This window comes from Enterococcus sp. AZ179 (genome assembly GCF_050498885.1).
Taxonomy (GTDB): domain Bacteria; phylum Bacillota; class Bacilli; order Lactobacillales; family Enterococcaceae; genus Enterococcus_D; species Enterococcus_D entomosocium.
Window position 1 is genome coordinate 788,874 of record NZ_JBMHEO010000001.1, and the last position, 115,343, is coordinate 904,216.

Here is a 115,343-nt window from a genome sequence, read left to right on the forward strand (position 1 = left end):
AAAATGGGGTTTCGATGGAACTGGTCTTCACTTATGAAGGCGATAAAGTAAAAACCCAGACTGCGAACAATGTCATGCCGTATTCAGCGATTGGGGTAACGACCAAAGAAGAAGCACAGACGGTACTTGATCCGATCGCAGAGCAGTATCAGCAAGTCAAAGGGTTGGACTATTCCCTCGACTATACAGATAGTGAAGCGACTGAATCATTGACCATCAATTATGATGAGTTGGATTATGATTCAGCGAAACAATTGCCTGGGGTTAGTTTTGAAGGAAACACCGAAAATGGGATCAGCATGGAACGTACAGAGGAAATGCTCTTAGACCAAGGGTATAAGCTAAAAGAATAATCCTCTCTAGGCACCAGCAAATCAACATGCGTTACCGCTGGCGGATTTCATTCGAACTGTTAGCGAAAAAAATAATGCATCAGTCAGAAACTTCCGGTCGCTTTGACGGAAGTTTTTTTGTGTGCAAAAAGGGATAGCTTCTACCAACGCTCAAGCAAGTTTCAACCTTTTACGGATTACTGGGATCGCGCAACTCAAAAAACTCCCCATCTTGAGATGAGGAGTTTCGCACATTCATTGCTTGATTTTGCCGCTAGCGATTATTATGCTCGGCGGTTGTCTAATGAAGCTCCAACAAAGGCTTTGATCAAGCGTTGTGGGCGAGTTGGACGAGAAATCAATTCTGGGTGGAATTGGCAACCCACGAAGAATTTGTTTTCTGGAATCTCAACGATCTCAACCAAACGATTGTCTGGTGACACACCTGAGAAAACCATCCCGTTTGCTTCAAAGATTTCACGGTATTTGTTGTTGAATTCATAACGGTGACGGTGACGTTCCTGAACAACTTCTTCTCCGTCATAAGCTGCAGCTGTTTTGGTGCCTTTCTTCACTTTACATGGGTACAAGCCTAAGCGCAATGTCCCGCCTAAGTTTTCGATGTTTTCTTGGTCAGCCATCAAATCAATGATATTGTTGGCTGTTTCAGGATCTGTTTCTGCGGAATTGGCATTTTCCAACCCAACGACATTGCGGGCATATTCCACACAAGCCATTTGCATCCCAAGACAAATACCTAAGAATGGCACATCATTTTCCCGAGCATAACGGATCGCTTCAATTTTCCCTTCAATCCCACGATCACCAAATCCACCAGGAACAAGGATCCCGTCTACTTCACCTAAGTAAGACTCCACATTTTCCCGTGTGATTTCTTGGGCTTTGATCCAATCGATCTCGATGTCTGCATCAAAGGCAAAACCAGAATGTTTCAAGGCTTCGACAACCGATAGATAAGCATCTGGCAATTCCACATATTTTCCAACTAACGCGATGCGTACTTTTTTCTTCAAATTCAGCACCTTTTCTTCCAATGCTTGCCATTCAGTCATGTCAGCAACTGGTGCAGTCAGTTTCAAATGATCACACACGATTTGATCCATGCCTTGCGCTTGCAGTGCCAATGGGATCGAATACAGGGTCTCAACGTCACGAGATTCGATCACGGCTTCTGGTGCCACGTCACAGAATTGTGCCAATTTGTTTTTTGTTGATTGTCCTACAGGTTGTTCTGTCCGAACGACCAAGATATTTGGTTGAATCCCTAAGCCGCGCAGTTCCTTCACACTATGTTGTGTCGGCTTTGTTTTCATTTCGCCTGCTGCTTTCAAATAAGGAATCAGCGTCGTATGGATGTACATCACGTTGTCCGCACCTACGTCTGCCTTCATTTGACGCAAAGCTTCTAGAAACGGCAATGATTCAATATCCCCTACTGTTCCGCCGACTTCTGTGATGATCACATCTGAATCAGTCATTTTGGCTGCCCGCATGATTTTTTCTTTGATCTCGTTGGTGATGTGCGGGATCACTTGAACAGTCGCGCCTAAGTATTCTCCTTTACGCTCTTTCCGCAAAACTTCTGAATAGATTTTTCCAGTTGTTACATTTGAGTATTTGTTCAAATTGATATCGATAAAGCGTTCATAGTGACCTAAGTCTAAGTCGGTCTCTGCTCCATCATCGGTTACGAATACTTCACCATGTTGATATGGGCTCATCGTTCCTGGATCGACGTTGATGTACGGATCGAATTTTTGAATGGTTACTTTCAAGCCGCGATTTTTCAACAAACGTCCTAATGATGCTGCTACGATCCCTTTACCAATAGAAGAAACCACACCGCCGGTTACAAAAATATATTTTGTCATAAACTGAAAAACTCCTTTAATCTATTTTACAGGAAAAGCATTTAGAAAATAATAAAAGCTCCCTATCCATAAATGAATAGGGAGCGAAAATTCTAAATCACTTTCTGACTCTTGTAAAGAGTGCCCAAACAGAATGATACATTCTCACCTCACAAATGTCAAGAAAACTTTATCTGATTTTTTCAGAAAAAACGGAGGCTTCCAAACGAAGCGCTTTACGCTTCGTTGCAGCTGGTTCCTCCTTTTTCACACTGGCATTCTAAGGTTACTCTTTCTTAAACAACCTTCATGTTTTCTGCACAACTTTTTGCAAATTTTTCATTGCTTCTTACGAAATCGTTGAACTCTCTTTGGCATAATACAAAGTGTAGATGAAGTCTGGCGCTTTACTCGTTTTGGTAAAAATGATCGGAACATATTTCTGGTTATTTTTGGCAAAGACGAGGTGCAGGTTCGATTCCTGCCTTCTACGCTAAGATAATTTTTCTTTTGCAGGATAGAGCTAACTATTCTGCTATTTTTGTCTGCCAAGTAATGTGCTCTGAATGATTATTCCCCAATAAGGAGTGCCCTCAATAAATATCAAAATTTGATTGCGCTTTTTGGTTATCTTTGAGATTATAGATATATATTTAAATTATTTTTTTGTGGTATCTTCCGGTAATCATTTACCGATAAGGAAACAATCAAATTCTATTGTCTCCCAAAAGAGATTCTATAGAAGCCACAATTTTGGAGGAAGAAGACAATGACTGCTAAAAACCAAAAAGCACCAGATACTGTCAAGACACTAATCCGGTCTCGAAATCCTTTACAGATTTTTTTCGCATTCTTGCTCGTGATAGGGCTACCTACCATGCTTTATTGTTATTACTATAATTACAGTCCTTTCCCTAGTAAAAAAGTAGCTGGCGTCCCCAATAATCACCTTGTTCAGCTAGAGAACCCTATGGACCTTTCTAGTTTATTGTTGGATTTTGGCTCACAACTGAAATTTAACACAGTGGCTGAGTCCATGACGGTTTACTTTGATTATTATCAAAAAGGGGAGATAAAAGAACACAAAATAGTCGCTTCCCTGATAACAGAGCCAAGAAGTGATTATAATGGCTATTTGAACATAGGAATTACTAAGAGCGATTCTCTACTCTTCGTTGATTTATTTTCAAATGGTTCCTCATCAAATACAATGACCGACTTATCTAAATTCCACTATACGTCCCTTGGAGAAGATAGTTTATCTCCCACTGGAGCTAGCACTAGTATTCCCAATAACGAGCTTAACATTGAGAAAAAACAAGAAATTCCGTTGCTTTATATTGCCAAGGGCGGTGACGTCAAACTATATGCTGAAATGGAAAACAATCTATCTGAAGAAAATTTAAAAAGCGTTGAAAACGTCTATTACGTTTACTTAATAGTAGAATAACGAAAAAAGACCAGTTCAGGATGCTGAGCTGGTCTTTTTTCTGTCACACTGTCGATTAATTCCGACGGTTGTTATTACCAAATAAAATAATCAAACGTAAGAGTTGCAATAAGGTTGCTACGGCAGCTGCGACATAGGTCAACGCTGCGGCAAAGAGCACTCTTCTCGCTTGTGGTACTTCCTCTTCTGTTAACAAGCCACCATCTGCCAAAATACGGATCGCCCGTTTTGAGGCATCGAACTCGACTGGCAAGGTCACTAATTGGAAAATAAACGCCAATGAGAAAGCCAACAAACCTAAGTTGATCAGAAACGAGCCTCGTAACAGTACCCCGATCAAAATCAACGGGATCGAGATGCTGGTTCCGATATTGGCGATCGGTACGATCGCATGACGCAAACGCAAAGGAAAATAGCCTTTGGCATCTTGGACTGCGTGACCACACTCATGGGCCGCAACACCGATTGCTGCTACCGAAGTTGATTGTGCGGTGGATTGCGATAAACTCAACATTTTGTTGCCAGAATTGTAATTATCCGTCAAATCACCAGCGATCGCTTGCACACCAACATTATTGATTCCTTGGCTCTGCAAGATGTACTGCGCCGCTTTTGTGCCGGTAATATTATTTTTACTTCTGACTTTGTCATATTTGTTAAAGGTACTTTTGACATACGCTGACGCTGCTAGCGAAATCACCATACCGATAATTACGAGAATGAAAGTCGGGTCATAAAAAAAGCCGAACCCGTATCCGCCCATACCATACACGATAAAATTCCCCCTTTTAATCTTTGACCTTATTTTACCATTAAAGTGGTGAAAAAATTATGAAGATGACTGGAAGATTTTGTTTTTAACCTTTTTTTACAAATTCTGATTTTAGTTTCATTGGGCCGAAGCCATCGATCTTGCAATCAATGTTATGGTCGCCTTCGACTAATTTGATGTTTTTCACTTTCGTTCCTTGTTTGATGGCGCCAGATGCGCCTTTGACTTTCAAGTCTTTGATGACCGTTACTGTATCACCATCTACTAAAATATTGCCATTGGCATCTTTGTATACGGGTGCTTCTTCCGCCGCTTGTTGCTCTTGCCATTCGTTTCCGCATTCAGGACAAACAAACAGCCCGCGATCTTCATAAGCGTATTCAGATTGGCAATTTGGACAATTAGGAATTTGAGTCATAGTGTTGCTCCTTTAAAATATAATTTTCGCTGTAAAAAACAACTCACCATCAGCATACCGAAAAACCACTAGTGGTGCAACCAAAAATCAGTGACCTGTAAGTAAAAAAAATCGCTTCTGTAGAGTAATAACAGAAGCGATAACTCAAGTGTATTCGAAAAGGAACTACAAAGCGTTGGGTATTATTTTGAGAAATGATTCGCACAAGCATCGCCGACCCACTGGATGATTTGTACCAGAAGAATCAGCAGGAGAATCACCACAATCAAAATCGCCGTTTCATAGCGATAATAACCATACTGAATCGCTAAATCGCCAATGCCGCCTGCGCCAATCGTTCCCACCATCGCCGAGTAGCCTAAAAGACTGATCAAAGTTAACACAAATCCGCGAATCAAAGCTGGCAGACTTTCTGGTAAAATCACTTCGCGAATAACTTGCCCCGTCGATGCTCCGGAAGCGACACTAGCTTCAAGGACGCCAAAGTCGATTTCGGCAAATGCGGATTCAGCGATTCGGGCGTAAAAAGGAATCGCGGCAATCGATAAAGCAATCGCTCCGCCCGCCGGGGTATAAGGATCACCGATCAGCACCGCTGATAACGGAATCAACGTAATCAATAAGATCAAAAATGGTAGCGAACGGATTGCATTGACGACAAAATCGGCCAGATGATGCAAGAAAACATTTTTATGAAAAAGGTTACTGCCGACTAAAAACAGGACTAATCCAATCAATAAGCCGAAAACTACTCCTATAATTGCTGAAGTTCCCACCATGAAGAATGTTTCCCATAGTGCTTGGGGCAGGTTTGTTTTTAAAATCTCAAGCGTATCAGCCATTTTCTTCACCTATCTTTCTTAGAGAAAAGACGTTCGCAGCTAGGTATTCTCGGGCTTTTGCTGCTTCTTCGGCGGGTCCGGTCAAATAGATATACAAAATACCGATCACATCTTTTTTGATATACTCAATTTTTCCGTGGATAATATTGATCGACACATCATAGGCTTTAGCTACAGTCGAAATCAGCGGTTCTAACGTATACTCACCTTGATAGCGCAATTCCAGCAAGTCGCCTTCAGTGAAGGATGCTAGAATCTCCTCGGGAAGCGTCAGATCCAAGTAGCGACCTACCAGTTTTTTCGTAATAGGCTGTTTAGGCTGACTGAACAAGCCGTAGGTCGTTTGTTCTTCAACGATGCGCCCCTTTTCCATCACTGCTACCCGATCAAAAAACTTGCGAGCAACATCCAATTCATGGGTGATAAAGACGATGGTGATGCCTGTCTGTTCCTTGATTCGGATCAATAATTTCAAAATTTCTTCAGTCGTTTCAACATCTAACGCACTGGTAGCTTCGTCACACAACAAAATCTCAGGTTCGTTGGCAATCGCTCGTGCAATGCCGATCCGTTGCTTTTCTCCCCCAGACAAATTATTCGGATACTCGTGAATTTTGTGAGGCAGATCCACCATTTCCAACAGTTCCTTGATCCTCGCTTCTTGCTTTTCTTGCGGATAATGTCCAGCACGCAAAGCAAAGGCTAAATTTTCCTTGATGGTTCGATTATGGATCAGATTGAAATGCTGAAAGATCATCCCGATTTTTTGTCGTACTTCACGCAAGTGTTTGCCTTTGGCTTGCGTGATGTCTTGACCATCAATCAGAATTTGACCGCTAGAGGGCACCTGCAGTAGATTCAACGTACGAACCAAGGTACTTTTCCCAGCCCCGCTCAATCCGACGATCCCGTATACTTCTCCAGCTTGAACGGAAAAATCAACGGAATCCACTGCTTTTTTGATTTGTTTTTTATGAGTGAATGTCACTGATACTTGTTTTACTTCTATTTTTGCCATAAGATATGCCCTTCTTACTCAGTCCAAAATTTCGGTTGATCAAAGTTGCTGAACGGTGATTCGGCAATCGCTTCTTTAAATGCATCACTTTCTAATACTTCCGTAACTGCCTTAGCAAAATCACTGTCTTCTTCTTCGGAGGACACCACAAAGACATTTTTATATTCTTCTTTCAACGACTCCAACGCCAAAGCATCTGCAGGATCAAGAGAAGCCGCCCAAGCGAAGTTTCCTGGTACTAAAGCTAAATCAACTGTATCTAACGAACGAGCCAATTGGGCTGCGTCTAATTCTTTAAATGTCAGATTCTTCGGATTTTCTTCGATATCATTCACCGTTGCCTTCGTTTCGTCGATATTGTCTACGATGGTGATCAACTCATTGGCAGCTAATAGTTGCAAGGTCCGAGCTAAATTTGAGGCATCATTGGCAATCGAAACAGTCGCCCCGTCTGCTAACTCATCCAAGCTGGACAGTTGATTCGAATAGATGCCCATTCCCAGTGTGGGCACTTTTTGTAATGCCGTAAGGGATAACTGGTTATCTGCCGAAAATTTTTCTAGATAGGCCGTATGTTGAAACAAATTGGCATCGATTTGGCCATTCGCCAAGGCATTGTTCGGCTGAATATAATCATTAAACACTTTGGTCGTAAGTTGATACCCTTTTTCTTCCAGTAATGGAGAAATCACCTCTGTCACCATGTCCCCGTATGGTCCCGGCGCCACTCCAACGACTTTTTCTTCCACTGCATTTACACTGTTTTCACCAGACTGTGTATCCCCTGTGCTGCTAGTATTGCCACAAGCTGCCAATGTAAGTAAGACAGCAGCAGCAACTAATCCAACGACTCCCTTTTTCAACTGTTTCATTTTTTAGTTCCCCCTTTTTATAATAAAAAAACGTCCTTTCTCCATCATAGAGAAAGGACGAAACAACCATGTTCGTGGTACCACCTTTAATTCATTGGCACAAGCTGCCAACCTTATCAGTTTATCAACTGCTTTGCTATAACGGGCAATCCCGCTGCACGCTTGCTTTTGCTCACGTCCAAACGCTCCAAGGCCATCTTCAGTCAAACGGCTGTGCTCTTTCTCACCAATCCGAGCTCTCTGATCCAATCGAAACTGACTTACTCTTCTTATCATCGCGTGTTTTTTAATTTGTGTTTAACTATACGATAGCCTCAAATGAATGTCAATTCTTTTTTTCACGAAAAAACCATCTTTTTACAATGATTTTCACAGCGTTTATACAGTCAAATTCTCATCTAAAATCAAGCCTTCAGAGACCATAACCGCATCACCGATCAATTCTAATGCGCCCTGATCAACATCAACTTCTACCGTTAACTCGCCACCTAACACGTGCAGCAAGACATTCGCTGCCGCTTGCTGGTGACGTTTGGTCACGACATACGCAGTGGCACCAGAACCTGTGCCGCACGCATAGGTAAAACCTTCCACCCCTCGTTCATACGTGCGAACGATCAGATCACCCTTGTCATCTTCTTCATAGAAATTGACATTCGCCCCTTTTGGGAAAACCTCCCAATAGCGTATCTCTTTGGCAAGTTCAGCCAGCTGTTCCAACTCAGTTTCTGCCAGACCAGGATAGTGAACCACCGCATGAGGGATTCCCGGATCACCTAATTCCACATAGTCCACGAAAGAAACCGTTGGATTCGGGTACGCTTGATCAAACGTTGTCACGGTTGGTGGGTTCAAGGTTACTTTGTAGTGTTTTGCCGACAAGCGCCATGCGGGGACATCGCCAGCAACTGTTTCGATGGTCATCTGCTCGCCAGCAATTCCCTTCTCAAAGGCATAACGGGCAATACAGCGAGCGCCGTTGCCGCACATTTCTGCTTCGGTCCCATCAGCATTGTAAAACCGCATCCGAAAATCAGCGGTTCCTGTGGGGAAATCCACTGCCATGACTGCATCCGCACCGACAGAAAATTTCCGATGGCAAACTTGAGCAGCAAATTGCGACAGTTGTTCATGGGAGAATTTCAATGTGCGGTTATCGATTACGATAAAATCATTCCCCGCACCTTGCATTTTTGTATAAGGAATCGTCATGTTGTCACCTGCTTTTCAAAATTTTACTTGCTGGAAGCTTCTTCTTTTAGAAACGAAGGAACCACTTCATTTTGCAGCATTTGCTCGTAGGACTGGCGTTTAACGGCTAATTCCGCTTGGCCATTTTCCACAAAGACGACTGCGGGTATCTGTAAATTATTGTAGCTGCTGGCCATCGAATAGCCGTAAGCTCCTGTTGCGAACGTAGCAAACAGATCCCCAGTTTCAACGGGCGGTAATGCAAGATCTTTTACTAAGATGTCTGTGCTCTCACAAGCTTTACCAGAAATGGTGATCTTCTGTGTCGCTGCTTCGGAAGCGCGGTTGGCTAAGATCCCAGTGTAAGTTGCCTGATAAAGACCAGGACGAATATTGTCTGTCATGCCACCGTCAATGCTGGCGTATGTTCTGATTCCCGGCAATGTCTTGATACTGCCGATGGTGTGCAAACTGATACCTGCTTCTGCGACGATACTGCGACCGGGTTCAATAACGATGGTCGGACGTTCGCTCTGGTGCTGCGCATAAAAGGCGTCGATTTTTTCCATCACAGGATCTAAAAAGTAGCTGTAGGGTTGGCGAATATCTGCATCTGTGTATCGAACGCCAAAGCCGCCGCCAACATTTAGTTCTTTGATCCAATAATCAAAGCGTTCCTGAATGGTTTGGACAAGGGCCAAAGCCGCATCAACTGCCGCTAGATGTGAGCGATTGTCCGACAATTGACTGCCGACATGAAAATGCAGGCCATAGAAATCCAATTCAGGTGCTTGAATCACTTCTTCCACTAATGGAAATAAGATTTCTTCATCTAAAGGAATCCCGAATTTTGAATCTTTTTGTCCGGTCGAGATAAATTGATGGGTGCTGACCGAAACCTCGGGTGTGATGCGCAACAAGATTTTAGCAACGACTTGCTTTTCTTGACATAACGCGCGGATCAAGCCGACTTCTTGAATGCCATCAACGATGATCCGTCCCACGCCATAATCAAGGGCGGCTGCTAATTCTTCAATGGATTTGTTATTGCCGTTAAACTCGATGTGTTCTGCTGGAAAATCAGCTTGGATCGCTGTATACAGCTCCCCACCGCTAACCACGTCTAATGAAAGTCCTTCTGACTTGATCACTTGCAGCATCGCTGTAGTACAGAAAGCTTTAGCGGCATAGGCTGCTCGTGTCTTGCTGTAGCGCGTCAAAAACTGCGCCTGAATCTTTTGGCATTCTTCGCGAATCTCCGAAACGGAATACACGTAAAGGGGGGTTCCAAAGGTTTTTGCCAGCTCAACGGTATCGCAACCGTCAATGTATAAGTGATTGTTCTTGATTTCTTTTGCCATCGCTTTACTCCTTGTCTGTCGGCTCGTTCAACGCCTCGATCAAACGAACGTAGCATTCGATGCCTTGCAATAGATTTTTTTCGTCAAAATTCATTTTGCTGCTGTGTAAAGGGTGGACATAACCTTTTTCTTCATTTCGGGTACCGACAAAGAAAAAGACGCCGGGGATTTCCTTTTGGTACATCGAAAAATCCTCTGCCAACATATATGGCGGTGTTTCTCGGTAGCTCTCCCCGACCACTTTTTCCAATACTTCCACCATCTCAGGATCATTGTCCACGACACGATAAAGATGTTCGAATTCAACATCCGCCGTGCAATCATATCCTTTGGCGATTTCTTGTGCGACAGTGGTGATTCTGCGCGTCATCGTTTCATAGACTTCATCTTCAAACGCCCGCATCGTTCCTTTTAAAACGACCTTGCCGGGAATGATATTTTCCGCATCTCCCCCATGGATCTTCCCAAAAGTGATGACCCCAGCAGAAAGCGGGCTGATATTGCGTGAAATGATCGAATGCAATCCTTGAATGATCGCAGCCGCAGCTAAAATGGCATCATGCCCTTGATGAGGCTGGGCACCATGGGCACTCGTACCGTTGATCGTTAGATTGATCTCGCCGTTACGGGCCATCATCGGACCTTTCCGACTCGCAATGACTCCTTCGGGAAAGTCTGGGAAGACATGCAGCCCCACGATTTTTTCCACGCCAAAATCTCGTAAGATGCCTTCATCGATCATCAGTTGAGCGCCACCGGGGCTTTCCTCGGCTGGTTGGAAAATCAAAACGATCGTTCCACGAATCACTTCAGGATGCGTCGCTAAGTATTTGGCAAACCCTAGCATCGTTGCCATATGGCCATCATGACCGCAGGCGTGCATTTTTCCTTCATGTTTGGAAGCAAAAGAAACACCGGTCTCTTCTTTGATCGGTAGTGCATCGATATCCGTTCGAAAGGCCAGTGTCTTTCCTGGACGCTCACTGCGAAAGACAGCAATCAAGCCGGTTTCAATCACTGGATAGATTTCTTTGATCCCAAAGGATTGCAACTGACGCAGCAAGTATTCCTTTGTTTTGAACTCAGTTAACCCTAATTCAGGGATTGTATGTAATTCACGACGAAAACGAACCACGTCTTCGGTTAATTCTGTGACTGTTTGCGATACTTGCATGTTAAAACACCTTTCTATACATTCCTTTTAAAAATATCCATAAAAACCAGCGAATATTCAGTTTTTCATTGATATTGTTTAATATTATAGTATATAATTCGAATAATCTATAGTATAAATTGTCGAAATGTTTCGATTTTTATTGAAAATTTTACCCCTCGTTTTGGTACACTTATACGTAGAGTAACGAAAAATAAATTGGTTGAAAGGATGTGTCGTAGTTTGACAATATTCAAAGGTTCTGGCGTTGCGTTGATTACCCCTATGCTTCAAGATGGTTCGGTGGATTTCGATAAGCTGAAGGAGTTAGCGGAGTGGCATGTGCAGCAAGGAACGAATGCAATCATTGCATGCGGTACGACCGGTGAAGCATCCACGTTAGACGATGAAGAACATATCGCGGTGATCGAAGCGGTGGTAAAACAAGTTGCTGGTCGAATCCCCGTTATCGGAGGAACAGGCTCCAACAATACCCAACATGGGATCCATCTTTCAAAAGAAGCACAGCGCGTTGGTGCTGACGCATTATTGGTTGTAACACCTTACTACAACAAAGCGACCAAGAAAAGTTTAGTCGCTCACTATGAAGCAATCTGTCAAAGCGTTGAGCTGCCAGTGATCTTATACTCCGTCAGCTCAAGAACCGGCTTAAATTTAACACCTGAAGCCGTGGCAGAACTAAAAAAAATCCCTAATATCAAAGGCATCAAAGAGGCCAGCGGTGATATTTCGCAAATCGCAGAAATCGCTCGTCTTGCGGATGATGACTTTGCGATCTATTCAGGAAATGACGATCAAGTAACCCCAATTTTAGCTTTAGGTGGCTCTGGCGTGATTTCAACGATCGGCAATATCGCTCCGAAACAAACGGCACAACTCGTTGCTGATTTCTTAAATGGTGATGTAAAAGCAGCCATCAAAGAGCAGTTGCGACAAAAACCGTTGATCGATGCGATTTTCAGTGAAGTAAATCCTGTGCCGATCAAAGCAGCGGTCTCCTTACTGGGCAAATGCGAATTGCATTATCGTTTGCCTTTGGGTGTCCCGGAAGATGCGACCCTCGTTCATTTAGAAGAAGAAATGACCAATTACGGATTGCTGTAAGGAGGAGTTTTTGGTGAAACAAATTTTATTAAGCGGTGCAAACGGTCGCATGGGCAAAGTGTTGCAAAGCCTGATCGCAAAGCACCCTCAGTTAGAAGTGGCCGCCGGCTTAGATCGTACCGAGAAATTAGATGGTCCTTTTCCAATCTATGATCGTCCAGAAAAAATCACGCAACCGATCGATTTGGTGATTGATTTTTCTCATTATAGCAATGTGCCTGCCTTGTTGAACTATTGTGTCGAACAGCAGCTGCCAATCGTGGTTGCTACAACTGGTTTGACGGAAGACACGCAGATGATGCTGCCGTTGGCTGCTAAAGTGATTCCGGTTTTCTATTCTGCCAATATGTCGTTGGGGATCAATGTACTGATCAAAGCACTACAAAGTATCACCCCCGCATTAGAAGCTGACTTTGACATTGAGATCATCGAAAAGCATCATAATCAAAAACTTGATGCACCAAGCGGTACAGCTTTGCTGTTGGCAGATAGTATCAATGACAGCTGCGAAACAAAAAAAGAGTATCTCTACGGGCGTGAAGGCAGTGATCTAGTAAATGACCGCAAGCAGATGGGCATCCATGCCGTTCGCGGCGGAACGATCCCTGGGGAACACATTGTCATCTATGCTGGGCAGGATGAAATCATTGAATTAAAACACACTGCGCTCTCCCGCGAAATCTTCGCCAATGGTGCGCTAAAAGCAGCGGAATTTTTAGCCGATCAACCAGCCGGTTTTTATTCCATGCAAAATCTAATCGACAAGTAAAGGTGGTCTCTCATGACAGAATTACAATTTTCCGATCCTTATCAATTAGCAAAATATATCAAAGAAGCAAATAAACAAACACCTGTAAAAGTCTATATCAATGGAGATCTTGGCGACGTCCAAGCAGATGGCATCCAATTGTTTGGTAACGGCACCTTCTATTTCGTGGTTGGTGACAGTCAAAAAGTAGCTGAGTTTTTAACCGCGCACCAAGACAAAATCACCGATCACTATCTGGAAAATGATCGCCGCAACTCAGCGATTCCTTTGTTGGACTTGACGAAAGTCGATGCCCGTATCGAACCAGGTGCCTTTATCCGTGACCAATCCATCATTGAAAAAAATGCCGTTATCATGATGGGGGCAGTGATCAACATTGGTGCTGTGGTTGGTGAAGAAACCATGATCGATATGGGTGCGATTTTAGGTGCCCGGGCAACCGTTGGGAAAAAAGCCCATATTGGCGCTGGTGCTGTCTTGGCTGGCGTTCTTGAGCCACCTTCAGCAAGCCCAGTCATCATTGAAGACAATGTTTTGATCGGCGCAAATGCCGTCGTCCTTGAAGGCGTCCGTGTCGGCGAAGGTGCAGTCGTTGCTGCCGGGTCTGTGGTGACGGAAGATGTCCCTGCTGGAGCAGTCGTTGCTGGCTCACCAGCTAAAGTCATCAAAATGAAAGACGAGAAAACGAAAAGCAAAACCGAATTTTTAGACGACCTACGGGGGTAAACTTCTTATTTTCTCGTAAATACGCAACAAAAAAACGCAGTACCGGTTCAGTGATGAGCCTGCGCTGCGTTTTGTCTAAAAAAGGGCGTGCCGAAAGCTTTTGGCACGCCCTTTTTCTATTGGCAAATGTGCTTGTAAAAGTGTTTATTCTGCTTGAAATTCTTTGATCGCTGCTTGGATCTCTTGATAGATCACTGCAACTTCTTCAAGGTCTTTTGCATTTGCTCCACTGGCAAGCGGATGTCCACCACCATGATGGCGTTTGGCGATCTCATTGATCACTGGACCTTTCGAACGCATCCGCACCCGGTAATAGCCTTCTGGTTGTTCGACAAAGATCGCCCAAGCCATCACTTCGTCGATTTTCCCTGGTAAGGAAACGACTGCTGAGGTTTCCGAATCTACTACGCCAAAACGCTGCTGCAATTCTTGTGATAGGATCACTTTGCCAGCACCAATCTCATCAATCTCGATGTTTTCGTAGACATACCCTGAAAGGCGAGCAACACTGCGAGAGACTTGATCCAATTGACGATTGATCTTCGGAGCATCGAAGCCGTAATCCAATAGTTCAGCCGCTAAGCGCAGGGTTGTCGCTGTCGTTGCCGGATATAAAAACCGTCCAGTATCACCAACAATGCCCGCATATAACAGACGAGCCGCTTCTTGCGTCATCGTCAGCTCGTTTTGAAACATTTGCCAAAACGAAACGATCATCTCACTACAGCTGCTGGCTTTCGTATTGACCCAAACCAGCTCTCCGTATGGTTCATCATTAGGGTGATGATCGATTTTGATCAATTTCGCCCCTTGATCATAGCGTTGGTCACTGATCCGTGGTGCATTGGCCGTATCTGTAACGATCACCAGCGCCCCTTTATACAAATCATCAGGGATCGTCTGCATCAGCGCCAAGTAATCCAATCCTTCAACGGGTCCACCAACTTGATAGATTTCTTTTTTGGGAAAACTAGCTCGTAAAATTTCTGCCAACCCCACTTGTGATCCTAATGCATCCGGATCAGGGCGCTGGTGCCGATGGATAATGATCCGGTCGAATGCTTTGATTGTTGCAAGTATTTCTTCTTGTACCTTCATGAATGGTCTCAACTTTCTCTCTAAGATTTTTTCCATAAGTGCCGTTTTCGATGATTTATGGGCGTTCCATTACTTGGCATACCACGATCGCTTTTGCCACTAAGGAATTTTCGATCGATACTTCGATATCGATTTTCGCCGAACGTCGCCCCAGTTCTAGAATCTTCGGTTGAATGATGATCTCGCTTTCTAATTGGATCAAACGGAAGTAATGCAGATTGACTTGCTCGATCCAGCTATTGCGTCGTTGATTCAACTGCATCGTACGTTTCGCCGTATTAGCGATTACTTCACTCAAGACACCAAAAGAGATCGTTCCGACTTCATTAACCATTTGGGGCGTCACCGCAAAGCTGAAATACGGCTGTGGCAATTTGTTCCCTTCAAAATCTTGTTCGATAACTTGCATCTGTCCCGAGATTTGGTCAGAAATCGTATCTGAAATTTGCGTTTGTCGTTGGACCATCTGCATCGCTTTCATAATGTCTTGGCGTGTGACAATCCCAATCAAAGAAAGGTCATCAGCTACGACGGGCATCACTTCTAAGCCATCCCAAATCATCTGATGGCTGGCAGAGGCCACACTCATCTCTTTTTTTACGACCCGTGGTTCCCGGGTCATGATTCGTTCGATGATCTGCGTATCAGGCTTTTCTAAGACATCTTTGGCTGTGATGATCCCAACGACCCGCATATTCTTGTTGACGACTGGATAGCGGGAGTGATTGGTAGACTCCGAAAGCAGTTTGTAATCCTTGACCGTATCAAAGGTGTGCAGATACTTGGTTTTTTCCAATGGCATATAAATGTCACTCACCAGCATAATGTCCTTTTTGATCAGCTGGTCGCTTAAGGCACGGTTGATCATCGTTGCCACGGTAAAGGTGTCATAGGTCGTTTGTAAAATCGGCAACTCCAATTCGTCTGCTAAACGACAGATTTCCTCTGTTGTTTCAAAGCCTCCCGTGATCAAGACGGCTGCGCCATCCTCCAGTGCCAACTTGTGGACTTCGTTGCGGTTTCCGACGATCACTAAGGAGCCAGGCGTGATGTAGCGTTCCATTGCTGATTCTTTCATAGCGCCGATAACAAATTTGTTCAAGTCTTTGTCCAAACCGGCAGCGCCGCCCAAAACATCACCTTCAATGATTTGGACGACTTCGCCGAAAGTTAGTTTTTCAATGTGTTTTTTTAGTTTTCGTTCGATACGGATGGTTCCGACACGCTGGATCGTTGAAACCAAGCCGATATTTTCCGCATCTTTGATTGCCCGATAGGCTGTTCCTTCACTGACATTCAAGTCTTTTGCGATTCCCCGCACCGAGATGCGATCGCCTACAGGCAGATTCTCGATATGCGCTAAAATCAAGTCGTGTTTTGTCGCCATAATTATCCCCTATTCCTACTACGAATCTTCCTGTTGCTTAAACTTCTAATGTCTCACCGACTGCAAGGATCTGGCCCACACCTGCCGGCAATAAATTCACGAAGGTTTGCGGATCTTGCTTGATCATTGGAAACGTATTGTAATGGATCGGTACTACTTTGCTCGCGTTTAAAAGGGCCGCTGCTGTTGCGGCATCTTGAACGCCCATCGTAAAATTATCCCCGATCGGTAAAAATGCCACATCGATGTCGAAACGTTCACCGATCATCGCCATATCGCTAAAGAGTGCAGTATCTCCAGCGTGGTAGATGGTTTTGCCTTCTGCTTCTAAAATGATTCCAACAGGATTGCCCATATAGATCATCGTTCCGTCTTCTTCAAGGCCAGAGCTGTGTTTCGCTTCCACCATTGAGATTTTGCCAAACGGAAACTCAAAAGAACCTCCCATATTCATGCCATGCGTCTCAGCAACGCCTTTGCGGGCTGCATAGCGGCAAATTTCAACGACACTGATCACTGGCGCTTCATTTCTTTTGGCGATCGGCACCATATCCCCAATATGATCACTATGACCATGCGTGATCAAAAGCCAATCGGTTTCCACTGTCTCTGCATCTAAATCAGTCAGAGCATTTCCAGTAATAAAAGGGTCAAACAACAATTTTTGGCCATCCGCTAATTGGATAGCAAGCACTGAGTGTCCGTGATACGTGAGTTTCATACAACATTCCCCTTTCCATCTAAGTAATACAGTCTAATATTTTTCATTATAACAGATAACGCCAGAAATCCAAAAGCACAAATTCTGGCAGCTTTATTACATCCGTCCTTTTTCTGGTTCTTGTCAAGAAAAATAAAAAAACTGTTCTACCCTTTCTGAATAAGGAATAGAACAGTTCGACCTGATGACTTCAAGCGATCATAGCGTTTTCTTACGTCCGCCTTGTTTATAGATGCGCCAGACTGTTAAGAATAACGCCGTGATACAAAGAAGGAACGCCCCAAAGAAGGTGATTTTCATGCCATAGGCAAAAATATCTGCCCGACCTGCGATATAGGTCGTCACATGCTTTCCATAGGCTTGACTCATTGCTGCATAGAGAATCGTCGTTGCTAAGGATATCCCTAACACCATGCCCAAGTTACGGGCAAAGGAATTTAGACTACCTGCCACCCCAAGATTTTCTTTGGTGACACTGCTCATTACCATCGTATTGTTTGGGGATTGGAACAACGAATTGCCAAGTCCCATGATGGCAGTGGCAACGATATAATACCAAATCGGCGTATCCTGATTCATAAACATATACATCAGCTGAGTGATCGACAGCAACGCTAAGCCAGCTAAGACCAAAATCTCCGGTCCTACACGGTCCGTCAAATACCCGCTAAGTGGTGAACCAATGACCATCATCAAAGGAAAGACCATCATCAGCATCCCTGCCACGCTCGGCGTTAAGCCTCGGGCACTTTGCAAGTAAAAGGGAATCACGACATTGACAAAAAAGTTTGCAGAAAAGATCAGCAACGCCGTGATCAGGCTCATGGTGAAAATTTTATTACGAAAGATCCCAAAGGTAATCAGCGGTTTGCTCACACGCGCTTCTACTCGCAAAAAGACGATGAATGCCACTAAAGCGATCCCACCCAACAGCAGCGGCAGCCACGTTAGAAAGCCACGCTCTTGTCCAAGAAAAATGCCGCCGAAGAAGCTGATAATTGCAATTGAAAACAGCACAAACCCGGTTTTATCGATGGAATCATGACTCATGGTAATATCTTTTGGTAACACCTTTTCTCCAGCAATCATCGTCAGAATACCGACAGGAACATTGATCCAAAAAATAAACGGCCAAGAAAAATGCGCCAAAATCACTCCGCCTAATCCAGGACCGGCGATGGAGCCTAACGAAACAAAGGCACCAATCATCCCTAAGGCGCGTCCTCGTTCACTCATAGGAAAAACTTCAGTAATGATTCCGGTATTCGTCGCCATCGTCATGCTAGCACCGATCGCTTGCACCACTCGGGCAAATAAAAGAAATGCTAAGGAGTGATTAAACCCGCATAACAGCGAACCGATAATAAAAATTAGCATTCCCAAGCGGAAAACTTTGATTTTGCCCCAACTGTCCCCTACCTTACCGAATAATAAAAGGCAGGCACAAACGATCATCAAGTAAACGGACACGACCCATTCCGCTTGATTCATAGGTACACCCATATCTGCCGAGATCGTCGGCAATGCGATATTTACGATACTCCCATCCAGTGTTGACATAAAGGTAAACATCGAAACAGCAATGAGAATCCACCACTTTCTCTGTTGTACTATGGGATTTTCTTGATAACTATTCACAAATCGACCATCCTCTCTTTGCTTGTTTTGTTCCTCTAGTCTTAGGGGGACAACTTTGTATTATTGATCGAAATCCATTCGCCGTCAATCCTTATCTGCTCATCACGACCAAAATAAGGGTCATTTTGTAAAAAAAACGCCACCTGTTTTCTTACATAAAAAAAGACAAAAGCTTCGGTGAAAAGAAATCGGCCGTCAAACGGCTATTCTTTCACCTGCTTTTGTCAGTAGGTCAAAACGAATTATTTACGGTTGCGATTTCTTTGGCTTGATTCCATGATGACCGGCAAGATGACTGGACGGCGTTTGGTTTGTTCAAACAAGAAACGACTCAAACGATCACGGATATCTTGTTTCAATTTGCTCCATTCAAACTCTTCATCATGAAGGTGTTTTTCTACGATTTCTTCTACGATCTCGCCACTTTCACGAATCAGGTCACGGCTGGCTTTCACGTAGACAAACCCGCGAGAAGTGATTTGAGGGGCAGAAATAATTTTCTTTTCGCGACGATTGATCGTCACTACTGCAACGAAAATTCCATCTTCAGATAAGACTTTGCGGTCTCGCAGGACGATATTCCCAATATCTCCGACACCGATCCCGTCGATCATGACGTTTTCAGCTGGAACCGCACCTGCGGCGATCATATCGCCTTTTTTGTATTCTAAAACATCCCCACGCGCAGTAATGAAGATATTTTTCATCGGAATCCCGACTTCTTGCGCCAAGTCCACATGGGCGGCTAATTGGCGGTACTCGCCTTGAATAGGGATAAAGTACTTCGGTTTCATCATATTCAACATCAGCTGCAGATCATTCGGGTTGGCATGACCAGAAACACGGAAATTATCCGAGATCTGTTTCACGGTACCGCCAGCGCGATAGATGATATCTTCCGTTTTCGCAACCACCGTTTCCATTGCCGTTGTCGGCGTCGTCGTGATGTAAACAAGATCTCCTTCTTTGATACGCAGCGTCCGGTGAGAGCCGTTGGCCATTTTTTGCAACGCTTTGATTGGTTCCCCCATGCGTCCTGTTTCTAAAATCAACAACTGTTCGTCTGAGTATTTTTTCATTTCTTTTTGGGTGATCAGCAAGTCTTCGGCAGGTAATTTTAATTTCCCTAACTTCATGGCCGTTTTGATGATCCGACCAAAATCTTGCCCGGTCAAAACGACTTTGCGGTCAGAACGAAACGCCGCATCTAATACTTGTTGCACCCGTTGCAAATTGCTAGCAACGCTAGCGACGATGATCCGACCTTCCCAGTAACGGATATTGTCATAAACTTCATCTTGGATCGTCAATTCAGAAGCAATCGGCGTTGGATTTTCGGCATTTGAGGACGTACTTAGCAATGCTAAGACGCCTTCTTTTCCAATTTCCGCTAAGCGGCCAAAATCGGTTTGATACATAGGGATCGCTGTTTGGTCAAACTTGAAATCTCCTGTATAAACGATATTCCCAGCTTCTGTTTTTACGCTGATTCCAACAGAATCAGGGATAGAGTGGGTCGTACGGAAAAAGCTGATGGTCGCATGGCCAAAGTCGATCTCCGAATGTTCATCGATCACATGAAAATCTTTGAAGCGCTTGGTAGCTTCATTTTTATTCACGGTCAATTTTGCTAGTTCGATCGTTAACTCGGTCCCAAAGACCGGTACTTGGATATTCTCCAAGAAATAAGGCAATGCACCAATCGCATCTGCATGCCCGTGGGTCAAGAAGACACCAGCCACACGGTCGGCATTTTCTTCTAAATATGTGAAGTCTGGAATCACTGTATCGATCCCTAATAATTCATTTTCTGGATAACGGACACCGCAATCCAGCACAAATATATCCTCGCCAACTTCAGCAATGTACATGTTCTTTCCGTTTTCGCGTACACCGCCAAGAGGAATGATTTTTATCGTTTCCACTTTTATTCACCTCTTAATTTTTTTCTACTGTATTATTTCCCAAGCATAAGCCGTCCCTATTATTATACAACAAAAAAAAGAAAAGCGTGGCATTCACCACACTTTTCTGAAAAACTTATGGTTTACACATGAACTAATCCTTGCTGATGCAGGCTTTCGGCGATTTGAACAGAGTTCCATGCCGCACCTTTCAGCAAATTATCAGAAACGACCCATAAATGCAAGCCGTTTTCGACATCCAAATCTTTGCGAATCCGACCAACAAAGGTTTCCGTTTTGTCCACACTGGTCAAAGCTTGCGGGTACACTTGTTGACTCGGATCATCTTGCAAGACAGCTCCTGGGGCTTCGCTGATCCACTGCCTAACTTCCTCAACACTGGCATGGTCTTTGGTCTCGATATAAATCGACTCCGAATGACCGCTAAACACAGGGATTCGCACACACGTAGCTGCTACTTTGATCTGCGCATCTTCCATGATCTTCTTCGTTTCATTGATCATTTTCCACTCTTCGTAAGTATAATCGTCTTCAGCAAAGACATCGATTTGTGGCAAGGCGTTAAACGCGATTGGGTAGTGCTTTTTATCGCTGCCTGCTGGTAAAATCTCAGGGTTTAGTTCATCAGCGGCTTTTCCGGCTAATAGTTCTTGAGATTCACGAGTCAATTCAGCCAAGGCTTGTGCGCCAGCACCTGAAACTGCTTGATACGTTGAAACCAAGACCCTCGATAAACCGACTTTTTGACGAATCGGTTCTAATGCCACCATCATTTGAATCGTTGAACAATTCGGATTGGCAATGATTCCTTTATGTTGCGCTAATGCATGAGGATTCACCTCAGGAACGACTAGAGGAACATTCGGATCCATCCGAAAATGACTGGTATTGTCGATTACGACTGCACCGTGTTTGACTGCTTCTGGAGCAAATTGTTTTGAAATGCCACCACCGGCACTGAACAATGCAATATCGACTCCCGCAAAGGAATCTGCGGTCAGCTCTTGAATAACGAGTGGTTCATTTTTGAACACAAGGGTCTTCCCAGCAGAACGTTTGGATGCCAACAACGTTATTTTTTTGATCGGCAACGTGGTCTTCTCCAACATCTCAATCATTTTTGTTCCTACTGCGCCGGTAGCTCCGACAACTGCTATGTGATACCCTGTACTCATCAAATCACTCCTCGAATAAAAATACATTTTTACTAGTTTATCATATCTTGTAAAAAAAAAAAGGCCTTTCGTGGAAAGAAGCGCAAAAAGAAGGCAGAACTATCTAAATTTTCAATCGTTTCCCCCGTTTCAGGAAAAAACTACCTATATTTAAGGGTTATCATTTGTCACATTTAGGTGTTATAGGATATAATACCGACAGAAGGAATTTTGGGGAAGATTCTTTCCAACGTGCATGGGGAAATTAAAAATACCCAAAACATTGAATGAGGCAAGAATTGCATATGCAATTCTTGCCTCATTTTTATGCTTCATTCGATTCTTCGTTATTTACTTTCACGATAGCAAAGCCTTTGTTATCGATGATCATCGTCTCATCTTCCAGTTGGACAAACTGTTCCATCAAAATTGAATCAGGACGAGAGAGTGTAAGTTGGTCCTCGCCAGTGTTGAAAATACCGATGATCCGCTGTGCCCCCAACTCTCGTTCGAAAATGATCAGGCCATCTTCTTCCGAAACCCAGTTCCAACTCAAGGAACCTTCAGATAAGACTTTTTGGTTGTCTTTGCGTAGTTTGATCAATGACTGGGTGAAATGCAGCAAATCACGATCTTGCTTTTCCTCATCCCAAATCATACATTTACGACAATCCGGATCCATATCACCGGTCAAACCAATCTCATCGCCGTAATACAGGCAAGGAACTCCTTGTTGCAGATACGTAAAGGCCATCACTTGGCGCATCAAGTCTTTGTCTCCCCGAGCCAAAGTTAACAAACGCGGGGTATCATGAGAATCCAAAATATTGAACTGCACTTGGTTGGTTTGCTCCCGATACAACATCAGCTGGTTATTTAATTCCGAGACCATTTTCGTCATGGAGATCTCGTCTTTGACAAAATATTCAATGATTGCATCTGTAAAGGCGTAGTTCATCACTGCATGAAACTCGTCGCCTTGTAACCAGCGTTGAGAAGAATGCCAAATTTCCCCAAGGATATAAAAATCATCTTTGGCCTCATCACACACTTGGCGGAATTTTTTCCAGAAGAAGTGACTAACTTCATTAGCCACGTCCAAGCGCCAAGCATCGATATCAAATTCTTCGATCCAATAACGAGCGATCTTCAACAAATAATCTTGCACATCGGGATTTTCCGTATTGAGTTTCGGCATATGCGGCGTAAAGGCAAAAACATCATAGGTGATGTCATAAGCATCTTCAAAGTTTTCCCCTTCTTTGTAGTTGACAGGAAACTCATTGATGTGGAACCAATCAGCAAACGGCGAATCTTTGCCGTTTTTGATGACATCTAGCCATTGATGCGAAGTATCCCCCATATGGTTGAAAACAGCATCCAGCATAACTTTGATGCCGCGTTTGTGGCATTCCTCCACTAATCGTTTAAAGGTATCGTTATCACCAAAAGCAGGATCGATGGCCAAATAATCGATGGTATCATACTTGTGATTCGAATATGCCTCAAAAATCGGACAGAAATAGATCCCATTGATTCCTAGATCGACAAGGTAATCCAAATGATCGATGACTCCTTGTAGATCCCCACCGAAAAAGTCTTGGCGATCGGGATTTTTTGAGCCCCATGGCAACACACCTTCAGGATCATTTGATGGGTCCCCATTTGCAAAGCGCTCAGGGAAAATTTGATACCAAACCGTTTCTTTCGCCCACTCGGGAATTTTGAAACGATCGGCTTCTTGGAAGTAAGGCATCCGAAAATAATTGTTGTTCATTTCTAAATATTGCTGTTCAAAGGGGTAGACCCCGTGATCCCCATAGAAGACATGCAACCCATCGTAACTTTCGATGGAAAAGCCGTAAGACAAACGGCGGAATTCTGCTCCGACCGATACTTGCCAATAATCATGCAAGTCCGTGGAAAGAATTTTTTGCATTTCAATTCTTTGTTGGTACCAAGCTTCTTTATACAGTGTGTAAGGATCACCGCAAAGTAGCTGGACATGGCGGACGTCTTGACGGGCGGTACGCAAACGGATATGCATTTTATCCTTCTCGTACAAATACGCAAATTCACTTTCGGGACGATGATAGATGGCAGTAGTATTCATAGCAGACTCCTTTGACTTGTTTGATATACCCATTGTCGCACAAATCAGAAGTCAAAACAAGAGAAAACGCAATCGGTTGCTTTATCTAATAAATCGATAATATAGGTCAATATGAAATTAATTCAGCAATTAAAAAGCAAACGATTGCTTCACCCTTTTTTAATCAAACGGTGTCTTCTTCTCACATTGATTGCCAGTCCGTAAAATGTCATATTTCCGCAAGATCCCCACTGCCTCCGTCAACGATTGACTCAACTGCTGGATATCTTCCGCAGCCATTTGAGCGGTTTTGGCATTCAAGCGGTCTTCCACTTGTTTTTTCTTTTGGATAAACAACTGCTTCCCAGCTTCTTCCAAATAAACATTGACGTTGCGACGATTGACGCCATTGGTTTTGCGTACCACAAAGCCAGCCTTTTCCAACCCCGAGATCGAACGACTGATTTGGACTTTTGACGTACCGATTTGCTGAGCCAACTCGGACATCGTAATTCCTTCATTACTAGAGATCACCACGAGTTCCAAGATTTCCATTTTGGTCAATTTTAAATCTTCCAGACCGATTTCTTCAAACAATATGTTTCCCATCAGCGAAAAGATCTCCGCAAACACCGCCATATTGAATGTTCCTAACGCTTTTTCCATACTCTCCCTCTTTTCTGTCTTTAGTTTAGTATAAATTATTTGTTTAAACAATGATAATCGTTGATTTTTGTTAACCATTATGATAGCGTGGTTACATAATGAAAATAATCGTGAAAACGGCAAGAAAAGAGTGACCCCATGTTAGAATTAAAAGATATCAAGAAGTATTATACAGTTGGCGCCAGTACTACGAAAGCCCTCGACGGCGTCACCGTCGCCTTTCGTAAACAAGAGTTTGTTGCCATTTTAGGGCCAAGCGGCTCTGGGAAAACAACCATGTTGAACGTGATCGGCGGCTTAGATAATTACGACTCTGGTGATATGATCATCAATGGCAAATCAACCAAGTCCTTTAAAGACCGCGACTGGGATGCCTATCGGAACAATTCGATCGGCTTTGTCTTCCAAAGCTACAATTTGATCAGTCATTTAGGCATCATCGACAACGTCGAGCTTGGAATGACCTTGAGCGGTGTGTCAAAAGAAGAAAAACGCGCCAAAGCAACCGATGCTTTGACGCGTGTGGGCTTAGCTGAGCATATGCACAAAAAACCAAATCAGCTTTCTGGTGGTCAAATGCAGCGGGTAGCGATCGCTCGTGCCTTAGCAAATGATCCTGATATCCTCCTTTGTGATGAACCTACAGGTGCCTTAGATTCAGAGACAAGTGTCCAAATCATGGAACTGATCCAAGAACTATCAAAAGAAAAATTGGTCATCATGGTTACTCATAATCCTGAATTGGCCCACAAATACGCTGGACGGATCATTGAATTCAAAGACGGACGAATCATTAAAGATTCGAACCCCCATGTCGAAGGCCAAAAGAAAGACCAATTCGAATTAAAGCACACAAAAATGAGTTTTATGACGGCCTTACGTTTGTCGTTTAACAATATCCGAACCAAAAAAGGGCGCACCTTCTTGACAGCCTTTGCTTCTAGTATCGGAATCATCGGAATCGCCATTGTTTTGTCACTATCAACGGGATTCCAAAAACAAATCGACAATACCCAGTCAGAAACATTAGCTCGTTTTCCGATCACGATCTCACAAGTGGCCACTGAACAAGATCCATCAGCGATGGGTACGCGGGATAAATCTGAAGATTTCCCTTCAGATAAAGAGGTCACTGCCAAATTAAGTGATACGGATCGTGCAACCCATATCAACAAAATCGATCAAGAGTTTCTCGATTACATCAACGACATTGATCCTGAGTTAAGTAACAATATCGGCTACACTCGTTCAACTTCATTGAATCTTTTCCGCAAGATCGATGACAATGTGGAACAAGTCAGCTTCTCCAACGCGTCGCCTGACAATGAACAGACCAATGCCATGATGTCTGCCATGAGTGCCTCAACCGGTATTGGGGTTTCGACTTTCCCTGAGCAGTTATCAGAGGATAACGGCAATTTCTTAAAAGACAACTATGACCTTTTAGAAGGCAGCTACCCAAGTGCCAGCACAGATGTCGTTTTGATCGTCGATGAAAACAACGTAACGAATGTCAATGCATTGATCAATCTCGGTTTTGATATTGAAGATGGTGACACGGTTTCCTTCGACGATATCGTGGGAACAAAAATCACATTGGCGTCTAATGATGCCTTTTACACCGAATTGCCGACTGGAAACTTCATTCCAAACCAAGATTTAAATGAAGTTTTCGATAACAGCAACAACAAAGAATTAACGATCAGCGGAATCTTACGTATCAAGCAAAACTCTACGATGAACTTGCTGTCAACCGGCATTGCCTACAGTGATGCCCTCGCGCAAGAAGTGATCAAAGAAAACCAAGACTCAGCGATCGTCCAAGCACAAAAAGATAGCGACACCAACGTGATGACGAATGAACCCGTTGACGAAAGTGCCAAAGATTCATTGATCGCTTATCTCGGCGGCAGTGATTTACCAAACAGCATTATGATCTATCCAAATGATTTCAGTGCCAAAGAAAAAATCCTTGATTACTTGGATGACTTCAACAAAGGCAAAGACAAAGAAGACCAAATCGTTTATTCCGATTTAGCCGGTACGATGACTCAATTGACTGGTGGCTTGATGGATGCCATCACCTATGTCTTGATCGCTTTTGCAGGAATCTCTTTGGTAACCAGCATGATCATGATCGGTATCATCACTTATACCTCTGTACTAGAACGCACGAAAGAAATTGGGGTCTTAAAAGCATTAGGTGCTCGTAAAAAAGACATCACCCGCGTCTTCGATGCCGAAACCTGTATTTTAGGGATCGCTTCAGGGGCTTTAGGTGTCCTAATTGCTTGGTTAGCTACATTCCCGATCAACGCGATCTTATATAGTATGACTGATCTCGAAAATGTTGCTCAATTAAATCCGGTCCACGGCCTGATCTTGATTGCCGTCAGCACCGTTCTAACCATGATTGGCGGCCACATTCCAGCTCGAATGGCAGCGAAAAAAGATGCAGCGATCGCTTTACGCGCCGACTAATTTTATAAGAAAACCTAACAGGCAGCAGCCATCCCCTTGGCTGCTGTTTTTTTGTCCTTCCTTCTGACTTCCAAAAGGTTTCTCTTGAAAAATCCATAAATGAGGAATACAATAGATTTGTTTTTAGGTATACCTAAAAAGATAGGGTGTGAAACGATGAATGAAGAAAAAAAATTGATCCAAGCGGCCAACGGTCCTAGCTTGGAAGAAATAAATAATACAGTTGCCATCCCAAAAAACGGCAGCTTTTGGCGCAATCTCTTAGCGTTCTCTGGTCCTGGGGCATTGGTAGCCGTGGGCTATATGGACCCAGGAAACTGGATCACCTCGATCGGAGGCGGTGCTGAATATGGCTATCTCTTACTTTCTGTGATCTTGATTTCCAGTTTGATCGCTATGCTACTGCAATACATGGCAGCCAAGCTAGGGATCGTGACCCAGATGGACCTTGCGCAAGCAACTCGTAAACACACCAGCAAAGGTTTAGGCTTTGTCTTGTGGATCGTCACCGAATTGGCTATCATGGCAACGGATATCGCGGAAGTGATCGGAGGAGCGATCGCTCTCAATCTACTATTCGGCTTACCGTTATTAGTTGGGGTCATCTTAACGATTTTCGATGTATTGCTTCTGCTCTTTTTAATGAAACTAGGTTTCCGTAAAATCGAAGCGATCGTCATGACACTGATTTTGGTCATTATGCTGGTCTTTTGTTACGAAGTCATTATTGCTCAACCGGATCTACCGGCTGTCTTGCAAGGCTTTATTCCGCAAAAACAAGTCTTGAACCATGGGCAGCTGACAATGGCATTGGGGATCGTTGGTGCGACTGTGATGCCCCATAATCTCTATCTGCATTCTTCGATCTCCCAGTCACGAAAAATCGATCGCAGCGATACTCAAGAAGTGGCAACGGCCGTGCGGTTCGCTACTTGGGATTCCAATATCCAATTATCCGCTGCGTTTTTGGTCAATTGCCTGCTTTTGATCTTAGGAAGCGCCTTGTTCTTTGGTCATAGCGAAGAAGTCGGCACCTTCTCCGCGCTGTTCAATGCATTGCAAGATTCCTCCATTGCTGGTGCTGTCGCCAGTCCAGTCTTGAGCGTTCTGTTTGCCGTAGCGCTCTTGGCATCCGGTCAAAATTCAACGATCACTGGGACACTGACAGGCCAAGTCGTGATGGAAGGATTTATCCATATGAAGATCCCTACTTGGGCGCGACGTCTGATCACCCGTGGCTTATCGGTGATCCCCGTCTTGCTTTGTACAATTTACTTTGGCGGCAACGAACAAGCTCTGGACGATCTGCTGATCTATTCGCAAGTCTTTTTAAGCATCGCCTTACCCGTTTCGATGATTCCGCTGGTTCTTTTTACCAGCTCAAAAAAAATCATGGGGGAACGCTTCAAGAATCCGCTATGGGTCTCTACCTTAGGCTGGATTTGTGCCATTGCACTGACGGTCTTGAATGTCCGCTTGATCATCGAAACACTCGGCAACTTCTAATATCGAAAAAAGCTTACGAGGTAGCCTCGTAAGCTTTTTTGGTTAATTCGTTTCTAAATCATGTAAAAACAGACCGCTCAACAGTTTTGGTTCAAACCAAGTTGATTTTGGCGGCATGATTTCTCCCGCATCGGCTACTGCCAAAAGATCGGCCATTTGCGTTGGATACATGGAAAAAGCCAATGTCCATTCTCCGCTATCCACCAAACGTTCCAATTCTTCTGGACCACGAATCCCGCCGACAAAATCAATGCGTTTGTCTGTCCGCACATCTTGGATCGCGAAAATATCAGCCAGCACGTATTGTTGTAAAAGCGACACATCCAGCTGTCCTACCGCATCTTGCGGCACAGCTTCTGGTTTGATGGTCAACTCCCACCACGCATGGTTTAGGTACAGATGAATCGAACCACGTTGCGCTGGTTTCTTCGTTGTAGTTTCTTGAATCGTAAAATGCTGGGCTGCCTGCTCAAAAAAGGTTTCTGGCACCGGTACCCGCAAGACCCGATTGTATTCCCAAATCGCTAATTCATTTTCTGGGAATAAGATTGCTAAAAAGCGGTCGCTTTCTTGGCTGCTTTGGCCATCGGCTCGCTTTTGCAAGCCAACTTTAACTGCTGACTCTGTACGGTGATGTCCATCCGCAATATAGAGGGCATCTACAGCCTGAAACTGCTGGGCAAAAGAGGCGACTAGCGCTGGATCATCGATCAGCCAAACACGATGCTGCACCTCATGATAGCTGACAAAATCATAGATCGGCGCATGTTCTGCTTGCCACGCATCGATCGCTTCTTTGACTGCTGCTGGTTGGCGATAGCTCAAGAAAATCGGACTTGTATTGGCATCACATGCCAGAATATGATTGATCCGATCGATTTCTTTTTCTGGACGGGTAAACTCGTGTTTCTTGATTTTCCCAGCGACATAATCATCGATCGAGGTACAGGCGACAAGCCCAGTTTGACTTCTGCCAGCCATCGTCAATTCATACAAATAATATGCGGGCGCCGTTTCTTGAATCAACCAGCCTTCTTCTTGAAAAGATGCAAGATTTTCAGCCGCTTTTTGATACACCTGTGGATCATAAGGATCGATTCCTGGCAAGTCGATCTCCGAACGGTCGATGTGGAAATAGCTGTAAGGATTGCCTTGCGCAAACGCTGCGGCTTCTTGTGAATTGACCACGTCATAAGGCAGCTCGGCCACTTTTTCTGCCAATGAGGCTTCTGGACGAATGGCTTTAAACGGAAATACTTGAACCATTAATACCCAACCTCCTGATTTTTGATGACCCGTACACGAACGATATTTTCGTTCTCCCGCAGTTTATCGGCTAATTGATTCAACAATGCCTCATCTTCAGAAGCGACATCGGCTAGGGTGTAAGCAAAGTCTTCCCGTCCACGATTCAGCATATTGTCGATATTAATCCCAGATTCCGCAATGATCGACGAAATCTGACCTAACATATTCGGTACATTGCGATTGATGATCGTCAGACGATAAGGCGAATGAAAAGCCATCTCAACGGTTGGAAAATTCACCGAGCGCTTGATGGTCCCGAATTCCAAGAATTTTTTCAATGTTCGGGCTGCCATCTTGGCACAGTTGACTTCAGCTTCTTCTGTTGATGCACCTAAATGCGGCAAGACGAGTACTTTTTCATTGTGCAGCAATTGTTCATCCGCAAAATCAGTCGTATAGCCAGCTAAACGGTCGGCTTTTAACGCACGTAAAACGGCATCTGTATCGACGATTTCTTTACGAGAAAAGTTGAATAGCTTCATTGTTGGTTTCATTTTCGCAAGTTCGGCTTCCCCGACGAGATGATGCGTGTTTTCCATTAGCGGCACATGAACCGTAATAAAATCACAGGTTGAAAAGACTTCCGCAATATCATTGGCACGCTTGACCCGACGAGAGATCGTCCAAGCAGTATCCACTGACACGTAGGGATCATAACCGACTACTTCCATCCCTAGACGATAAGCATCGTTGGCAACCATCGCTCCAATAGAACCAAGGCCGATGATTCCTAACTTTTTACCTTCTAACTCTGTTCCAGCAAATTGACTTTTTTGTGCTTCTGCTTGTTCTTCCACATTATCACCGTTCAAGGTTTGGACCCATTGGGCACCTCGTAAAATCGGGCGGACACTTAAGAGCAGACTAGCAATCACTAATTCTTTGACCGCATTGGCATTGGCACCGGGTGTATTAAAGACGACGATCCCTTTTTCAGTACATGCTTTGACGGGAATGTTGTTGGTCCCAGCCCCTGCACGAGCAATACCTAAGACACTTTCAGGAAAAGCGTAATCGTGCAATTTCTGGCTGCGCAGCAAAATCCCTTGCGGTTGGTCGCTCTCGTTGATGGCATACTTTTCTTTTTCTAAACGCTGTAATCCTTCTGGTGCGATCGCATTGAATGTTTTGATTTGGAACATTTATTTGACCTCCGCTTCAAATGATTTCATAAAGTCGACTAACGCTTGAACGCCAGCTAATGGAAAGGCATTGTACAAGCTTGCTCGCATTCCTCCAACGGAACGATGCCCTTTCAAGTTCTCAAAACCAGCTTTGACAGCTTCTTCATTGAAGCGCTGATCTAATGCTTTATCCCCTGTTACAAAAGGAATATTCGTTAGTGAACGGCTATCAACAGCCACAGGACTACTGTAAAGAGCAGAGGCTTCGATCGTTTCGTATAAAAGCGCCGCTTTTTGGCGGTCTTGTTCTAAAATTGCAGGAATGCCGCCTAATTCTTCCAACCATTCAAACACCAATTTAGCAATATAGATAGCATACGTTGGTGGTGTATTGTACAATGAGTCATTTTTAGCCTGTAGACGATAATCCAGCATTGGAGCGAAAACAGCATCATCATTGAGTAAATCTTCTCGGATGATTACTACCGTCAACCCTGCAGGACCAATATTCTTTTGGGCCCCAGCATAAATCACACCGAAGTCTTCTACGCGATAGTCATTGGCTAAAATATTTGAGGACATATCCGCTACGATCGGCACGTTGCCAGCCTGCGGAATCGTTTGAAAGGCAGTCCCTTCAATGGTGTTGTTCGTGGTGATATGCAAATAAGCCGCTTCTTGATCGATCGCATCTTCTGAAATTTCTGGAATATAGGTAAAGTTTTGATCCTCACTAGAGGCAACAACTTCCACCGTCACGTTTCCAAGCGCTTTTGCTGCTTCAATAGCTTTCTTCGACCAAGAACCGGTATTTACGTATAAGGCTTTTTTGTTTTGTGCAAGATTCAAAGGGATCATACTGAATTGGAGACTCGCGCCGCCTTGTAAAAACAGTACCTGATAGTTTTCAGGAATTCCCATTAATTTTCGTAAAAGTGCTTCTGCATCTTTAATGATTGCTTCAAACAAGGAGGACCGATGACTCAGCTCCATAACGGACATCCCACTTCCGCGGTAATTCAAAAGTTCGGATTGTGCTTTCTCCAATACGGGACGGGGCAATACGGCAGGACCAGCTGAAAAGTTATAAACTGTCATACAAAAAATCTCTCCTTTATGTTAGATGTGAAAATCATTATAACAGATAGCCGAAAATGAAAAAAGCCTTAAAAGAGAAAATAATTTTGAATTTTCAGAAAAGACTACCAATTTCTTAACGTTCGTCATTTCGGCATTTTTTCAAATAGCCAGCGAGAAATTTCATTGTAAACGATCTCGCGGTTGCGCTCATTCAAAATCTCATGACGGCCATGTTCGAGCAAATACATCGTCACGTCAGCATTTTGCTTCAGTTGCTGAGCCAATTGGCGGACGCTTTTGCCATAGTGCCCAACAGGATCGTCTCCACCTGAAATCAGCAGCAGCGGCAATTCTGAATCAATCTTGCGCAGTTGATCCGGATCACTGGCAGCTTGTGTCAATGTAAAGAGATCCTTGTAAGCTGCTAAAGAAAAATGAAATTGGGTGTAAGGGTCCTTCAAATAGCGATCCACTTGCTGCGGATCACTGGTCAACCAATCTTTGGCGGTCCGATTGGGACGAAAACGCCGGTTGTGCCGGCCAAAAACTAGCTGTTCCATTACGTGATAAGGCCATTGCTGAGCGGCAAACGGCCGCAACAAGTTCGTAACGAGTTTACCTCCTTGCATCAGCACGGCTTTTTCCATCGTGGTGCCCATGATGATCGCTCCTGTCAATGGATGTGGCTGACTAAACAAATAATTCCGCAAAACCAGCGATCCCATACTGTGACCTAAGATAAAGTATGGTCGGTCTGGATAGCAAGCAGCGGCGTACTGATGGACTATTGCCACATCTGCCACTAAATGTTTGGCACCCTCTTTTTCACCAAAATGCCCATAAGCCTGTGTGTCCTTCACGGATTGCCCATGCCCTAAGTGATCATGACCGACCACCGCATAGCCTTGTGCAGTTAAACATTCCGCAAACTCGTGGTAACGTTCAATGTGCTCAATCATTCCGTGGACGATTTGCACGACTGCTTTTGGCTGTTCTTCTGGCAGCCACGTTTTGACAAAAAGCTGATCCTTCCCATTTGATGAAGTCAGCTTTTCTTGATTCATCCTCATAGTTTGCACCTCTTTTGCTTTTTCTTTTCCCTCCGCCAAATAAAACGGTCGTTTTCTTTATTATACATGGAATTTTAGGCTATGGCGGTAGGAGTTGGGAATTTGCGAGGATAAAAAAACTCCTGCTACATTGTCTAGAGACAAAGTAGCAGGAGTCAAACGATCATTACCCATCGCTTGGATTGGAAAACTTCCTCACTATTTTTTATTTGAATTTGACGATTTCTAAACGATCAATACTTAGCGTATCCACCCCAATCTCAGACGAAAGGGTGATTTCCTGCGCCCCTTTCGGTAACTTCATGCGGACTTGTAGCGGTTGATAATATTCGGAAGGATAGACATCTACCACGTGGTTTGCTTGTTTCGTTTCAATCCTGACCTGAATTGGGTCATTCAAGGAGAGATAATCAGCGGTTTTGACATAGGCAATCACCAGAAATTCGTCTGCTTCTTCAATCTGCGGAGCAAAGATAATTTTGTCAGTCGTTGATTCAAAGCCTTGGACGACTTTCTTAGAGAATGCTGCCTCATCTTCGACAAGCACTAAATCGCCCTCCAGCAAAGCACGGCTAGCAGTTAATCGCAGTCGATTGGGCTCAGCTTTTGGCAACGCTTGAACATGCCACTCATCAAAAGGAGCTTCCAGTAGAATTTTATCCTCTTGATCCCAACCAAACTTTTGTAAGCGGATCGAACGGTTCCAGCCCGAATGATCCCACCGAGCAGCATGATAAATCAGCCAGTCTTCAGAACCATCTTTTGATTTGGTAAATCCATTATGACCAGGTCCATAGACAGTGTTTGTCTGTTGGAAAATCGGCGCTGGTTCCTTTTGCCAGTTCGCTCTTTCTAGCGGATCATCAGCCACATCTAGGGTCATAAGACCAAGAGCGTAATCATTGTCCCAGCTTCCACTGGCAGAGTATACCAAATTGACTGTTTCGTCTTTGATCATCACTTGAGGGGCTTCATTGATCAATGGTGTTTGCCGCATTTCCCATTCATATTCTGGTTCTGAGATAAGTCGTTTCTCCCCGATCACTTCCGTAGGGGAGGCCATTTCCGCTAAATAAAGATTTTGCGCAACATTTTCATACCCTTCCCAGCCCGACCAAAGGAAATAGCGTTTGTCATTGATCTCTAAGACTGTTCCATCAATCGCAAATTTATCATCCATCCCTTTGATCTCTTCCAATTGCCACTCACCCATGTAAGGATCTTTTTGATGATTGACTAATGCGTACATACGATGCGTTTCTGAAGGACGATTAGCCGCGAAATACATCACCCAGCGATCATCTAAGTAATGAAGCTCAGGTGCCCAGATACTTTCAAATTCTGCTGGCATTTCCCAGATGATCTTTTTTTCACCAGCAGCAACGTGAGAGAGGTTTTCAGCACGCCAAAGCGTTAAATTATTCCCAGTCGTTTTGGTATAATAAAAGAACGCTTCCGTTTGCAAGATCCAAGGATCTGCCCCATCATTATCGATAATTGAAGTAAAATCGGACACTTCTTCCCCTGGATCAGTTCCAGCGCTACAACCGGTTATCATAAGCGCAGCAATCAAGATACTTACTCCACTGAGCCAAGCTGCTGATTTCCCCATCGGACATCGCCCCTTTCCTTACCAATCATTTTATTCTACCTGCGGTGGATGAAACTGCTCATTGATCTCTTTAATTGCTGTCAAATCAACTTTTGGTTGGCGATCATAGGTCAGTAACCCATTGATTTCTTGTTCGACATCTGTCAACTGAGTGTAGCAATAGCCCCAGAGTCCGACAGAGTCATAAACAGCCACCATGATTCGCTGATAATCCTTCAAGAAATCTTGTTGATTTTCCACTGAGGTATAGCCCCAACCGGGTTGCCCCGAAACATCGAAGCCAATACCACCAAACTCGGTCAATAAAATAGGCTGATCCTGATAAGAAAATCCTCCAGCGAAAATCGGCCAGGGGGTCGATACTCGACTCACCAATTTTTCTCTCGTGCTGAGACTGTCTTTAAAGTATAGATATTTTTGCCGCTCAGATTCTTGCCCATGCGCATAATTATGAATCGCACAAATATCGGTCTCCGTCATCGCCCAACCATCATTTGAAATAACCAACCGTTGCTGGTCTAACGAATGGATAAAGTGATACATCGCTTGAGAAAAATGCTGTTGCTGACGATCAAATGAGATTTTTGGCACACCCCAGCTCTCGTTGATTGGGACCCAAGTAACGATCGAAGGATGACTATAATCCCGAGTAATGATTTCTGTCCACTCTTGCATCAAGCGCGTTACCGAAAGATCGGTATAGATTGCCGGCGCCGCACACTCTCCCCAAACAAGAAATCCTAATTTATCTGCCCAGTATAAAAAGCGTGGGTCTTCTGTTTTTTGGTGTTTTCGGCAACCATTAAATCCCATTTCTTTGGCCAATAAGATGTCTTGTTTAAAGTCCTCATCTGTTGGTGCAGTTAACAAGCCGCTCGGCCAATAGCCTTGATCGAGAACCAACTTCTGGTAGTAAGGCTTGTTATTTAAGTAAATCATACCGTTTTCTGTATGTATTTTACGCATACCAAAATAACTTTTTAGCTGATCGATGGCCTTCCCTGCTTCTCTAAGAGTCAATTCTACATCAAATAATTGCGGTTTTTCAGGTGTCCAAGACCAGCCTTCGTGGTGAAAATTCGTCCGAAAAATTTCTTGCTGGAAAATATCAACCGCCAAACTCAACTTAGAAGTGATAAAGTCTGCCTTTCCGCTGGTAACTAAAGCACCTTTAAAATAGATTTGATATTCTAAGACTACTTGTGGCTGTAACTGATTCAGTTCTACATCGATCTTAACGGCGCCAGCATCAAAATCACTCGTAAATTTCACCTGTTGCAGATGGGTTTCGGCAACTACTTCAAGCCAGACTGGCTGCCAGATCCCTGTTGAGTTTGTGTACCAGATTCCTGCTGATTCTTCTTCCCAAAATTGTTTCCCCCGTGGAATGCTTTCATCAAAATGTGGATCAAATGCTCGCACACTTAGTATTTGCTCTTGTCCAGATACTAAAGCATCCGTGATGTCTATATCAAAAGAGGTATGCCCTCCGCAATGATTTTTCACATGATTGCCATTGACAAACACATCTGCTTCATAGTCCACCGCCCCAAAATGCAAAAGGACACGACTTTTTTCAAGGACTTGCACATTGAAGGTCCGATAATACCATACAACGTCGTGCACTTCTCGATGATCAATGCCGCTCAATGCACTTTGATAGACAAAGGGAACATTGATCTTGTACGGATAGTTTGCTTCATTTGTGTACCACTTTTCTTTTAAACCAAGATTTTGGTCATCAAAGGCAAATTGCCATTCACCATTTAAGCTTAACCAATTCTCTCTCTCAAATTGCGGTCTCGGGTATTCTTCTCTACTCATATTTCCTCCAAAAACAAATTATTTTATGCCACTTTGCAACGACATTGACGCCATAAAGCTTTTTTGCGCCACCAAATACAATAAAAAGGTAGGGATCAAAGCCAAGATTGCTCCGGCAGTTCCAATTCCCGGATAGGTCATGTATTGCCCTTGTAGCAACTGCAGCCCCGGTGTAATCGGTAATTTATCAATATCGTTTATCACGATCGATGGCCACAAGAAGTCATTCCATGAGCCAGTAAAACTAAATAACGCAACCACCGTCAATACAGGTTTGATCAGTGGTAAGATAATATGATAAAAGATTTGAAACTCGTTGGCCCCATCGATCACAGCCGATTCATCCAATTCTTTAGGAATCCCTAAAATGAACTGCCGAACGAGGAAAATGTTATAAACACCTGCAGCCCCAGGAACGATGACTGCCAGAAATGTATTAGTCCAACCTAACGTATCAACGATTTTAAAATTCGGGATCAAATTGACCACCCCGGGAAACATCATCGTTCCTAACAATAGGGCAAAAATCAAATCTCTCCCCTTAAAGGTGAGTCGTGTATAGCCATAGGCTGCAAACGAGACGATCACCATAACCAACAGCGTATGTGAAGTTGAAATAATCATTGAATTCACAAACCAGCGGAACACAGGAGAAGAATCATTGCCTTTTAACAAGCCCAAAAAGTTAGCCAGCGTCCAATCTTGTGGAATCAAACTGAACCCAACCTTTTGAATCTCTGCCTCCGATTTAAACGAGGTAAAAATTGCCCATATCAAAGGAAAGAGCCAAATCACACAGACGATCGCTAGCAAAATAAAGGCAATTCTTTTCCCTAGTTTGTTTTCTCGCATCTTCTTCCCTCCTATCTTTCCATTTTTTTGATGACCATAAATTGCACAATCGAAACTGCCATGATTACAAAACCTAGTAAAATAGCCATCGCTGAAGAAATTCCTGCAACCGAGGTACTACTACCAAAAGCATTTTCTTGGATGTACATCATCAACACGCGAGTAGAATTGTTGGGTCCGCCACCCGTCAACATTAGTGGCTGACCATAAATATTAAACTGAGCGATGGTCGTCATGACCGTGGTAAAAACAAGCTGGTTGCGAATACTCGGCAAAGAGATACGGAAAAATTTCGTTATACTATTTGCACCATCTAATTCTGCTGCTTCTAACTGCTCTTTAGAGACGCCATTTAATGCAGCAACATAAATAATTAGATTCCCACCTAATGTCCACCAAATCGTCACGATCAAAATAGCGATCCATGCCCATGGTTGCGTGCCTACAAAATTGATGTCGATACCGAATACTTCTTTGATTGGCCCAAAAGATTTGCTCAAAAGGAACCCCCAAATAATCATGACGGCAGAGATTGCAAACAGTGTTGGCAGATAGAGAATCGATTGAAAAAAACGCATCATTTTTGGTTTAGCAGACAATGCAACCGCTAGCAACAAGGGAATTACAATACATAACGGAACGGAGATTGCCGCAAAAAACAGCGTATTTTTCATTCCATTAAAAAATTGCGTATGATACAACGAGTCTTGATCAAACAAAATCGTTTGAAAATTATCAAACCCGACAAAAATCGGTGTACTGAACAGATCCCATTCAGTAAAAGAAACATAGATCCCAATCACTGCAGGAACTAAAAAGAATAAAAGAAAAAGGAGCATATGCGGACCAATAAAAACGATTGGCCAGCCATTTAACCTTTTTTTCATCAATACCCATCCTTCCTTGTATTTCTAGTGCAGCTCTCAACAAGAAACAACTGTGACAGCCCTTTAAGCCTATCAGAATTCCTCCCCTATCAAAAAATGGACTGAATTCTTTTTATGGTCGCTCTTCCTTCTGCCACAGCCTCTATGTGAGAAGATTATTTCATCTTTTCTTCTACAACTTTTTGGATCTCACCAAAAGTCGTTTGAATATCTGCTTTTCCTGTGATCATGTCCCATGAGCGATTATCATATTCACCAAAGATATACGATAAGCCATCAACTGCGTTAACAGAAATTGCCGCTTGTCCTTTTTCTGTCTTCAATAAGAAGGATTGTGGCATCTCAACATATTCTTCATTGTCTAGCATAGCTAAGGAAGTAGGATTTGCACCTGATTTGACCCACTCTAATTGGTTTGCTTGTAACCAAGTCAGAAAGTCGACCATGCCACTTTTCTTTTCATCGGAACGTTCCTCGTTCGTTTTGAACATTGCAAACTGATCGACGCCTGAACCTTGAATGATATGTTCCGCATCCCATTGAGGAGTAAATGTTTGGCCCCAAGTGAAGTCACTGATTTCTTCCATATTACTTAGCATCCATGTTCCTTCTGGAAGAAAAATCAGTTGCTGGTTTGCAAAAAGTTTATTTGCATCTTCACCATCTGGGACCATGTAGCCGGCATCGTACAGATCCTTAAACTCTTGAACGGCATTGTAAGAATACTCATTATCGATATTGATGTTTCCTTGTGCATCTTGCCATTCCCCACCCATTTGTTGGTAGAGATTCGAATAATTCTGCATGCCCCATGTATAACCAAAACTATAGATACCATCTGCTTTTGCTTTTTCCCCAGCTTGTCTGATTTCTTCATACGTCACTACGCCATCATCCAACGCTCCTGGAACATATTTATCCACCAAATCTTGGTTGTAATACATCACCCACGAACCCATGGTTGCCGGAATCCCATATTGACTATCATCCACTACACCAGTGTCCCAAGCAGCTTCTACGTAGTTTTCCCGTGCCAATTCTGTTCCATCGATCATGTCATCCCAAGTTTCAAGCATGTCTTGGTGTTTATACGTAGGCAAAGCTTCTGAGGCGATCAAAGCCAAATCAGGGACACCTTTCCCCGATTTCCCCGCAGTCGTCAACTTTGAAGTAAAGGTGTCACCTTGCATGCTTACTAGCTTCACTTTAAAGTCTGGGTCTGTTTCATTGTATTGATCAATCGTTTTTTTGATTTTTTCACCGTCCGGTCCTGTTGTCGAAGACCAAAGCAAAATTTCTGAATTATTACTTGAGCTACCACTTCCGCCACAAGCAGCTAACAATACTGTACATAATAAGCTTGTCCCTACTAAAACAATTGATTTACTTACTTTCATTTTTTACACTCCTTTTAATTTAACTAAAAAGTAAAATGACATCCAAATATCAATAAACACAATCGTTAGACTATCGTCAAATAATGTTTACACCGTAAAGTTACTATAAATATAAAGCGCTGTCAACATTATTTTAACAAGGTATAACCAAAAATTATATCATTTTACTATTTTGTAAATCCACAAGATTGTGTTATAATTAAACCATCTTTTCATTAAACATTTTAGTATAACGAGGTGATTGCTATGGAATTGGATTTAACGAACGCATCTTTACCGATCTACGAAGCACTGGCAAATGAAACTCGCTTAGCGATTTTAAGAGAATTAGGCGATAAGAAGAAAAGCATCAGTGAAATTGGACAAAAATTAGCAATCAGCAATGCTTTAATGACCAAACATATCCGTAAACTCGAAGAAGCTCAGTTGATCAAAACCGAAAAAGGATCGGGGCAAGACTGGAAGAAAAAATATTTGTCTCTAAAAACTGATTTCATCAATATCAATTTCCCAGCAAAAGTGTTTCCAGAAATGAATCTAACCTCCCAATCTGTGAAAATCGGCCACTTCACCGATTTTAAAGCTGAGCCTTCTTGTGGAATGGCGACCAAAGACCGCTTGATTGGCGCCTTAGATGATCCAAAATCTTTTCTGGATCAAGAACGTGTTGATGCAAGTATCATCTGGCTAAATAACGGTTTTTTAGAATACAAAATCCCAAATCCTTTGAAAAATGGCGAAAAAATCGAATTACTGGAAATCAGTATGGAGATTGCTTCAGAGTTCCCAATTTCGAATAACTATTGGCCAAGTGATCTTTCCTTTTACTTAAACAATCACTGCATCGGTAGCTACACCGTACCAGGAAACTTTTCGGATGTCAGAGGTTCTCTGACTCCACAATGGTGGATCGATGAGTTCAGTCAATATGGATTACTTAAGCATTTACGCATCAATCGCTATGATACTTCCCTCGATGGAGAAAAATTAACAGATCACAACCTGAATGAAATCGACTTAGACCACAGTGACTTTTTCACCTTTAAAATTGCTGCACCTGCAACTGCCGAAAACGCTGGTGGTTTGACCATTTTCGGCGATCGATGGGGAAATTATCCTCAAGATTTATTGTTCAATTTTTACGTATCGGAATGACTGTTGTCGTTCCATTACACAAAAAAAGCACGTAGCGAAGAGAGATCACTCCCTCAGCTAGTGCTTTTTTCTATTCTCTTACGCTGTGGCAAAAATGCGTTCAATCAACTGCATCACTGCTCGGACTTCTTCGTTTTTAACGATAGGTTCGGCACCGTTGCGTACAACGTTGTAAAAATTCTTGTAGAAAGGTTCAAAATCCGCTTCGGCTTTCGGGAAAGGAATCTCTTTGGCTGCCAATTCCGATGGCGGTGCCATCGTTTTCGTCAAGCCAACGCCTGCTTGAACTGGTTTTGGTGCGGCCACGTCTTCGCGACCTGTTGCCTGAACCATTTCACCATTTAGATCCCAATCGGTGATGGTGGCTGTTCCTTCCGTTCCTTTGATGTACCAGCGAGGCAATTGCGTGTAATTGGAGGTTCCAACTTCCACGATTGCTTTGACCCCATTTTCAAAGGTAATCAAAGCGAAGAACCCATCATCGACTTCTTCCCCCAACACAAAGCTAAGATCCGCTTTGACGTCTTTCACTGGGCTGTCGATCAGCCATAGCATTTGATCTAGCAAGTGAACGCCCCAGTCTAAGAGCATTCCCCCGCCTTGTTTTTTCACATGACGCCAGTCTCCTGGGATGCCGTTTGCCCCTTGGACTCGTGATTCTAATTGGAACAAATCGCCGATCTGTCCATTACGGTACAGTTCGCGTACAAGTAAAAAATCAGGATCCCAACGGCGGTTTTGGTGAACCATAAAGGTATTGCCGGTTTCTTGGGCAACCGCCACGATCTCATCTAGTTCCGCAGTATTCAGCGCAACAGGCTTCTCGCAAACAACATGTTTGCCTGCTCTCAATGCAGCGATCGATAACTCTTTATGCAAGTCATTAGGTGTGGCGATCAATACTGCTTCGATCGTCTCATCGGCTAAGACTTCATCATAGCTTTTAAAGATCTTATGGCCTTTTTCTTGTGAGATCGCTTGACGTTCTTCATTGATATCGTAAGTTCCTACGATGTGGATTCGTTCGTTTTCATTTGGTAAGATATTGTGGACATGGTACGCACCCATGCCGCCATATCCGATTACTGCAAAATTGATTGCACTCATGTCTGACACTCCTCGGTTTTCTTCTTATGCCCACCACATGGATGAAGCTTCTTCACGGATCATAATCGTCTTCAAGTTGCTGATGGCACGATTCAGTCCTTCATCAATGGACATGATTGGATCTTCATGCTCAATACTCAAGACATAATCATACCCATAAATTCTAAGTGCAGAAATAATATCTGACCAGACTTGTAAGCTGTGGCCGCAACCGACTGAACGGAAGGTCCAAGCTCGGGTTTTGACATTGCTATATGGCTGCATGTCCGTCAAGCCATGCATGTTGATATTGTCTTGGTCCAAATACGTATCTTTGGCATGGAAGTGATGGATCGCATCGGCTTCCCCTAAGATTTTGACCGCTGCCACTGGGTCGATCCCTTGCCACCATAAATGACTTGGATCCAAGTTACAGCCGATGGCTTTACCCGCAGCATCCCGCAGTTTCAACATCGTATAAGGGGTATGTGCCAAAAAGCCGCCATGAAGTTCGATCCCGATTTTAACACCAGCCGCTTCCGCTTCCGTGTTGATGCCTTTCCAATAAGGAATCAGTTTTTGTTCCCATTGATAATTATAATTGTCATCGTATTCCGTCGGCCATGGCAATACTGGCCAGTTGACTTGTGTATCTGTTGCATTTCCGCCTGAAACGCCTGAAAAACCATTCACAACAGGTACATTCATTAAGCTGGCTAATTTGATGGTTTTACGCAAAAGTTCATCGGCTTCTTGCGCTTCTGCTTTTAGTGGAGAGATTGGGTTGTTGTGACAGCTCAAAGCTGAGATTTCCAATCCTTTATCAGCTAATTTTGCCAAGTATTCTTTTCGCTCTGCTTCACTTGCTAGTAAACGGTCAATGTCTAAGTGGGCATTGCCGGGAGAACCACCGGTACCGATCTCAACGGTTTGGAGCCCTTTTTTCGCTACTTCATCGATCATTTCTTCAAAGCTAAGTTGATTGAATAACGGGGTAAAAACACCTAATTTCATTTTCTTTCCTCCTCAATTGCTTGAAAATGCCCATATGTTGGGTAACGATTTTCTGTTGGTGCACACCAGCGAGCCGCATTTTGGATCACTTTTTGCACTTTGGGATTGTAATAGCTTGGGAATGTCTCATGACCAGGCTGGAAATAGAAGATTTTGCCATTCCCACGGCGGAATGTACAGCCGCTGCGGAAAACTTCACCACCAGGGAACCAGCTGACAAAGATCAATTCATCCGGCGCTGGAATATCAAAGTGCTCGCCATACATTTCCTCTTGCTCTAGTTCGATCCATTCGCCGACTCCTTCAGCGATTGGGTGGCTTGGATTAACATTCCAGATCCGCGCATGCTGATCGTCTACCCGCCATTTCAAATCGCACGACGTTCCCATCAACGTTTTAAAGATTTTCGAAAAGTGGCCAGAATGCAAGACGATCAGTCCCATTCCTTCCCATACACGCTGCTGCACACGAGCAACGATAGTATCATCGACTTCTTCATGCGCCATATGGCCCCACCAAACCAACACATCCGTGTCAGCCAATACTTGCTCCGTCAACCCATGTTCTGGTTCATCAAGGGTCGCCGTTCGTACTTGAAAATCATCCTCTGCTAAAAACTTGGCAATTTGACCATGGATTCCTTCTGGATACATTTTTTGGACGGTCTCATTCGTTTTTTCATGACGAAACTCGTTCCATACCGTAACATGGATCATTGGTAGACCTCCTCTACGATGTCTTTTAATTGCAGATAATCAATCCCGCTGGCTTCTAAAGGAGCGAATTTTTGAAACGCTTCCTGCTCGACGATCAGCCATGGTAGTTCTAATGCTTTAGCTGCTTCTACATACGACTTAATTGGTAAAATCCCATTGCCGATCTCGGTGCTTTCCTGCGGCTGCTCTTGCATATCTTTGATATGAACCAAGCCGACCTTCGTTTCGCGTTCCTTTAGCCAAGGTAAAATAGCCACGTTTGCAAAGGCTAACCAGTAAAGGTCGGCTTCCAAACGCAGTTGCGGATTGTCTTTGATCAGTTCATCGATCATGGATTTTCCAGCAACTTCAGTAAATTCATGGGCATGGTTGTGGTAGTAGCAAATCAGCCCTTCTGCCTGCAATTTTTGGGTGATCTGGGTCAGCTCCGCAGCAAAGGCTTGCCATTTTTCCAAAGAATCAAAGCTGGCATACGGAATCACGATCCGTTGATTGCCAATCGTTTTTTCAAAAGCGACGGTTTCTTCAAAACGATCTTGCAATGCTTCAAACGGGATATGGGAAGCCGCGACCGCCAAATCCAACTGCTCCAGCATTTCTTTGATCTGAACAGCGCTGTGTCCATGATAACCGGCAAATTCAACACCGTCATAGCCGTTTTGTTTTACTGTTTTCAACGCATCAAAAAGATTTGTCTTGCAGTCCTCTTGAATACTCCAAAGCTGTAAAGCGATTTTCGGTTTTGTCATTTGTGCTCGCTCCTTTTCTTCCAGCAGTTCTTATAGGTAGACTGGCTCACCGGTTTGCGATGATTTGTAGATCGCTTCTAGAATCTCCGTCACGACCATTGCTTCTTCAGGTTTGACCACTGGTTCGGTATCGTTGATGATCGCATGGATCCACGATTGTGCTTCTAAAATTTCTGGCGTCTCCCCGTTTCCTTCATAAAAATCAACGCCGCCTGTTTCAAGTTCGATATTTTTTTCATACAGCAAGCTGTGGTCTTCCCCATTGATGGTCAAACCGTTGTTCATATCCGCACCGGCTTTGCTACCCATCAGTGTCGTTTTGGCCTCTTTCACATCCAAGCTGTTGAGCGCCCAGCTGGCTTCTAAGAAAATCGTTGCGCCATCTTCCATGACCACAAAACCAAAGGCCGAATCTTCTACTGAGAATTTCTCTGGGTCCCAAGGGCCCCAAGCATTTGCGGCATTTTTGGTTTGCGACAACTCATGATACGCTTTTCCGACAACAAATTTTGGTTTGTAATTGTTCATCATCCATAAGGTCAGATCCAATGCGTGGGTACCGATATCGATCAACGGACCGCCGCCTTGCGCCTCTTCATCAAGGAAAACACCCCAAGTTGGCACAGCCCGACGACGGATCGCATGAGCTTTCCCAAAATAAATGTTTCCTAATTGTCCTTCGGCGCACACTTCATGAAGATAACGAGAATCTTTTCTAAAACGGTTTTGGTAGCCGATCGTGAGTTTTTTTCCTGTTCGGTTGGCTGCTTCGATCATTGCTTTGGCTTCTGCCGCTGTTTTTGCCATTGGTTTTTCACACATGACATGACAATCCGCTTCTAGTGCAGCAATCGTCAACTCAGCATGTGAGGCGTTTGGTGTACACACATGGATCACATCTAGATCAGCTTGTGCCAACATTTCTTGATAATCGCTGAATACTTGAGCATCTTCGGTCCCAAATGCTGATTTCGCTTCAACTGCACGTTCAACCAGCAGATCACAAAAGGCAACCATTTCTACTTCTTCTACTTGAGACAAGGCAGGCATGTGCTTGCCGTTTGCGATCCCACCGCACCCAATGATTCCAACTTTAACTGTCATATCTTTCCTCCTGAAAACGCTTATTATTTTCTACCCCCTCATTATAGCGAAACATCGAAAGCAGTTCTTCCCAGTTTCCATTGAAAAAATTCCCGAAAATTATCTTATGAAACTTTAACAAAAAGAACCACTCCACAATTTATGCAAAGCGCTTAAAAAAACACTATCGAGAAAAAAATAGTGCCAAATTGACAAAAAAACAGTCGACAAGCACAGACTCATCGGCTGTTTCTATCAATTTTGATTCAATTGTTTCTGGTACTGCAACGGTGATTGACCAACGGCTTCCTTAAAGACATGATGAAATGTTTTGACACTGGCAAAGCCAGCTTTTTCAGCGACTTCTGCCATCGGGATCTTTTCATTTGCCAAGATAAATTTGGCTTGATTGATACGGTATTCCGTCAAAAACTGCATGAAGGTCTTGCCAGTATTGGTTTTAAAGAAACGCGTGAAATAATGAGGACTAAACCCTACATGTCTTGCGGTGTCCTCCATCGTCAAGACTTCTTGGTAATGGGATTCGATGTACTCAAAGACATCATTCAGACGCTGCAAGGTTTCTTTGTATTGTGCGGCCGTTCGTTTTAGTGGATTGACGGCTCGTTTTCGCTTTGGCAAGCTTTGATAGCACTCCCCGATCAACTGGTAAAGCAGCCCGAGAGTCAAATAACGCTTCCCAACAACATTCTCCTCTTCCAACTGATACAACTCGATCAAGAGACCTGTTATTTTTTCCGTAAAACTCGTTGGCCAATTTTTGCTGTGGGGCTCCCCTTCTTCAAAGAGTGTCATCAAGGATACTTTATTTTCTCGAAGCAACGGCTCTTCAAAAAGCTTCATATCAAATTGATAGACATAGCGTTCACTCTCAGGCGATGCTAGAAAATAGTGGGGTTGCCCGCTGGAAAAAAGATACAGATCCCCTTCCTCCAACTCAATGATCGTATCGTCAACACCAATATTGACCGTGCCGCGCTTAGCGTAAATGATCTCGATTTCTTTATGGACATGGGGGTAAACGATGGTCAACCCATCATTTAGAAACGTTCGAAAACGAAATTCACTTTCAAATTCAGGAATTTCAAGATACATACTCATGGCTGACCGACTCCTTCGCTCTATTCTTATTTATTATAAGCGAAAAATTGCCTAAGAGAAAACCTTTTCTCAGCCAATCATAGTTTCTTCTGCTTTTTTGTGGTATCGTATTCAAGAAAAGGAGTCTTGTTTATGAATTATTATGATCAACATCTGCATACATTTTTGTCTTTTGATTCAGATGAACAGTTTGAGAATTATCTAGCTTACCAGCCTGCCTACTTCGTTGCGACAGATCATTTCGATTTGAAGAACCCCTATTCGGGATTCCGTGATGATATTCCTGACTATGAATTACTAGTAAAAACCCACCAGAAGCTGCAAGAGACCACAGCGACGAAACTCTTAAAAGGCATCGAGATTGGTGTCGTGCCTGGTCAAGAACAAGAAATCTTGCGCTATCTTGAAAGCCATCCTTATGACTTGAAATTGATCAGTATCCATCAAAACGGTACCTTTGATTATATGGACGATGCCGTGTTGACGAAGGACAAATTTGCAGTCGCCAAACAATACTTTGACCAAATGGCCCACGTGTTGGACTCGTTTCCAGACGGGCATATCGTGACCCACTTTGATTATGGCTTGCGTCGTTTCCAATTTACAGCTGAGGAATTGGCCGCCCATTTTGAAACAGAGTTAACGACGATCTTCAAAAAAATCGTTGCCCGTGACTTAGCGATGGAAATCAACGCTAAGAGCTTTGGCCCCTATCAAAATGCCCACCTTTACCAATATGCTATCCCGCTGTATCAAAGTGTCGGGGGTAAATTGTTCACCCTCGGCTCTGATGCCCATAAAGCCAGTGATTATCGGTTAGATTTTGCAGCGATGAGCGATCTGCTGCGTTCCTTTGGTGTCAATCAATTAGCGGTATTTCAAGGTAGTGAACGGTTTATGGCGGATCTACCTGCTCAATAGCGTCACCTTTGAATGCACTCTACAACAACACATTTTCAATAAATGGACAAAAAAACGGCGAACCTTAAAAGGATACGCCGTTTTTTCATTTTAAGACCATATTTACTTAGGTTATTCTGCTGCTAAAATATCTTCCTTGGCATGGATCATTTGAGTCAAAAAGTCACAATAAGGCGTTGGCACTTGGTACTTGCGGCCTTTTCGTGAGATTGCGCCATTGATATAATCGATCTCGGTTTTGCGATGATTATTGATCAAATCTTGATACATGGATGGATAGTGCATTCCGATGCCTTCTGGATCATAGGTTTCCTCAATATGGTGGACTACTTCGGATACATCCAGTTCAACAGATTCATGGGTAGCAACTGCCGCAAATTCTTCCACAATCGTTTGGACCATCGCACGCGCCGTTGAGGTTTGTCCGAATTGGGCAATATTCACATTTAAAATCGAACACAAACCATTTAGTGTGCCGTTGACACAGGCTTTGCGATAGATGGAGTAGCGAATGTTCTCAGAATAAGACGCATTTAACCCAGCATCAGCCAAGACTACCGCTAATTGACGGGCATCTTCTTCTTTGCCCGGTTCGATATTTTGCAGTTCTACAGAACCATCCCCAAACAAGCGAACATTACCAGGACCAATCAAGTCCGCCGTCCAAATGGTATTTCCTAAAAAGATTTTATCCGTGCTGACATATTTTTCAATCGTGTCCTCATGACCGATCCCGTTTAATAAGCATAAGACTTTCGTTTGCTCTCCGATCATCGGTTTGATCGTTTGCATCATTTGATCCAGTTGCATCGCTTTAGTAAAGACCAGGATCAAGTCTGCTTGTACAGTCGTTGGGATCTCATTTTGCGAATAGATCGAAAAAGGGACTGCGATCTCTTCACCGTTTAAGTTCGCTCGTAATCCGTGTTCACGGATCGCTTCGATATGCGCCGACCAGCCGTCGATCAACGTGACGTCATTTCCGCCTCTTTTTAGCATAATAGCAAAACGGCTGCCCATAGCACCTGCACCAGCAATAACAATTTTCATCTGAATTCCTCTTTCCTCTTCCACAATTAGGTATAGTTTACTCTAAAATCGTGAAATATGCGAGAGCCTTGCGTTTTTTCTCGATAGGAAAGAAAAAAGAACAATTGGAATAGTTAGATTTTTCAGATAATTAAAAAACGGTCGTTTCCAATTTTGTCCATTCAAAAAGTCGCACGGAAGATTGAAAACTTGACTGAGCTAAACCAGTTTTCGGACTCACGTGCGACCCTTCTATTCAATTATTTCCTGTGAAACAGTTGTCGTTTTAGGCAGTGACTGTTTCATTGTTTGTTGCAAAGTTTTTTAGCCGTTCAGCTTTTTCCGCTTCTGTGATCCCATGTTGTTCCACGTAACGGTTGTGTTCGTGGATGGCACAATCATAGCTACAGGCACCTAAATGGGCAGCTTGATTTTCTTCAGAAGTCAAAAATTGGCGATTGCATTCTGGGTTGGCACAGTTTACATAGCGCTCGCAAGGTGTGCCATCAAACCAGTCGCGACCGATAACTTTTTTATCCACATGATTGATTTCCACACTAATGCGTTCATCAAAGACGTACATTTTGCCATCCCAAAGCTCGCCTTGAACTTCTGGGTCATTCCCATAAGCAAAGATACCACCATGAAGTTGGGCCACATCATCAAAGCCTTCTCGCAGCAACCAGCCTGAGAATTTTTCACAACGGATACCACCAGTACAATAAGTAACGACTTTTTTATCCATAAATTTTTCTTTATTATCGATGATCCATTGCGGCAACTCACGGAAGCTGCGGATATCAGGACGAACGGCTCCCCGGAAATGGCCTAAGTCATATTCATAATCGTTACGGGCATCGATCACCACGGTATCTTCATCTAACAAAGCTTCTTTGAACGCTTTAGGATCTAAATATTTTCCAGTCATTTCTAATGGATCGATGTCATCTTCCAGGTTCAATGAAACCAATTCTTTGCGCGGACGAACGAATAGCTTTTTAAACGCATGTTCTTCTACTTCATCGATTTTATAAAAAATCCCTTTAAAACGGGGATCAGCTTCCATTTTTTCCATATAGCGATCCGTCGCTTCAACCGTTCCAGAAAGCGTGCCATTGATCCCTTCATTGGCTACTAAAATACGGCCCTTGATGCCAATTTCTTTTCCAAATGCTAAATGCTCCTTGGCGAAGCTTTCCGGATCTTCAATTGTTGTATATTTATAAAATAATAAAACGCGGTATGTCAAACCAATTCCTCCTTTTTTTGCACCCTACAGTATAGGTTATCGAGTGACAAAAAACGAGTTTTATGCTTGTACCTTTTCACACAATCTTTTTCTTTGAGCAAACAGTGTCATGGATTGGTTTTATTGAGCTCTGCCACGAAAAAAGCTGTGACTTGATCCATCGTTTCTCCACGCACCAGATGGCGTTCTTCTCGCGAGATAAACTGCAGATTTGCTTCTGGATTTTCTGCCACAAAGGCTTCCACATCAGCATAAGGAATTTTCTCGTCTTGGGTACCATGCCAAAACAAAAGAGGACGCTGTCCTAATTTCTCTGGTTGAGAAGACAGATCGTAAGCATCCATCCAGCTTAAAAGCTGACCATAATCCTCGGGTACAAAGAACCCAGCAGCGCCGGCGTGCATTTGGATGCGGTCACGGTATTTCAACATGGAAGGAGAACCCATGATACAAGCTGCCGCTGTGATTTCTGGATGCTGGCATAATAAACCACACGTGGTCATCCCTCCCATGGAGACACCGCCAACTGCGATCTGACCGTTGACCAAACCAAGGTTTTCAAAAAAATCGACTAAGTAAGAAAACTCAAATAGATTGGTTTGGATACTTTGCCAAAAAGTTAAAGAAGGAATCTCCGATAGCTGGGTCTTGCGCTCCCCATGATTGGCTGCATCTGGCAAGACCACCCGAAAACCTTCTCTAGCCAACTTTCTGCCTTGTGTCAACACTAATTCTTTACTCGTCTGCCAGCCATGATAGTAAATAATCAATGGCAGCGGCTCATAAATCATTTCTTCTGGTACGACTTCTAAGACCGGAATATTCCCGATTTTTCTTTTTCGAACAGCTAATTTCATTCTTTTCCACCTCAGCTTAAGTATACAAAAAGTCGCCAAAAGCGCCACTGATACGCTGCAAAAAAAGACCATACCCAAAGAGTATGATCTTTTTTTATTTATGAATGTAAGACCGCTTCTCGAGCCAATGCCAAACAACCGAGGGTTCCAGCGTTGTCTTCCAATGCTGGGGTCACGATATATTTGCTTAACTCAGGCGTTTCGACATACCCATTGACCAATTTTGCAAATGCGTCGTGGACGTTTTGCAGCATATGGCGCTGTTTCATCACTCCACCGCCAAAAATGATCACATCTGGAGAAAACATCAAGGTTGTATTGTAGGCACATTGAGCAATATAGGAGGCTTCGATCTCCCAATAAGGATCATCTTCTGCAACCTCTTGTCCTTTTTTCCCTAAGCGTTTTTCGATGGCTGGTCCAGCGGCCATCCCTTCTAAACAGTTGCCATGAAATGGACAGCTGCCAGCAAAGTCATCTTTTGGATGAGGGACGACCAGCATATGCCCCATTTCTGGATGACTAAATCCTTCGATAAAGCGCCCTTCTTGTAAGGCACCTCCGCCAACACCTGTACCGATCGTGTAGTAAACGACACTACTCAATCCTTTGCCACTGCCGAAGACATACTCACCATAGGCAGCCGCATTGACATCTGTTGTCCAAGAAATCGGGATCGGAAATTCTTTTTTCATGGTACCGATGAAATCAAAATTTTGCCATGCCAATTTCGGGGTTGAGGTAATGTACCCATAAGTGGCAGAATCGCGATGGATATCGATGGGCCCAAATGAGCCAATCCCAATCCCTGCTAAATCTGCTTGGTATTGTTTGAAGAAATCAATGACTAAAGGCATTGTTTCCTCAGGTGTCGTTGTCGGAAAGCTCACTCTTTCCTTGATCGTCATTTCTTCATCGCCAATGGCACACACAAATTTTGTGCCGCCTGCTTCAATCGAACCGTATAACATGCAAATCGCTCCTTTTTTTCTAACTACTTGCTGAACTTGATGCTGCGGCATCATCTGCTTTGACGCGATCGATGGCTACCACTAATGCAATGATCAGGTCATCTAGATCTTCTTCATAGATCACAACTTCATAGGTATCGCCCCAAGAGATCCATTTTTTGTGGATCTCTGCGATCCGCTTGCCGTTGCGGTTGACCACAAAATCCATATCCCACCAATTGCCATCCACATCGATGCCTTCTGCACTGATGGAATAGCGGGCTTTAAAAAATGTGAAATGTTTTTCTAAAACGATCGCTTCTTGGCCGTGGACTTCCACAAAAAATTTCGGTAATAAACTGAACACTTTTTTGGTGATCTCCGCGATCGGTCGCTGCTGCTCATTGAAGATCGTAAAACTTTTCGGGATCTTAAAAAAACTGCCTTCGACATAATAGCGAGGGTTTTGTAAGTCATCGGTCACGGTAAATTTTTCGCCGATGCTGAAAACCTTCTGTTTGATGTAAAGTTTCTTCAAATGCTACACTCCTTTCTCTTTGACATCGCCCGTATTGATCACCGGCTGAGTGCCTTTATCGGTAATGATCGACACCAATAAATTATTGATCAGTTGGACTTTGCGGTCGTCTGTGAAATTGATGTCCTGTCCGTCTTCGATTTGTTCTAACGCCATTTGTGTCATGGAGACGGCCCCTTCAACAATGATTTGCCGTGCTGATAAAATTGCTTTAGCTTGTTGGCGCTGCAGCATCGCACTAGCGATCTCAGTCGCATACGCGAGGTGATTTAAGCGGGTCTCTATGACTTCGACCCCAGCAACAGCTAATCGTTCCTGCAATTCTTTTGCCAGCTCCTCCGAGACTTCACTTGTATTGCCTCGCAACGTCAGATCATCGTCATTGAACGTGTCATAAGGGTATTGCGTCGCAATATGACGAATCGCTGTTTCACTTTGGATCTCAATGAAGTCTTGGTAATAATCGACATCAAACAATGCTTTAGCGGTATCTACAACTTTAAATACCACCACTGCCGAGATCTCGATCGGGTTTCCGTCTGAATCATTGACCTTCAATAGCGAACTGTTAAAGTTGCGGACTTTCAATGAAACATTGATTTTTTGGGTTAATGGGGTTGTCACAAACAAGCCGTTGTCTTTAATGGTTCCTAGATATTGCCCAAAAAAGAGGATCGCTTTGGCTTGGTTGGGTTGTACGATCGTTAACGAACTAAGGAAAAGAAACGAAACGATCCATAAAAGAATACTGAGAACGATTTCGAGAACGCTCTCATTTACGAACCCATGATAAAACAAATAACCGCCGCCAACTAATAACCCGATTAGCACAACCAGTGCTAAATACCCATTCACATGAAATGTCTGTTTTTCTGTCATTTTTATTCCTTCCCTTCTTGCTCTTATCTTACCTTGGTTAAAGCCGCTGTGCAAATGTTCTTGCGCATATCAGCGACGATTCCCAATCAAGCTATTTTGTTTTCTGCAACTTTCCCGTTACAATTAAGGTAGGACAAAATTTTTCACAAAAAGGAGTAATTCTTATGGCACAAAAAATTGACTTAGAAACGAGTAAATGGTCGTTGGAATCGATCATTAAAACGGTCGGCACCGATCTTTCCTCTGTTGTGGAGGTACAAAACAAAGACGGCATTGACGTTGTAGTGATCTCGAAAGACGAGTGGCAACATCTTTTGGAATTACTCGATGCGCGTCATGCAGAAGGCTATCGTCTAGAACAAGAGCTTCCTGAAGAAATTTTAATTGACGTTGCCGATACCGACAATCAGTATACAGAAGACGGCGAGTTAGAAATGGAACTGCCTGAACGTGTGCATCCAGCACCTGATTTTGAACTGGATTCAGAAGAAATCGTCGAAAGTGATGACGTACTAGATTAAACAAAAAAGCAAAACGGCCCCGGGCTCGTTTTGCTTTTTTATAGCTCTTTTTCCTGCTTTTTGGTAATGACTGCTTGCAATCGTTCGATGGCAGGCTGCAATTCTTGTAGCGCCTCTTCTTCGGGTTCTAACTCTGCACACCGTTGCAGTCGCTCTAAACACATTTCTGGTTCTTTGACGCCCAACTGGCCAATGGCCCAATAAGCCGTTCCTCGAATCACTGGGCGCACGTCTTCTGTCGCACAGCGCCAAATCGCTGGCAAGGCACTGCGGTCTCCCACATTGGCTAAGGCGATGATGGCATTACGCTGCAGCGGTTTTTTCCCCCGCCAAGAGCCAGATAGATGGCCAAATTGTGCTTTGAAGGCTTTGTTTGATAAAGACAGCATCGGTTGCAGTTTTGGATAAACAGTATCGACTTCAGGCTCCATCTCTTGATGAAAATGGAAGTCCTTCCCCCGATTATAAGGGCAGACCAGCTGACAAATATCGCAACCGTAAATCACGTTATGCATCTTTTTGCGGTACTCTTCTGGCATCATGCCCTTCGTCTGGGTTTGATAAGACAAACAGCGCTGGGCATTCATTCGGCCATCGCCTAATAACGCTTTGGTGGGGCAAGCTGTCACACAACGCATGCAATCCCCACAACCAAACGGGACTTCTTCATCTGGTTCAAGAGAGATATTAGTGACGATCTCCCCTAGATAAACAAACGAACCAAATTCTTCCGTAATCAGCAAGCCATTACGACCGATAAAGCCAAGACCCGCCCGCTGCGCTGCCGCCACATCCACCAATTCCCCTGTATCGACTTGCGGTGCGAAACGCCATTCGACTTGTTCTTCCATCGTTTGCGCTTGTTCTTTGATAAAGGCGATCAAGCGATCCAATCGTTCTCGCAAAATATCATGGTAATCGATGCCCCACGAGGCACGGGCAAACATGCCGCGTTTTTCATCCCGCGGGACTTTCTCTTTGATTTTTGTCGGATAAGCTAAAGCGATCGCAATGATCGTTTGCGGATTTTCAAATGTCCGTTCAGGATAGATACGCTCTTCGATCACGGGATGCTCAAAACCAGACGTATGACCTTTGGCTTTTTGTTCCCGCAAGGAAGGCTCCAATGCCAAAAACGGCTCCGCTGAAGCAAACCCGATCTTGTCGATGCCAAGCCGCTTGCTTTCTGCAATAATTTTTTCTTTTAAAGACATGCACGCTACCCTCTTTTGTCCGCTAAGCATCTGCTTCTCGGCTTTTTCTCTTCCCCTATTATACGTAAGCACCTGAAAAAAGTCGATGGTGCGGTTTGTTCCCCCCGTTTTTTTCTTTCTTTAAAAGAACACGTGTTGATTGTTTAAGATTTTAATTAATTTTATCGTTATTTTCCTCGCAACGATTGCATTGCCTTTTTCGAATGCTAGACTAGATAAAGGAATTAGAAAGAAATGAACAAATGAAATGGAGATGCTTATGACTCAATTACCCACCGGCTTGACTGCAGCAGAAGTCGCCAAGAAAACCCAAGAGGGGTTGCACAATGATTATGAAACAAAAACCAGTAAATCAACTGCTGCGATCATCAAAGACAATTTACTGACATTATTCAATTTTCTCAATCTATTGATTGGCGTTTTTTTATTTGCCGTAGGCGCCTATTCCAACATGTTCTACTTAGCGATTATTTTTGTGAATATCACCATTGGGATCAGCCAAGAATTGCACGCGCGTAATTTAGTAAAAAAACTCTCACTTGTTTCACCGCAAACGGTACGAGTGATTCGAGATGCCCAAATCCATGAGATTTCAGCCAAAGAATTGGTCTTAGAGGACGTAGTTATTCTTGGTGCTGGGGACCAAATCCCCGCTGATATGACGGTGCTTTCTGGACTAGTCGAAGTCAATGAAGCGATGCTGACTGGTGAAGCCGATCTGGTTGTCAAAGAAGCAGGTGCTTCCTTACTCTCAGGAAGTTTCATCGTCAGCGGTGAAGTGACAGGAACAGTCCTTCATGTCGGTGCAGAAAACTATGCAGCAAAACTAAGCAATGAGGCGAAGGTCCACAAACCGATCCGCTCTGAGCTGCTTGCTTCGATCCGTAGTGTATCCAAATTCACCAGCTATGTAATCGTTCCTTTAGGGGTGATTTTGTTCTTCCAAGCCTTTATGATGCGAGATGCTGGGATCAAGGAATCCGTCGTCGTTTCTGCCGCTGCCTTATTAGGAATGTTACCAAAAGGACTTGTCCTGCTGATCAGTATCGCCTTGACGACAGGTGTCATTAAATTGGCAAAAAAACGGATTTTGGTCCAAGACATGTATGCCGTTGAAACCTTAGCGCATGTCGATACCCTTTGTCTGGATAAGACGGGGACGTTGACGGAAGGCCATATGGTTCTCGAATCGATCGTTCCTCTCCAAGCCGACAGCGACCCTAACATGCTCTTAGGGAATTATTTGGCAGCCAGTACGGATAACAATTTGACGATGCAAGCATTGCGTCAAGGCTGTCCTGAGCTAACGGATCATCAGCCGATCGACGTCGCTGCCTTTTCTTCACAGCGCAAATGGGGTGCTGTGGCTTTTGAACATCTAGGAAATGTCTATCTTGGTGCACCTGAAAAAGTCGCCGGCTCTGCTGCCTTGCCGCAAGTCATAGAAGCGCAAGAAGCTGGTCTACGGGTGTTGATTTTAGCCGTAGAAACTGATCCAAAAACGCCGACATCCTTTGACCCAACCAACGCACAAGCGGTGGCTGTCTTGATTTTATCCGATATCATCCGCCAAAACGCAGAAGAAACCTTGGCTTACTTAGCGGATCAAGGCATCGATCTAAAAGTGATCTCTGGCGATAATCCAATAGCAGTCGCAGCGATCGCCCATCGTGCAGGCCTAGCGAATGCCGATCAAGCCATCGATCTTTCTACCTTAACGACCGAAGCAGAAGTCCGAGAAGCTGCGACACGCTATACGGTCTTTGGTCGTGTGACTCCTGAACAAAAGAAACTACTCGTTCAAGAATTAAAAGCCAATCAACGGACCGTTGCCATGACGGGTGATGGCGTCAACGATGTGTTGGCACTACGGGAAGCCGACGTCAGCATTGCAATGGCTGCTGGCGACAGTGCGGCTCGTCAAATCGCTAACTTTGTCTTATTGGATTCTGACTTTACTACGTTGCCAGATGTTTTATTTGAAGGACGCCGCGTCGTCAATAACGTGACCAAAGCGTCGGGAATCTTCTTTATCAAGACGATTTACAGCTTCTTGCTCTCTTTGGTTTGTATCCTGACATCCAGCGCCTTTCCGTTCTTGCCGATCCAAATCACATTGATCGACTTAGCAATTGAAGGTTATCCATCTTTCTTCCTTTCCTTTGAAGAAAACAAAGCACCGATCAAAGGTCGTTACTTGCCGACAGTCTTGCTCAATGCGTTGCCAAATGCCTTGTTGGTGTTAGTCAATTACTTTGCGATCCGCTTTTTACAAACCGACTACGGTTGGTCGCAATTTGATACGACGACCTTGTTGTACTATTTGTTGATCGGGATCAGCTGTATCGCTGTGATTCGCGCTTGCTTGCCATTAAATCCATTGCGATTGTTCTTAGCGATTACCACTACCGTGGGGATCTATGTCGCAGCAATGCTTTTCCACGGATTGCTGGAAGTCGGTTTCTTGACCGCCGTAACATTGCCTTACTTCCTTGGCATGATGGCATTGAACATCTGCCTGTACGTGGGGCTTTCTTTCCTAACGAAGCGCTTTTCAGCCAAAGTGCTCGTTAAACAATCCTAATTGATTTTGCAGCATCGCTCTTTCTTGCTTTGTCCAGAAAGACGATGCTGTTTTTTTGTCCTCTCCATAGGTGCAACCATACAAGAAGAAAGAAATTTGGTATACTGAACCTGTAGGCGGTTTCAACAGGAAAGCTATCATTTTACCAAAAGCCATCTTGTTGAACAGCCAAATTTAATCAGAAAGTGTTGGTGAAATTGGATGAAAAAAAGTATTTTACTCGTTTCTCACAGTCAGCAACTCACCGAAGGATTAAAACAGATGATCGAAGAAATGGCTGATGGCGAGTCAGTCACGATCTATTCTTTAGGCGGGACAGCAGAAGGAGAGCTGGGTTCTGACGCCACGAAAATCGTGGATGCCGTCAACGAATCCGCAGATGCTGAACTGATCTTAGTCTTTGCCGATCTAGGCAGTGCCGTTTTGAATGCCGAACTTGCTTACGACATGCTGGAACCTCAGCAACAAGAACGCTATCACCTGATCGACGCGCCGCTGGTGGAAGGTGCCTTTGCTGCAGCAATCACCGCTGGTTTTAGTGATGATTTGGCGCAAATCGTTGCAGAAGCAAAAAAAGCAGCCGAGAAAGGATGGCATGAAGCATGAAAAAAATCATTAATGATCCCTCAATGATCGTAGAAGAAATGTTGGCTGGTATCGTAGGCAGTTATCCTGAACTGGTCCATCAAGTCGCCGACTCACGGGTGATCGCTAAGAATAATCAAAAAGAACAAGTCGGTCTTGTTTCTGGCGGTGGGAGCGGACATGAGCCGGCCCATGCTGGCTTTGTCGGTGATGGGATGCTTAGCGCCGCCGTTTTAGGCGATGTCTTCACCTCCCCTACCCCCGACCAGATTTTGACGGCTATCCAAGATTCTGATCAAGGACAAGGCGTCTTGTTGATCGTCAAAAACTATACTGGCGATATCTTGAACTTTGAGATGGCCAAAGATATGGCAGAAATGGAAGAGATCACAACGGAGATCGTGGTCGTTGATGATGATATCGCTGTTGAAAATAGCACCTATACTGCTGGGAAACGAGGAGTTGCCGGTACGGTCTTAGTCCACAAGATTTTAGGCGCAGCTGCTCGTAATGGTGCCAGCTTAAGTGAATTAAAAACACTGGGCGATGCCTTGGTTGCATCGATCAAAACCATTGGGGTCGCATTAAAAGCGGCAACAGTTCCTGAAGTTGGGAAACCAGGTTTTGACTTAGCCGATGATGAGATCGAGTATGGCGTGGGTATCCACGGCGAACCTGGTTACCGTCGAGAAAAACTGAAACCCTCACGTGAACTAGCAAAAGAGTTGGTGGAAAAAATCTTGGCGGATTATGAAAAGACCCCAGAAAAAGTCGGTGTCTTGATCAACGGTATGGGTGGTACGCCGCAAATGGAGTTATTCGTTTTTGCCAATGATGTCGCGAAATTACTCGCAGAAAAAGACATCCCTGTCTCCTTCCATAAAGTCGGCAATTTCATGACTTCCATCGATATGCAGGGACTTTCACTGACCTTGATCGACTTCAGCGAAACGGATCACACCGATGCGTTAAATGAAGCCGTCACAACAATAGCCTGGTAAAGGAGCGAATAGAGATGCAATTGACAACAGAAACGGTGCAAGCATGGTTAGATACCTTCACGAAAGAAATCGAAGCAAACAAGGCCTATTTAAGCGATTTAGATACACCGATCGGCGACGGTGACCATGGCAACAATATGGCACGCGGCGTAGCCGCTTATCAAGAAGCTTATGCCAAACAACAGCCAACGACGATCAGTGATACCTTTAAAGTCTTCTCGATGGCAATGATCTCAAAAGTCGGCGGAGCTTCGGGTCCCCTTTATGGTTCGGCGTTTATGAATATGACCAAAGCAACGAAGGAACTAGAAACAATCGACTCCTTTGAACAATTAGGTACGATCGTTGAAGAAGGCTTGACCGGCATCAAAATGCGGGGAAAAGCTGAGTTTGAAGACAAAACGATGGTCGATGTGTGGCAACCTGTCGCAGAAGCCTTGAAAAAAGGTGAATTGACCAAAGACACGATCGAAGCAGCGAAAGAGCATACCAAAGAACTAGTGGCTAAAAAAGGCCGTGCCTCTTATGTTGGTGAACGTGCCATCGGTCATATCGATCCCGGATCGGCTTCTAGTGCGATTTTATTTGAGTCTTTGTTAACGGTGATAGAAAAGGATTAAAAAAACGATGCTCTTACAAAATACCGTTTAAGACAAAAGACAAACCTTATGATTGCATAAGGTTTGTCTTTTTCTTGTTTATTCATCTTGTAAAATCGTTTGGGCAACTAGCTTCACGTATTGATCCATGCCATCTGGATTTGGATGGACCCGATCTTCATAGAACCAGGACTCTTGATCATTACTCAAATCATACCAATCGATCAAGGTCATATTGTCGTATTTTTCCGCCATGCGCTCCAACATCCGATTGACTTCATTTTGCCAACGCTGTGTCGGTACCCGTACATTGATCCAGTAGACTTTGCGATCACCGATCTCGTTCATAAAGCTGTCAAATTGGGCTTCTGTAAAGGAACCATTCGTCCCTAGCCCCACAAGGACGGTATCCCGCAAAAGATTTTTTTCTTTCAAGTCTTTGATCAATTCAGGGCTCGCATACAGTTGGCGCCCAACATCCCCATCAACTACCGCTTGGGTAAAGACTTCTTTCAAGTCAGCCGTTGCATCCAGCATCACAGAATCACCAAAAGCCGTGATTTCAAGAGATTCCGCTTTTTTCACTTGAGCTGCTGTTAAATCATACTTTTCCATGATATTTTTTTCATCTTCACTCGTGTTCGCCTCATCATCCGCTTCATTTCCTTCAGCATTCGCATTCTTTTGCGATTGCTCTGCCGCTTTTTTATTGGCAGCAATGTTGTCTTTCAACTGCTGCTGCTGGGCATCGACATAATTCGTCGGTGCAGTCACGACGCCAAACAAAGCAACGAGGGTAATGAGTAAGCTGGGCACTAACCACGGTTTTTTCCAACTAAAAATTGGTTTACTGAACCAACCGCGGACCGTTCTGAATGTATCTTTGTACTGGAATTTACGCATTGGGTTTTCGATAAACCGATAGGACAATTCACTGATAAACAAGATCAAGAATAGTTCCACTAACGTGTGCATCAGCACGTTCTCACCGATATTTCCCACTTTTGCTTCGTAAAAAATCATCACTGGAAATTGATACAAATAGATCCCATAACTGCGCTTGCCGATATAACTGAAAATCGGATTACTCAATACACGATTCAAACTGGCTCCGGGATGAGCGGTGACTGCCACAAGAATCGTACATAGGATACTGATCAAGAACATGCCGCCATTATAGACAAAGGTCAAATGATCATCTAAAAAAAAGAACGCTGCGATTAGACCAGCCAAGGAAGCAAAACCAGAGATATTTAAGACCCGTTTGGCTTTTTGCGGTATCTCTTTCTTCAAGTGGGTACTTGGCCAAATGAATGCTAAGGCACTCCCCATCCAGATCGAAAAGAGCCGCGTATCTGTTCCATAATAGACCCGTGTCGGATCAGCGCCTGGTGTGTAAAGGACCGCTAACAGAATTGCCGATAAAATCGTGACTGCGGCAGTAAATTTAAAGGCGCGATGCCTCTGCTTGCCGATTTTCATCAACAAAATAAACACTAAAGGCCAAATCAGATAGTTCTGTCCCTCCACAGCCAGTGACCACAGATGGGTAAAGGGGGATTCATTGCTGAACCGATCAAAATAGGATAACCCATGATTGATCTGCCACCAGTTGTTGTAATACAGCAGCGAGCTAACAAAAACCCCGCGCAAATTATTCAGCAGGTTTCGCTGGAACAAAGTGATATACGCTGCTGAGATAAGCAGCATCACCACCATTCCTGGATAGAGCCGTTTCATCCGCCGAATATAAAAATCTTTGACTTTGATTTTGCCGTTTTGATCCCATTCTTGCCTTAGCAAGTCAGTGATTAAATAACCTGATACGACAAAGAATACTGGAACTCCTAAATACCCGCCTCGCATATGAGTAGGTAGTAAATGATATAAAATAACGCCGATGACTGCCAAGGTTCGAATGCCGTCAAACCCGGTAATATAGCGGCTTGTGCTTAAACGTTTATTCATTTTTCAACCACTTTTCTCTAATTGATCCAATTGTTTCATAAAAAAACAATTTCAGCATGAACGCTATTGATTCCATACTCTCATAATTTACCAGAAATCCCCCATATAAAGCTAGCAACATCTGCTATATTTCAAAAAAATTAATTTTTGGCGAAAAAAAAGTACTTCTATAAAGAAATACTTTTTTCAACTCCTTTTTTACAGTTCTTCTTCATAAAACCGCCCCAAAATCTGGACATTTTCCGCAATACTAACAAAGGCTTTTGGATCGGCTTCTTTCATAGCACTGCGCAGCATCGGCAGTTCAAAGCGTGTGACTACCGTCAGCAAAACCGTTTGTTTGTCATGCTTGTAAGCTCCTTCGGCTTCATTGATGATGGTAATGCCTCGCCGCATATGTTTTTGGATCGTCTGAATGACTTCTTCTGGGTTGCGAGTGATGATCGTCACCTGCATTTTCTTTTGTTTCGTAAAGACCGCATCCGTCACTTTTCCACTGACAAAAATCGCGATCGCACTATACAACGCATATTGCCAGCCAAACAAGATCCCGGCGGCAAACAAAATAACAATGTTAAAGAAAATCGATATCGAGCCGATCGTCTTCCCTGTCCGTTTGCGGATGGCAATGCTGACAAAATCCAGCCCTCCGGAAGAAAGACCATTCTTCAAGGCATAGCCGATCCCCACTCCATTGATAGCACCACCGAAAATCGCACAGATCATCGGGTCCGTCGTGACGGTTTCTTCTGGCAAAATTTGCACGAATAAGGATGTCAATAAAACAGTGATTCCAGTAAAGATCGTAAATTTGTGGCCGATCTTAAACCAGCCAAGAAAAAATAATGGCACATTCAACAATAATAGCGCAAGAGATAAGGGGATATAAAACCCGATCCATTCTCTTGAGATCGTAGTAATGATCTGAGCGACACCGGTAATGCCGCTGGAATAAATATTGCCCGGCTGATAGAAAAAATTGACCGCAATCGATGCCAGCAGTGCGTACACGATTGAGAATGAAAGTTTGTTGGCATATTCCGGATGAGGGAGCCATTTAAACAGAGGAGTCATTGCATTTCATAGCCTCACTTTTTTGATTTGCCTTTATTATACTTCAGCACATAAAAAAAGAAACGAGCAATGAAAGAAATGGGTGAATTCTCATGAACTTTTTTCATTCATTCACCAATTTCTATTTCATCACTCATTTCATCATGGGTTTAACGCTTATTCGTTTTCTTCAACCGTTGTTACATCAATGCTCAAGTCAAACAGTTGCATTGGCGAAACGGTACTTGGCGCTTGTGACATTGGATCAGCCGCTTTCCCATTTTTAGGGAAGGCAATGACTTCGCGAATGTTTTCTTCACCAGCCAAGAGCATGACTAATCGGTCTAACCCAAGGGCGATGCCGCCATGTGGTGGGAAACCATAATCCAAAGCATCCAATAAGAAGCCAAATTGATTTTGCATCTCGCGACGTGAGAAGCCTAGCGCTTCAAACATTTGCTCTTGCACTTCCCGTGTATGGATACGCAATGATCCGCCACCTAGCTCGTAACCGTTTAGCACGATATCGTAGGCTTGCGCATAGACTTTTGAAGGGTCTGTCGTTAACAACGGCAGATCGCTTTCTTTTGGCAATGTGAACGGATGGTGAGCAGAAACATAGCGACCTGCTTCTTCATCGTATTCAAATTGCGGCCAGTCAGTAACCCATAGGAAGTTGAATTTGCTCTCGTCGATCAAGCCTAATTCTTTTCCTAATTTATTACGGATCGCACCTAACGTCGCTGAAACGATCTCAAAGGAATCGGCACCAAACATCAGAATATCGCCAACTTCCGCATTGGCTGCTGCAATAATCGCGTCGGTTGCTTCCGTCAAGAATTTAGCGATCGGTCCTTTCAATCCATCTTCTTCAACTTTGACCCATGCCAATCCTTTGGCACCAAATTGGCCAGCGTAATGGCCTAGATTGTCCATGTCTTTTCTTGAGTATTTGTCTGCAGCCCCTTTGGCGTTCAAGACTTTCACAACGCCGCCTTTTTCAAGAGCCATTTGGAAGACTTTAAAATCAACGTCTTTCACAACTTCTGATAAGTCGATAAGCTCCATGTCAAACCGTGTATCTGGTTTGTCACTGCCGTAGCGTCCCATTGCCTCATCATAGGTCATCCGTGGGAATGGCAAGGTAACTTCGATGTCTTTGACTTCTCGCATCACTTTTGCCAATAGCTCTTCCGTATAGGTTTGGATTTCTTCTGCCGTCAAGAAAGAGGTTTCGATATCGACTTGGGTAAATTCTGGTTGACGGTCGCCCCGCAAATCTTCGTCACGGAAGCAACGTACGATTTGATAGTAGCGATCGAAGCCGGCGCCCATCAATAACTGTTTAAAAATTTGTGGTGATTGTGGTAACGCATAGAAATGACCTGGATAGATCCGTGAAGGAACCAAATAATCCCGCGCGCCCTCTGGTGTTGATTTTCCTAGATAAGGTGTTTCGATATCTAAGAAGTCGTTCGTGTCTAAGAAATTGCGGATCGCTTGCGTCGTTTTCGCCCGCATCACGATGTTGTTCGTCATTTTTGGACGACGCAAGTCTAAATAACGGTATTTCATGCGAATCTCGTCGCCAACGGTTTGATCATCTTCAATCAAAAAGGCTGGTGTTTTTGCAGTGTTTAAAATCGTGATTTCGCTGATCATCACTTCATAGGCACCTGTCACCATTTTCGGATTGATGGCTTCTGGTGCACGATTGATGACTTGACCCGTTACTTCTAATACATATTCGCTGCGGCATTTGTCCGCGATTTCCCAGGCTTCTTTCGAAACCTCAGGATTGAAGACGATTTGCACGATCCCTTCCCGGTCGCGCAAGTCAATAAAAATCACGCCACCTAAGTCACGGCGCTTTTGCACCCAGCCTTTTAGTGTCACTGTCTGGTTTAAATGGGTCTCATTTACTAACCCGCAATATACTGTACGTTTTGTCATTCTTTTTCTCCTCACTCAAACATTTTGGTTGTCATTTCATCGTAGATCTCATCGAAGCGGGCATAAAGATCCGCTAACGGAAATTGTTTTTCTTCACGGCTTGCCATGGATTTGATATTGATCACTTGTTCTGCTAATTCTGTTTCGCCTAGAGTCAGAACCAACCGTGCCCCTTGTTTATCAGCAGATTTGAACTGGGCTTTGGCTTTACGATCCATGAAATCACGATCGGCAGAAAAGCCGAAATTACGGATCGCTTGCACGACTTTCAGCGCTTCTAAATTGGTTTCTTGTCCCAGACCAACCACATACGCATCTAACTCATTCAAAGCAGGAATCACAACTTCTTCGGCTTCCATAGTGATCAATAAACGTTCGATCCCCAAAGCAAAACCAAAACCAGGTGTTTCTGGTCCACCTAGCTCTTCCACTAAATGATTGTAACGACCGCCGGCACAGATGGTGGCTTGCGCCCCCATTTTTGGTGCATCACTCATGATCTCAAAAATCGTGTGGGTATAATAATCCAGACCACGCACCATATTCGAATCGACCTCATAAGGGATCTCCAACGCATCCAGCATACTCGTTACGGTTTCAAAATGTGCCTTGGCATCTGGCGTTAAGTAGTCTAAGATCGATGGCGCATCTGCCACAAATTTTTGGTCTCGCTTGTCTTTGCTGTCAAGGACCCGCAAAGGATTCTCATGCAAGCGGCGTTTTGAATCCTCACTAAGCTCCGCTTCATGGGGCGCTAGATAATCGATCAACGCTTGACGATAGTTTTGGCGTGTCTCTTTGTCACCTAATGAATTGATGACCAAGCGCAATTGACTCAGTCCTAATTGACGATAAAAATCCATTGCCATCGCCATTGTCTCAACATCGGTCGCTGGATTTGCTGAACCGAAAACTTCGACACCGATTTGGTGGAATTGACGCAAACGGCCTTTTTGCGGACGTTCATAACGGAACATTGGTCCCATGTAAAACACTTTATAAGGCTTCGTATGTTCTGGTCCGAATAGTTTGTTTTCGACATAAGAACGAGCGATCGGTGCGGTGCCTTCTGGACGCAACGTCACATGACGCTCTCCTTTATCGTAGAAATCATACATTTCTTTTGAAACGATATCCGTTGTGTCCCCGACACTGCGGGCGATCACTTCAAAGTGCTCAAAAATCGGTGTCCGAATTTCGTTGAATTGGTAATCGCGAAACACTAAACGTGCTGTTTCTTCCACAAATTGCCATTTTTCGGATTCTCCTGGCAAAATATCGTTGGTTCCTTTTGGACGTTGGTAACTCATCGTATGCATCCTCCTATTTGTTTCATGGTTGCCCATGTTCTTTGCTTTCATTGCTTGTTTGCTTATTCACCTATTGCTTGTTGCTCATTGATGTGGGTGGGTTGTTCTCGTGTTTGGCTTTTGGGTTATTGCGCTTTTAGTGGTTGGTTGCTGCTGGTCATCATCTATTCTGTCTTGCTTCAAAAGACAATCCCAGTGATTCCTAGTATGGTTACTACGCTCCCTGCACTCGCCTAGTACTGTTCATCATCTATTCTGGCTTGCTCCGCAAGCCAATCATAGTGATTCACAGCAAAAAACTCGCCCTTGTTTTTTTATACAAGGGCGAGTTTTGATTACACGCGGTACCACCTAAATTCGAGAAATATTCTTCTCCTTCGCTCGATTAACGCTCGGTCACGGAACAGCTTTTCTTCTGTTCATCTCCAGATTGTCTTTCCTTTACACGTCCTAAACTGCTTTCAGCCGGGGCAGTTTTCTCTTTTAAGGAATAGAATAAAGTACTCGATCCTTCACTGATTTTTGATATTATCTATAAACTACAAGAAAGCTATGAAAAAGTCAAGGTGTTTCACTGTCTTTTTCACTCCGCTGCTCTCTAGTAGCATTTTCTCAAGTGGTCAACAGAAAGAAGCTCTCCTTCTGTTTGCTTTTCTTCCTTTTTGCGTTATGCTGAATAACGAAGGTTTTGTTTCTATGAAAGGAGCTGTTTTTATGTCTTTATATTCAGGCTATATCCGTCAACCACACTACTATGAGACCGATCAAATGGCGATCATCCATCACGCCAATTATATCCGCTGGTTTGAAGAGGCCCGCGTGGAATTACTCGCGTTTTTGGATTTACCGTATCATACCATCGAAGAAGCGGGCTTGATCGTTCCCGTGCTGGAAGTCAGTGCGCAATACAAAACGATGATTCGTTACGAAGATGAGGTGCGAATCGATGTTTTGGTCGACAAATATACTGGCACGCGTTTGGATTTTCGCTATGAGATCTACAAAACTAGTGATGGTCAGTTGGCAACGACGGGGACTTCAAAGCATTGTTTTTTAGCAAAAGAGACCAATCGCATCGTGCAGCTGAAGCGTAGTTTTCCTGAAATCCATCAACGATTTGCTGATTATGCTGCCCTGTCAGGGGAATAATCAATTCTGATCACTCATTTAAGTCAAAATCCTTGCTTTTTGAAACGGCTTTCGTATAATCAAAAGTAATTTCAGGGAAGGATGATGGCGATGTACGTGATTAAAGTTTTGCATGGTTACATTGGCAAGGATGGTCGTCGCACTCGTGAAAAAATTCCAGACAAGTTATGGGTCTTTGAAGATCGGAAGCAGTCCGAAGCATTTGCAGATAAAATTGGTGGTCGCGTCAAACCGTTAACTGAAGTCAAACAGCATACGTAAAGAAATAAGCCGTTATCGTCTTTTGCGCATAGACGATAGCGGCTTATCTTTTTTACTGCGAAACAGGATTAGTCATCTAATTCGGTTTCTAGTACTTCACCTGTTTGGGCATTGATTTTCACATCTGTTTGTTTGTTGCCATCTTCTACTTTTACTTCCCAATAGGTTACATTCATTTCTTTGTCTAATGACCAATCTGTTGCTTGACCACCGCCAGCTTCTTTCACGGCGATATCAGAAATTTCTTCCAATGAAAGCAAGTTGGTTAGGTCCAATTGATCGGCATCTTTTTTGACACCGTTTTGTTCATCGGCATCCAATTTTTCCGTTCTTTCTTCAGAAGTTTCTTTGGTTTCTGCATCGATCTTTAATTCAAACTCATTCGTGTCATCCACGCCTTCTACTTGGTAGAAGTAATTGCCAAAAGAAGTATCCAAATCAATCGAAGTGATCGCTGCATCTGGGTATTTGTCTTGGAATATTTGGATCGCTTCTTCTACGGTCACCGTAGGTAAGCCGCCGTTGGCGATCGCTGCACTGCTTGAAGAGCTGTCTGTTGCTTGTGACGACGTTGTTTCACTTGATGAGGCAACTGCTGTGCTTGAGCTGCTGTTTTGCGCAGGTTCTGAATTTCCAGTGTTGTTTTGTGTACATCCTGCCAGTAATCCTAATGCGGCAATTCCGAATAAAATAGTTGTTTTTTTCATGTTTCATTCCTCCAATTGTTTGTGTATTCCTTTTTTCTATATATTTAGAATAACAAGTTCCTCATGAAAAAGAATCAAAAATGCTTGAAGAAAATCTAAAAAAATCTTCATCTTTCTCTTTCATTTGGAAAGGCAAGTTTAAAGATACTGCCTTGCGGTTGATTGTCTGTCACGGTAATTTTGGCATGATACTTGTCTGCCAGCTGTTTTACCAATGAAAGCCCGATGCCTGAACCAGCAATCTGGCTGGAACGAGAATCTTCTACTCGATAGAACCGTTCGAAAATCAAGGCTTTCTTGTCATCGGGAATCCCAATGCCAAAATCGGCGACGGTCAAAGACATCTGTCTCTGCTCTTGTGTCAAGGTCACATGAATCGGCTGATCAGCAGGCGAATACTTCGCGGCATTTTCTAACAGGTTTTGGATGATTTGCTGGAAGTCACGCTTATGCCCACGTTTCATACATTGGTTCTCCACAAAATATTCAATCGATTGCGGAACGATCGTCGCTTGTTTTTCACACTCTTCTCGGACGATCTGGGAAACATCAACAAGGGTCATTTCATCTGGGGATTGATTTTTTTCTAGGTCCAACAATTGATTGCTCAATGTTTCCAAACGCTTCGACTCTTTGTCGATAAACGCCATTGAGGAAGGAATGACTTCGGGATGTTTGGTTCCACGCCGCTGGATCAATTGGACATGTCCGCGAATCGCAGCTAAAGGTGTTCGCAGCTCATGGGAAGCATCGGCAACGAATCGCTTTTCCCGTTCGATCGTCTCACGCTGTTCTTTCAACAATTTATTGAAAGCCAAGGCCACCGAACGAATCTCGATGGGTTCTTCAGACACTGACAATTCTCCTTGTCGGCTTTGTTCAATGGCAGCAATTTCTTGCGCCATGCCGGTAAGTTTCTGACTCCATTTCCCGACACTCCAATAAATCAGCAGGCTGCCAATCACAACAGCGATCAGATTCAAGAAACTGCTGATCATAAAGAGACCATAGGCTAATTCCACACTATCCTCCCCATTGATAGCGATCGTCACCTGATCCCCATCGACTTCTTGAGTTTTCGTGTAATAGATGCCATCCTCTGTAAAAACGATGTCTTCGAGAAATGGCATCACTCGTCCTTGATTGATATCGGCAAAAATCTCTTCCGCATCTTCTGATGAAACGACACTGCCATCGGCTAAGATCACTTGCAGGGCGTCTTCTTCATCTGCCGAAACATAGGCATTGACGAGAGTGTCCCAGGTATCCCCTGATGCCTCGCCTTTTTCGATGGCTTCAAGAATGTTGCTGGCACGATTTTCGATATGTTCAAACAAATAACCTACGGATAATAAAATAAACAGCAGATTGAAGAGAATCAGCAGACCAAAGAGTATCAAGGAAAAGCGGCTCGTCAATTGAAACTGGGCTGTTTTTCTACGTTGGTTGACTGACTTATTCTTCATGGTCGGTCCTCAAGACATAGCCTAATCCTCGAACGGTTGCGATCATTTTGCCTTTGCCGCAAACATCCAGCTTGTTCCGCAGTGTACGGATATAGACATCTACAACATTCGTTTGACCGTCGTATTCATAACCCCAAATCTCATTCAATAGGTCATCTCTGGTTTTGACGACTTCCGGCTCTTTCATCAATTCATATAAAATCCCAAACTCTTTGGGCGTCAACTCAATGGTTTCACCGGCAACCTGAACCAAGTGCTTGGCGATGTCCATCATCAGCTCCCCCGCCACTAATTGGTTTTGCTGGTTCTTTTGTTGTTTGGCTTCTCTTTGCAGCCGCCGCTCGATCACGCGAATTCTGGCAAACAGTTCTTCGATTTCAAAAGGTTTCGTTAAATAATCATCTAACCCAACATCAAGCCCCGTCACCACATCGGCGGTTTGATTTCTGGCGGTCATCATCAAAATCGGGATGTCGCTTTCTTTGCGTATCCGCCGCGCCACTGTGATGCCATCATAGATTGGCAGCATCCAATCCAATAAAATCAGATCAAAAGCATTTGCTTGCTGATTGAACAAGGTCAATGCCTCTTGCCCATCTTTGGCCCAGACCGTGCCATATCCCTCAAAAGTCAATTCGGACTGGATAAAACTGGCTAAACTTTCTTCGTCTTCTACTAGCAAGATCTTCAAAGTCATATGCGCTCCTCCTCTGGTTTTGCTTCTATCATAACGGATTTTTTCAAAACTTCCTAACTGATTGAAAGAAAAAAACATGAAGATTTTTTCATGTTCGACCAAAAAAAGACGGCATGAACCAAGGTTCACTCCGTCTTTCAGTTATTCCATATTTTTTGCCAGCTGATACGTGCCAACAAGTTCTCCTTTTTCGAGTTGAATCATGTAAGGACATGTTTCAGCTAAAAACTCACGATCATGACTGATCACGGCTAATAAATCAACTTCTTTGGCAACTATTCGCAGTAGTTTTGCGACCTCCTCCATTTGCTGCAAATCTAATCCACTCGTTGGTTCATCGAAAAACAACAAACGTTTGCCAGAAAGCAAGGCACTGCCAATCGCAACTCGTTGTTTTTCCCCACCCGACAAGCTTTGCGGATGTCGGGCAAGGAGTGGTGTTAAGTGCAACAATGAGACAATTTCTTCAAAACGAGCTGGGTTTTGGGCTTTGATCAGCAGCTCTTTTTCCACCGTTTCAAAAAACAGCTGCAAGTTAACATCCTGCATCACAAGAAAGCTTTCCTGCAGCAGCTGCTTTTGGGTCCGCTTTTGTCCATTGATGGCAAATACTGCTTCTGGGCATTTTTTCAATCCTGACAGGACTTGCACCAACGTACTTTTGCCAGCACCATTTGGTCCAACGATCCCCACAGCTTGCTTCGTCGGCAATTGTAGTTCAGGCAAGTTAAGCGCCCAATTTCTGCTGTTTGCTGAGCGTTTCGATTGCTTGATCTGCAGATGCGTTGCCCTTAATCCAGACTTTTCTGGCAAAGATTCTCGGCAGTGCTGATTTTCCAATGCCGCCTCGCCTACTTTTCGCAATCCCAACTCGTGAATTGCCTCCTCGGGCAGTGACAAAAGCTGAGCTGCTGGATAAGACGCCCGCAATCGTCCTGCTTCTAATAGACAGAAGCGATCTGCCAGTGGCGCCAAATACGCCAAGCGGTGTTCGGCGATCACAATGGTTTTCCCTTGTTGTTTTAAAGAAGCCAATCCTTGAGTCAACTTTTGGATCGCTTCTTGATCCAAATTACTGGAAGGCTCATCCAATAAGAACACATCATGGGGAAGCATCGTGGCTGCAGCGAGAGCAATCAGCTGCTTCTCCCCACCAGATAGGTCAAAGACACTAGCATCAAGCAACGGGGTCAGGGAAAACTGCTGTGCTACTTCGGTGATTCGCTGCCGAATGTTTTCTGGTGCGACGCCCGCATTTTCCATCGAAAAAGCTAACTCCGAATAGACATCCGTGGTGAAAAATTGAGTCTTGGGGTTTTGAAAGACGACGCCAATCGTCTGGGCATAATGGGAGAAATCGGCAACTGGCAAGTCTGTTTCTCCGACACGGATCTTTCCTTGCACTTCGGCGGGATACAGCTCAGGGATCAAGCCATTCAAAACATTGAGCAAGGTCGATTTTCCGCTGCCGCTAGCGCCGCACAAAACGATGACTTCCCCAGCTGCGACTGTCAAAGAAAGCTCAGATAATACGGTTCGATTTTCTCGTTTCACTGACACTTGTTCTAGTGTGATCATCCAAGCCACATCCTTTTCACGATAAAGCAGCCTAATGCTAAAAAGACCAAGCCATCCCACCAGCGCAGCTTCAGTTCGTGGACGGTGGTATGGGGAGTTTCTGATGCTAACCCGCGAACCAGCGCCGTAGCCGACAGTTCGGTTGCGGTCTTTTCAGCCGACATCAGTAATGGGATCAAAAAATACTCCGCACTTTGCAGTGGATGAAGCAAGATCGATCCTGCCGACAGCGAGATGCCGCGAAAGCGCATCGCTTGGCGAATACTTTTGAAATCTTGTACCAATGTGGGGAAAAAACGAAATAAGACTGCCAGCGGGACTAATAATACATTGGGCACGTGCATTTTTTGCAACGCCGCCATCCACTCACTGTTCTTCGTCCCACTAATGGCAAAAGCCGCCGCCATGATCGTTGGCAATAAGCGGCGATAACCGACGGAAAAGAAATCCAGCAACACGATCAATAGGTGGTTTCCTTGGCGAAACAAAAAACTATCTGCCAGTGTCAGCAAGACAAACACGCCATAGAACATCAGGCCTTTTTTCCAAAAGCCGCTGACTAAAAATAGCAGCAGCAAGAACGTGACAAAGACAAACTCATCGATCCAGCTAATGGACACCATCATAGTAAAACTAGCAAAGAGAATCACCGCCAATTTGCTGCGGGGATCAAACCTTGTTTTCGACACATTCCTCACCCTTTATGCGATTGGATCGTTGGTTGAAAATGTTTTTCCATCAAGCGGCTACCAATGCCTAAACCAGCCACCGCACCAATCAAAACGGCCAATGCACAAAGCCCCAACATCACATTGGAGGTATGAGCAAACACACCGGCAATGTAGGTTTCATCTTTTCCGCGAGCCACTAATGAATCGATGTAGGCATTTTTCATAAACCACAGGGGCAAGATCGGGCCCATCAAGCCAAAACTAAAGACGATATAACTCGCCAGTACGCGAACGTTCTCTTTGAGCTTTGTTTTGTATTGAATCAAATCAGCTGTTAAGGCACAAATCATATTGGGCAAAAAGGCCAATGGAAAATGTCCTGAAATCAAAAAAAAGAGCCCTACCACGGTACCCATAATGGTGATTGCGCCAAATTTCGGTACTTTATTCAATAAAATCAGATAGATAATGCCAGAAAACAAAGCGGTGACTGCTGGAATAAATAAATTATGAAAACCTGGGATCACAAAACGCAAAATCAATAGACAGACGCTCATTAAAAGAAAATAGATCGCTGTATAGATCCCCACTGCAATTAAATCTTGAACCTTTAGTTTTTTCACTGCGTATACGCTCCTTCTTGCAAGCAATCAATGAAAAAACCGTTGCTGCTTGCTTGTACAAACTTATTTTTACAAAGCCTCAGTATAGCACAAAGCAGACGTTTTTATGGGGAGATATGCTTATCAACAGTCGATTTTCTTCTAGAACAGAACCAACAAACAGACGTGACTTCTGAATGGCTCCATTTCAACACACAGGGACCTTTAAAGATCCACTAATGGAAAAATGATGCTTTCACACGCTTAGTTGTTTTCTCCTCTTCCCATCTTTGCGAAATTAATGAATAATAGATAAAGACAAACATTAAAAATCAGCACATGCTCTTCATCATTTTCTTTTAAGAAACCAGCAGGTGCTTCTAAAAAAAAAAACAATAAGAAAGCTGACTGTCGCTTATTCGTTGAAGAAAATCAACGCTGTACTGCTGTGTAAACAGCATAAACCCAACTGTAAAAACATTTTGACACTTGACTTCAAGGCGTTGTCAAAGACATTTGATCGTTAAAAAGCAGACATTGGCCTACACTAATGGTAGAAGGAGCGGATAAAATGAACTTAAGCAAACAAATAAAAAAACATCGGGAACGATTAAGTCTCTCTCAGGAAGGGCTGGCAGAAAAACTCTATGTCTCCCGACAAACAATCTCAAATTGGGAGAATGAAAAAAGTTATCCTGATGTTCACAACTTATTATTGCTCAGTGTTCTATTTGATGTTTCTTTAGATGAATTAGTCAAAGGGGATATTGAACAAATGAAAGAAACGATTGAGAAAACAGCAATGGATCACTACACGAAAATAATGTTGGTCTTTACATTGTTGGCCGCATTATCTGTTGGGCCTGCTCTCTTTTTACCAGGACACTGGTGGATTGCCCCTCCTCTATGTTTTTGGCTCGTCTCCATGTATGCCGCATTGAAGATCGAAAAAATCAAGAAAACCCAAAATATCAAAACGTATAAAGAGATCGTTGCCTTCATGGAAAATCAAGAACTCGATGCCATTAGGAAAAAGCGGGACATCAAAAAAGATTTCCTCTCAAAAACAGTCATCGTCTTGGTCTTTGCCTTGATTGTCGGCATGCTTGCATGGCTTAGTACACTGCCGCATTTACTGATGCGCTGATCAAAACACAGGTTGAAGCTGCTTTTATGATGAAGCCGCTTCAACCTGTGTTTTTTTCAATTCAATGATCTCATCCGCATAAATCAAATTTTTCGGGCGATGGGTGATCATAATGACTAGTTTATTTTTCAATTGGTCTTTGATCGCTGCAAAAAGCTTTTCTTCTGTTGTTTCGTCTAAAGCAGATGTGGCTTCATCAAGGACAATGACTTCTGCGTTTGTGAAAAACAATCGGGCAAAAGCGATCCGCTGTTTTTCCCCACCAGAAAGGTTGGCTCCTTTTTCTCCAATTTCAGCAGACATTCCTCCCTTGAGTGCCTGATAGAATGCGCCTAATTGACATTTTTCTAATACCGCTATGATTTCCTCGTCTGCGATTTCCTTATCAAAAATGATATTTTCTTTCAGCGTTCCTTGGAATATTGGCGCATCTTGCGATAGATAAAAGACATGCTGATAGTAATCATTTAAGTTGTAAGCAGCCAAATTTTTGTGATTGATCAGAACTGCACCGGTCGTCGGCTGATACAAGCCTAAAATCGTTTTGATCAGCGTTGATTTTCCTGCGCCGCTTTCTCCTACTAACCCATAAATCGCTCCCCGCTTCAGCTCCAGTGTGCTATCGGTTAAGATTTTCTTTTCTTGAAGTATGACGGATAGATCCTTAACTGTGATATAGTTGATGGTCTCAGACAATGCATCTCCTTGTGTTAATGCTTTGTCCTCTGGCAGATAGAAAAATTCATTTAACCGTGCAAAGGCAACTTTATCTAAGCTGTATTGAACAAAAATCACGTTAAATATTGCAACAGGCGTATAGATTCGATCCACATAAATAATCAGTGCTGCTAAACCGCCCAAGCTGACTGTAATCTGATTTGTGAATGCCAATACCACAATTGCGACTTTGATCAATGCGACTAAAACTGCAAAAAAACCAAAGAAAAACTCATGGATCATCGTCATTTTCGTCAAACGTTCTGTTGTGTCAGCAGACATATTTTTATATTGTGCGATCTCTTTTTCAAACCGTTTATTGATCCGAAACGTGACCATTTCCGTTAATCCGCGGATAAAGGTGCTGTTCATGGCTTCTTCTGAAACTAGCGCACGTTCTTTGAGAGAGCGTAAAACTTTCAAAAGCAAATTGGTCACGATAAACACCACTAGATAGCCCACAAGGATCGCTGGAATCAACCTTTTATCGATCATAGCAATAAAAGCTAAGTTAAACAGTGTTTCGGGAAGCAATTCTTTAAACAAGCGTCCATAAAAATTCAAATGGATATTTCTGCCCGCCGCTGCTCCCGCTTCAGTTTTCTGTAAGAGTGCTCCAGAGCCAATCTGCAAGTACTCAGAATAGGCAATCTTGCTGATTTTCACTAAAGCTTGTTCTTTGAGATAGAAATACATGCTGTTGTACAATTTCGTTTTGGGCTTCTGCTCGATATAGGACAAAAGCGGTACCAGTACAAGCGTTAACCCATAGATAAAAATAACTGACCAATCAAATGTCTTGCCAAATGAATCGAGTAATTTTTGAAAATAAAAGACATTCGCGGCACTCAAAAATGAGACCGCAATTCCAATCCCAATATATACCGTCAATCCTTTTTTAAAATGCCGCCATAAATCAATCGCCATCGTAAGCTCCTTTTGCTGCAGTGTTCGTGAAAAAGTCGTGAGATAAATAAAATAACCGCTTTCAAAAGTATAATCTATTTTTCGCTTAATGGAAAGAAACGTATGAAAGGTAGTGAGAAACCATTCCTCGATCATCGAGAAAAAACAAAAAAAAACCCGCTCAAAGAGCGGGGCTAACGTTGTTGCCAACGATTGATTATTTGTTTAAAGCGTCTTTTGCTTGGTCAGCTAATGCAGTAAATGCTGTTGCATCGTTTACAGCCAAGTCAGCTAACATTTTGCGGTTGATGTCGATTTCAGCTAATTTCAAGCCGTGCATCAATTTTGAGTAGCTTAAGCCATTCATACGAGCCGCTGCGTTGATACGAGCGATCCACAATTTGCGGAAGTCGCGTTTCTTTTGACGACGATCGCGGTATGCGTAGTTGTATGAATTCATTACTTGTTCTTTTGCTGTTTTAAATAGAGTGTGTTTAGAACCGTAGTAACCTTTTGCTAATTTAAGCACTTTTTTACGACGTTTACGAGTTACTGTTCCACCTTTAACACGTGCCATGTATAATTCCTCCTAATATGAAAATCGATAATTGTTTGTATACGTGAAGCTTGGGTTACGCAATTATTTCATGCGTGCTAGTTGTTGACGGATACGTTTGTAATCGCCAGCTGAAACCATTGAAGCTTTACGCAATTGACGACGTTGTTTTTTTGTTTTGCCGTGGAAACGGTGACTGGTAAAGGCACGGAAGCGTTTCAATCCGCCGCCGCCAGTGCGTTTTACGCGTTTTGCTAATCCGCGGTGTGTTTTTTGTTTTGGCATAACTAATTTCCTCCTCAAAATCTTTCGTTATCTGACTTTAAACTGAAACTCAGTGAGTCATTATTTATCGTTTTTTGGTGCTAATACTAAGAACATACTGCGGCCATCCATTTTTGGCTTTTGCTCAACAGTTGCCAAATCAGCAGTTTCTTCCGCCAAACGATCTAACACTTTCTGACCAATTTCTTTATGGGTAATGGCACGGCCTTTGAAACGGATCGAAGCTTTCACTTTGTCCCCTTTTTCAAGGAATTTACGTGCATTACGCAATTTTGTATTGAAATCATTGACGTCGATCGTTGGACTTAAACGAACCTCTTTAATGTTGATTACTTTTTGTTTCTTACGAGCTTCACGGTCTTTTTTCTGTTGCTCAAAGCGGAATTTCCCGTAATCCATAATTCTTGCTACTGGCGGCTTAGCATTTGGTGCCACCAATACCACATCAAGGTTTGCTCGTTCTGCAATTTGCAATGCTTCAGCTTTACTCTTTACACCAAGTTGTTCGCCGTTTTGATCAATCAAACGCAATTCACGTGCACGAATGCCGTCGTTTACCATCATATCCTTTGCTATGGTCATTCACCTCCGAGTTTTTTGAGAGAAAGAAAAGCTTGTCGATTCGAAATCAGACAATAAAAAAACGAGTTCTTCACGAACCCGCACGTACTCCACACAAATAAATGGTAGGAATCCTATTCTGCCCAGCGATATCTTCACTCAGGCGAGAAGCGGGTGCTTCTGCTTTTATTTCTCAACTTTTATAGTATACTGCTTTTTCCTCTTATTGTCAACAGTTTTCATGATTGTTTCAAAAAAAAAGCCGGAGCATACGCTCCGACTTTCGTGTTTCTTATTCTGCTTTCAACGCAGCCATCGTGATGTAGTTGTATGGTTGATTGAAGTGAGGCAAGAAGAAGATATCTAATAGCTTCATCTTGTCGATCGTTACGCCTTCTTCGATCGCTAGTGAGAACATGTGGATGCCCATTGCGATTTCAGATGTTCGTGATGCCATTTGTGCACCAACGATGCGGCGTGATTCTTCTTCATAGACGATGCGGATTTTAACCGTCGCATTTTCTTTCATGAAGCCTGGTTTTTGGGTATCTTCGTAATCAGAGTATTTCACTTTCATTCCATTACGTTCGGCAGCTTCTACTGACAAGCCAGTTGAAACCATGTTGTAGCCGAAGATCGAAATCCCGTTTGATCCTTGAACACCTGTTGATTCTAAAGAAGTTCCACCGATATTATGGGCAGCGACGATCCCTGAACGTACGGCATTCGTTGCTAATGCGATATACGTTGTTTGTTGCAAAGCATTTGAGTACACAGTTGCACAGTCACCAACTGCGTATACATCTGCATCGCTTGTCCGTTGATGGCGGTCCACTAAGTACGCGCCGTTAGCAAACAATTCCAAATGATCTTTGCCTAACTCGTTGTTTGGTAAGAAACCGATCGCGTTGATCACTAGGTCAACTGGGTATTCGCCGTTGTCTGTTACAACTGCTTCTACTTTCTCTGTTCCTTTGTATTCACGCGCTAATTCACCGAAATGCAATTCAATGCCATTGTCAGCTAAGTTTTTGTCCATATCTTCTGTGAACCATTTGTCGTAGTAGTTTGGCAATGCCCGTGTCGCTGCATCAAAAAGCAACACATTTTTGCCACGGCGTTTTGCTGCTTCAGCAATTTCAACACCGATGTAACCAGCACCGATAACGGCAACGTTTTTCACGTCTTCTGAGGCTAACTCTTGATCAACCGTTTGTCCGTCTTGGAATTTTTTCAAGAAATGGATGTTTTTCAAGTCACGTCCAGGTACTTTGGGTGAGATCGGAACAGATCCAGTTGCGATGACAACTTTGTCATAAGATTCAACGATCGTTTCACCTTCACTGGTCACAGCGTGTACTTCTTTTTTCTCAAAATCGATATGGTCAACCACTGTTTCCATATGGATTTTTGCACCTTTTGCTTCAAAATCTTCACGTTTTGTATAGAACAAGCCTTCGTATGAATCGATTTGACGTCCAACCCATAAAGCAGTCCCACAACCTAGGTAGCTTAAGTTTGTATTACGGTCGATCATTACGACCTCTTGGTCTTTGTAGTTATCTAATAATGTATTGGCAGCAGCAATCCCCGCGTGGTTTGCACCGATAATAACTGTTTTTGTCATGGAAAATTTCCTCCTTTTGTTTACATTGTCATTATAGCTCGCTTGTGAATTTGAAAACTATCAACTTTTTCGCGATTTTAAAAATTTGTGACAGTTTTTCGTTGATATACGTCACTTTCAGCGGGTTAAGTTTCTATATCAAAATTATTTTCGTCTTGCAAGTAAAAAGATTGTGAAAAAATATGTATTAAAAATCAAAGATTTTCCTTGTTATAAAAGCATTCTGCAAACCGATTGAATAAATTTCACAATACCCTGCCGCTTTTTCGTAACTATCGCGGCATCGATTCGCCGTGTTATACTGAGAGAAAAACATACAGGATGGGATCTTGATGAAGAAAAAAATCGTATTGCCACTACCGCCCTTATTGTCGGCATTAGAGCCACAGGATTTTTATTTAGAAGAAGAACTGCTTTTCGAAGGGGGGGTGTTCGAAGGCGGTGATTATAGCTATGATACTTGCAAAAACCTTATCTTGAAGCAATGTCATTTCAAGAAAGTGACGATGCAAAAAACACGCTTGAGTCAATGGGAATGTCAAAATGTCCTCTTTGAGAACTGCGATTTTTCTAATCTGGAATGTTTTGGTGCCAGCTTTCATCGTGTTCACTTTAAACAGTGTAAATTGACTGGTACGAATTTTGCGGAAAGCTATTTCCGTGACTGTACCTTTGAAGATTGCGTGGCAAACTTTGCTTCTTTTAGCAATACCAATTTACGGACGATGCTGTTTCGTCAGTGCCAACTAAACGACAGTGAGTTTTATGAGATGGATTGGAAACACTTGACGCTACAAGAAAACCAGTTGAACAATAGCAACTGGTTTCACACAAAATTAGCAACTTTAGATTTTCGGACCAATCAATTTCAAAAGATCGCGTTGTCCTTTGAACACTTGCGAGGACTAACAGTCGATCAAGAACAAGCCTTGGTCATCGCCGCCGGTCTAGGTTTGGTGATCGACTAACGAATTCTGCGCCATAAAGCAATCAACATCCAGACGGATAACACTAAACTGATCAACAAGGCAATACCCCAACCGAAAATACTATTGGTAAAAGGCAGCGGAACATTCATGCCAAAGAAACTGGTAACGATGGAAGGCACAGTCAATAAGAGGGACCAAACGGTCAAAAACTTCATGGTATCATTCAAGTTATTGTTTAATAGATTATTGTAGGTACCAGACAATTGTTCCAAAATTTGGAATGCCAGTTGGGTCATTTCCACTGCCTGTTTGGCTTCGATCAAGGCATCATCCAGTTGTTCCCGCTCATCATCATCCATCAAACGATAAATGGATAATGCTTTGATTTGCTCCAAGAGGACCGCATTTTGTTTCGTGGCAGACACTAAAAAAACCAGTCCAACTTCCAAATCAGACATTTGCAGTAAGTTTTTATTGGTTGTTTTTTCCCGTAGTCGCTGATTCAAGCGAATCCGCTCACTATTGACTTCTTCGACTAACGGAAAAAACGTGCCAGAAATCAAGAACAAGCTTTGAAACAAAAAATGAATGGGCGTTTGCAGCGGGTTTTGCAGGATCAAGCGCTCCATCATTGGAATCACATAACGGGTATTGTGGGATGCAAAAGTAAAGAGTTGCTTCCTTTTTAAAATAAACGTCATCGGGCTGGTCTCAAAATGATTTTCACGCTTTTCTTGCTGAGGTACATTGAAAACCAGCAGCAATGCTTCCTCTTCGGCATCATATTCGACCCGCGCGCGTTCGTTTTTATCTAAAGAGTACGTAAGCATCTCGTCAGACAAATGATATTGTTTTTGCAGTGCCATCACGCTTTTTGCGTCTTGTTGGTCTACTTGAATCCATTCATAGTTTCCGTCATAAAAGACATGTTTGTTTTCCACAATCCATCCTCCACTCTTGCTTTCTTCTATTATAAAAGAAAACAGCCAGAAGCCCAATCAAAGGACTTTCCTGGCTGTATTGGCTATTACTTATTTACGGGCGTCTTTCAAGGCCTCTTCCACCATCGTTAAAACGGCCTGTGCCGCTTGCGGGTCTTCGACAAAATTGAATTGATCGCCATCGATCTGGATCTTTGGACTCTCATTGTACTCTTCGTACCATTGATCGTAGCGTTTGTTCAACTCTTTGTAGTAGTCGTATAACGAAGGATCAAAGGTCAACTGCTCATATTCCCGCCCACGTTTTTCAATACGCTCCAACATCGTTTCAAAAGAAACGCGAATATGCACCAAAAGATCTGGATGCTTTTTGTGGGCTGCATACGGCAGCTCTTCCAACATATTGGCTAACAATTCATCATAGACCTTGACTTCGGTATCGGTTGCTCGCCCAAGGTCCGCATTTAAATGGAACAACAGTGAATCCTCATAAATGGAACGGTCCAAGACGTTATTGTCGTCTTTCATAGCTTGCTTGATACTTTCAAATCGTTTATTTAAGAAATAGATTTGCAGTAAAAACGCATATTTATTTGGATCTGCATAAAATAATGGTAACACTTCATTGTCATCGATCGATTCATAAAAGGCTTGACTGCCAAAATGATTGGCGATCAATGCGGTCAAACTTGATTTACCGGCACCAATCGTTCCTGCTAATACGATCACGCTCATATCCCCCAACTCACTCATCACTAAATATTGTATGTTGCATTTGCGATATCAACTATACAATACTATATCTTGTGCCGTCAACTGAAACTTTTGAAGCACAGATCAAGAAGTTTTTCAATAAAAGTTTAAAGATTTTTGCTTTTTTTTGAAATCTCATACGGAATGCTTAACGAAAGAGCCTTCTTCTAGTAAAATAGGAAAGGATCTTTAATTAAATTGTGTTTTTGTCAGGAGATAGTTACAATTGACTGACAAACGATAAATGAATCATGTGGGGTAAGCTCCCTAGAGAAATGAGGAAAATAATGTCAATTGGTACTGGCATAGCTACAGGAAAAATCATCTTAATGGGTGAACATTCAGTTGTTTACGGTGAACCAGCAATTGCTTTCCCTTTTGCGGGAGCAAAAGTACAAGTCGAGATCACAGCAAATGAAACAAACACCTTGATTTCAAGTTACTATCACGGTCTGCTTGAAGAAGTCCCCAGCCACTTAAAAAATGTCAAAGACTTGCTGCATCGTCTGCAACAAGACTTCCACACGGGTCCTTTTGCAACCTCCATCGTCAGCACTATCCCTTCTGAACGGGGAATGGGTTCTAGCGCGGCGGTCGCTGTTGCACTGACTCGCGCTTTTTTTGATTGGATCAAAAAAGACTTTACAAAAGAAGAATTGATGACCTATGTCAACTTTTCTGAAAAAATCGCTCACGGCAATCCTAGCGGGATCGATGCTGCAGCAGCTAGCGGGACGGATGCCATTTACTTTATCAAAGGGCATCCCATCACTTCGTTTCCCCTCACGATCGACGGTTATTTGCTCGTCGCTGATACTGGAATCAAAGGGCAAACGAGAGAAGCAGTCAAAAGTGTCGCCCATCTTTTTGAAACCAGCAAGCAGCTGGCTAGTCAAGCGATCCAGCGTTTAGGGATCGAAACCAAAAGAGCCAAAGAGGCCATCATAGCCAATCAATTAGAAGTATTAGGCGAAAGCATGAACAATGCCCATCAGGCCCTGCAGCAGTTAGGGGTCAGCAATCAGCAACTGGATCAGTTGGTTTCCTTAGCATTGGCACACGGGGCTTACGGGGCGAAGCTGACCGGCGGGGGCCGGGGCGGCTGTATGATCGCACTAACCAAAACGAAGGAACAGGCTGAGAATATCAGCCGTATTTTATTGTCCGATGGCGCTCGTGCGGCATGGATACAAGGATTAGGAGTTTATGAACATGTATAAGGGAAAGGCTCGCGCCTACACGAATATCGCATTGATCAAGTATTGGGGAAAACAAGACGAAACCTTCATTTTACCGATGAACAATAGTTTGTCCCTGACCCTCGATGCCTTTTACACAGAAACAACGGTGGCTTTTTCACCCGATTTTACACAGGATCGCTTTACGCTGGATGGCGTGGTGCAAACAGACGCTGCCACAAAAAAAGTTGCGGACTTTTTGGATCTGGTACGAAAAAAAGCGGACTGCCCGTGGTATGCCACGGTGGAAAGTCAAAACTTCGTCCCAACCGCTGCCGGACTTGCCTCTTCTGCCAGTGGATTAGCGGCATTGGCGGGTGCCTGTAGTGAAGCACTGGACTTAAACTTGTCAGAGCAAGAGTTATCCCGTTTGGCCCGTCGCGGTTCTGGTTCGGCTTGTCGGAGTATCTACGGCGGTTTTGCTGAATGGCATCAAGGCACCGATGAGACTTCTTTTGCCACCCAAGTGCCGTCGAATGGCTGGGAAGAAGAATTGAGTATGATTTTTATTTTGATCAACGCACAAGCCAAAGAAGTCTCCAGTCGTGAGGGGATGCGCCGAACCGTTGAAACCTCTAGCTTTTATCCAGGCTGGCTTTCTGCCACTGCGAGCGATCTCGTGAAAATGAAACAAGCGATTGCCGAAAAAGACTTTACTGCTTTAGGTGAAACGACCGAGGCCAACGCCTTGAAAATGCATGGAACGACCTTAGCCGCCGAACCACCTTTTACTTATTGGTCTTCTGAATCTTTGCGAGCCATGGAATGTGTCCGAATACTGCGAAAAAAAGGATTGGCTTGCTATTTCACGATGGATGCTGGTCCCAATGTCAAAGTTTTATGCCAAAAACAAGAAGAACAAACGATTTTACGTGAATTAAGTGCTCACTTTGCCTCAGAACAATTAGTAGCTGCTCATGCGGGCAAAGGATTAGCCTTTTTACCGGTGGAAGAATCTTCCCCTATCAACTAAGAAGCCATTAAGAAGCCATCGATTAGGAGTGTCGAAATGATTGAACTATCCGTTCCTGGAAAACTATTTATTGCTGGTGAATACGCCGTTGTCGAACCTGGTCATCCTGCAATCATCGTTGCCGTTGACCAATTTATCACGGTCACTGTTGAAGAGGCCCGTAAAAACGGCAGCATCCAGTCTGCCCAATACAGCGACCTGCCGATTCGCTGGACGCGTCGCAAAGGCGAATTAGTCTTAGACCACCGGGATAACCCGTTCCACTATATTTTGGCAGCCATTCGTCTGACGGAAAAATATGCCCAAGAAAAAGGCATCCCCCTTTCCTTTTACGATTTAAAAGTGACCAGTGAACTGGATAACTCGAATGGTCGCAAATATGGCCTCGGTTCCAGCGGTGCCGTGACTGTTGCCACGGTCAAAGCATTGAATCTGTACTATCAAATGGAAATGGATCGGTTGACCCAATTCAAAATTGCGGCTCTTGCCCATCTCGCTGTTCAAGGCAATGGGTCGTGCGGTGATATTGCGGCCTCTTGCTATGGCGGCTGGATCGCTTTTTCAACCTTCGATCACGACTGGGTCTTAGCCAAACAAAAAGACCATACCTTAACAGAATTGATCGCTTTCGATTGGCCAGGATTATCGATCCGTCCCTTGACGGTTCCGAAATCGCTTCGACTGCTGATTGGCTGGACAGGCTCTCCTGCCTCCACCTCTGATTTAGTGGATCAAGTCTATCAATCCAAAGAAGAAAAAGAAAACGCCTATGCTGCCTTTTTAGCAGCCAGCAAAGACTGCGTCAATCGATTGATCGACGGCTTCTTAAATGAAGACAGTCGCACGATCAAAAAAATGATCACGGAAAATCGAAAGCTCCTGCGGGAGTTGTCCGCACTGACTGGTGTGCCGATTGAAACTCCAGCACTTAAAAAGCTTTGTGATCTAGCAGAAAATTATTGTGGTGCAGCCAAATCTTCCGGTGCCGGCGGCGGCGATTGCGGTATCGTGATCGTTGACCAAAAAACCGGTATTTTACCATTGATGAGTGCGTGGGAAAAAGCCGAGATCACCCCCTTGCCGCTGCATGTTTACCATTACCGGGAGGACCTATCATGAATCGAAAAGATGAACATGTTTCCTTAGCAAAAGCGTTCCATAAAGAACACAGCAACGATTTTGATGCAGTTCGTTTGGTCCACCAATCATTTCCACAAATTGATGTGGCTGATGTGTCGATTGCGACAACTGTCTTTGATCGCTCATTTTCCAGCCCTTTTTTCATCAATGCTATGACGGGAGGCAGTGAAAAAACCTTAAAAATCAACCAAGAGTTAGCAGAGATCGCACAAGCCTGTGAGTTGATGATGGCAACCGGCTCCGTTTCGGCTGCCTTAAAAGACCCAAGTGTCGCCGATTCTTTCCGTATCGTCCGTAAAGCCAATCCTGACGGCTTCTTATTAGCCAATATTGGCGCGGGCAGTCCCGTTGAAAATGCACAGCGGGCAGTGGAACTGTTTGGCGCCGACGCCTTGCAGATCCATCTGAATGCACCGCAAGAATTAGTGATGCCCGAAGGCGATCGTCAATTCAGCCAATGGCTGTCCTTATTGGAAAAAACGATGGCTTCTGTTGCCGTTCCGGTTGTCGTAAAAGAGGTCGGCTTTGGGATGTCCCGTGAAACGATCCAGCAGTTACTGGCGATCGGCGTACAAACGATTGATGTTGCTGGCAGCGGCGGCACAAGTTTTACTCAAATCGAAAATGCTCGTCGAAAAAAACGTGAATTGGCGTATTTAGACACCTTTGGTCAATCCACCGTGATTTCCTTGCTGGAAGCAAATGAGATCCAACAGCCCTTTACCCGCATCGCTTCAGGCGGGGTTCGGGATGCTTACGATATCTTCAAAGCACTTTGCCTTGGTGCGGATAGCGTAGGACTATCCGCCACGATCCTCGTGCTGCTTTTGTCAAAAGGCAAAGAAGAAACCATCGCCACCTTACAATCATGGAAGGAACAGCTGCAGCTGCTCTACACAATGGCAGGACAGACAAGCACCAAAGACCTTACCAAGGTTCAGCTGATTTTTTCTGGTGCTGTCAAAGAGTGGTGTGAAGCACGCCAGATTCCCTTAGCAAAGTATAGTTTGCGTTAAGCGATCCAATCGCTGACTACCACATCGAACAAGCAAAAGTAGTACAATTCGTTTTTTATTGTACTGCTTTTTTTGTGTTTATTTTTCTATAATAACGGATTCTCCATTTGCAATCCGGACATAAACGTTATTTAATCGCTACTTGATAATCACTTTCATTATCAGGTACGTTGTTTTTTTACCATCTTGTTTTCGAATGTGCTATGCTCAAGTTGAGGGAGGAACAATCGATTGTTTCTTGAGAAAAGGATCGGTTTTTTCATTCCTAGACTACATTCAAAAGGAGGCGTTTCTTATGAGTAAATCCGAATCGTCGGCTGTTTTTTCAACGATTGCTTGTTTGCTATTGATGGCAACTGGCTTTCTTATGGCATCTTTTTCCATTGCTTATAGCTTTGTCCCTTATCTGTTAGCGATTCTTGCCGGGGGTTGGAAACAAACCTGGGAAGGCACGCAAGAATTGGTGCACGACAAACGGTTGAACGTCGATCTACTGATGACGTTAGCCGCCATTGGTGCCTGTATCATTGGGCATTGGTTTGAAGGGGCGATGCTGACCTTTATCTTTTGTTTGAGCGGTGCCCTTGAGGAATATACGACCAACAAAAGTACGCGAGAAATTAGTTCATTAATGGCACTGCAACCAACGACTGCCTTAAAAATGATTGAATCTGGGGAGCTCGTCGAAGTACCAGTCGAAGCCCTTCAGTTAAAAGATACGATTATGGTGGCAAAAGGCAGTGCGATCCCGATCGACGGTATAGTGATCCAAGGAACCAGCAGTGTTGATGAGGCGGCCATCAGTGGCGAATCCATTCCTGTCGAGAAACGTTTAGGCAGTGAAGTCTTTGGGGGAACCATCAACCTTGGGCAGCCATTGTACATTGAAGTTACTCAAACGAGTGAAAACACCCGCTTTGCAAAAATCATTCAGTTGGTGGAAGAAGCGCAGCAAATGCCAAGTCAAACGGCGACCCTGATCGAAAAAATCGAACGGATCTATGTGCCGATCGTCCTGATCGCCGTCCCACTAATGATCGTTTTGTGTACGTTTTTCACGAATTGGGGGTTCCAAGAAAGTTTTTATCGTGGCATGGTCTTACTAGTAGTGGCATCCCCTTGTGCCTTAGTCGCCTCTGCTACTCCTGCGATGTTAGCAGCCATTTCTCACGCTGCTCGTTTGGGCGTTTTATGCAAAGGCGGACAAGCCTTGGATGCCTTTGCCAATGTCAAAGCGATCGCTTTTGACAAAACGGGGACGCTGACTCGCGGCAAACCTGCTGTCACTGATGTCCATCTGTTGCTGGATGAACCCTTTATTCCCCAACTGATCGTCGGGATGGAAAAACAATCAAATCACCCATTGGCTGAAGCGATCTTGGCGTATTTTCATGATGAAAAGCCGTTGGAATTAGCCGTGGAAGAACAAGCGGGGGTCGGTCTAGCCGCCACTTACCAAGCTGCCCATTGGACGATTGGAAAAGAAGTCGATCTAACCTCTGTTGCTGCCAGTGAGCAAACCCGCATCCACGAATTGAAAGCAGCTGGAAAAACCTTGATTTATATCAATCGTGACCGTGTGTTAGCAGGGTATTTAGCGCTATTGGATCAGCCCCGTCCTGAAGCTCGCGAGAGTCTTGCCTACTTCAATGAGCAGGGGATTCACACGACGATGCTGACGGGTGATCATTTAGGTACTGCTAAAGTGATCGCAGCAGAAATCGGCTTGTCTGACTATGAAAGTGATTGCCTGCCTGATGAGAAAACCACTCGGATCAAAGAAATGAAAGAAACCTACAAAATCAATGCGATGGTCGGTGATGGGATCAATGATGCCCCCGCCTTAGCGACCGCAAGTGTGGGGATCGCGATGGGCGAAGGAACCGACGTCGCAATGGATGTGGCGGACATCGTCTTGATGAAAAATGATTTGCTGCGCTTGGTCGACAGTCACCGTTTGGCTAAAAAATTACAGCGGATCATCAAACAAAACATCGTCTTTTCTATCAGTGTCATCTTGTTGCTGATTGCTTCAAACTTCCTTGAATTTCTCACGCTGCCTCTAGGGGTCGTGGGTCATGAAGGAAGCACGATCTTAGTTATCTTAAACGGGTTGCGTATGCTTTTGCCATTACACAAAGAAACACCCCATCAAGCCAAACCAACTCGCAAAGATTGTGATGATTGCGTCTTGTATCAACAGTCTTTGCATACGTGATCACTACTTGCATTAGAAAAACGCCCGTTGTTGGCACTTCACTAGAAGTCCATCAACGGGCGTTTTGCTGTTTTTTCCTATTTATGCGTGATTGTCAAGTTGTTCCGTGTAGAGTTTGCCATCGTACATCTTAAAGAATGGATAATAGCAGAGAATGGAAACCCCTAAGTTGATCAAAGCGATCAGGATGGCTCGGAAATCACCGCCGGTTCCTAAAAACGCCCCTATGCCCACCGGTGAAATCCAGGGAATTCCCGTAATGACTTTATCGACAAAGCCAAACGAGCTAGCAAAGTAAGCAATCGTCACGTTGATCAAAGGTGTTACGATAAAGGGGATGATCAAATACGGATTGTAGACGATCGGTGCCCCGAAGATCACTGGTTCATTGATGTTAAAAAGCCCCGGTAAGATCGCTGCTTTTCCTAAGACTTTGAGCTGTTGTGATTTTGCCACAAACAGCATCAATAAAACCAATCCAAGCGTACTTCCTGCTCCGCCCATAAAAATATACATGTTCACAAAATCCCCAGCAAAAATATTATTGGCACCATCTATATTTTCAGTTAGAGCCACCAATAGGATGGGATTGATGAAACTATTTTTAATAACTGCCGTCCCATGAACCCCCACTGCCCATAAGAGATGGATAAGGAGCATAATCACGATGATTCCTAACCAAGAACCCGTCAACTCCTTCACGAATTCAAATGGTTTGGATAGCAATCCGTGAAGATCCGTGTGGAAAACCGCCAGTACTCCATTGATCGCCACCATCAAAAAGGCAATCAAAATCGCTGGGATCAATGACGCAAATGCTTTGCTGACTCCATCAGGAACCCCTTCAGGCATCTGGATGGTGATCTTTCTTTTTACACAAAAACGATAGACTGACGTAGCAAGTACTGCAGTGATAATCCCGATGAAGATCCCTACTCCACTGAAGCGAGTGATCCAACCGCCTAAAGCGATCCCATTATAAACAATGGCGGTTTCGCTCTCTGACTGCAGCAATTGTGCCGCACCATCTGTGATATCGACTTGGACGATCGTCATTAAAAAGGCAAACAAACTTAATAACGCCCCTACAAAACTGCTCATAGTCAAATGCTCTTCTTTATGATAGATCTCAGTTAAATAATACCCTGTTGCTAAACAATAAAAAACAGCAATCGAGCCAACAGACATGGTAGTTACGACACTATAAAGCGGTGAAAATCGTAAAATCGTTTGTTCGAAAAAGCCAGCCAGTGGTGGAATGATTTGTGGTAAATTATTGATGATTAAAAAAATCGATCCGACGATCGTAAAAGGGACCGTAATGATCCCTGCTTGCATGATTGCGCGAATAAAGCGTAAATTCGCCAACTTATTCAAAGGCGGCATCAAACGCGTTTCTAAAAAGGTAAAAACACTTGTCATCGTTACTCCTCCAACGAAGGGATCGCCCCTTCTTCAATCAGCTTTTGGTACCAATAAAAGCTGTCTTTTCTCACTCGTTTTTGTTCTTTTTCCTCTGCGTCATTGCGATCCACGTAAATAAAGCCATACCGTTTTCGAATCCCTTCATGCACACTGATCAAATCAATGGCAGACCAAGGGCTGTATCCCATCAGTTCCACCCCAGCATTGATCGCTGCTAAGCATTGACTGATATGCTGCGATAAATAGTCGATGCGGTACGGATCATGAACCGTGCCATCTGCTTCTAGATGGTCTTCGGCCCCTAAGCCGTTTTCGGTAATGATGATCGGTAAGTGGTAACGATCATAAAGTGTTTGCAACGTCGTTTTCAGCCCCAAGGGATCGATGGTCCAATTGAAGGCATTTTTCTTCAAGAACGTATTGGTGAACCCTTTGTAAAAACCACGCTCCATAATGTCTTCACTTTGCTGATCGCTGATACCATTCTTCATGTCCCCAGCTTCCGTCGGCTGCTCCACTGTCACTGTGGTGTAGAAGTTCATCGCGACAAAGTCAGGCTTAGCCCGTTCCATCAACGCCTTATCCTCCGGACCAAAGTCAATCGTGAGGCCGTTTTGGTTCAAATAATCTTGAAAGACCGAATTATAACGACCGAAGCAGGCGAAATCAAGGTACGCCCAGTTCCGGACACTGTTGAAATACAACGCTGCTTGGTTGTCTTCTGGTCGACTAGTCGCCGCATAGACCAAGGAAATATTTGGGACCGGTCCGATTTTGCCATTCGGTACGATTTCATGACACGCTTCGAAAGCATATTTTTCAGCGATCATCAGGTGATGAAATTGCTGGTATTTTTCTGATAATGGAATCTTTTTCCCTAATATTTTTTGATCCACCAGCAGCATGATATTTGGTTCATTGATCGTCAGCCAGTGCGTCACTCGATCCCCATAGGCTGTAAACAGCGTTTTGGCGTATGCGGCAAATGCCTCAACGGTGCTGCGTTTTGTCCAGCCGCCTTCGTCTTCCAATGCTTGCGGCAAGTCAAAATGGTTCAACGTTACAAAGGGCTGAATGCCGTGTTTCAGCAATTCATCAATGACATCGCTGTAATGATCCAAGCCTTTTTGATTAATAGTACCGCGCCCTTCTGGAAAAATTCGCGACCAAGCGATCGAAAAGCGGAAAATTTTGATCCCCATTTCTGCTAACAAGGCGATATCCTCTTTGTACTGGTGGTAATGGTCGACAGCCACAGTAAAATCCGCGATCTTGTGGTTGTCTCTTGGACGAGTATCTTGGACACTCAGTCCCTTGCTATCGGTTTGATACGCTCCTTCGGTTTGGTGAGCGGAAATCGATGCTCCCCATAAAAAATCAGTTGGAAATGTTTGTTTCATATCGTACTCCTTATCCTAAATAAGATGCGTTTAACATCTTAGAATTATTGCTTGCATGGCAAAGACAATATTCTGAATTATCTCTTATTTTTCGCGGTAACGCAAAAAATAACTCCTGTCAAGTAAGACCCTTTTGAAGATGTGCTACTTAGACACAAAAAAAGCAAAGTCCAGTTTCCTAGACTTTGCTTATGATTTAGAAGTAGCAGCTTATTTTTGCTCTGCTTTATCTTCGTTCAATAGTGCTTTTCTTGAAAGGTTCACACGGCCTTGTTTGTCGATTTCTGTGACCTTCACTAAGATTTCGTCGCCTTCTTTGACAACGTCTTCTACTTTGTTGACCCGTTCGTTCGCAAGTTGTGAAATGTGAACTAAGCCGTCTTTGCCTTTGATCAAGTTGACAAACGCACCGAATTTTTCAACACGGACAACTTTCCCAAGGTACACTTCGCCAACTTTTACTTCTTTCGTCAATTCTTCAATGATCTTGATAGCTTTTTGGATCATTTCTGCATCAGCAGAAGCAATCGAAACTTTTCCGTCTTGATCAATATCGATTTTCACGCCAGTTTCATCAATGATGCCATTGATGGTGTCGCCGCCTTTACCGATTACATCTTTGATCTTCGCAGGATCGATTTGGATCATTTCGATCTTCGGTGCGTATTGGCTTAACTCTTCACGAGGAGCAGCCAATGTTGATGTCAATTCATTTAAGATTTCCATCCGTGCTTTTTTCGCTTGACTTAATGCTTCTGTCAAGATTTGTTCAGTGATTCCTTGGATCTTGATATCCATTTGTAACGCAGTGATCCCATCTTTGGTTCCAGCAACTTTAAAGTCCATATCGCCAAGGTGATCTTCTAAGCCTTGAATATCAGTTAAGATCGTGTAGTTTTCACCATCAGATACAAGTCCCATTGCGATACCTGCAACTGGTGCTTTGATTGGCACCCCTGCATCCATCAATGCTAAAGTTCCAGCACAAATACTTGCTTGAGAAGAAGAACCATTTGATTCTAATACTTCTGCAACGAGACGGATTGTGTAAGGGAAGTCTGTTTCATCAGGAATCACTTGTGCTAAGGCACGTTCGCCTAATGCACCATGACCGATTTCACGACGTCCTGGTGAGCCGGCACGACCAGTCGAACCAACAGAAAATTGAGGGAAGTTGTAATGGTGGATGAATCGTTTTGATTCTTCAACCCCTAATCCATCAATGATTTGGTGTTCTCCTAAAGGTGCTAACGTACAGGCGGACAATGCTTGGGTTTGTCCCCGAGTAAATAGACCAGAACCATGAACACGTGGCAATAAGCCAACTTCTGATGCCAGTGGACGGATTTCGTCTAATTGACGACCATCCGGACGAATCTTGTCGATAGTAATCAATTCGCGAACCACATCTTTTTCAAGATCTTCCGCGATTTGTTTCACTTCTTTCAAGAATTGTGCTTCCTCTTCATGTCCAGCAAATTTTTCTGCATACACTTCTTTCACTGTGTCTTTGACTTTATCGATCTCGTCTTCACGAGCCAATTTTTCTTCAGTCATAACAGCAGTTTTCATTGTTTGGTAGTAGCCGTCGAAAATTTCTTTTTTTAAGTCAGCATCTACTTGTAACAATTTGACTTCCATTTTTGGTTTGCCCACAGCTGCGACAACTTCTTCTTGGAAGGCAACCAATTCTTGGATAGCATCAAAACCGAATAATAACGCACCTAACATGTCTTCTTCAGAAACTTCTTTCGCGCCTGATTCAACCATGTTGATGGCTTTTTTCGTTCCAGCTACTGTCAATTCGATATCGGTTTGTTCTGCTTGTTCTACTGTTGGATTCAAGACGTACTCGCCATTGACCCGACCAACATCAACACCAGCGATCGGTCCGTCAAACGGGATATCTGAAATAGACAATGCTAAAGAAGAACCTAACATTGCCGCCATTGCTGGCGTACAATCTTGCTCAACACTCATTACGATGTTTGTTACTTGCACTTCGTTACGGAAACCTTCCGCAAACATTGGACGGATCGGACGATCGATCAAGCGGGCAGTCAAGGTTGCTTCCGTACTTGGACGTCCTTCCCGTTTGATAAAGCCACCAGGTACTTTCCCTACAGCATACATTTTTTCTTCGTAATTGATTGTTAATGGGAAAAAGTCGGTATCTTTTGCTTCCTTAGATGCAACCGCTGCACTTAGGACAACCGTATCGCCATAACGAACCAATACAGCTCCGTTTGCTTGTTTGGCTAATTGGCCAACTTCTACTTCTAATGGGCGGCCGCCCCAAGTTGTTTTGAATACTTGTTTTTCTGTCATGTTCTGCTCCTTTTCATCGGATCCCAGCAAGTCACTACTAAACAAATGAAAAAATCGGAATGTCGTTCCGCTGCTTTCATTTGGTTAGTAGGATGCTGCTTACAAGGACCCAAAATTCTTTTTAGCTGCGCTTTTTGATTCACCAGTCAAAAGGCCGCTCTTTCGGTGTTTCACTTTTTAGATGGCTCGAGATCACCTGTCAGACTGCATCAGCTGTTTTAGCCGACACTGCAGTCGCAGTGATTCCGCTGCTTGGTCACTACGCTCGTTTCCCTCGCCTAGTACTATTCGTCATCTGCTCTGTGCGGCTTACGCCGCCCAGTCGCAGTGATTCCGCTGCTTGGTCACTACGCTCGTTTCCCTCGCCTAGTACTATTCATCATCTGCTCTGTGCGGCTTGCGCCGCCCAGTCGCAGTGATTCCGCTGCTTGGTCACTACGCTCGTTTCCCTCGCCTAGTACTATTCATCATCTGCTCTGTGCGGCTTGCGCCGCTCAGTCGCAGTGATTCATAGCAAAAAAGTGAGATTCGGGTTGAACCTCACTTTTCTTTGTTTGATTAACGACGTAATCCTAAAGCTTGGATTAATTCGCGGTAACGTTGTACGTCTTTTTGACGTAGGTAAGCTAATAAGTTACGACGATGTCCAACTTTTTTCATCAACCCACGGTATGAATGGTGGTCTTTTTTGTGCATACGTGCATGTTCGTTCAAATGGTTGATTTCTTCTGTTAAAACAGCGATTTGAACTTCTGGAGAACCAGTATCTCCTTCATGACGTGCAAATTTGTTGATGATTTCGTTTTTGCGTTCTTTTGAAATTGCCATGTTTTTCACCTCTTTTTCTTTTTCCCCTGCGACTGAGTAAAACGTTGGTGATTCGTTAAACCAAGTAACAGGTACTGTGCTTTTCACACGTAATTACTTTACTTGATTCTAAGGAAAAAAGCAAGTTTATCTACCTATTCTTTTCGTTTCTTTTGAAAGCTCCTCCAAAACTTATGTTATACTTAGGATACTACTCTATCTAAAGGAAGTGTAAGGATGAGCGTTCTTTCCCGAATCGAGAGCATGAAAAATGAATTATCGCTTTCTGAGAAGAAACTCTTCGCATTCATGGAGGCCAATCCTGAAAAAGTGCCGTCGATGACTGCGAGTCAATTAGCAGAAGCCACTGGGATCAGTGCGCCGACTGTCGTACGCTTTGCGAAAAAAACCGGCTTTGCTAGTTTGACAGATTTAAAAATACAATTATCTGCGGAATCCGGCTTGCGCCAAAATGCCAATGAAAACTTGGGCTATGCCGATGTTGAATTAAATGAGCCCTTTCATGCCATCACATCTAAATTAAGCCACAATGCACAGGTGACTATGAATGAGACGGCCCAATTGTTAGAAGAACAGCTGATGTTGGCTGCCGCTGAACTGATCGCGACTCGTGAGCGAATCTTTGTCTGCGGGATCGGTGCTTCTTCATTGATCGCACAAGATATCCAACAAAAATGGACCCGTTTAGGCAAAATCGTCGTGTTTGAAAATGACTACAATCTCTTGTTGCCGCAACTCGTCAAAAACGAGAAAAAAAGTCTCCTCTGGGTCATTTCCAACAGTGGACACACGCCTGAGATGGTTCACTTAGCAGAAATCGTTAAAAATCTTGGCGTCCCGATTCTGTCACTCACCCGATTTGGCAGTAATCCGTTAACAAAGTTGGCGGATGTTCCCCTGCAAGTGTCCCGTTCCAAAGAAGCCAACCAACGTAGTGCTGCTACGAATTCGATTATCGCCCACCTATTGGCGGTCGATGTCCTTTTCTATGTCTTTTTAAGCAAGAATGAAAAGCTGGCACGCAATATCTATGCCTCACGCCAAGCCATTGCCGATTTTCGTGAGAAGTATTTATAAAATATTCATAGCCAAAGAAGTCCGCAGGAAAGTTTTCCTGCGGTATTTTTTCTTCTAAGGACACTTTGATCAATCAAGGGCATTCTTGGCAGCTACTTCTGCCAACCAAAAACTGGACGCTTTGGGATAACGCTTGAAGTCATTTTTCAAATCCACTCGATAAAACCCATAACGGTTTTTATATGCGTTCAACCAGCTCCAGCAATCCATAAAGGTCCACATATGGTAACCGAAACAAGGAGACCCGTCTTCGATTGCATGATGCAGCTGACGCAAGTGGTCTTCAACAAAGGCGATCCGATACGTATCATTGACCTGCCCCGTGGCGTCCATGAACCGTTCTTCCTCAGATACCCCCATGCCATTTTCGGAAACAAACCATGGCATGTTTTGATAGTCATTCTTTAGACGCATCGCGATATCGTAAATCCCTTCTGGATAGATTTCCCAGCCGCGATGAGGATTGATTTTTTTCTCTGGCCAATCGTACCCACGAAATAACTGACGTGGCTCAAAGGGACCGGATGCTGCCTTCTGCGGAAGTGGTGCTTGGATCCGCAACGGTTGATAATAATTGCAACCAATAAAATCTACGGTATTTTCACGAAAAATTTCCGCATCTGTTGCTTCATATTCAGGGGACAATTGATGCTCCTTGAATAAGCTCGTTAGCTTTTCTGGAAATTGTCCATAAACGACACAGTCCAAAAAACTGCGAATATACAAGAGATCTGCCCATTCAGCGGCTTCTCGATCAGCCGCTTCTTGACTTTTTGGATAAACAGGTGACAAATTCAAGATGATACAGATTTCTCCATCAGGAAGTGCGATTTTACGAAACTCAGCAACTGCCTTCGCATGGGCTAACAAGGTATGATAACCAACTTGAATTGCCCGCTTGAAATCACGCACTTGCGGCCAATGAGCATCTCCGTAATACCCACATTCAATATGCACCAATGGTTCATTAAAGGTCGCCCATTTTTTCACTAAATCGCCAAATTGTTCAAAAGCAGTTTTTGCATAAAATGCAAAATGGTCCACGGATTCCCGCGCCTCCCAACCTCCTTTTTCCATCAGCCACCAAGGCATGTCAAAATGAAACAAATTAATGATCGGTTCGATGCCTTGATCCAGCATTTCCTGAAAATATGCCCGATAAAACCGGACTGCCGTCTGATTCAATGTTTTTCCATCTGGTAATAAGCGGGTCCATGCAATCGATGTCCGATAGGAATTCAAGTTCATGGCCTTCATGTTTGCTACGTCTTCCCGGTATTGATAGTAGGTATTTGAGGTGTCGCTTGGTCCGACACCATCGTAAAAGCGTGACGGCTCCAACTCAAACCATTTGTCCCATGTAGAGGGACTTTTGCCGTCAACCGCCGCGGCCCCCTCGGTTTGCGGTGCTGACGCGGCCGCTCCCCATAAAAAGTTTTTTGGAAAGTGAATCATTCTTTTGCTCCTTTCTGAATTACCTGCCACGTGCGGTCAGGGTTGGATCGTTGAAATGCAAACTGATACCGCTGCGCAGCTGCCTCGATTTCTAAACAAAATAATGTTGTTTCTTCCAGAGAAATTGCCAGCTGCTGCAATGATGCTTCACCGATCACGAGTTGAAAAGCTGCTTGTCCTTGTCTAGGCACCCATACTTTTTGAAAGCCGCATAGGACTTTTTTCCTCGGCACATATGCTTTTGTATACTCTTTTAGATAGCATTGGACCACTTCTTTACCAGACACAGTAGAATGATTTTCAAGTGTGCCACTGACGATAATGCCTTCCCCTGCATATTCAGCCGAAACCGAGCTGCAAATAAAAGAGGCATAACTAAGCCCATAACCAAAAGAATATACTGGTGCGCCTTTTTGATCGAGGTAGTCTTTTTGAAACGCTGTGTTGCGATAATTATAACAGACAGGCAGTTGTCCAACTGTATCAGGAATAGAAACTGCTAATTTCCCACTAGGTACTGTTTCACCAAAAAGAATCCGAGCAATCGCTTCCCCTCCATATTGGCCGGGATAGCCAGCGTAAAGCACCCCATCGAACAAGTCTTGCAAAGGAGCTAAGCAATGCGGTCGACCGGAAATCACGATCCCAATCAGCGGCTTTTTACTCTTCTTCAACGCAAACAGTAAATCCAACTGGCATTGCGGCAAATCGAGGGTAGCCAAGTCGATGTTTTCTCCACTGGTCATTTCCTGAGATCCCCTTAAGGCGGCACCGTTTTTGTCAAAATCCGTTGTGAAATCACGGGCACTGGAGCCGCCGACCGTCACTAAGACGACATCCGCTTTTTCTGCAATCTGACAGGCTTGCCTTCGTTGAGCCAGTGTGCCACTAGAGATTTCGCAGCCTTTCTCGTAGAAGAAGTCAGCTTGATGCGTACTTAAACTGGTCAAACCTTCCCAAAGGGTCGTACATGTTGTTTCTTCCTTGAATGGCGTATAATCCCCCAGCTGATGATAGAGCTGTTTAACGTGAGGACCGATGACGGCAATCTTTTGTCGCGTTTTCTTCAAAGGCAAAATACCATTGTTCTCTAGTAAAACAATCGATTCCTCCGCCAATTTCAAGGCAACTTGTTGCGCCTTTTCTTTACGGGGCAATGAAACACGGGGCGTTGCTTCTTTAAACAAGCCAAGTTTTTCTTTCAAAAGAAGCACACGACGGACTGCATCATCGATCGCCGTTTCCGCAAGTAGCCCCTCAAGGACAGCTTCTTCTAACACTGGGAAAACTTCATCCCATAAACTAACATCCACACCGCTGGTCAAGGATTTGGCGGCCGCTTGTGGGTGGCTCCCCAGCCAGTCAGCAATCCGATCCAGCCCACACCCATCGGCCATCACAATTCCCGTAAAGCCACTTTCTTCTCGTAAAACATCTTGCAGCAAATAAGCATTGGCATGGCACGGGATACCGTCTAGATCATTGTATGCAGCCATACACCCCAAGGCCCCAGCAGCAATCCCTGCTTTCATTGGTGGCAGATGGATCTCGCGGAATTCCCGATCACCGATTGCCACTGGCCCTGCATTGTGTCCCCCCATTCCTGCACCTTGGGCAGCAAAGTGCTTCAATACCGCTAAAACGTTCTGCTTTTCTATCGTTGTTTTTGATCCTTGTAATCCTCTGACGGCCGCTTTGGTAAAGCTGCTGGTTAAAAACGGATCTTCACTGAAACATTCTTCAGTTCGCCCCCAACGCGGATCTCTAGCAATGTCCAATGCGGAAACCAAGCCAACATGGGCTCCTTTTGCCCGAATCTCTTGAGCAGTGATGGTTTGGGCCGCTTGATACAGCTCTGGATTCCAACTAGAACCAACACTAAAATTGACCGGAAACGTCGTCGCTTCTAAACCTTGGTGCCCGTGAGGACACTCTTCACTGAGAAGGGCCGGAATCCCCAGCCGAGTGTGCTCCTGCAAATAAGTTTGAATCATAAGGGATAGCTCATAGGACTCCGTGGTCGTCAGGCCTGTTTGCTGATTTCTACTTGACCAAGGATCAGCTCGAAACACGCCGTAAATCCAGCCAAGACTGCCAAAACGAGCTACTTCTTTTTTAAAGGTTTCAGTCAACATAATTTTTCCATTGTTTTTTTCGTAAACTTCCCAACCATACAGACGCTGATTCAGCTGGCCGATTTTTTCTTTCAATGTCATTTGCCGTAAAAGGGTCTCAATCATATGCTTCTCCATTTCTATTTAGTCTTCTAAATAAAGCATGATGGTCTGGATCTCAAAAGGCTGGAAATGGATTGTGATGCTTTGGGCATCCAGCGGCTCGACCGGCAGTTCAGCGACGCTGTCTTCCAAAAGATTCGTTAAAAATGCTTTTTTGATTCTTTTTTGGCAACGCAATTGACAGGCGGTGGTTTGATTGTGATATTCATACAACCGCACGATCAGTGCCTCTTCATCTTCGGCTTTTTTCACCGTATCCAGCAAGACATTCTTTTGATCGACTGCTAGAAAAGCTTCTGCTGATAGTTGTGGCACACTTGGAACGGTTAGAACGGGAACATTCAATGCCAAAGCTTCTTCCATCGTTTGCGCGTCTTGCCAAGTTCCTTCGTGGGCGTACAAGGAATAGGTAAACTCATGAAGGCCTTGATCCGCTTCAGGATACGGATCAATCGGCGATTTAATCAAAGAAAGCCCGATTTTTTGATAATCCGTATTGAACCCATATTTCGAATCCGTCAAAATACTAACCCCATAATTCCCTTCTGAGAGATCTACCCATTTTTGTCCACAGCTCTCAAAACGCGCTTGGTCCCATGTCGTGTTTTGATGCACAGGCCGTTTTACCTGCCCGAATTGAATATCAAACGTTGCTTCCAATGTGTTAACATCAATCGGCATCAATGCCTTTAACAGCAGTTGATGCTGGTGCCAATCAACCGCTGTTTCAAAATCGATTCTTCCCGTGCCATGGTAAAAATGCAGCCATTGCGTAATAAAAGAATCTTCAAACTGACGTTTGATCTTCAAGGTATCGCGAATCTCCCCTTGCTCAACAACTTCAGCTGAGAGAACTTGCTTCACAGGATAAGGCTTCTTCTGGTAATAAATATCAATGTCCCACGCATCATAATCCATTGGCAGATCTTCGTAAGCCACTAACTGATTCAACCGCTCTCCTTTTGGCACGATCTCTCGCTGCTGCCGTTTGTCAAATAAAGAGATGATGTCAAAGTGTTCGTCAAAAATCACTTTAAAATCAACCGTTTCAAACGATTCCTCCAGCCGCATTGCCACTTGCTTTGATTGAGGCACAGCTGAGACAGGGGTCAATTTTTTGCTACTCAATCCAGCCATGGCGGGAATTTTGACTAAGAGCCGGTCATCATAGGTCCGCTGAGTCAGGTAAGCTTCTTTGATCCCTGTCTGATCGTCTAAATAGACCAGACCCGTCCGCTCTTGTCCCAGCGGATTAAAGACATGCCATGACGTAGCTTCGGCTGCTTGCATTGCTGGAATCAAAGCTTCGATCAGCTTGCAGCCTTTATCAAAGAGCTGTTGATACTCTTGATCCGTCTGATCATAAACTTCTTTGATCGAGCTTCCCGGCAGAATATCGTGGAATTGATTAAATAGCAGCTGTTTCCAAAGTTGTTCTAATTCAGCTTGCGGATAACGATTGATTGCACAAATACTATAAAGTTTTTCAATCGTCTGTAAGAAAAATTCTCCTTGGCGATTGGCCTTCTTGTTTTTGCCAATCGAAGTCAGTGTTCCACGATGGTATTCAAAGTACAATTCGCCGTACCAGACTGGGCCAGATTTTTCCTTAAAAGAATCTGCCAGTCGATCAAAAAAGCCCCCCACATGATTGCCAGTAATCGTCGGCATATCCGGCAATGTTTTTTGCAGCCGTTTCTGGACTTCTAGCATCTCTTTCGTCGGGCCTCCGCCACCGTCACCATACCCATAAGCAATCAAAATTTCGTCGTGCTGATCTTTTTGCTGATAACGTTCAAAACTGCCTTTGATCGTGTAAGGATCTAGCAATCCATTATACGTCGTGTAATAATCTCTGGGACTGTACCCTTCACTGATGGTGGTAATAAAATGCGTCAAAACTCGGCTTCCATCAATTCCTTGCCAGTAGAAAGAATCAAAAGGAATTTGATTGAACTGGTTCCATGACAGCTTCGTCGTCATAAAGTAGGGCGTATTTGTTTTGCATAAAATTTGCGGCAAGGCGGCTGAATAACCAAAGACATCCGGTAGCCATAAGATGCGGCTATCGACTTGAAATTCCTCTTTCATAAACCGTTTGCCATAAAGGATATGACGAACCAGTGATTCCCCTGAAGTCAAATTGCAATCGGCTTCTACCCACATCGCCCCGTCAACTTCCCATCTCCCTTCTCGAATTTTTGCTTTCATTGCTGCGTACAGTTCAGGATAGTGGGTTTTCATGGAATAGTATAGTTGTGGTTGGCTTTGAAAAAACGTATAATCTGGATACTCCTCCATCAATTTCAGGACCGTTTGGAAACTGCGCTCGCCTTTTTCAATAGCTTGCTGTGCCGTCCAAAGCCACGCCAGGTCGATATGGGTATGACCGACAGCTGTCACTTTTTGTTTTGGTGTATGCGCTGGTAAGTAACATGACGCAAGCAGCTGCTTTGCTTTTGCGAGACTTTCATAGAATGCCGCTGAGTAGGGCGTACGAAAATCCAAGACATTGGCGACTTGACCAAGGACTTGTTGATAAAATGCTTCGTCACCGCCAAACGCACGAATGGCACGCCAACTATCAAACAGGGCATAACAATCAAACCAGAGTTCATTGACGACAGGATCCAATGCCAATAAGTTGATATGCAGTGGGAATGGTTTATCGGAACGGCCCGAGAACAGATCAATCTTCAGTTTGACTGCTTTTTGTTGATATCCTTCAGCCAAAGTGACCTCTCGATGGTTGACATCGATAGCTTGGACATAGGTATCGTCCAAATAAATTTTGATTTGGGGATTGGTGGTGTTGTCCCACTCTGAGAGACTTGAATAGACTTGTAAGACACAAGGATTCCCTACCCAGTCAGCGGGAACTTGAAAGCTGCCTTTCAGCTGATAATAGGTGTTTTTTTCTCCGAAATAACTCCCTTGCTCATACGGTACCCAATCCTCTTGTTTTAAAAAAAGCGGGTCTATTGGCTGTTGATAGCGTACACGGTACTGTTTTAATTTGTAGAAAATTTTTCGGATGCGTTCAAACTCGTAAGGCTGCATAACTCTCATTTTTCATTTGACTCCTCTATCTATTTTTTGAAAAAAAACGGGTGGAGATTGATTGTCTCGACCCGTTTCCCTTATCGTATGATATTAGTTTGCTTTCCAGCGGTCATAGGCCGTTTGATAGACTTCGACATATTCGTCAATGCCCATTGCTTCGATCGTTTTCACATAATCGTCCCAATTGTCTAATGGCTCGACACCTGTGATAAACTTCGCTTCCATTTGTTCTACATAAGTTGTCAAATCAGTGGCAGTGGCTGCTACTTTGTCATTTTCTTCAATCGTTAAATACAGTAGCGGGAATGGTACTTCAGCGATGTCTTCCATCTTTTCTGCCGTTTCTTGTGCAACCCAATCACTAAAACGAGTATCTGGTTCTTCATCAGCCGTTTTGCGAATATGGTATTCACCTGTTGTATCAATGACAATGTTTGGTGTAGTCAATCCATATGCCGGCGTGATTTTGCCGCGTTCGTCTTCCGTGTTGTCTGTATCAATGCCATCCACATAAACCCGGACTTTTTCGCCATCCGCATTTTCTTGGTACTCCCAAAGAACACCTTCTGGCCCTTGTTCAATATATTTTGTGCCTTCTTCCGAATAGAAGTAATCCACCCAACGCATGGAAGCTTCTGGGGAAGGATTGACATTGGTCAATGCAAAAGTTCCCCGAGAGATTCGTGGACTGCCAGGAATCTTGGCTTCTGGTGCCCATTCAGAGGTCAACGGTTGGAACATCGGATCGTTCATCGCCTCTGCCTCACTGCGACCAGTAGTAAAGAAGCTGAAATAGTCGGCAAAAAGCCCTAGTTGATTGTTTTCACCCTTCGCTTTTTTCTGCTCATCTGACTGTCCATAAACTTCTTTATCCAGCAAGCCTTCATCGTAAAGTGTATTCATGTATTCCAAGAATGCTTTGTAGTTTTCTGATGTCGGTGTGTAGGAGACCACATCATCGTCCACTTGAATCCCGCGAGTCCGTAAGCCAAAGGCGGCCATCAACCAAACACGTGTCGAGTTCATATCGACATCCGTCAATGGAATCTCGTCTGCTTGACCATTTCCGTTAGGATCTTCGTCTTTGAAACGCGTCAACAATTCTTGCAGTTCCTCTGTGGTTTTCGGCAGTTCTGATACGCCTAAATTATCTAGCCACGTGCCGTTGTACCACATCGGGCCTTGCCACCAGATTGAAGTCGCATTCCGAGAGATCATTGGTAAGGAATAAATGTGCCCATCTGGCGTGGTGATCGATTTCAAGATTGAGGGATCTTCTTGCGTCAGTGCATAAAGATTTGGCATGATTTCTGGCGTGATATACTCCTCTAAGGGAAGTAAAATCCCTTGTGAACCGTAATCGATCTCCATCGAAGCCGTCAGTGCTTGCGAACCAGCACCGTAAACGATATCCGGCAAGTCGCCGGAAGCAAAGGCTAAGTTCAGTTTCGTACTAAAGTCAGCCGATGGCGGTGTCGTATAAGTCAGTTTGATACCGGTTTTTTCTTGGTAATCCTGTAGCGTCGGCATGTCTTCCCACTCGGCCATTCCCACACCTGGTGCCATGATATTCAAGGTCAGCTCTTCGCCTTCTTTGATGATTGGAAATTGGCTGTCATGATTGATAGCAACCTCTTTTTTTTCTCCAGTTCCCTCATCTGAAGAATTGCCGCAGGCACCCAAGACGAGGGTACTGCATAAAGCGACACCCGCCATTCCTAAAAGTTTCTTTTTTAATCCCATTTTCTTCCTCCTTTGATTTTTTTATCCTTTAATTGAACCGACCATCATGCCCTTGACAAAATACTTTTGTAAGAACGGATAGACGATGATTACCGGTAACGAAGAAACGATCATGACACCGTACTTGATGACTTGAGCGAGTTGCTGTTTGCTGTATAGCATATTCGCCATTTCTGAAGTCACATTGCTGACGGTATTTGAAGACATATCTTGAAGAATCAAAATTTCTCTTAAAATCATCTGCAGCGGGTACATCGATCGATCAGAAAGATAGATCAATGCGTTAAAGAAGCTGTTCCAATGTCCGACGCCATAGAACAAAGCCATTACCGCAATGATCGGCGTTGATAATGGTAAAACGATCTGCATGAATAGACGAAAATCGGAACAACCATCCACAATCGCTGCTTCTTCCATCTCTCGCGGAATTGTGGATTGAAAAAACGTTCGTGTGACAACCACATTGTAAACCGAGACGGCCCCTGGAATCACCAGTGCCCAAACGGTATTCAGCATACCTAAGCTGCGAATCAGCAAATAGCTGGGAATCAAGCCACCAGACAGGAACATGGTAACCAGCATAAAATTGGTGAAGGCCCGTCGCCCATAAAAATCTTCTCGCGATAACGCATAGGCACAAGGCAAGGTTACCAAGAGATTGATCGATGTTCCTAACACTGTATAGTAGATCGTGTTCAAATAGCCACGCCAGATACTGCTGTTGCCCAATAATGTTCGATAGCCTTCGAAGGTGATTCCTTTTGGTAAAAGCCACATTTCACCTGAGTTTACCAGATGCGGATTTGAGATCGAAGCGCTGACGATATAGATCAGCGGATATAAAACGATCAGCAATGAAATTGCTAAAAACACATAAACAAAAATCAAAAAGATTTTATCAGCACGGGTATCTTTTATTAAAGAAGTTGTTTTCACTTTTGGTCCTCCCTCCTACAATAGACTAGAATTGCTTAAACGTTTGGCAATATGATTGACTACGATCAACAATACGGAATTGATCAATGAGTTAAATAGGCCGACTGCCGCAGCAAAACTGTACTGCGCATCTAAAAGCCCTTGCTGGTAAACAAAGGTCGCAATCACATTCGAGGATTGCATATTCAAAGGATTCTGCATCAAGATGATTTTTTCAAACCCAACTGACATCAAGCTGCCGAAGCTCATGATCAATAAGATCACCATCGTGGGCATGATCGTTGGAATATTGATATACCAAACGCGTTGCAGACGAGAAGCGCCATCGATCGTTGCCGCTTCGTGCAGTTGCGTATCGACTCCAGATAGAGCTGCCAGATAAATCACAGACCCCCATCCCGTTCCTTGCCAAACTCCGGACAGGACATAAATCGTTTTAAACCAACGGGGATTAGTCATAAAGCTGATCCGCTCGAAACCCAAAAATTCTAATAGGTGATTGATGATCCCTGTTGAGGGAGATAAGAAAGCAATGACCATACCAACCATGACCACCACAGCAATAAAGTTTGGGGCATAAGTGACTGTTTGGGTAATCTTTTTAAACGGGCCGTCTTTGATCTCATTCAAAGCCAATGCCAGGATGATCGGCAGCGGAAAACCGACAACCAACGAATAGATACTGATTCCTAAAGTATTTTTGATGAGTTCCCAAAAATAATAGGAATCGAAGAAACGTTGAAAATGTTTAAATCCAACCCAAGGACTGCCCAAAATCCCTAATGAAGGCATATAATCCTTGAATGCAATAATGATTCCATACATCGGTCCATAAGAGAAAATCAAAATAATCAAAAATGCTGGCAACACAAACAAGTACAATTGCCGATTTTTCTTGATCTTCATTTTTATATCTTGTTTCTTTGTTTTAGGTACTGAAACGGTTTGTCTGATTGGCGCTGTTTCCATTCTTCCTCCTCCTTGCTTGGTGTTAGCCTTATCATGAATTGTATTCGCTTTCAAATCAATGTGTATTTTTTTCCCTATGTGTCGAAACGCGAATCCCAACTGCCCCAACGTTCGGCTGACTGATATCCGACCATAAGAGGTACGGTTCGGTAGCGTTTTTATAGACTGGTAACGCTTTTTTAGTGGCTAGATCAATTAGCTCGTCTTCTTCAGTTGCGCCAATCTCTGTTAAAGGAATCTGTTCGAAAGCGCCTGCAGCGATACTGCGAAATGCAAAATGAGCCTTGCCCTCTTTTTGATAGGTCAAATGCCATTCATTTGGCCAAGCTATTGGGTTCGCCCGCGTTTCATAGATGCCTTCACCATATAGCGCCAACCAATTGCCGATTTCTTCTAAGCGTTGGGTCTCTTCGAATGTAAATTCGCCATCAGGTGTTGGGCCGACACCTAAAATCAAATTTCCCCCTTTGCTGACTACCTCAATCAAGGTTTCCAGCAGTTCTTGGCTGCTCTTGAAGGTATCATTTGGCACATATCCCCAATCATTCCCAATCGGGATATTGCTTTCCCAAACTTTTTTAGGAATTTCTGCTAATGCAGGAATTTTGCGTTCTGGTGTCACATAGTTTTCATGACGGCCACCCATCATTCGATCAACGATGATCAATTCCGGCTGTTTCTCACGTGCAATCTCAGCTAAACGATCCATTTGTAGGTCTTCTTTTCCTTGCCCGCACCAACCGGCATCTAGCCAAAGAAAATCGACTTTTCCGTAATTGGAAGTAATCTCTACAATCTGACGATGCACAAATGACACATAGCGCGCCCAGATTTCTGGGTGAAGGTGGGTGTCATAGCTGGCATGACGGCCTTTGACGGTATCATCATCCAACCAGTAAAAAGGAGAATACCAGTCAGCTTTAGAATAGTAGGCTCCTGTTGCAATCCCTGCTTCTTGAAACGCCGTAAACACTTCTTGTAAAATGTCGCGTTTAAAGGGACTTAATTTCCCGCCGATTTTAAACTCTGACTCCATTGTGTTGAACATCGAAAACCCATCATGATGCTTTGTTGTGAATAAACAGTACTTAAATCCCGCCTTCTTACAGATCTTGGCCCATTTACGGGTATCCAGCTTCTTCGGCTCAAATTGATTAATCAACTGCCAATAATCCAAACGCAGTGCTTCGATAGTTTCTCGATAGGGCTGGTTTTCTCTAGCCCATTCATCTTTTTCAGATAATTGCCATGATTCAACGATCCCCGCTTCAGCATACAGCCCATAATGGAAGATTACTCCGAATTTCAAGTCTTGAAACCATTCCAGACGCTGCTTGAGCATTTCTGTTTCTGGGACCCACGCTGCTTGCTCTCTCTCCTTGGCTTCTTCAATATCGCCGCGAATTTTTGTCATGCATTTGCACTCCTTTCTTTGTTCTAAATGTAAGCGAAAAAAAGTCCATCTAACAATATGTAACTTTTTTCACTGTGTTAAACCAAGCAAGAGCGTTTGCAAAATTTGTAATGAAGAAAGCTTCCTTCCATAAAAACGTGAGGAGAAATAAAGCGGGTCAAACATATTTGCTGTGTTTTTCCTGTATGGGATGTGTGATTTTTTCATCCATGCCCATTATCCATGGATCAATGGTACGATAAGGACAACAATTAAAGCGGATACAAAATGGTAATCCGTAAGAAAGTGAGGATTTTATGAAACAATCCAATGGTCTTTATCATGTTTCCTATCAAGTCGGTGAATGGCTCCTCCATTGCCTAAAATTGCAGTTTCTTTGGTTTTATTGGGTATTTCGATATGGGATATTTTTAGGCATTTTCCCTGCCACCGCTACGATTATCCAAGCTTTTTTCAACAGTTTCCAAAAAAAGGAACGCCCAGCGGCTTTGAAGCCTTGGTTCAGAACTGTCGTGAAAAAAAATTTCCGTCGCGCCAATCAATTAGGAGCCATGCAAGCGGGCTTGCTGCTTTTCTTATGGCTAGAATTGCGCATCTCTAGTACCTTTATCCAAAATAGCTTGATTCACTTTTTTTTGCTGCTGTTGTTTATCAGTGCCTTTTTGATCAGCTTGTATCTGCTGCCAGTGTATTTGCGTTATGACTTGCCCCTTCTTCACTATTTTAAGCAAGCAGTAATACTGATGGTTATCAGTATTCCCCAAACGATTGCGATGATTTTGGGAATCTTAGTAACTACAATCATTTTGACTTTTTTACCGATTTTATTAGTCATCGGCTTTGTTCCTTTTTTCCTTTTTCCAAATAGTTGGTTCTCTTTTCAAGCGATCCAACGTTCAGAATCATTGCTGATAAAAGAAACTTAAGAAGGGACGTTCGTAATGAAAGACATTTTTATCCAAAGTAATGAAAATCTTGATGATTTTTTTAGTCACATACTACCGGAACTAGCGTTGCGAGAATCACCGCAAGGGCATCCATTACAGCTGATTCAACGGCCCGGTTCTCTGAAAATTTGCCACGGTCCGCTAGCAACAATCATTTACTATCAAGAAAAGGCCCATTTATTTCGGGCATTAACTTTATGGGTGCATGAAGACCGCCCAGTCTATGTCTTAGAAGAACAGCCGCATTTTGAAGCAATTGGACCAATGATCGATCTGTCCCGCAATGCAGTAATGACCGTTGAAAAACTGCAACGCTTTATTCTATTGACAAGCAAGATGGGGCTTAATCGTCTCACGCTTTATATGGAAGACACTTATGAAATTCCAGAGTATCCTTATTTTGGTCATTTACGAGGCCGTTATACACAAGGTGAGTTAAAGAAGCTTGATAGCTACGCGCAATCTATAGGTGTAACTTTGATTCCGGCGATTCAAACATTGGCACACTTAACGAATCCCTTAAAATGGGGATTTGCTAAAAATATTCGGGACACGGAAGATATTTTACTGGTGGGAGAAGAAGAAACATATACCTTTTTGGAAGCAGCGATCTGTTCGATCCGTTCGTGTTTTACGACGGATCAGCTACACATTGGCATGGATGAAGCACACCAATTGGGGAAAGGAAGATATTTGGTATTGCACGGTTTAAAAGACCGTTTCTCGATTATGGCCGAACATCTGCAGCGGGTAGCTGCGCTTTGTCAAAAAGTGGGTTTTAAGCCGATGATGTGGAGCGATATGTTTTTTAGGATCGGTGCACCTACTGGTGATTATTACGATCCAGACGTGTGTTTTCCCACAGAATTGTTTGCTGACCTTCCTGCTGTCAAAATGGTTTACTGGGATTATTACCACCATGATCATGCCTCTTATCAGCGAATGTTTGCGAAACATCGGGAATTAAAACAGCCGATCGCCTTTGCTGGAGGTATCTGGACTTGGAACGGTTTGGCGCCGAACTATGGCAAAAGTTTTGCCACCATGCGTCATGCCTTGCAAGCCGCCAAAGAAAACGATGTTCAGGAAGTTTATGCCACACTTTGGGGCGACGACGGAGCCGAAACACCATTGATTGCTGCGCTACTAGGTTTGCAATATTTCAGTGAAGCGCAGTTTGGAAACGACCTTTCGTTAGAGAAATTAAATGAAAAATTCCAGCTCTTTCACGAGTCAGTTAGTAGCGATTTCTTGCTGCTTGATCGTTTTGATCAAACTGCAGGTGTACCAGAAAACAATCCTCACGGAGAAAACCCCAGCAAGCTACTGCTCTACCAAGACTTGCTGTATGGTTTGTATCAGGAAAACTTAACCGATCTTTCTTTAGCATCCCACTATCAAACATTGGCTCAAGAGTTGGCAGCTGTGAAATCAACACGGGACACACAAACGATGTTTGCCTTTTATCAGCAGCTGGCTGATGTTTTGGCACAAAAAGCTTGTATTACCGACCAAATCACCAGTGCCTATAAAAGCAAGGACTTCACGGAATTGCGCCAAGCAGTCGATGAGCTCAGTGTCTATAAATCCGCCTTGCAATCCCTTTATGAAGCCCATCGTAAAGTCTGGTTTGACTGGAATCGACCTTTCGGTTTTGAGAGTATCGATCTGCGCTACGGCGCCTTGCTGATGCGCTGCGACACGACACTCTGGCGGCTTACTGCCTTCTTGGACGGGGAGCTCGATACTTTGGAAGAATTGACTCAACCGTCCTTACCAATGGTGACCCCTTTCAGCGGCAACACTTCTGTGGGTCGCAATTTATTTCATGGAATCTATAGTGCGGGGAAAATTTCTGATGTTTAAAAGAAGGAGTGAGAAATTATGAAAACATCCTTGCTGCGCCGAACCATCATCGTGAGTTTGCTGGCTGTTGTTAGCCTATTCTTTCTCTATTTTCTAACAACTGATTCTTCTGCTCCAGTTCATGCCCAACCTTCAGAAAAACTGGAGATGACAGGTAATATTACAAATCAAGCAGCGGCGGAGGCTTGTTTGGCAGTGCTGAAAGAAAATTTACAAGCAGCCTCTGACCAAGATGCGACAGCTTATGCCGCCACGCTCGTGGCAGCGGCGCGAGCAGAGACGAGCCAAGAATTGGCTGATTTTTTTGCAGAAGAACAGCTGCAGCACACGCTGCTTTCTTTTGAAGTCGTTAAACAAGAGACAGGATCCATGCTGGTCGCGGCGCAGCAGAAAACGATCAGCCCAAAAGATTCTTCCTACCGTGATCACATCACAGAGGCTTACCATACTTTCGTTAAGGAAGCAGATGGCTGGAAAATTCAAGAAACAGTCATGACGAATACAGAATTTCTTTAAGTGAGTGAAAAAGGAGTGATTTTTAATGAGAACGTATAAGAATTGGCCTGCCAACTACCCTGATCCAAACTGGTTCCTCCATGATCGGTTTGGCTTATTCATCCATTTCGGCCTATTCAGTATTGGCGCTCGACACGAATGGTTTATGACGACAGAAAAAATTGAACCCACCACCTATCGCGAGAACTATTTTTCTCAGTTTGATCCTGATCTTTTCAACGCGGAGGAATGGGCTCAAACCGCAAAGAAGGCCGGTTTTCAATACATGGTCTTCACGACGAAACATCATGAAGGCTTTGCCCTTTGGGACACCGCGCTCAGCGACTACAAAGTAACCAACACCCCATTCAAGCGAGACCTCTTAGCAGAACTGCTGCCGGCATTTCGCAAGGTAGGCATTAAGGTCGGACTGTATCATTCGCTGATCGATTGGTATCATCCAGATTTCACGCTCGACGGCCTGCATCCGCAACGAGAGACTATTCAAGCCCGTCAAGCCAATGACCAGCGGGACATGCGCCGTTATCAAGATTTTTTGGCTGGTCAAGTCACCGAACTATTGACCAATTATGGAACCATCGATTATATGTGGTTTGATTTTCCTTATAGCCATCGAGATTGGGGCTGGTCAAAAGGCAAGGGTGCCGCCGATTGGGATAGTAAGCGGATCGAAGAAATTTGCCGAAGTCTACAGCCGGAGATGTTACTGAATGACCGTTTGGATTTGGGCCGAGGGATTACCACCCCTGAGCAATTCCAACCAGACAAACCATTAGAAGCGAATGGATTGCCTTTAATATGGGAAGCGTGCCAAACGATGTACGAAACGTGGGGCTATGATCGTGATGCTCAGCACTGGAAATCCAGTGAAATGATGACCAAAATGCTGATTGACACAGTAGCAAAAGATGGGAACTTTCTCTTAAATATCGGCCCGAATGCTCGTGGAGAAATCAACTTACCAACTCGCGGCCATTTAGAAGCCATCGGTTCATGGATGCATTATCATCAGCAAGCGATTATCGGCTGTGGTGCCAGCACTTTTCAACCGCCTATTGACAGTCGTTACACCCAAAACGGGAATAAACTTTACTTGCACCTCTTCTCCTACCCCTACAAATCCTTGCATCTTCCGGGACTTGCAGGATGCGTGAAGCATATCCGTTTCTTACATGATGGCTCCGAGTTGTTTTATCGAGGATTTGATCCCGAGGAAGTTCTCACGTCAACGGAAGCCATCATCAACAAAGAGGACCTTGTTCTCAGCTTACCCGTCTGCCCCCCAGATGTGTTGGTACCAGTGGTCGAAATCACTTTAAAAGAAATATAAGCGCCTATTGCACTGTCCTAAATGAATATTTTATTGATACAAAAACATTGTCCTTACTTTCTTTACAAAAAAATGACTAGAAACTGATCGTTTCTAGTCATTTTTTATGGCTATTTTTTCAAAAACTCCCCAAATTCGCTTATACGAAAGTAGCGAGCTAGCTTGTTGAACAGGTGATGAGAACATGCAAACAAGCTGCGGGGTTAATCCTTTTTTAAAGGTACTGACCACGGGAGGGTCAAAGTTCCTTAGACAAATAAAGAACAAGATCGTCATTGTTACAACAAGGCACATTCATCGCACAATTCTGATTATTGAACCAAACACCAGATCCATCTGGAATATAGCCTTGTTTTACATACAGTCTCTGGGCCGATCCATAACCATTGTGTAAACCTACCCCTAATGTCACCACGGCAGCTATTTCTCGTGCCTTTTCTTCGGCTGCTTTTAAAAGCTGACTGCCTACCCCTTGTTTTTGATAAGATTCAAAAACATTAAAATCCACAATTTCTGGGTACAAGCCTTTAAATGGTCCGTGCTTTGCTAGAGGGACCAATGTCAAATACCCGGCAGTTTTGTTGTTTATTTTGGCAATCAAAATGTATCTCTCCCCCGCTTCTTGCTCGTTTAAATACTCCATCAAGAGCTGCTGGCGAGAAGGCCACCCTTGCTTTAAAAACATTTGATCCATTTCAAGGATATCTTTTTTCTTCAACGGTTGAATGTCTATGATCACTTATTGCTCCATTTCTCCCCTCACTCGGAGTTACGTTCATTTTATCAAAATACTATTGGCTTTTGTTTCACTTGTCGCTAAACTTATTCATCATAAAGAAAACAACAGGGATTGTCAGCGATGTGCCCTTTCACCCAATTCCTCTAACAATCAGCTAAATGTCGCTTCCCACCCATCATAAAGCTTTCGAAATGTTTCTTTTGGTCGATTTGGCTCATTATAAACTTTTTGGCTAATGGCCGTTTGGAGCCAAAAAATCGCTTGGATCACTTCACGACTAGTCTGAGCCTCAGGTACATCCGCCCAGACGGATAAAGCGATCGCCTGTGTTTGGGCAAGCTGTTCCTGTGCAACTTGTTGTCCATTGGCAAACGTCGTCAACTGGAATTCATTGCTGATTTTTTCGTAAGTTGGGTAGGTATACCCTGCCGCTTCTCCTAAGACATAATAGAAAAAATTATCATTGTGATTGATCATGGTATAGCCCTTTTCAAAAAAGACATCCGCCGGCGCCATATTCTGGTTCCAACGGGTCCAATAGGAGATTTGACAATTCTCCGTCAACGTTGTCTGCTCTTGGCGATTCAAGCGGTAAAAACCATCATTCCAGACCCGCACAACAAAGCCGAGACTTTCAACAAAGGCCGCCAGCTCATTGACATAATCAATAAAGACTTCGATTCCGCTGGCTTTTTCCCCATAGCGCTCGCGGGCAGATTCGATCATTTGTGGAAAGTTTTCTAACTGGTCAAAATCAATAAACTCATCGGCCCCGATGTGAAAATAGGTGCTGTCTTCAAACAGTTGCGCATATTCTCGATAAACTTCCTGAATAAAGGCTACCGCTTCTGAATCCAAAATGTTCAGTGCTCGATCATCACGAGTGCCATCTGCTGTCGGCAATTGCCATTGAGGTTTTTGTGCTAGGACTTGACGCAAATGACCAGGAGAATCAAAATCAGGGATAATGGCAATTTCATGGTTTTGAGCATACGCAATCAATTCACGAATTTCTTGCTTGGTCAAACATTCTTCCGAAACAATTTCTGGAAATTGCTGGGATTCAATCCGAAAGCCTTCGTTTTCCGAAAAATGAAGTTGCAGATGCGTGAATTGGAAGCAAGCCATGCTGCGGACGATTGCTTTCAAATCAGCTAGTGAATAAAATTTGCGCCCGATATCGATCATCAGACAGCGTTCTTTAAGCGCTGCTAGATAGCTTTTCTGTGCTAATTGACCCGTCGCCTGATCTCGGCCATATTTGGTTAACGCGTAAAAGGCATGTTCTGGCGAGGACACACTGATTGTTTGGTTTTCAAATCGAAAATCAGCATCCAGCTGCGGATCGATCACTATTTTCGGTAACGGATCTTTCGCCGACTGCCAACCTATTTCCTCAAAAAAGACGGCTGCTCGTTGCTGAACTTTTGTCAAATCAACTTGTTTGTTCATCTCATTTTCCCCCATACTTTCAATAATTTCTCATTTTTTGGTTCATTTCACGGTATTGCCCTGGTGTCACACCCACTATTTTTCGGAACTTTCTCGTATAATTGGAAACATCATAATACCCATTGTTGCGAATAATTTCTTTGATTGGCAAATCTGTTTCAATCAGTTCCTCTTTGATTTTTTTCAGTCTTAGTTCTTGAATATATTTGGAGAAGGTTTTGCCGCTTTCTTTTTTTACAAAACGGCTGACATAAGAGACAGAAACACCAACCTCCTCTGCCACCGATTCCAAGGAGAGCTGTGAGGAATGGTAATTTTCTTGGATAAAACTGAAGATTTTCTCATTCATTTCCGACTCGTCATCCAGCGGCTGTTTCTGCACCTTCGTGCAAATCTGCTGGGCAATCGTTAACAAGGCAGACTGCAATTGATTCAAGCTGTTGAAATCAGCACTTTCAGAAGCGGTATGCAGTACTTCTGCCCCCACCAATTCACCGCCGACTTGCGCGATCGTATTCAACAAGTAGTAGCCATACATTTTTTGGACACGAGGCGAAGTCTGTTTACTCTCGCCTTCTTCGATTAACCGCTGGATCGTTTCACTGGCAATCTCAATATTTCCTTGATTCAAGGCTTGGATCAATTTTAATTTTTGATTGTCTGGGTAATTGATTGGCAAATGATTGGTCTCTTTGGAAAGCTCCGCATAGTAGCTGATTTGCTTGCCTTGACTCCCTTGATTTTCCAGTGCTGCCAACCCTTCGATATAGGATTCATTGATGGCGGTTAGTTGATCGACCGTCATACCGACACCCATTGTGGGTGTTAGGGAGATCGCATGGGTAATTTTTTCCGCAATGGCATCCACAATTTCTTGTTGTTCTTTACCATCAACAAACCCTACGGTCAAGGCTAACATTTCTTTGGATAAAATTTCCGTCGCATATGCCGTATAATCCGCCTCTTTGATTTCCTCGATATAATCGATCAGAAATTTTTTATCTCCTTGCTTGGCTTTGGAATCCACAGTTTTCGTATCAATGGCGATCACAAAGTAATTTGACTTAGGAAAGCAGACATGAACTGCTTCCAAAAGCAGAGCCAATTCTTGCTCGGACCGAAAACGACCGCTCATTAATTTGCGCAGCACTTGCTCTCTGGCATGAGGTGTTTGCAGGCGGACTTCCTGATGTAGTTCTTGGTGCTCAACCAAAAATGCCGCCAAGGTATTATGGACATCATCCATCGAATGAAGGGTCATTTTGGGGTCCCGATGAAACTCCTGAACCAGATTTTCGATTTTGCGAATTGGGCGATAACTACGTAACCCAAGCATCACGACTGCAGTGATACCCGTAAATAATATGGCGATAAATACTAGGACGAACTGCTCTTGTACACGGTTGACCGATGCCAGTGCTTGATTCGGATTAGCAACGGCTACCACTGAAATATTCAATTCATTATTGGCAATCGCTTGAACAAAATACGTTGATTGTTCAAACCGCATTCGTCCTGTTTGAATGCCTTTTTTCATGCGTTCGGGATGATTTAAAAAGCGCGCTAACTCATCATTGGTGGTACTGGCTAATAACTGGTACTCATCATTGATAATATAGGTG

At 43.8% G+C, this 115,343-nt stretch carries 98 protein-coding genes and 3 other annotated features (2 of these 101 cut by a window edge); of the genes, 28 read left to right on the top strand and 70 right to left on the bottom strand.

The features are described from left to right. Nucleotides 1–353 carry the 3' portion of a YehR family lipoprotein gene (locus IGI88_RS03780; RefSeq protein WP_005233973.1) on the top strand. The gene continues 103 nt to the left of window position 1, outside the view, so the window shows 353 of its 456 coding nt (coding positions 104–456); the start codon falls outside the window, past its left edge; its stop codon occupies nucleotides 351–353. Between the two features lie 263 nt (nucleotides 354–616). Here the strand turns inward: IGI88_RS03780 and IGI88_RS03785 are convergent, their stop codons facing one another. Further along, on the bottom strand, nucleotides 617–2,224 hold the full coding sequence (locus IGI88_RS03785) for a CTP synthase (protein WP_061053230.1): 1,608 nt from the start codon (nucleotides 2,222–2,224) through the stop codon (nucleotides 617–619). Between the two features lie 748 nt (nucleotides 2,225–2,972). Here IGI88_RS03785 and IGI88_RS03790 point away from each other — a divergent pair. Beyond that, nucleotides 2,973–3,653, top strand: a complete 681-nt coding sequence (locus IGI88_RS03790; RefSeq protein WP_008380519.1) for a hypothetical protein — start codon at nucleotides 2,973–2,975, stop codon at nucleotides 3,651–3,653. A gap of 55 nt (nucleotides 3,654–3,708) precedes the next feature. Here the strand turns inward: IGI88_RS03790 and IGI88_RS03795 are convergent, their stop codons facing one another. The 8 genes from IGI88_RS03795 to IGI88_RS03830 all read right to left on the bottom strand — a co-directional run bounded on the left by IGI88_RS03795 (nucleotide 3,709) and on the right by IGI88_RS03830 (nucleotide 11,301). Next, complete coding sequence (locus IGI88_RS03795; RefSeq protein WP_016612795.1) at nucleotides 3,709–4,416, bottom strand: zinc metallopeptidase; 708 nt, start codon at nucleotides 4,414–4,416, stop codon at nucleotides 3,709–3,711. A gap of 94 nt (nucleotides 4,417–4,510) precedes the next feature. Then, entirely contained in the window at nucleotides 4,511–4,843 is a 333-nt protein-coding gene (locus IGI88_RS03800; protein WP_005233964.1) for a zinc ribbon domain-containing protein YjdM, read from the bottom strand. A 182-nt stretch (nucleotides 4,844–5,025) separates the two neighbouring features. After that, entirely contained in the window at nucleotides 5,026–5,685 is a 660-nt protein-coding gene (locus IGI88_RS03805) for a methionine ABC transporter permease (protein WP_429960221.1), read from the bottom strand. Continuing rightward, nucleotides 5,678–6,703, bottom strand: coding sequence for a methionine ABC transporter ATP-binding protein (locus tag IGI88_RS03810; RefSeq protein WP_061053231.1), 1,026 nt, complete (start codon nucleotides 6,701–6,703; stop codon nucleotides 5,678–5,680). Before IGI88_RS03810 ends, IGI88_RS03805 begins: the two co-directional genes overlap by 8 nt. Nucleotides 6,704–6,717: 14 nt before the next feature. Next, on the bottom strand, nucleotides 6,718–7,575 hold the full coding sequence (locus tag IGI88_RS03815; RefSeq protein ID WP_429960222.1) for a MetQ/NlpA family ABC transporter substrate-binding protein: 858 nt from the start codon (nucleotides 7,573–7,575) through the stop codon (nucleotides 6,718–6,720). 50 nt (nucleotides 7,576–7,625) lie between these two features. Next, nucleotides 7,626–7,860, bottom strand: a binding site (T-box leader). A 93-nt stretch (nucleotides 7,861–7,953) separates the two neighbouring features. Next, complete coding sequence (dapF, locus tag IGI88_RS03820) at nucleotides 7,954–8,787, bottom strand: diaminopimelate epimerase (RefSeq protein WP_151195954.1); 834 nt, start codon at nucleotides 8,785–8,787, stop codon at nucleotides 7,954–7,956. 23 nt (nucleotides 8,788–8,810) lie between these two features. Then, entirely contained in the window at nucleotides 8,811–10,127 is a 1,317-nt protein-coding gene (lysA, locus tag IGI88_RS03825) for a diaminopimelate decarboxylase (RefSeq protein ID WP_151195955.1), read from the bottom strand. 4 nt (nucleotides 10,128–10,131) lie between these two features. Continuing rightward, nucleotides 10,132–11,301, bottom strand: coding sequence for a M20 metallopeptidase family protein (locus IGI88_RS03830; RefSeq protein WP_008380505.1), 1,170 nt, complete (start codon nucleotides 11,299–11,301; stop codon nucleotides 10,132–10,134). Between the two features lie 222 nt (nucleotides 11,302–11,523). Here IGI88_RS03830 and dapA point away from each other — a divergent pair, with 222 nt between their 5' ends. Genes dapA through dapD form a run of 3 tightly spaced genes read left to right on the top strand, consistent with a single transcriptional unit; the run spans nucleotide 11,524 to nucleotide 13,900 of the window. Continuing rightward, complete coding sequence (dapA, locus tag IGI88_RS03835) at nucleotides 11,524–12,405, top strand: 4-hydroxy-tetrahydrodipicolinate synthase (protein ID WP_008380503.1); 882 nt, start codon at nucleotides 11,524–11,526, stop codon at nucleotides 12,403–12,405. Nucleotides 12,406–12,418: 13 nt separating this feature from the next. Then, nucleotides 12,419–13,174, top strand: coding sequence for a 4-hydroxy-tetrahydrodipicolinate reductase (dapB, locus tag IGI88_RS03840; RefSeq protein WP_420657130.1), 756 nt, complete (start codon nucleotides 12,419–12,421; stop codon nucleotides 13,172–13,174). Between the two features lie 12 nt (nucleotides 13,175–13,186). Then, a complete protein-coding gene (gene dapD / locus IGI88_RS03845) occupies nucleotides 13,187–13,900 on the top strand; it encodes a 2,3,4,5-tetrahydropyridine-2,6-dicarboxylate N-acetyltransferase (RefSeq protein ID WP_420657131.1) in 714 nt (237 codons plus the stop codon). 144 nt (nucleotides 13,901–14,044) lie between these two features. On the opposite strand, the gene IGI88_RS03850 is transcribed toward dapD, so the two are convergent. The 8 genes from IGI88_RS03850 to IGI88_RS03885 form a co-directional block, all read right to left on the bottom strand. Then, nucleotides 14,045–14,998: a DHH family phosphoesterase gene (locus IGI88_RS03850; RefSeq protein ID WP_008380500.1), complete on the bottom strand. Its 954-nt coding sequence runs from the start codon at nucleotides 14,996–14,998 to the stop codon at nucleotides 14,045–14,047. Between the two features lie 55 nt (nucleotides 14,999–15,053). Further along, the gene (locus IGI88_RS03855; protein WP_005233948.1) at nucleotides 15,054–16,385 is read right to left on the bottom strand and encodes a DRTGG domain-containing protein; all 1,332 of its coding nucleotides are present in this window, start codon (nucleotides 16,383–16,385) and stop codon (nucleotides 15,054–15,056) included. 37 nt (nucleotides 16,386–16,422) lie between these two features. Beyond that, nucleotides 16,423–17,106 (bottom strand): metal-dependent hydrolase, encoded by a 684-nt coding sequence (locus tag IGI88_RS03860; protein WP_005233945.1) that lies wholly within the window; start codon nucleotides 17,104–17,106, stop codon nucleotides 16,423–16,425. A gap of 198 nt (nucleotides 17,107–17,304) precedes the next feature. After that, nucleotides 17,305–18,744, bottom strand: coding sequence for an MFS transporter (locus IGI88_RS03865; protein ID WP_005233944.1), 1,440 nt, complete (start codon nucleotides 18,742–18,744; stop codon nucleotides 17,305–17,307). A 242-nt stretch (nucleotides 18,745–18,986) separates the two neighbouring features. Next, complete coding sequence (locus IGI88_RS03870; RefSeq protein ID WP_142437706.1) at nucleotides 18,987–20,669, bottom strand: ribonuclease J; 1,683 nt, start codon at nucleotides 20,667–20,669, stop codon at nucleotides 18,987–18,989. 122 nt (nucleotides 20,670–20,791) lie between these two features. Then, nucleotides 20,792–21,844 carry an aspartate-semialdehyde dehydrogenase gene (locus IGI88_RS03875; protein WP_005233942.1) on the bottom strand — a complete coding sequence of 351 codons (1,053 nt, stop codon included), beginning with the start codon at nucleotides 21,842–21,844 and terminating at the stop codon, nucleotides 20,792–20,794. 304 nt (nucleotides 21,845–22,148) lie between these two features. Then, entirely contained in the window at nucleotides 22,149–23,936 is a 1,788-nt protein-coding gene (locus tag IGI88_RS03880; RefSeq protein WP_034872136.1) for a glycoside hydrolase family 13 protein, read from the bottom strand. 159 nt (nucleotides 23,937–24,095) lie between these two features. Next, complete coding sequence (locus tag IGI88_RS03885) at nucleotides 24,096–24,581, bottom strand: MarR family winged helix-turn-helix transcriptional regulator (protein ID WP_034872137.1); 486 nt, start codon at nucleotides 24,579–24,581, stop codon at nucleotides 24,096–24,098. Nucleotides 24,582–24,719: 138 nt separating this feature from the next. Between IGI88_RS03885 and IGI88_RS03890 the strand changes: the two genes are divergently transcribed. Together IGI88_RS03890 and IGI88_RS03895 are read left to right on the top strand one after the other, a co-directional pair. Next, entirely contained in the window at nucleotides 24,720–27,062 is a 2,343-nt protein-coding gene (locus IGI88_RS03890) for an ABC transporter ATP-binding protein/permease (RefSeq protein WP_008380388.1), read from the top strand. A gap of 156 nt (nucleotides 27,063–27,218) precedes the next feature. After that, nucleotides 27,219–28,568 (top strand): Nramp family divalent metal transporter, encoded by a 1,350-nt coding sequence (locus tag IGI88_RS03895; protein ID WP_008380385.1) that lies wholly within the window; start codon nucleotides 27,219–27,221, stop codon nucleotides 28,566–28,568. A gap of 42 nt (nucleotides 28,569–28,610) precedes the next feature. On the opposite strand, the gene IGI88_RS03900 is transcribed toward IGI88_RS03895, so the two are convergent. From IGI88_RS03900 to IGI88_RS03940, 9 genes are all read right to left on the bottom strand, one after another. Beyond that, a complete protein-coding gene (locus IGI88_RS03900; protein WP_429960223.1) occupies nucleotides 28,611–29,834 on the bottom strand; it encodes a DUF1015 domain-containing protein in 1,224 nt (407 codons plus the stop codon). Then, entirely contained in the window at nucleotides 29,834–31,018 is a 1,185-nt protein-coding gene (locus tag IGI88_RS03905; RefSeq protein WP_429960224.1) for a phosphoglycerate dehydrogenase, read from the bottom strand. Before IGI88_RS03905 ends, IGI88_RS03900 begins: the two co-directional genes overlap by 1 nt. Beyond that, a complete protein-coding gene (gene serC, locus IGI88_RS03910; protein WP_005228215.1) occupies nucleotides 31,019–32,098 on the bottom strand; it encodes a 3-phosphoserine/phosphohydroxythreonine transaminase in 1,080 nt (359 codons plus the stop codon). Nucleotides 32,099–32,223: 125 nt separating this feature from the next. Further along, complete coding sequence (locus tag IGI88_RS03915) at nucleotides 32,224–33,150, bottom strand: alpha/beta hydrolase (RefSeq protein ID WP_194199221.1); 927 nt, start codon at nucleotides 33,148–33,150, stop codon at nucleotides 32,224–32,226. Between the two features lie 205 nt (nucleotides 33,151–33,355). Continuing rightward, nucleotides 33,356–34,762, bottom strand: a complete 1,407-nt coding sequence (locus IGI88_RS03920) for a glycoside hydrolase family 43 protein (protein WP_429960225.1) — start codon at nucleotides 34,760–34,762, stop codon at nucleotides 33,356–33,358. A 30-nt stretch (nucleotides 34,763–34,792) separates the two neighbouring features. Beyond that, a complete protein-coding gene (locus IGI88_RS03925; protein WP_429960226.1) occupies nucleotides 34,793–36,586 on the bottom strand; it encodes a glycoside hydrolase family 2 protein in 1,794 nt (597 codons plus the stop codon). Nucleotides 36,587–36,604: 18 nt separating this feature from the next. After that, nucleotides 36,605–37,438: a carbohydrate ABC transporter permease gene (locus IGI88_RS03930; protein ID WP_429960227.1), complete on the bottom strand. Its 834-nt coding sequence runs from the start codon at nucleotides 37,436–37,438 to the stop codon at nucleotides 36,605–36,607. A gap of 11 nt (nucleotides 37,439–37,449) precedes the next feature. Continuing rightward, a complete protein-coding gene (locus tag IGI88_RS03935; RefSeq protein WP_016612866.1) occupies nucleotides 37,450–38,325 on the bottom strand; it encodes a carbohydrate ABC transporter permease in 876 nt (291 codons plus the stop codon). A gap of 155 nt (nucleotides 38,326–38,480) precedes the next feature. Continuing rightward, complete coding sequence (locus IGI88_RS03940; protein ID WP_061053285.1) at nucleotides 38,481–39,722, bottom strand: extracellular solute-binding protein; 1,242 nt, start codon at nucleotides 39,720–39,722, stop codon at nucleotides 38,481–38,483. A gap of 246 nt (nucleotides 39,723–39,968) precedes the next feature. On the opposite strand from IGI88_RS03940, the gene IGI88_RS03945 reads away from it, so the two are divergent. Further along, on the top strand, nucleotides 39,969–40,877 hold the full coding sequence (locus IGI88_RS03945; RefSeq protein ID WP_008380365.1) for an ArsR/SmtB family transcription factor: 909 nt from the start codon (nucleotides 39,969–39,971) through the stop codon (nucleotides 40,875–40,877). 78 nt (nucleotides 40,878–40,955) lie between these two features. Here the strand turns inward: IGI88_RS03945 and IGI88_RS03950 are convergent, their stop codons facing one another. From IGI88_RS03950 to IGI88_RS03975, 6 genes are all read right to left on the bottom strand, one after another. Beyond that, the gene (locus IGI88_RS03950) at nucleotides 40,956–41,984 is read right to left on the bottom strand and encodes a Gfo/Idh/MocA family protein (RefSeq protein WP_060791480.1); all 1,029 of its coding nucleotides are present in this window, start codon (nucleotides 41,982–41,984) and stop codon (nucleotides 40,956–40,958) included. A gap of 24 nt (nucleotides 41,985–42,008) precedes the next feature. Further along, on the bottom strand, nucleotides 42,009–42,977 hold the full coding sequence (locus tag IGI88_RS03955) for a sugar phosphate isomerase/epimerase family protein (protein WP_005233928.1): 969 nt from the start codon (nucleotides 42,975–42,977) through the stop codon (nucleotides 42,009–42,011). Then, nucleotides 42,974–43,693 (bottom strand): ThuA domain-containing protein, encoded by a 720-nt coding sequence (locus IGI88_RS03960; protein WP_429960228.1) that lies wholly within the window; start codon nucleotides 43,691–43,693, stop codon nucleotides 42,974–42,976. Before IGI88_RS03960 ends, IGI88_RS03955 begins: the two co-directional genes overlap by 4 nt. After that, nucleotides 43,690–44,442 carry a sugar phosphate isomerase/epimerase family protein gene (locus IGI88_RS03965; RefSeq protein ID WP_008380356.1) on the bottom strand — a complete coding sequence of 251 codons (753 nt, stop codon included), beginning with the start codon at nucleotides 44,440–44,442 and terminating at the stop codon, nucleotides 43,690–43,692. Before IGI88_RS03965 ends, IGI88_RS03960 begins: the two co-directional genes overlap by 4 nt. A 30-nt stretch (nucleotides 44,443–44,472) precedes the next feature. Further along, nucleotides 44,473–45,546, bottom strand: a complete 1,074-nt coding sequence (locus IGI88_RS03970; protein ID WP_005228203.1) for a Gfo/Idh/MocA family protein — start codon at nucleotides 45,544–45,546, stop codon at nucleotides 44,473–44,475. 234 nt (nucleotides 45,547–45,780) lie between these two features. Then, nucleotides 45,781–46,647: an AraC family transcriptional regulator gene (locus tag IGI88_RS03975; RefSeq protein WP_429960229.1), complete on the bottom strand. Its 867-nt coding sequence runs from the start codon at nucleotides 46,645–46,647 to the stop codon at nucleotides 45,781–45,783. 132 nt (nucleotides 46,648–46,779) lie between these two features. Between IGI88_RS03975 and IGI88_RS03980 the strand changes: the two genes are divergently transcribed. Continuing rightward, nucleotides 46,780–47,568, top strand: a complete 789-nt coding sequence (locus IGI88_RS03980) for a PHP domain-containing protein (protein ID WP_016612872.1) — start codon at nucleotides 46,780–46,782, stop codon at nucleotides 47,566–47,568. A gap of 111 nt (nucleotides 47,569–47,679) precedes the next feature. Here IGI88_RS03980 and IGI88_RS03985 read toward each other — a convergent pair whose 3' ends face one another. The 6 genes from IGI88_RS03985 to IGI88_RS04010 form a co-directional block, all read right to left on the bottom strand. Further along, nucleotides 47,680–48,618 carry a 2-dehydropantoate 2-reductase gene (locus IGI88_RS03985; protein ID WP_429960230.1) on the bottom strand — a complete coding sequence of 313 codons (939 nt, stop codon included), beginning with the start codon at nucleotides 48,616–48,618 and terminating at the stop codon, nucleotides 47,680–47,682. Between the two features lie 265 nt (nucleotides 48,619–48,883). Then, nucleotides 48,884–49,846 (bottom strand): rhodanese-related sulfurtransferase, encoded by a 963-nt coding sequence (locus IGI88_RS03990; protein ID WP_008379571.1) that lies wholly within the window; start codon nucleotides 49,844–49,846, stop codon nucleotides 48,884–48,886. A 107-nt stretch (nucleotides 49,847–49,953) separates the two neighbouring features. Further along, the gene (locus IGI88_RS03995; protein ID WP_008379569.1) at nucleotides 49,954–50,703 is read right to left on the bottom strand and encodes an alpha/beta fold hydrolase; all 750 of its coding nucleotides are present in this window, start codon (nucleotides 50,701–50,703) and stop codon (nucleotides 49,954–49,956) included. Between the two features lie 98 nt (nucleotides 50,704–50,801). Next, complete coding sequence (gene scrK, locus IGI88_RS04000; protein ID WP_002347415.1) at nucleotides 50,802–51,674, bottom strand: fructokinase ScrK; 873 nt, start codon at nucleotides 51,672–51,674, stop codon at nucleotides 50,802–50,804. Between the two features lie 19 nt (nucleotides 51,675–51,693). Further along, nucleotides 51,694–52,191, bottom strand: coding sequence for an LURP-one-related/scramblase family protein (locus IGI88_RS04005; protein WP_005233908.1), 498 nt, complete (start codon nucleotides 52,189–52,191; stop codon nucleotides 51,694–51,696). 3 nt (nucleotides 52,192–52,194) lie between these two features. Then, a complete protein-coding gene (locus IGI88_RS04010; protein ID WP_008379560.1) occupies nucleotides 52,195–53,070 on the bottom strand; it encodes an SPFH domain-containing protein in 876 nt (291 codons plus the stop codon). A 164-nt stretch (nucleotides 53,071–53,234) separates the two neighbouring features. Here IGI88_RS04010 and IGI88_RS04015 point away from each other — a divergent pair, with 164 nt between their 5' ends. Further along, nucleotides 53,235–53,591 (top strand): hypothetical protein, encoded by a 357-nt coding sequence (locus tag IGI88_RS04015; RefSeq protein ID WP_008379558.1) that lies wholly within the window; start codon nucleotides 53,235–53,237, stop codon nucleotides 53,589–53,591. Between the two features lie 38 nt (nucleotides 53,592–53,629). Here the strand turns inward: IGI88_RS04015 and queG are convergent, their stop codons facing one another. Then, nucleotides 53,630–54,805 carry a tRNA epoxyqueuosine(34) reductase QueG gene (gene queG, locus IGI88_RS04020; RefSeq protein WP_429960231.1) on the bottom strand — a complete coding sequence of 392 codons (1,176 nt, stop codon included), beginning with the start codon at nucleotides 54,803–54,805 and terminating at the stop codon, nucleotides 53,630–53,632. 259 nt (nucleotides 54,806–55,064) lie between these two features. On the opposite strand from queG, the gene IGI88_RS04025 reads away from it, so the two are divergent. The 4 genes from IGI88_RS04025 (at nucleotide 55,065) to dhaL (ending at nucleotide 59,595) form a co-directional block, all read left to right on the top strand. Continuing rightward, on the top strand, nucleotides 55,065–57,389 hold the full coding sequence (locus tag IGI88_RS04025; RefSeq protein WP_034872141.1) for an HAD-IC family P-type ATPase: 2,325 nt from the start codon (nucleotides 55,065–55,067) through the stop codon (nucleotides 57,387–57,389). Between the two features lie 201 nt (nucleotides 57,390–57,590). Beyond that, nucleotides 57,591–57,995, top strand: a complete 405-nt coding sequence (dhaM, locus tag IGI88_RS04030) for a dihydroxyacetone kinase phosphoryl donor subunit DhaM (RefSeq protein ID WP_005228160.1) — start codon at nucleotides 57,591–57,593, stop codon at nucleotides 57,993–57,995. Next, nucleotides 57,992–58,975 carry a dihydroxyacetone kinase subunit DhaK gene (gene dhaK, locus IGI88_RS04035; RefSeq protein WP_008379550.1) on the top strand — a complete coding sequence of 328 codons (984 nt, stop codon included), beginning with the start codon at nucleotides 57,992–57,994 and terminating at the stop codon, nucleotides 58,973–58,975. The genes dhaM and dhaK overlap by 4 nt, the downstream gene beginning before the upstream one ends. A 14-nt stretch (nucleotides 58,976–58,989) precedes the next feature. Then, nucleotides 58,990–59,595 carry a dihydroxyacetone kinase subunit DhaL gene (gene dhaL, locus IGI88_RS04040; protein ID WP_005233893.1) on the top strand — a complete coding sequence of 202 codons (606 nt, stop codon included), beginning with the start codon at nucleotides 58,990–58,992 and terminating at the stop codon, nucleotides 59,593–59,595. 78 nt (nucleotides 59,596–59,673) lie between these two features. Here dhaL and IGI88_RS04045 read toward each other — a convergent pair whose 3' ends face one another. From IGI88_RS04045 to hisS, 4 genes are all read right to left on the bottom strand, one after another. Continuing rightward, a complete protein-coding gene (locus IGI88_RS04045; protein WP_429960232.1) occupies nucleotides 59,674–61,542 on the bottom strand; it encodes an acyltransferase family protein in 1,869 nt (622 codons plus the stop codon). Between the two features lie 198 nt (nucleotides 61,543–61,740). Continuing rightward, entirely contained in the window at nucleotides 61,741–62,616 is an 876-nt protein-coding gene (locus tag IGI88_RS04050; protein WP_005233887.1) for a YitT family protein, read from the bottom strand. 156 nt (nucleotides 62,617–62,772) lie between these two features. Then, complete coding sequence (gene aspS / locus IGI88_RS04055) at nucleotides 62,773–64,548, bottom strand: aspartate--tRNA ligase (RefSeq protein WP_429960233.1); 1,776 nt, start codon at nucleotides 64,546–64,548, stop codon at nucleotides 62,773–62,775. A gap of 11 nt (nucleotides 64,549–64,559) precedes the next feature. After that, entirely contained in the window at nucleotides 64,560–65,858 is a 1,299-nt protein-coding gene (gene hisS / locus IGI88_RS04060; RefSeq protein ID WP_034872142.1) for a histidine--tRNA ligase, read from the bottom strand. 317 nt (nucleotides 65,859–66,175) lie between these two features. Next, nucleotides 66,176–66,383, bottom strand: a binding site (T-box leader). A gap of 189 nt (nucleotides 66,384–66,572) precedes the next feature. Between hisS and IGI88_RS04065 the strand changes: the two genes are divergently transcribed. Both IGI88_RS04065 and IGI88_RS04070 read left to right on the top strand, forming a co-directional pair. Beyond that, nucleotides 66,573–67,007, top strand: a complete 435-nt coding sequence (locus IGI88_RS04065; protein ID WP_008379539.1) for an acyl-CoA thioesterase — start codon at nucleotides 66,573–66,575, stop codon at nucleotides 67,005–67,007. 90 nt (nucleotides 67,008–67,097) lie between these two features. Continuing rightward, nucleotides 67,098–67,268, top strand: coding sequence for a hypothetical protein (locus IGI88_RS04070; RefSeq protein WP_008379536.1), 171 nt, complete (start codon nucleotides 67,098–67,100; stop codon nucleotides 67,266–67,268). 68 nt (nucleotides 67,269–67,336) lie between these two features. Here IGI88_RS04070 and IGI88_RS04075 read toward each other — a convergent pair whose 3' ends face one another. The 6 genes from IGI88_RS04075 to IGI88_RS04100 all read right to left on the bottom strand — a co-directional run bounded on the left by IGI88_RS04075 (nucleotide 67,337) and on the right by IGI88_RS04100 (nucleotide 73,010). After that, nucleotides 67,337–67,975 (bottom strand): PepSY domain-containing protein, encoded by a 639-nt coding sequence (locus tag IGI88_RS04075; protein ID WP_010750007.1) that lies wholly within the window; start codon nucleotides 67,973–67,975, stop codon nucleotides 67,337–67,339. A gap of 107 nt (nucleotides 67,976–68,082) precedes the next feature. Next, the gene (locus IGI88_RS04080; protein WP_074536794.1) at nucleotides 68,083–69,441 is read right to left on the bottom strand and encodes a sensor histidine kinase; all 1,359 of its coding nucleotides are present in this window, start codon (nucleotides 69,439–69,441) and stop codon (nucleotides 68,083–68,085) included. Next, entirely contained in the window at nucleotides 69,431–70,138 is a 708-nt protein-coding gene (locus tag IGI88_RS04085; RefSeq protein WP_034878320.1) for a response regulator transcription factor, read from the bottom strand. Before IGI88_RS04085 ends, IGI88_RS04080 begins: the two co-directional genes overlap by 11 nt. A 141-nt stretch (nucleotides 70,139–70,279) precedes the next feature. Further along, nucleotides 70,280–71,716: an ABC transporter ATP-binding protein gene (locus IGI88_RS04090; RefSeq protein WP_086316578.1), complete on the bottom strand. Its 1,437-nt coding sequence runs from the start codon at nucleotides 71,714–71,716 to the stop codon at nucleotides 70,280–70,282. After that, a complete protein-coding gene (locus tag IGI88_RS04095; RefSeq protein WP_429960234.1) occupies nucleotides 71,713–72,414 on the bottom strand; it encodes an energy-coupling factor transporter transmembrane component T in 702 nt (233 codons plus the stop codon). The genes IGI88_RS04090 and IGI88_RS04095 overlap by 4 nt, the downstream gene beginning before the upstream one ends. After that, nucleotides 72,411–73,010: an MptD family putative ECF transporter S component gene (locus tag IGI88_RS04100; RefSeq protein WP_005233871.1), complete on the bottom strand. Its 600-nt coding sequence runs from the start codon at nucleotides 73,008–73,010 to the stop codon at nucleotides 72,411–72,413. The genes IGI88_RS04095 and IGI88_RS04100 overlap by 4 nt, the downstream gene beginning before the upstream one ends. Nucleotides 73,011–73,560: 550 nt before the next feature. Between IGI88_RS04100 and IGI88_RS04105 the strand changes: the two genes are divergently transcribed. Beyond that, nucleotides 73,561–74,136: a helix-turn-helix transcriptional regulator gene (locus IGI88_RS04105; protein WP_042890653.1), complete on the top strand. Its 576-nt coding sequence runs from the start codon at nucleotides 73,561–73,563 to the stop codon at nucleotides 74,134–74,136. A 24-nt stretch (nucleotides 74,137–74,160) separates the two neighbouring features. On the opposite strand, the gene IGI88_RS04110 is transcribed toward IGI88_RS04105, so the two are convergent. From IGI88_RS04110 to nox, 5 genes are all read right to left on the bottom strand, one after another. Beyond that, complete coding sequence (locus IGI88_RS04110) at nucleotides 74,161–75,780, bottom strand: ABC transporter ATP-binding protein (RefSeq protein WP_429960235.1); 1,620 nt, start codon at nucleotides 75,778–75,780, stop codon at nucleotides 74,161–74,163. 196 nt (nucleotides 75,781–75,976) lie between these two features. After that, nucleotides 75,977–76,336: a 50S ribosomal protein L20 gene (rplT, locus tag IGI88_RS04115; protein ID WP_003128653.1), complete on the bottom strand. Its 360-nt coding sequence runs from the start codon at nucleotides 76,334–76,336 to the stop codon at nucleotides 75,977–75,979. A gap of 63 nt (nucleotides 76,337–76,399) precedes the next feature. Continuing rightward, entirely contained in the window at nucleotides 76,400–76,600 is a 201-nt protein-coding gene (gene rpmI / locus IGI88_RS04120) for a 50S ribosomal protein L35 (protein WP_003128650.1), read from the bottom strand. A 60-nt stretch (nucleotides 76,601–76,660) separates the two neighbouring features. After that, on the bottom strand, nucleotides 76,661–77,182 hold the full coding sequence (gene infC, locus IGI88_RS04125) for a translation initiation factor IF-3 (RefSeq protein WP_005228103.1): 522 nt from the start codon (nucleotides 77,180–77,182) through the stop codon (nucleotides 76,661–76,663). 47 nt (nucleotides 77,183–77,229) lie between these two features. Then, nucleotides 77,230–77,353, bottom strand: a sequence feature (ribosomal protein L20 leader region). Nucleotides 77,354–77,453: 100 nt separating this feature from the next. Continuing rightward, the gene (gene nox, locus IGI88_RS04130; protein ID WP_429960236.1) at nucleotides 77,454–78,788 is read right to left on the bottom strand and encodes a H2O-forming NADH oxidase; all 1,335 of its coding nucleotides are present in this window, start codon (nucleotides 78,786–78,788) and stop codon (nucleotides 77,454–77,456) included. Between the two features lie 332 nt (nucleotides 78,789–79,120). Between nox and IGI88_RS04135 the strand changes: the two genes are divergently transcribed. Then, nucleotides 79,121–79,756, top strand: coding sequence for a pentapeptide repeat-containing protein (locus tag IGI88_RS04135; RefSeq protein ID WP_005233801.1), 636 nt, complete (start codon nucleotides 79,121–79,123; stop codon nucleotides 79,754–79,756). Here IGI88_RS04135 and IGI88_RS04140 read toward each other — a convergent pair. After that, complete coding sequence (locus IGI88_RS04140) at nucleotides 79,753–80,658, bottom strand: magnesium transporter CorA family protein (protein ID WP_008379505.1); 906 nt, start codon at nucleotides 80,656–80,658, stop codon at nucleotides 79,753–79,755. The two genes, IGI88_RS04135 and IGI88_RS04140, sit on opposite strands and share 4 nt — an antisense overlap. A 90-nt stretch (nucleotides 80,659–80,748) precedes the next feature. Then, nucleotides 80,749–81,393 carry a deoxynucleoside kinase gene (locus IGI88_RS04145; RefSeq protein ID WP_008379503.1) on the bottom strand — a complete coding sequence of 215 codons (645 nt, stop codon included), beginning with the start codon at nucleotides 81,391–81,393 and terminating at the stop codon, nucleotides 80,749–80,751. Nucleotides 81,394–81,698: 305 nt separating this feature from the next. On the opposite strand from IGI88_RS04145, the gene mvk reads away from it, so the two are divergent. From mvk to IGI88_RS04170, 5 genes are all read left to right on the top strand, one after another. Continuing rightward, nucleotides 81,699–82,631, top strand: coding sequence for a mevalonate kinase (mvk, locus tag IGI88_RS04150; RefSeq protein WP_196043781.1), 933 nt, complete (start codon nucleotides 81,699–81,701; stop codon nucleotides 82,629–82,631). Beyond that, nucleotides 82,624–83,622 (top strand): diphosphomevalonate decarboxylase, encoded by a 999-nt coding sequence (mvaD, locus tag IGI88_RS04155; protein ID WP_429960237.1) that lies wholly within the window; start codon nucleotides 82,624–82,626, stop codon nucleotides 83,620–83,622. The genes mvk and mvaD overlap by 8 nt, the downstream gene beginning before the upstream one ends. A gap of 36 nt (nucleotides 83,623–83,658) precedes the next feature. Beyond that, nucleotides 83,659–84,741, top strand: a complete 1,083-nt coding sequence (locus IGI88_RS04160; protein ID WP_016609860.1) for a phosphomevalonate kinase — start codon at nucleotides 83,659–83,661, stop codon at nucleotides 84,739–84,741. Further along, on the top strand, nucleotides 84,738–85,778 hold the full coding sequence (gene fni, locus IGI88_RS04165) for a type 2 isopentenyl-diphosphate Delta-isomerase (protein WP_289230002.1): 1,041 nt from the start codon (nucleotides 84,738–84,740) through the stop codon (nucleotides 85,776–85,778). Before IGI88_RS04160 ends, fni begins: the two co-directional genes overlap by 4 nt. Before the next feature lie 295 nt (nucleotides 85,779–86,073). Then, a complete protein-coding gene (locus IGI88_RS04170) occupies nucleotides 86,074–87,996 on the top strand; it encodes a heavy metal translocating P-type ATPase (RefSeq protein ID WP_429960238.1) in 1,923 nt (640 codons plus the stop codon). Nucleotides 87,997–88,077: 81 nt separating this feature from the next. On the opposite strand, the gene celB is transcribed toward IGI88_RS04170, so the two are convergent. From celB to rpsO, 4 genes are all read right to left on the bottom strand, one after another. Then, entirely contained in the window at nucleotides 88,078–89,418 is a 1,341-nt protein-coding gene (gene celB / locus IGI88_RS04175; RefSeq protein WP_429960239.1) for a PTS cellobiose transporter subunit IIC, read from the bottom strand. Nucleotides 89,419–89,420: 2 nt separating this feature from the next. Further along, complete coding sequence (locus tag IGI88_RS04180) at nucleotides 89,421–90,821, bottom strand: glycoside hydrolase family 1 protein (protein WP_429960240.1); 1,401 nt, start codon at nucleotides 90,819–90,821, stop codon at nucleotides 89,421–89,423. Between the two features lie 210 nt (nucleotides 90,822–91,031). Continuing rightward, nucleotides 91,032–93,149 carry a polyribonucleotide nucleotidyltransferase gene (pnp, locus tag IGI88_RS04185; protein ID WP_034878301.1) on the bottom strand — a complete coding sequence of 706 codons (2,118 nt, stop codon included), beginning with the start codon at nucleotides 93,147–93,149 and terminating at the stop codon, nucleotides 91,032–91,034. 558 nt (nucleotides 93,150–93,707) lie between these two features. Beyond that, on the bottom strand, nucleotides 93,708–93,977 hold the full coding sequence (gene rpsO, locus IGI88_RS04190) for a 30S ribosomal protein S15 (protein ID WP_005228072.1): 270 nt from the start codon (nucleotides 93,975–93,977) through the stop codon (nucleotides 93,708–93,710). 216 nt (nucleotides 93,978–94,193) lie between these two features. Here rpsO and IGI88_RS04195 point away from each other — a divergent pair, with 216 nt between their 5' ends. Continuing rightward, nucleotides 94,194–95,054, top strand: coding sequence for a MurR/RpiR family transcriptional regulator (locus tag IGI88_RS04195; RefSeq protein ID WP_008379484.1), 861 nt, complete (start codon nucleotides 94,194–94,196; stop codon nucleotides 95,052–95,054). A gap of 69 nt (nucleotides 95,055–95,123) precedes the next feature. On the opposite strand, the gene IGI88_RS04200 is transcribed toward IGI88_RS04195, so the two are convergent. The 7 genes from IGI88_RS04200 to IGI88_RS04230 form a co-directional block, all read right to left on the bottom strand. After that, nucleotides 95,124–96,509 (bottom strand): glycoside hydrolase family 1 protein, encoded by a 1,386-nt coding sequence (locus IGI88_RS04200; protein ID WP_429960241.1) that lies wholly within the window; start codon nucleotides 96,507–96,509, stop codon nucleotides 95,124–95,126. Further along, the gene (locus IGI88_RS04205) at nucleotides 96,506–98,761 is read right to left on the bottom strand and encodes a glycoside hydrolase family 3 N-terminal domain-containing protein (RefSeq protein ID WP_429960242.1); all 2,256 of its coding nucleotides are present in this window, start codon (nucleotides 98,759–98,761) and stop codon (nucleotides 96,506–96,508) included. The genes IGI88_RS04200 and IGI88_RS04205 overlap by 4 nt, the downstream gene beginning before the upstream one ends. A 6-nt stretch (nucleotides 98,762–98,767) precedes the next feature. Next, the gene (locus IGI88_RS04210) at nucleotides 98,768–101,815 is read right to left on the bottom strand and encodes an alpha-mannosidase (RefSeq protein WP_429960243.1); all 3,048 of its coding nucleotides are present in this window, start codon (nucleotides 101,813–101,815) and stop codon (nucleotides 98,768–98,770) included. An 84-nt stretch (nucleotides 101,816–101,899) separates the two neighbouring features. Then, nucleotides 101,900–103,552 (bottom strand): extracellular solute-binding protein, encoded by a 1,653-nt coding sequence (locus IGI88_RS04215; RefSeq protein WP_061053315.1) that lies wholly within the window; start codon nucleotides 103,550–103,552, stop codon nucleotides 101,900–101,902. A gap of 21 nt (nucleotides 103,553–103,573) precedes the next feature. Continuing rightward, the gene (locus IGI88_RS04220) at nucleotides 103,574–104,488 is read right to left on the bottom strand and encodes a carbohydrate ABC transporter permease (RefSeq protein ID WP_008379474.1); all 915 of its coding nucleotides are present in this window, start codon (nucleotides 104,486–104,488) and stop codon (nucleotides 103,574–103,576) included. Nucleotides 104,489–104,503: 15 nt separating this feature from the next. Continuing rightward, the gene (locus IGI88_RS04225; protein ID WP_008379472.1) at nucleotides 104,504–105,457 is read right to left on the bottom strand and encodes an ABC transporter permease; all 954 of its coding nucleotides are present in this window, start codon (nucleotides 105,455–105,457) and stop codon (nucleotides 104,504–104,506) included. Nucleotides 105,458–105,512: 55 nt separating this feature from the next. Further along, nucleotides 105,513–106,871 (bottom strand): alpha-L-fucosidase, encoded by a 1,359-nt coding sequence (locus IGI88_RS04230; protein WP_005233770.1) that lies wholly within the window; start codon nucleotides 106,869–106,871, stop codon nucleotides 105,513–105,515. 296 nt (nucleotides 106,872–107,167) lie between these two features. On the opposite strand from IGI88_RS04230, the gene IGI88_RS04235 reads away from it, so the two are divergent. The 4 genes from IGI88_RS04235 to IGI88_RS04250 are packed head-to-tail and all read left to right on the top strand — an operon-like array spanning nucleotide 107,168 to nucleotide 111,530. Further along, nucleotides 107,168–107,797, top strand: a complete 630-nt coding sequence (locus tag IGI88_RS04235) for a YesL family protein (RefSeq protein ID WP_429960244.1) — start codon at nucleotides 107,168–107,170, stop codon at nucleotides 107,795–107,797. A gap of 15 nt (nucleotides 107,798–107,812) precedes the next feature. Then, nucleotides 107,813–109,684 carry a beta-N-acetylhexosaminidase gene (locus IGI88_RS04240; protein ID WP_429960245.1) on the top strand — a complete coding sequence of 624 codons (1,872 nt, stop codon included), beginning with the start codon at nucleotides 107,813–107,815 and terminating at the stop codon, nucleotides 109,682–109,684. A gap of 18 nt (nucleotides 109,685–109,702) precedes the next feature. Further along, nucleotides 109,703–110,200 carry a hypothetical protein gene (locus IGI88_RS04245; protein ID WP_016612906.1) on the top strand — a complete coding sequence of 166 codons (498 nt, stop codon included), beginning with the start codon at nucleotides 109,703–109,705 and terminating at the stop codon, nucleotides 110,198–110,200. 25 nt (nucleotides 110,201–110,225) lie between these two features. Then, nucleotides 110,226–111,530 carry an alpha-L-fucosidase gene (locus IGI88_RS04250; RefSeq protein ID WP_016612908.1) on the top strand — a complete coding sequence of 435 codons (1,305 nt, stop codon included), beginning with the start codon at nucleotides 110,226–110,228 and terminating at the stop codon, nucleotides 111,528–111,530. Between the two features lie 238 nt (nucleotides 111,531–111,768). Here IGI88_RS04250 and IGI88_RS04255 read toward each other — a convergent pair whose 3' ends face one another. The 3 genes from IGI88_RS04255 to IGI88_RS04265 form a co-directional block, all read right to left on the bottom strand. Then, entirely contained in the window at nucleotides 111,769–112,269 is a 501-nt protein-coding gene (locus IGI88_RS04255; protein ID WP_144330326.1) for a GNAT family N-acetyltransferase, read from the bottom strand. A 150-nt stretch (nucleotides 112,270–112,419) separates the two neighbouring features. After that, nucleotides 112,420–113,721 (bottom strand): family 20 glycosylhydrolase, encoded by a 1,302-nt coding sequence (locus tag IGI88_RS04260; protein WP_144330325.1) that lies wholly within the window; start codon nucleotides 113,719–113,721, stop codon nucleotides 112,420–112,422. A 19-nt stretch (nucleotides 113,722–113,740) separates the two neighbouring features. Beyond that, nucleotides 113,741–115,343 carry the 3' portion of a helix-turn-helix domain-containing protein gene (locus IGI88_RS04265; protein WP_008379459.1) on the bottom strand. Its footprint extends 665 nt past the window's final position, so only the last 1,603 of its 2,268 coding nucleotides appear in the window; the start codon falls outside the window, past its right edge — the gene reads right to left on this strand; it ends in the stop codon at nucleotides 113,741–113,743.

Excerpts from the sequence above, each read along its gene's own strand:
- IGI88_RS03785 (WP_061053230.1), bottom strand. The coding sequence starts at position 2,224 with ATGACAAAATATATTTTTGTAACCGGCGGTGTGGTTTCTTCTATTGGT.
- IGI88_RS03790 (WP_008380519.1), top strand. The coding sequence starts at position 2,973 with ATGACTGCTAAAAACCAAAAAGCACCAGATACTGTCAAGACACTAATC.
- IGI88_RS03795 (WP_016612795.1), bottom strand. The coding sequence starts at position 4,416 with ATGGGCGGATACGGGTTCGGCTTTTTTTATGACCCGACTTTCATTCTC.
- IGI88_RS03800 (WP_005233964.1), bottom strand. The coding sequence starts at position 4,843 with ATGACTCAAATTCCTAATTGTCCAAATTGCCAATCTGAATACGCTTAT.
- IGI88_RS03805 (WP_429960221.1), bottom strand. The coding sequence starts at position 5,685 with ATGGCTGATACGCTTGAGATTTTAAAAACAAACCTGCCCCAAGCACTA.
- IGI88_RS03810 (WP_061053231.1), bottom strand. The coding sequence starts at position 6,703 with ATGGCAAAAATAGAAGTAAAACAAGTATCAGTGACATTCACTCATAAA.
- IGI88_RS03815 (WP_429960222.1), bottom strand. The coding sequence starts at position 7,575 with ATGAAACAGTTGAAAAAGGGAGTCGTTGGATTAGTTGCTGCTGCTGTC.
- dapF (WP_151195954.1), bottom strand. The coding sequence starts at position 8,787 with ATGACGATTCCTTATACAAAAATGCAAGGTGCGGGGAATGATTTTATC.
- lysA (WP_151195955.1), bottom strand. The coding sequence starts at position 10,127 with ATGGCAAAAGAAATCAAGAACAATCACTTATACATTGACGGTTGCGAT.
- IGI88_RS03830 (WP_008380505.1), bottom strand. The coding sequence starts at position 11,301 with ATGCAAGTATCGCAAACAGTCACAGAATTAACCGAAGACGTGGTTCGT.
- dapD (WP_420657131.1), top strand. The coding sequence starts at position 13,187 with ATGACAGAATTACAATTTTCCGATCCTTATCAATTAGCAAAATATATC.
- IGI88_RS03850 (WP_008380500.1), bottom strand. The coding sequence starts at position 14,998 with ATGAAGGTACAAGAAGAAATACTTGCAACAATCAAAGCATTCGACCGG.
- IGI88_RS03855 (WP_005233948.1), bottom strand. The coding sequence starts at position 16,385 with ATGGCGACAAAACACGACTTGATTTTAGCGCATATCGAGAATCTGCCT.
- IGI88_RS03860 (WP_005233945.1), bottom strand. The coding sequence starts at position 17,106 with ATGAAACTCACGTATCACGGACACTCAGTGCTTGCTATCCAATTAGCG.
- IGI88_RS03875 (WP_005233942.1), bottom strand. The coding sequence starts at position 21,844 with ATGAGTACAGGGTATCACATAGCAGTTGTCGGAGCTACCGGCGCAGTA.
- IGI88_RS03880 (WP_034872136.1), bottom strand. The coding sequence starts at position 23,936 with ATGAATACTACTGCCATCTATCATCGTCCCGAAAGTGAATTTGCGTAT.
- IGI88_RS03885 (WP_034872137.1), bottom strand. The coding sequence starts at position 24,581 with ATGGAAAAAGCGTTAGGAACATTCAATATGGCGGTGTTTGCGGAGATC.
- IGI88_RS03890 (WP_008380388.1), top strand. The coding sequence starts at position 24,720 with ATGTTAGAATTAAAAGATATCAAGAAGTATTATACAGTTGGCGCCAGT.
- IGI88_RS03895 (WP_008380385.1), top strand. The coding sequence starts at position 27,219 with ATGAATGAAGAAAAAAAATTGATCCAAGCGGCCAACGGTCCTAGCTTG.
- IGI88_RS03900 (WP_429960223.1), bottom strand. The coding sequence starts at position 29,834 with ATGGTTCAAGTATTTCCGTTTAAAGCCATTCGTCCAGAAGCCTCATTG.
- IGI88_RS03905 (WP_429960224.1), bottom strand. The coding sequence starts at position 31,018 with ATGTTCCAAATCAAAACATTCAATGCGATCGCACCAGAAGGATTACAG.
- serC (WP_005228215.1), bottom strand. The coding sequence starts at position 32,098 with ATGACAGTTTATAACTTTTCAGCTGGTCCTGCCGTATTGCCCCGTCCC.
- IGI88_RS03915 (WP_194199221.1), bottom strand. The coding sequence starts at position 33,150 with ATGAGGATGAATCAAGAAAAGCTGACTTCATCAAATGGGAAGGATCAG.
- IGI88_RS03920 (WP_429960225.1), bottom strand. The coding sequence starts at position 34,762 with ATGGGGAAATCAGCAGCTTGGCTCAGTGGAGTAAGTATCTTGATTGCT.
- IGI88_RS03925 (WP_429960226.1), bottom strand. The coding sequence starts at position 36,586 with ATGAGTAGAGAAGAATACCCGAGACCGCAATTTGAGAGAGAGAATTGG.
- IGI88_RS03930 (WP_429960227.1), bottom strand. The coding sequence starts at position 37,438 with ATGCGAGAAAACAAACTAGGGAAAAGAATTGCCTTTATTTTGCTAGCG.
- IGI88_RS03935 (WP_016612866.1), bottom strand. The coding sequence starts at position 38,325 with ATGAAAAAAAGGTTAAATGGCTGGCCAATCGTTTTTATTGGTCCGCAT.
- IGI88_RS03940 (WP_061053285.1), bottom strand. The coding sequence starts at position 39,722 with ATGAAAGTAAGTAAATCAATTGTTTTAGTAGGGACAAGCTTATTATGT.
- IGI88_RS03945 (WP_008380365.1), top strand. The coding sequence starts at position 39,969 with ATGGAATTGGATTTAACGAACGCATCTTTACCGATCTACGAAGCACTG.
- IGI88_RS03950 (WP_060791480.1), bottom strand. The coding sequence starts at position 41,984 with ATGAGTGCAATCAATTTTGCAGTAATCGGATATGGCGGCATGGGTGCG.
- IGI88_RS03955 (WP_005233928.1), bottom strand. The coding sequence starts at position 42,977 with ATGAAATTAGGTGTTTTTACCCCGTTATTCAATCAACTTAGCTTTGAA.
- IGI88_RS03960 (WP_429960228.1), bottom strand. The coding sequence starts at position 43,693 with ATGATCCATGTTACGGTATGGAACGAGTTTCGTCATGAAAAAACGAAT.
- IGI88_RS03965 (WP_008380356.1), bottom strand. The coding sequence starts at position 44,442 with ATGACAAAACCGAAAATCGCTTTACAGCTTTGGAGTATTCAAGAGGAC.
- IGI88_RS03970 (WP_005228203.1), bottom strand. The coding sequence starts at position 45,546 with ATGACAGTTAAAGTTGGAATCATTGGGTGCGGTGGGATCGCAAACGGC.
- IGI88_RS03975 (WP_429960229.1), bottom strand. The coding sequence starts at position 46,647 with ATGAGTATGTATCTTGAAATTCCTGAATTTGAAAGTGAATTTCGTTTT.
- IGI88_RS03980 (WP_016612872.1), top strand. The coding sequence starts at position 46,780 with ATGAATTATTATGATCAACATCTGCATACATTTTTGTCTTTTGATTCA.
- IGI88_RS03985 (WP_429960230.1), bottom strand. The coding sequence starts at position 48,618 with ATGAAAATTGTTATTGCTGGTGCAGGTGCTATGGGCAGCCGTTTTGCT.
- IGI88_RS03995 (WP_008379569.1), bottom strand. The coding sequence starts at position 50,703 with ATGAAATTAGCTGTTCGAAAAAGAAAAATCGGGAATATTCCGGTCTTA.
- scrK (WP_002347415.1), bottom strand. The coding sequence starts at position 51,674 with ATGTTATACGGTTCGATTGAAGCAGGCGGCACAAAATTTGTGTGTGCC.
- IGI88_RS04010 (WP_008379560.1), bottom strand. The coding sequence starts at position 53,070 with ATGACAGAAAAACAGACATTTCATGTGAATGGGTATTTAGCACTGGTT.
- IGI88_RS04015 (WP_008379558.1), top strand. The coding sequence starts at position 53,235 with ATGGCACAAAAAATTGACTTAGAAACGAGTAAATGGTCGTTGGAATCG.
- queG (WP_429960231.1), bottom strand. The coding sequence starts at position 54,805 with ATGTCTTTAAAAGAAAAAATTATTGCAGAAAGCAAGCGGCTTGGCATC.
- IGI88_RS04025 (WP_034872141.1), top strand. The coding sequence starts at position 55,065 with ATGACTCAATTACCCACCGGCTTGACTGCAGCAGAAGTCGCCAAGAAA.
- dhaM (WP_005228160.1), top strand. The coding sequence starts at position 57,591 with ATGAAAAAAAGTATTTTACTCGTTTCTCACAGTCAGCAACTCACCGAA.
- dhaK (WP_008379550.1), top strand. The coding sequence starts at position 57,992 with ATGAAAAAAATCATTAATGATCCCTCAATGATCGTAGAAGAAATGTTG.
- dhaL (WP_005233893.1), top strand. The coding sequence starts at position 58,990 with ATGCAATTGACAACAGAAACGGTGCAAGCATGGTTAGATACCTTCACG.
- IGI88_RS04045 (WP_429960232.1), bottom strand. The coding sequence starts at position 61,542 with ATGAATAAACGTTTAAGCACAAGCCGCTATATTACCGGGTTTGACGGC.
- IGI88_RS04050 (WP_005233887.1), bottom strand. The coding sequence starts at position 62,616 with ATGACTCCTCTGTTTAAATGGCTCCCTCATCCGGAATATGCCAACAAA.
- aspS (WP_429960233.1), bottom strand. The coding sequence starts at position 64,548 with ATGACAAAACGTACAGTATATTGCGGGTTAGTAAATGAGACCCATTTA.
- hisS (WP_034872142.1), bottom strand. The coding sequence starts at position 65,858 with ATGAGTTACCAACGTCCAAAAGGAACCAACGATATTTTGCCAGGAGAA.
- IGI88_RS04065 (WP_008379539.1), top strand. The coding sequence starts at position 66,573 with ATGTCTTTATATTCAGGCTATATCCGTCAACCACACTACTATGAGACC.
- IGI88_RS04070 (WP_008379536.1), top strand. The coding sequence starts at position 67,098 with ATGTACGTGATTAAAGTTTTGCATGGTTACATTGGCAAGGATGGTCGT.
- IGI88_RS04075 (WP_010750007.1), bottom strand. The coding sequence starts at position 67,975 with ATGAAAAAAACAACTATTTTATTCGGAATTGCCGCATTAGGATTACTG.
- IGI88_RS04080 (WP_074536794.1), bottom strand. The coding sequence starts at position 69,441 with ATGAAGAATAAGTCAGTCAACCAACGTAGAAAAACAGCCCAGTTTCAA.
- IGI88_RS04085 (WP_034878320.1), bottom strand. The coding sequence starts at position 70,138 with ATGACTTTGAAGATCTTGCTAGTAGAAGACGAAGAAAGTTTAGCCAGT.
- IGI88_RS04090 (WP_086316578.1), bottom strand. The coding sequence starts at position 71,716 with ATGATCACACTAGAACAAGTGTCAGTGAAACGAGAAAATCGAACCGTA.
- IGI88_RS04105 (WP_042890653.1), top strand. The coding sequence starts at position 73,561 with ATGAACTTAAGCAAACAAATAAAAAAACATCGGGAACGATTAAGTCTC.
- IGI88_RS04110 (WP_429960235.1), bottom strand. The coding sequence starts at position 75,780 with ATGGCGATTGATTTATGGCGGCATTTTAAAAAAGGATTGACGGTATAT.
- rplT (WP_003128653.1), bottom strand. The coding sequence starts at position 76,336 with ATGGCACGTGTTAAAGGTGGAACAGTAACTCGTAAACGTCGTAAAAAA.
- rpmI (WP_003128650.1), bottom strand. The coding sequence starts at position 76,600 with ATGCCAAAACAAAAAACACACCGCGGATTAGCAAAACGCGTAAAACGC.
- infC (WP_005228103.1), bottom strand. The coding sequence starts at position 77,182 with ATGACCATAGCAAAGGATATGATGGTAAACGACGGCATTCGTGCACGT.
- nox (WP_429960236.1), bottom strand. The coding sequence starts at position 78,788 with ATGACAAAAACAGTTATTATCGGTGCAAACCACGCGGGGATTGCTGCT.
- IGI88_RS04135 (WP_005233801.1), top strand. The coding sequence starts at position 79,121 with ATGAAGAAAAAAATCGTATTGCCACTACCGCCCTTATTGTCGGCATTA.
- IGI88_RS04145 (WP_008379503.1), bottom strand. The coding sequence starts at position 81,393 with ATGAGCGTGATCGTATTAGCAGGAACGATTGGTGCCGGTAAATCAAGT.
- mvk (WP_196043781.1), top strand. The coding sequence starts at position 81,699 with ATGTCAATTGGTACTGGCATAGCTACAGGAAAAATCATCTTAATGGGT.
- mvaD (WP_429960237.1), top strand. The coding sequence starts at position 82,624 with ATGTATAAGGGAAAGGCTCGCGCCTACACGAATATCGCATTGATCAAG.
- IGI88_RS04160 (WP_016609860.1), top strand. The coding sequence starts at position 83,659 with ATGATTGAACTATCCGTTCCTGGAAAACTATTTATTGCTGGTGAATAC.
- fni (WP_289230002.1), top strand. The coding sequence starts at position 84,738 with ATGAATCGAAAAGATGAACATGTTTCCTTAGCAAAAGCGTTCCATAAA.
- IGI88_RS04170 (WP_429960238.1), top strand. The coding sequence starts at position 86,074 with ATGAGTAAATCCGAATCGTCGGCTGTTTTTTCAACGATTGCTTGTTTG.
- celB (WP_429960239.1), bottom strand. The coding sequence starts at position 89,418 with ATGACAAGTGTTTTTACCTTTTTAGAAACGCGTTTGATGCCGCCTTTG.
- IGI88_RS04180 (WP_429960240.1), bottom strand. The coding sequence starts at position 90,821 with ATGAAACAAACATTTCCAACTGATTTTTTATGGGGAGCATCGATTTCC.
- pnp (WP_034878301.1), bottom strand. The coding sequence starts at position 93,149 with ATGACAGAAAAACAAGTATTCAAAACAACTTGGGGCGGCCGCCCATTA.
- rpsO (WP_005228072.1), bottom strand. The coding sequence starts at position 93,977 with ATGGCAATTTCAAAAGAACGCAAAAACGAAATCATCAACAAATTTGCA.
- IGI88_RS04195 (WP_008379484.1), top strand. The coding sequence starts at position 94,194 with ATGAGCGTTCTTTCCCGAATCGAGAGCATGAAAAATGAATTATCGCTT.
- IGI88_RS04200 (WP_429960241.1), bottom strand. The coding sequence starts at position 96,509 with ATGATTCACTTTCCAAAAAACTTTTTATGGGGAGCGGCCGCGTCAGCA.
- IGI88_RS04205 (WP_429960242.1), bottom strand. The coding sequence starts at position 98,761 with ATGGAGAAGCATATGATTGAGACCCTTTTACGGCAAATGACATTGAAA.
- IGI88_RS04210 (WP_429960243.1), bottom strand. The coding sequence starts at position 101,815 with ATGAGAGTTATGCAGCCTTACGAGTTTGAACGCATCCGAAAAATTTTC.
- IGI88_RS04215 (WP_061053315.1), bottom strand. The coding sequence starts at position 103,552 with ATGGGATTAAAAAAGAAACTTTTAGGAATGGCGGGTGTCGCTTTATGC.
- IGI88_RS04225 (WP_008379472.1), bottom strand. The coding sequence starts at position 105,457 with ATGGAAACAGCGCCAATCAGACAAACCGTTTCAGTACCTAAAACAAAG.
- IGI88_RS04230 (WP_005233770.1), bottom strand. The coding sequence starts at position 106,871 with ATGACAAAAATTCGCGGCGATATTGAAGAAGCCAAGGAGAGAGAGCAA.
- IGI88_RS04235 (WP_429960244.1), top strand. The coding sequence starts at position 107,168 with ATGAAACAATCCAATGGTCTTTATCATGTTTCCTATCAAGTCGGTGAA.
- IGI88_RS04240 (WP_429960245.1), top strand. The coding sequence starts at position 107,813 with ATGAAAGACATTTTTATCCAAAGTAATGAAAATCTTGATGATTTTTTT.
- IGI88_RS04245 (WP_016612906.1), top strand. The coding sequence starts at position 109,703 with ATGAAAACATCCTTGCTGCGCCGAACCATCATCGTGAGTTTGCTGGCT.
- IGI88_RS04250 (WP_016612908.1), top strand. The coding sequence starts at position 110,226 with ATGAGAACGTATAAGAATTGGCCTGCCAACTACCCTGATCCAAACTGG.
- IGI88_RS04260 (WP_144330325.1), bottom strand. The coding sequence starts at position 113,721 with ATGAACAAACAAGTTGATTTGACAAAAGTTCAGCAACGAGCAGCCGTC.